The organism is Streptomyces sp. NPDC058246 (assembly GCF_042881985.1).
Taxonomy (GTDB): domain Bacteria; phylum Actinomycetota; class Actinomycetes; order Streptomycetales; family Streptomycetaceae; genus Streptomyces.
Map to the genome: position 1 here is coordinate 114,252 of NZ_JBHVWZ010000011.1, position 115,343 is coordinate 229,594.

The window sequence follows — 115,343 nt, forward strand, 5'->3', positions numbered from 1 at the left end:
GTTTGGGGGTGGCACCATGCGGGACGTCCCTCGCAGGGCAGGACACGCGCAGCGCTACGCCGAGGACGAGAGCGGGGCCTGCCGGGCACCGTGGGCTCTGGAGCCGGGCGGGTGGCTGGACCGCGTTCCGGCCGGCCGCGGGCGGGACGGCACGGCCCCGAGCGCACCGTACCCACAGGTCGGCGCCGACCCCGGGCCCCGGACCCCGGGCCTCAGGGGGCAGTCGACCGGCGGGGGCCCGCGCACCGCGTACGGCGCGCTCCCCTCCGGTCCCGCGACCGCACCGTACGAACTCCTCCGCGCCGCCGCCGAGTTCCTCACCCTCCACCACACCGAGGAACGGCTCGGTGACCCCGCCAGGCGCATCGCCGCCGCGCGTGCGGAGATCGAGCACGGGGGGACCTACCGGCACACGACGGAGGAACTCGTCTTCGGCGCGCGGGTCGCCTGGCGCAACGCCAACCGCTGTATAGGGCGGCTGTACTGGCACTCCCTGTCCGTGCGGGACCGCAGGGACGTGCGGGACGCGGAGGACGTCGCCGAGGCGTCGGCGGACCATCTGCGGGAGGCGACCCGCGACGGCCGGATCCGCGCGCTCATCACGGTCTTCGGGCCCGACGCACCCGGGCGCCCCGGCCCCAGAATCTGGAACGAACAGCTCATCCGGTACGCGGGATACGCCCGCCCGGACGGCGGCGTGACCGGCGACCCGCGCAACGTCGGCCTCACCGCGCTCGCCCGTCGGCTCGGCTGGCCCGGCGGCCCCGGCACACCCTTCGACGTACTGCCGTTGGTGATCCAGGGCACCGACGACAAGCCTCGCTGGTTCGCCCTGCCGGACGACGCGGTGCTCGAAGTGGAGCTCGACCATCCCGAGTACGCCTGGTGGCGCGGGCTGGGACTGCGCTGGCACGCGGTGCCCGCGCTCGCCAACATGTGCCTGGAGATCGGTGGCGTCTGCTATCCGGCGGCCCCGTTCAACGGCTGGTACATGGGTACCGAGATCGGCGCCCGCAACCTCGCCGACACCGACCGCTACGATCTGCTGCCGCGCATCGCCGAGCGCCTCGGCCTCGACACCCGCACCGACCGCTCGCTGTGGAAGGACCGCGCGCTCGTCGAACTCAACCGCTCCGTCCTGCACTCCTTCGACCGCGCGGGCGTCACGGTCACGGACCACCACACCGAGTCCCGGCGCTTCCTCACCCACCTCGGCCGCGAGGAGCGCAAGGGCCGCCGGGTCGGCGCGGACTGGTCGTGGATCGTGCCGCCCATCTCCGGCAGCGCCACGCCCGTCTTCCACCGCACGTACGAGACCGTGGAGCGGCGTCCGGCGTACGTCCACCACGCCGAGGCCCGCGAACGGGCGCGGGGCGCCGCCCTGTTCTAGCGGAACGCCGCCCTGTCCCAGAAGGACCACAGCCCCGGCCGGACCACAGCCCCGGCCGGACCACAGCCCCGGTCGGCCCACCGCCCTGAGCGGGCCCTCTCGCCCGGAGCGGGCCACCGCAAGAGGCCTTCGCCGGACCGTCCTTCCCGGTCTGGACCGACCTGGTCTAGACCGCTGATCTTCGGCTGCTACCGTCGCCCCGGACGACGCGGCACCGAGAGGGGACAGCAGTGGCGGACAGGGGCAGGCGGCAACAGCGGGCGTTCATCGGTTCGTTCACGGCGGCGGGCGGCCTCGGCGTGCTCACCGCGGTCATGGATCCGGGCAGCGGCGCGCTGACCGTCCTGAGCGCGGTGGACGGCGTCCCCGATCCTTCCTACCTGGCCTTGTCGTCCGACCGGGAGATGCTCTACGCGGTCAGCGAGACGGCCGAAGGCGCCGTGGCCGCGTACCGCGTGCACGGCGACAAGCCGGAGCTGACCGGACCGCCCGTGCCGGTCGGCGGCAGCGGGCCCACGCACCTCAGTGTGTTCGACGGACACGTCCTGACCGCCAACTACGGCTCCGGCAGCGTCACCGCCGTACCGGTCCGCCCCGGCGGTGGACTCGCGGGCGCCGCCTCCAGCGTGCTCCAGCACACCGGCTCGGGCCCGCACACCCCGCGCCAGCAGGGCCCGCACGCCCACCAGGTACAGCCCGATCCGAGCGGCCGCTGGGCGGTGAGCGTCGATCTCGGCACGGATTCCGTGCGGGTGTGCGCGCTGGACGGCGGAACGCTCGCGCTGCACCGCGAGATCGCGCTGCGCCCCGGCTCGGGACCCCGCCACCTCGTCTTCCACCCGCGCGGCGAACACGCCTACGTACTCAACGAACTCGCGCCCACCGTCACGGTCTGCCGCTGGAACGCCGCCGAGGGCGCGCTGCGGCCTGTCGGCGAGACGCCGGTGCTGTCGGGCGTCCCGAACGGCGACGCGTACCCCTCGGGCATCGCCGTGTCGCCCGACGGCCGCTTCGTGTGGACCGCCACCCGAGGCCAGGACGTCGTCTCCGTGCTCACGCCGGACGCGGTCGGCGAGGGGCTGCGGCTGGTCGCCACCGTTCCCTGCGGCGGGACCTGGCCGCGCGCGCTGGCCCTCGACCCCTCGGGCCGCTTCCTGTACGCGGCGAACGAGCGCTCCGGCAACGTGACCTGGTTCGCGGTCGACCCGGACACGGGAGTGCCGCGGCGGGGCGGCTCGGTCCGGGCTCCGGCGGCGTCCTGCGTGGTCTTCGGCTGACCTGACCTCGGCCTCGCGGTACGCCGACGGGGCCCGCTCCTACGAGAGGAGCGGGCCCCGTCGACGTACTCGATGTGCTTGTCGTACCGGCGTGCCGGGCGGCTAGCGGACCGGCGCGCCCTGCGGCTGCTGCGGGGCGATGCCCAGCGCCGTCGTGTACTTGGCCAGCGCGAGCTTGCCGATCGCCGGGTACGGGCCGAGCGCCTCGGCGGCGGCGCAGCCCGCCTCCTTGGCGGCCGCGTCGAGCAGACCCGCGTCGAGCTCCGGACCGATCAGATACGGCGCGAGCGCCAGCTGCTGGGAGCCCGAGCCGCGCAGCTGCTCGGCGGTGGCCGCGATCGCGCCCTCCTCGTCGAGCGCCGCCGCCATCACCGGCACGGCGAGCCGCGCGGCGAGCAGCATGCCGGTGATTCCTGCCGCCTGCACGGCCTCCTCGCCGCCCACGGAGGCCAGGATGATGCCGTCCGCCGCGGTCGCCACGGTGAACAGCCGGGCGCGGTCCGCGCGGGCCAGACCCGCCTCGGACAGGCGCACGTGCAGCGCCTCGGCGAGCAGCGGGTGCGGGCCGAGCACATCGGTCAGATCGGCGGCGACACGGCTGTCCATGACGGCCTGGCGGACCCGGCGCAGCAGCGCGTTGTCCGGACCGGCGAGCAGCGGCACCACGACGGCCACGGGCCCGTCGGGTTCAGTGACGTCCGCACCGGCGGCGCGGGCCTGCTCGAAGCGTGCGGCACGCTCCTCGGCGGTGCGGGTCAGCATGGACTGCAGCGTGGGGAACTCGTCGTTCCCGTCGAGGTACCCGATCCGGGCGTCGAGGCCGGGCAGCTCGGAGCGCGCGATGCTCACGACCTCCTCGGCGAGGCTGCGCGTGGCCGCGCTGGGGGTGCCCGGCACCGCGAGGACGAGCGCGGGCGCGCCCTCGGGAGCCGCCAGGGGCTCCGGGCGGCGGTGCCGTCCGGGCTGGCGGGGTCGCGGCATTCGTACTGGCAGGCCGGACGCGGGCCCAGTGGGGGAGCTCATGGCGCCGCATGTTACTGGCTTCTTGGGCTCCCCTGTTCGGGGAGGGTGCAGGTGAGCGGTATCCGTCCGCTTTTGTCTGATGAGTTACGTAAGGATCAGAAGCGATCATTATGGAGAGACCGCCCCTCCTGCGGCGTGCGTCAACCGCACTTGTCCGACAGGGCGGATCAATCCGCCTTTTCGGTCACTACGTACAACAACCGCTGGTCACGGGGGAGTGCGAGCTCGCCGTTCGCCAAGTCGACGGCGATGCGCAGGGCGCCGTCCAGCGGGTCACCGGCGGCGGGCACCTGCCGGGCATGCGGCAACTGCGCCGCCAACTCCTCGCGGAGCGGTACGAGGAGTGGGTCACCCATTTTGAACAGGCCTCCGGTGAAGGCGACTCGGGCTTCACCGCCGACGGGGCAGACCGCCGCCGCGGACTCGGCGATGTGCCGGGCGGCAGTGCGCAGGATGTCCGCCGCCACCGGGTCGTCGTCGGCGCAGGCGGCCACTTCGGGCGCGAAGGAGGCCAGTACGGCGGGCCGGTCGGTACGCGGGTACAGCCGGCCCGGCAGCCCCGGAACGGGGCCGAACCTCTCCTCCGCGCGAGCCAGCAGGGCCGTCGAGCCGCCCCGGCGTCCGTCGAAGGCCCGGACGGCCGCCTCCAGACCCGCGCGGCCGATCCATGCCCCGCCGCCGCAGTCACCGAGCAGATGACCCCACCCGTCGGCTCTGCGCCAGCTCGTCAGATCGGTACCGACCGCGATCAGGCCGGTGCCGCCGGCGATCACCGCGCCCGGCCGCTGACCGAGCGCGCCGGTGTACGCCGCCACCGCGTCGGCGACCAACGCGAGCCGTCGCACGCCGAGTTCACGCTCCAGCGCCGACGGCAGCTCTGCGCGCAGCTCGTCGCCGAGTGTGGCGAGACCGGCCGCCCCGATGGCGACGGCCCCGATCCCGCCGACTCCTGCCTCGGCCGTCAACCGCCGTGCCATCGGGAGCAACTGCTCCAGCAGATGCCCGGCATCGATGCCGCGCGGGCCCGTGCGGACCGGTTCCCTCGAGGTCACGGGAGCACTCCGTGCCTTCCCTCGCACAGCCAGCACCACGCGCAGTCCCGAACCCCCCGAGTCCACGGCCAGCACACCGGAGGCCGCGCCGCCGGGCGTCACGGCAGGCGCCAGTCCACCGGCTCGGCCCCCTGCCTGGCCAGCAGGTCGTTGGCGCGGCTGAAGGGGCGGGAGCCGAAGAAGCCGCGGTCCGCCGACATGGGAGACGGATGCGCCGACTCCACCGAGGGCAGGTCGCCAAGCAGCGGGCGGAGGTTGCGCGCGTCGCGGCCCCACAGGATCGACACCAGCGGGCGCCCGCGCGCAGCCAGTGCGCGTATCGCCTGCTCGGTGACCTCTTCCCAGCCCTTGCCGCGATGCGCCGCCGGGCTGCGCGGAGCCGTGGTGAGCGCTCTGTTGAGCAACAGGACGCCCTGCTCGGTCCACGGGGTGAGGTCGCCGTTGGACGGCTGGGGCAGCCCCAGGTCGGTGTTGAGCTCGCGGTAGATGTTGATCAGGCTGCCGGGCAGCGGACGCACGTCGGGCGCGACCGAGAACGACAGCCCCACCGCGTGCCCCGGAGTCGGATAGGGGTCCTGCCCGACGATGAGGACGCGTACCTCGTCGAAGGGCTGCTGGAAGGCCCGCAGGACGTTCGCCCCCGCCGGCAGGTAGGTGCGCCCCGCGGCGATCTCCGCGCGCAGGAAGTCGCCCATCTCGGCGATCCGCCCGGCCACGGGTTCCAGGGCTTTCGCCCAGCCCGGCTCGACGATTTCATGCAACGGTCGTGGTGCCACGGGCGTCACCCTACTGCCGTGCACGCGGCGGAGATCAACCCGGTGGCCTCGGGCGACCGAGGGTGACCGATCCGTTGACGAACCGGGCGCTCACGGGACAAGGTGCGCTTCCTCGTGGTTGGTTGGGGCCTCCTGAGTGGTGTGGTGTGGTGTGTGCGTTGAGCCTCCCGACTGGGTCCTGTGGCCCTGTGGCCCTGTGGCCCTGTGGCCCTGTGGCCCTGTGGCCCTGTGGCCCTGTGGACCGGTGGCCCTGCGGACTGGTGGACCGGTGGCTCTGTGGCTCTGTGGGGTGTCGTGTCCAGAGGTTCAGGCGACGACGGCGGCGCGTACGCACAGCACGTCCGGCAGGTGTGACGCCAGCTGCTGCCAGGTGTCGCCGTCGTCGGCCGATGCGTACACCTCGCCGTTGCGGTTGCCGAAGTACACGCCTGCCGGGTCCGCTCCGTCCGTGCACAGCGCGTCGCGCAGCACCGTGCCGTAGTGGTCCTCGGCAGGCAGTCCCGCCGTGAGCGGTTCCCAGCTCTTGCCCGCGTCCGCCGTCCGGAAGACGCGACATCGCCGGTCCGCCGGGACACGGTCCGCGTCGGCGTTGATCGGGAACACGTACGCCGTGTCGCCGCGGTGCGGATGCGCGGCCGCCGCGAACCCGAAGGTCGACGGCAGGCCCGCGCCGATGTCGGTCCAGTTCCCGCCCGCGTCGTCACTGCGGTACACCCCCCAGTGGTTCTGGAGATACAGCCGGTCCGGAGTCACCGCGTCCTGGGCGATCTTGTGCACGCACTGGCCGAACTCCGGGTTCGGATCCGGCAGGAACACCGCGGAGACCCCGGAGTTGGCGGGCGTCCAGCGGGCGCCGCTGTCCTCGGTGCGGAACACCCCGGCCGTGGAGACGGCGACGGTCACCGTCTGCGGGTCGCGTGGGTCGGTGAGGATGGTGTGCAGTCCCTCTCCGCCGCCGCCCGGGACCCACTGCGAGCGGGTGGGGTGCTCCCACAGGGGGCGGACGAGCTCGAAGGACTCGCCCCGGTCCTCCGAGCGGAACAGCGCGGCGGGCTCCGTGCCCGCGTACACCACGTCCGGTTCGGCGGCCGCCGGGTGCAACTGCCACACCCGCTCCAGCGACGCGCCCGTGTCCTTGGGGAACTTGACGGCGGGCTGGGCCGGTTCGGTCCATGTCCGGCCCAGGTCGTCGGAGTGGAAGACGGACGGGCCCCAGTGCGCGCTGTCCCCTCCGGCCAGCAGCCGTGGTGTGCCGCCCCGGGTGTCGATCGCGACCGAGTACACGGCCTGCGCGTTGAAGTACGGACTCTCGTCGAACTCCCAGGCGCCGCCGCGCCGTCGCCCGATGAAGAGCCCCTTGCGAGTACCTACGGTGAGCATTACGTCGGCCATGCCGACCACCTCCGCGACGTCGTTGTCCCAGACATCGGCCAGTCTGCACCTCGCCACTGACAGTCACCTCTGGACTTGGCATCTTCGCAGGTCAGAGCGGTGGTGTCGACGCTCGGCCGGGGGCTCTCGGGCCGGGTCGTCGAGAGAGGCGGCGGGGCGCCGGAACAGCCGTGACGGACGAGTCGAGGGACTTGACGTGAGCATCGACCGGCCCGAACGCGTATGGGAGGGCGATGGGGCATGTCGGCGCGGTTGTGAGGAGGATGCCAGTGAAGTCGGCATTCCGAGGTCCGAGGGCGTGGCTGTGGCGGTGGCGGCGCAACCCGCTGCGGCGCCGGAGCGATGCCCTGGAGGCCTGGATCGTGTTCGTCGCCTGGGCGCTCACTGTGGTCGGCGGCGCGCTCGCCGGACTGGCGGCCGCGCACACGGTCGAGCACGGGCTCGCCCGGGAGCGCGCCGAGTGGCGCTCCGTCCCGGCTCTGCTCACCGAGGATGCGCCGGAGTCGAGCGACACGGAGTCCGGCGGCGACCTCGTGTGGACGAAGGTGCGGTGGACCGCGCCGGGCGGGTCGCCACGCGTGGGCCGGGCGAAGGTGTTCGCCGGCACCACCGCGGGCACCCCGGTCACCGTGTGGACCGACCCCGACGGCCATCTCGTCACCAGACCCGCCACCGTCTCCCAGGCCCGGCTGCGGGCCTCCCTGGTCGGCGTCCTCGTCGGCGTGAGCGCGGCGGGCGTCCCCTTCGTCTGCGGACGCCTCCTCCGTGGCCGTCTGGAACGTCGGCGCATGGAGCAGTGGGACGAGGAGTGGGAGAGGGTCGGTCCCCTTTGGGGGCGGATGACGAGCTGACGGGGCGGGCCCCTGCAGGGCGTTGCCGGTGTTGCCCCCCGGGGGCCTGGGGAGATCGGGAGCCGGGTGGGAGGAGACCCCGGGGGCGGTGGGAGGAGACCCCGGGGGCCGGGGGCCAAGTGTCCACCGCGGACGGCGGTGGACACTTTGAGGCACCGAAACTCGGCCGGGATCATCCCGACGAGCAGTTCCTTACCGCCTCGACGAGTCGACTCCCGTCGAGCCGCCAGGACGAGCCGCCGAGCCGCCAGGACCAGTTGTCCGGAGCGGCCTCCGCGAGCCGGTCCAGGCCGCCGCCGCGAGCCGGCCCGAACCGTCCTGAGTCGCCCCGAGTCGCCGCGACGAGCCGGCCCGAACCGCCGCGAGCCGCCCCAGCGGGCTCGCCCGAACCGCAGCGAACCGCCGCCGCGAGCCGCCCCGAGCAGCCGCAGCGAACAGCCGCGAGCCGCTGAAGCGAGCCGCCCCGAGCCGCCGCCGCGAGCCGCCCCGAACCGCAACCGCCGCAGCGAGTCGGCCCGGGTCCCCGTGAAGCGACTCGACCAGCCGGTCAGGTCCCCTGGAGCCTCCGTGACTACGCGGCCGCCAGCGCCGCCCGGCAGCTGCCCAGCAGGCGTTCGTCCTCGAGGATGTCGTGGCTGCCGTAGCCGCCCGAACGCGCCCGGTGCCGGCGTGGCGCGGCGAGTTCCGCGTGGAGCAGGTCGTGGGCGGGGGCCGCCGCGGTGCCCATCCGGGCGAGGTGGGCGGCGATCGTGCCGCGCGTGTACGAGTTCTGCCGCCAGGCGGAGCGGAGCACCGGGAGGACGGGTTCCGGATTCCCCGTGATGTCCCACAGGGCGCATGCGGCGGCCGTCCGGTCCCACACCTCGGTGGAGTCCGCCAGGCTGCGCAGTGCCGGGATTGCGGGGGCGGCCAGGGGACCCAGGCGGCCCAGGGCTGTGGCGGCCGCCCGGTGACCGCCCGCAGCCCCCTCCGATGTCAACTCCCTCAGCAGCACCGGAAGTACGGAGCCGATGTCCCCCTCCACCGACCAGAGCGCGTCGGCCGCCGACACGGCGCACTCGCTGTCCAGCAGATCGCGCAGCGCCGGAATCGCCTCACGTGCGACCGCCCCGAACGCCTTGACCGTCCGGGCGAGCGCCTCCACGAGCCAGTCACGACGGCGCAGTTCGCGCGGTGAGGCGTGCAACAGCCGCAGCACTTCCGGTAGCGCGGCCTCGTCACGCAAGGTGCCGAGAGCGGCCAACAGGGGCGCGGCCCGTTCGTATGTCTCGGGGCCGTCGAGGGGAACCTCACCGAGCCGCTTCCGCAGCAGCGGTGCCAGTTGTCCGGCCGCCGGGCCCAGGTACTCGATCGTGTAGCCGACATCATGCGGCACGACGGGCTGGGCCAGCACCAGGGCGAGCGCCGGAACCGCCCGGGGATCCCCGGCTCTGGCCAACGCCTTCAGGGGTCGGCCGAGCGTCGGCCCCGCGCGTCCCCAGGCCTCCGGGGCCGCCTCCACGAGGGCGGCGAGCCGGTCGGCGGCCGGGGCCGCCAGACTGAAGAGAGACTCCAGGACGGACACCGCGGCATCGCGCAACCGCTCGTCGTCCCGGTCGAGTTGCTCGCCGGTCAGTGCGACCGGTTCCGTGAAATCGGCGCGCCATTCGCGGAACAGTCCGGCGGACATCCACACGGCGTTGCACCGGTCGGCCGGATCCGGACTCGTCAACTGCCCCTTCAGCAGGGCGATCCGGTCGGCGGTGCGGCCGCCGAGCGCCGAGTGGAGCGTCCGCAGCAGATGGGATCCCTCCTCGTCAGCAGGGCGCAGGCGGCGCAGATGGCCGATCAGCGTGTCGGTGCCGGGCCGCTCGGGAGCCTCCGGCACTCGCGCGCGGTGTGATCTGGCCCGGAGCAGGGCGATGACGATCGGCACGAGGCCGGCGGGCAGCCGATCGGGTGCGCAGCCGGCGAGTTGACCGAGCGCGGCGAGGCGCAGCCCCGGGTCCTGCGGGGCGGCACAGAGCGTCACCAGACAGTCCACCGCCGGAGCCGCCCACTCGCGATGGCGCCGGGCGAACAGTCCGAGGCCCTCGGCCAGTGCCAGCCGGACGCTGTCATCGCGCTCTTCGTGGAGCCGCTGCCTCAACAGGCCGAGCACGCGCGCCGGTTCGTCGAGAAACAGCGCCAGGGCAAGCGGCACGGCGCGGCGCACGTCGGGGTCCGGGTCCGCGGCCAGTTCGGCGAAGACCGGGGAGCCCGCTCGAACCGCGGTCCGCGCCATCGCGTAGTTGTCGGTGGCGCGATCCTCGCCGCTCCAATCATCGGCGCGATCCTCACCGTCCCCCTCATCGGCGGGATCCACGTAGTTCTCGTCACCGGCGCGTTCCACGTCGTTCTCGTCATCGGCACGTGACGTGTCGCCCCCGTCACCGACCCGATCCCCGACACCCGCGTCGAGCGGGGCGACGTCCTCGTCGTGGTCGCATTCATCGACGTCGTCCCCTCCGCCGATGCTGACGAGCAGCTCCACGATGCCGCTCCGGTCGGGGAGTTCCGCCTGGGCGACGAGCGCGAACAGGAACGGGATGCACGCGAGCGTCGAGTCGTACACATCGCCCTGGTGGTGCACCGCCCCGTACATTCCGTCGAGCGCGCTCTCCCGCTCCTGGGAGCATGGTGAGGCCAGTCCCCGCAGGAACTCCGGCACGTCCTCGGCGCTTCCGTAGGCATGGTGCATCGAGGCCCAGTCGACCTCGTCGATCCCCGTGAACACGGCGTCCTCCCCAGGCATGAGACAACTGATCGCGAGTGTGCACCAGGGCACTGACAGTGACGCCCGGACGCCGTCGGCGGCGCCCTAGACTGGGTCGATTCACACGAGACCGTCAGGCCGACGGGACGGGAGGACAGAGCGGTGGCGGCAGAGGTCGGCGGCTTCGAGGACCCGTCCGCCGAGGTGCTGGCGGAAGCGGCCGCGGCCTTCGGGCTGCTCGCGTCCTCGGCGCGGCTGCACATCGTCTGGGCGCTGGCGCAGGGCGAGAGCGATGTGACCGGCCTCGCGGAGCGGGTCGGCGGCGCGCTGCCCGCGGTGAGCCAGCACCTGACCAAGCTGAAGCTCGCCGGCCTCGTCCGGTCCCGGCGCGAGGGCCGGCGGCAGATCTACTTCGTCGACGACCCCGACGTGGTGACGGTCGTACGGCTCATGGTCGGCCAGCTGACGGATCGCGCCGATCGCGCCGATCGCCCAGGCCGAAACAACCCCGACCGCACCGGCCGTAGCGACCGCACCGACCGCACCGCCCGTACCGATCGCACCGCGCACGGGTCGGCGCGGCGCATGCGTGGTCTTGGCGCCTGACACCGCCGCGAGGGGCGCTGGACAGCAGCCCCCGTGGGGGAGCGCGTCGCCCGCCGACGGGACGCGCCACAACCTCGCCGCGCTGACCTCTCTGCAAGTGCTGCGGCACCTCGACACCGGTCCGCGCGGACTGACCGAGGCGCAGGCGGAGGAGCGGCTGGTCCGCTTCGGCGGGCACACGATTCCGGAGCGGCGTACGGAGTCCTGGCCACGTCTGTTCGGCCGGAGCCTGCGCGACCCCTTCACCGCGGTGCTGCTCTGTCTCGGGCTGGTGTCGGCGGCCGTGGCGGCCTGGGGGACGGCGTGCGTGATCCTGTGCCTGGTCGTCGTCAGCTGTGCCCTGCGCGCGTCCGGCGAGCACCGGGCCGACCGGTCCATGGCCGGACTGCGTGAACTGGTCGCCACCACCGCGACCGTGCTGAGGCGCGCCGACCCGGACGGGGCGCCGCGTCTCCGGGACATCCCGGTGGGCGAGCTGGTGCCCGGCGATGTGATCCGGATCGGCCCAGGGGACCTGGTCCCCGCCGACGTACGGCTGTTGCGCGCGAGCGGGCTGACGGTGCGGCAGGCCGCGCTGACGGGCGAGTCGACCGCCGTCACCAAGGCACCCGTCGACGCCCCGGGGCCGCCCACCCTGTCCGACCTCTCCGATCCCTTCACCCCGTCGGTCCCGTCGGGCCCGTCGTACGGCGGGGTCTTCGCACAGCGGCACCTCTGCTTCCAGGGCAGCAGCGTGGCGACCGGCAGCGGGACCGCGGTCGTCCTCGCGACGGGCGCACACACCAGGCTCGCCTCGGCCTCCAGGGGCTCGCTCCCGCCCAAGCCCCCCGCACGGAGCGCCTTCGACCGTTCCGTGCACGGCATCTCCTGGGTGCTCATCCGGTTCATGCTGCTCACACCGCCGTTGGTGCTGATGGCCGACGCGGCGCTGCGCGGCCGGGGAGTGGAGACCCTGCCGTTCGCCGTCGCCGTGGCGGTCGGGCTGACCCCCGAGATGCTGCCGGTCATCGTCACCGCGTGTCTGGCGCGCGGCGCGTCGCTGCTGGCCCGTACCCACCAGGTGATCGTCAAGCGGCTGCCAGCGCTGCACGACCTGGGTGCCATGGACGTGCTGTGCCTGGACAAGACCGGCACCCTCACCCAGGACCGGCCGGTCGTGCACCGCGCCCTGGACGGGGAGGGACGGGACGACCCGGGCGTGCTGCGCTGGGCCGCCGTCAACGCCTGGTGGACCCTTCAGCTCGCCGAACTGCCCACGCCCGACGCCCTCGACGAGGCCCTCCTGGACGCGGCCGACCCCGAGGACGAGCAGGACGACGGAGTGGCGGCGCTGCCCTTCGATCCGGTGCGTCGCCTCGCCACGGTTGTCGTACGTCACCCACGCCGGCTCGGCGTCCACACACTCGTCGTCAAGGGCGCCGTCGAGAACGTACTGGAAAGGTGCGTACTGGAAGAGGCCGAGCGGGCGCGGCTGCTCTCCCTCGCGGCACGGCACGCCGACGACGGCCTGCGCGTCCTCGCGGTCGCCACCGCCGAACGCCCGGCCCGCACCCGCGCCCGCGCCTGTGCATCTGCCCACAGCCACCCCTACACATCTGCCCACACCCCCGACCGTCCCGGCGACCGCGCACCCGCCGACGAACGCGGCCTGACCTTCCGCGGCTTCGTCACCTTCCGCGACGCGTTCGTGCCGACCGCCGCCGACGCGCTGGAGGCCCTCGGAGCCCGGGGCGTCACCGTCAAGATCCTCACCGGCGACCATCCCGGGACGGCCGCCCGCGCCTGCCGCGATCTGGGGCTCGACCCCGGTGAGGTGGTGGCTGCCGACCGCATGGACGCCCTCTCCGACGCCGAACTGGCCGAAACCGTATGGCGTACGACCGTCTTCGCCCGCTGCGCCCCGGAGCACAAGGCCCGGATCGCCGCCCTCCTGCGGGCCGACGGGCACACCGTGGGCTTCCTCGGCGACGGGGTCAACGACCTACCCGCACTGCGCGCCGCCGACGTCGGGATCGCTCCGCGCGACGCCGTCGACGTGGCCCGGGAGAGCGCCGACGTGGTCCTCGCCGAGAAGGACCTGACCGCGATCGAGCACGCGGTCACGGCGGGACGGCGCAGCAGTGTCACCATCGCCACGTACCTGCGCAGCACGCTCTCCTCGAACCTCGGCAATGTCATCGCGATGCTCGCCGCAGGCATGCTGCTGCCCTTCCTGCCGATGCTCCCGGCGCAGGTTCTGGCGCAGAACCTGTGCTTCGACGCGGCTCAGCTCGCCTTCGCCTACGACCGTCCGCACCCGGACGTGCTGCGCCGCCCCACCGCGCTGCGGCCGCGCGCCTTCCTGCGCGTCATCACCGGCTTCGGCGCGCTCAACGCCGTCGCCGACCTGGCCACGTTCGGGATTCTCGCGCCGGCCGTGAACGGGCCGGACGGCATGGACGCCGCGACCGTCTTCCACTCGGGTTGGTTCACCGAGAACCTGATGACCCAGGCCCTGGTGATGCTGCTGCTGCGCATCGGCCGCCGTACGGCCGAGAACCGGACGACCGGCCACGGCGACCGTCGGCTCCCGGGCCCGATCGGCTGGGCCGCGACCGGCCTCGCCGCCGCCGGGGTACTGCTGCCCGCCTCCCCGCTCGGACCGCTCCTCGGCATGACCGCGCTGCCGCTCCTCTACTACGTGCTGCTCGGCGCGGTCCTCGCCCTGTACGCCGGCGCGCTCACGGCCGTGGTCCGGCGGGCGGCGGGATAGGCAGCCGCCCCAGCTGATGGTTGTACAGTTGCGCAAAGTAGCAACCATCAAGGGGTGACGGCCGATCGGGCACACCCCCGACCGATGCGAGGAAGGGTGGGGGCGCGATGCTCCGCAACGGACTGGAACCCTGGCACCTGCTGATCGTGGCGATCGTGCTCGTCGTGCTGTTCGGCTCGAAGAAGCTGCCCGACACCGCCCGCGCGCTCGGCAAGTCGATGCGCATCCTCAAGAGCGAGGCGAAGGCGATGAAGGACGAGAGCGCGGAGCCGCAGGCCGCAGCGGCTCCGGCGGTCGTCAGGACGGCTGCCGAGCCGTCCGCACCTCACCCGACGGCAGAGGCCCCGGGCGCCGCGCACTGAACCGGGGCCGGGGCAGGGCGGGCGGAGCGAGGAAGCCTTCGGCGCGGGCTCCGGCGATGCCGATGCGGGGGAGGTCGCCGCTCTTCTCGAAGAGGATGTAGCGCGGTTCCCAGACGGGCCGGTACTTGGCGTTGGCCCGGTAGAGGGACTCGAGTTGCCACCAGCGCGACAGGAACGTCAGCACCGAGCACCACAGCCGCAGCACGGGTCCGGCGCCCAGCCGGGTGCCGCGCTCGAAGACGGACCGGAACATAGCGAAGTTCAGGGACACCCGCTCGACGCCGATCTCCTGGGCGCGCAGCAGCAGTTCGATGACCATGAACTCCATGAGGCCGTTCTCGGAGTTCCGGTCGCGGCGCATCAGGTCCAGGGAAAGCCCCCGCTCGCCCCACGGCACGAAGCTCAGCACGGCCCGCGGCTCACCCTCGCTGTCGTGGCACTCCAGCATGACGCAGCGCCCGTCGGCCGGATCGCCGAGCCGTCCGAGCGCCATGGAGAAGCCCCGCTCGGTCTCGCCGTCCCGCCAGTGGTCCGCCTTGTCGGTCAAGGCGGCCATCTCGGCGTCGGAGAGATCCGCGTGGCGCCGGATGCGGACGGTGTAACCGGCTCGGCGCACGCGGTTGTGCGCCTGCCGCACTCCCCGCATGGCGCGCCCCTCCAGGGTGAAGTCGGCCCGGTCCACGATGGCTTCGTCGCCGAGTTCCAGGGCGTCCAGGCCGTGCCGGGCGTAGATCGTGCCGGCCTCCTCGCTCGCGCCCATCACCGCGGGCGTCCACGCGTGGCGGCGCGCCTCCTTGAGCCATTCCTCGATAGCGCCGGGCCATGCCTCGGGGTCGCCGATCGGGTCGCCGGAGGCCAGGGTCACACCGCTCACGACTCGGTAGGCGATCGCCGCCTTGCCGCTCGGGGACCACATGACCGCCTTGTCGCGACGCAGCGCGAAGTACCCCAGGGAGTCACGCTCACCGTGCCGGGCGAGCAGTTCCCGCAGCCGCGTCTCGTCCTGCGCGCCCAGCAGTTCACGGCCGCGCGGCGAACGGAAGCAGGCATAGAGCACGAGGAGGAAGGTCGCGGCCATCAGGACGTTGACCAGGACGTCCACCCAGCGGGGCGCGACGACGGTGTCGAAGCGGTCGGCGAGCGGGCCGACACTGACCCCGCGCAGCAGCGTGTACGCGATCCGGTCGCTGAGCGGTGTCCCGGACACGCGGTTGGTGGCGCTGACGAGCAGGGTGCCGAGCGTGGCGCTGACCAGCAGACCGCCCGCCCCGACGGCCAGGGCCAGCCGGGGATTGGAGCGGTCCCCGACCGCGCGGAACTCCTTGCGTCCCAGCAGCAGGGCGGCGACGAAGAGCCCGGTGAGCAGCGCGGAGACCCAGTTGAACACGTGCCGCTGATACCGCTCCTGGGTCAGGGCCGCGGCGTACAGCGTGAAGAGCGGACCGGCCAGCAGCAGGTTGAAGATCCACGCGGCCCGTTTGCGGCGCCGCATCACCAGAGCCAGGAACAGGGCCAGCGCCGCCGAGACCAGCCCGGCGGTGGCCAGATACGGGGTGAAGAACCCGCCTCCGTTGTGCTCGTGCACCTCTTCGCGGAACGGCAGTGAGACGACCGCGACGATGTTGAGCAGTGCGAGCAGTCGCAGGTACCAGACGGTGAACGCGGCCGCCCGCGGCCGGATGCCGGTGGCCGGATGTCCGGCCGGGTCGTCCCGGCGTGACTTGGGGCTCCGCTGTTCCGGGATGAGCGCTGACTGTTGTACGGACACCGTGGAGCATCACCTTGGGGGCAGGCCGGCGAACCGGTGGGGACAGAGGCGGCGAACCCTACATGGTGTAGGGAAGAGGAGGGTTATCGCGCGATCGCGAGGTAAGGGGGTAGTAAGAATTGGCTCGTCGGAGCACGAGTCGAAGGTGTGAGTCTGCTGTGCCACCGCGCGGGGGACTCGCGGCCGCTGTCGGCCTCCCGGCCCGGTTCCTCGCCTCTCTGCTGCCGCATCTCCGCAGGTCAGGGCTGGCTGACTGGACTTGTCGGGCCTGTTTTCGGGGCGGTGAGCCGAGCGTCCCCGGCGTGCCTTCGGTGTCCGGGCGGATTCACTCGTCCGGCTTGGCGCGAGGGCCCCGGCCAATTGACGGCTACTTAGGCATGCCTACACTAAGCCCCGTTTGTGGCTGTCCGGCCACGGACGTGCTGCTTCGGAGAGGCCTGTGGTGTGGGACGACGCGTTTCCCAGCTTTCTGATCGGTCTGCGTGAGGGGCTGGAAGCGGGGCTGATCGTCTCGGTGCTGGTCGCCACACTCGTGCGATCGGACCGACGCGCCCGTCTGCCGCATGTGTGGACGGGAGTCGCCGCGGCCATCGGCCTGTCCCTGAGCTTCGGCGCGATACTCACCTTCACCTCGGCGAACCTGTCCGGGAAGGCGCAGGAGGCGTTCGGCGGCACGCTCAGTCTGATCGCGGTCGTGTTCGTCACCGCCATGGTGTTCTGGATGCGGCGCTCGGCGCGGACCTTCTCCGGGGAGATCAAGCAGAAGGTCACCGCGGCGCTGGGCATGGGTGCGGGCGTCCTGGTCGTCACCTCGTTCCTCGCCGTCGGGCGGGAGGGGCTGGAGACCGCGCTGTTCCTGTGGACCACGGCGCAGGCCGCGGGGAGTTCGTCCGGCCCGCTGGTGGGTGCGGCGGCCGGTCTGCTGATCGCCGCGGCGCTGTGCTGGGGCCTGTACCGACGCGTCCTGCACATCAACCTCACCAAGTTCTTCACGATCACCGGCATCGTGCTGATCGTCATCGCCGCGGGCGTCCTCGGGTACGGGCTGCGCGACCTCCAGGAGTCCACGCTGCTGCCCGGCGGCACGGCGTACGCCTTCGACCTGACGGCGCACCTCGACCCCAGCTCCTGGTACGTGACCGTCGTCCAGGGGACGCTCAACCTCACCCCGCAGATGACCTGGCTCCAGGTCTGCGTCTATGGCGCCTATCTGGCCGTCGTGATGACGCTCTTCGTCCGCGGGGTACGGGCGGTGGCCCCTGCCCCAGCCCCCGCACCCGCACCCGCACCCGCACCCGCACCCGCACCCGCACCCGCACCCGCACCCGCGAAGCCGGCCACCGGGACAGAGCCCGCACCCGCCCCCGCGCAGCCCGAGTCCGCGGCCATGACCGGAAAGTCCGAGCCCGAGTCCGCGGCCACGACCGGCAAGTCCGAGCCCGCGGCCACGACCGGCGAGCCCGAGCCCGAGCCCGCGACCGCGGCCTCCCAGCCGGAACCCACGCCTGCGCAGCCGGAGTCCGTGCCCCCCGCGCGGCCGGCCGCCCCCGCCCTCGGGTCCGAGACCAAGGCCCCCCGTCGCATCCCCCGCTGGACCGTCCCCGTCGCCCTCGTCTGCGTCCCGGCGCTGATCGCGGGCATCGCCATCGCCGCGAGTGACGGAAAGCCCGCCTCGAGTGCGCAGGTCATCGAGGTGTCCGCGGCCCACTGCGGCAAGGGGTTCAGCGCGCCCAAGCCCGGGCGGCAGACGTTCCAGGTGCGCAACACCGGAAGCCGGACCTCCGAGATCTACCTCATCGACCCGGTGAGCAACGCCGTCTACGGCGAGGTCGAGGGCATCGCCCCCGGTACGACACGTGCCCTGATCGCCAGCGTCGGCACGGGTTCGTACGCCTGGCGCTGTGTCCCCAACGGCGGGAAGGCCGTCACCTCGGCCGCGGTCAAGGTCAGCGCCGGCGGCTCCACCCAGGCCGTCCTGCCGGTCTCCGCGAAGGACCTCGCCGCGCCGCTGGCCTCCTACCGGACGTACGTCGACCAGGGCCTGACCGATCTGCTGGCCGCGACGCGCACGCTTCAGGACGACATCGACGCGAACAAGCTCGACCAGGCCCGCAAGGACTGGCTGACCGCGCACGTGCGCTACGCCTCGCTCGGCGCCGCCTACGGCACGTTCGCCGACTTCGACGCGAAGATCAACGGCCGTACGGCCGGACTCGCCGGAGGCGTCACGGACCCGGCCTTCACCGGCTTCCACCGCATCGAGTACGGCCTGTGGCACGGCGCGTCCGCCGCCGACCTCGCCCCGTACGCGAAGCGGCTCACCTCCGACGTCGACGCGCTGCGCAAGGACTTCCCGAAGCAGGACTTCGACCCCGGCGACCTGCCGCTGCGCACCCACGAGATCCTCGAGAACACCCTGCACCGCGAACTGAGCGGCAACGCCGACTACGGCAGCGGCACCGAACTCGCCACCACCGAGGCCAACCTCCAGGGCACCCGCGAACTGCTGAACCTGCTCCGGCCGTTGGTCGACAAGCGCAATCCCGAGGTCACCCCGGCCGTCGACACATGGATGCAGCGCACCGAACGCCTGGTCCGCGCCCAGCAGGGCAAGGACGGCACCTGGACCCCGCTGGACAGGCTGTCCCTGGCCGACCGGCAGCACCTCGACGGCACGCTCGGCCAGTTGCTCGAACAGCTCGCCCCGATCCCCGATCTCCTGGAGATCCGCAAGGCCGCGTGAGCAGCCCGTCGGCGGGGCCGCGTGAGCACCCCGCCGACGCCGACCATCACCACCCCCGTACCACCGGGACCACGCGCCCGCAGGAGAGGACCTTCCCGATGACGACCCCGAGCCAGGACCAGGCCCCGCAGGGCAGCTGCCCCTTCGGCCGCCGTACGTTCACCAAGACCGCGCTCGGCGTCGGCGCGGCCGGAGCCGCTCTCGCGGGCGCCGGGTTCGTGGGGGCCGGGGTGGCGGGCAGCACCCCGGCGGCGGCCGACACCGGCGACGGCACGGTGCCGTTCCACGGCCCCCACCAGGCCGGCATCACCACGCCCGCGCCCAGGGCCACCGCCTTCGTCTCCTTCGACGTCATCGCCGAGAACCGGGCCGAACTCGCCGACCTGCTGCGCACGATCACCGAGCGGGCCCGCTTCCTCACCGGCGGCGGCACCCCCGCCGACCTGGGCGTCGGTGCCCCGCCCTCCGACAGCGGTCTCCTCGGGCCCGAACTGCCCGCCGACGACCTCACCGTCACCGTGGGCGTCGGCGCCTCGCTGTTCGACGACCGCTACGGGCTCGCCGACCGCATGCCGCGCCACCTCAAGCCGATGCGCACCTTCCCCAACGACAACCTCGACGCCGCCGAATGCCACGGCGACCTGTCGCTCCAGCTGTGCGCCGCGAACTCCGACACCGTGCTGCACGCCCTGCGCGACATCGCCCGCCACACGCGCGGCGCGATGCAGATCAAGTGGCGCGTGGACGGCTTCCAGAACCCGTCCCGCCCGACCGGCGCGCAGCGCAACTTCCTCGGCTTCAAGGACGGCATCGCCAACCCCGACACGGCATCCGCCCGCGAGATGGACAAGCTGGTCTGGGTCACCGACACCGCCGGCGAACCCGACTGGGCGGTCGGCGGGAGCTACCAGGTCGTCCGCATCATCCGCATGCTCGTGGAGTTCTGGGACCGGGTCTCACTCACCGAGCAGGAGAAGATGATCGGCCGCCGCCGCGACACCGGGGCCCCGCTCGACGGAGCGCGCGAGACGGACATCCCGCGCTACACCAAGGACCCCCAGGGCCAGGCGATCCCGCTCGACGCCCACATCCGCCTCGCCAACCCCCGTACGGCGAAGACCGACGCGACCCGGATCCTGCGCCGCGGCTACAACTACGACCGGGGCATCGACAAGGCCGGCAACCTCGACATGGGGCTGCTCTTCTGCTGCTACCAGCAGGACGTGGTGCGCCAGTTCGAGGCGACGCAGCAACGGTTGATCGACGAGCCGCTCGTCGACTACATCACCCCCACCGGGGGCGGCTACTTCTTCGCTCTGCCGGGCGTGCGCGATCACTCCGACTGGCTGGGCCGCGGGCTCCTCAAGGGCTGAGCCGGGCTCCGAGCGGGCTGCGGCGGGCTCCGAGCGGGCTGCGGCGGACATGGCTCCGCGGTGTCCGCGACCGGGCGGCCACGCTTCATCGCCCACCAGACGAGGTCGCCGAGAGCGGCGCCCGCCGTCACGACGGCCATGATCACGCCCGCCATGGTCAGTCCGTCGTCGAGGTGCGGGCGGCCGTGCACGGCGTGCAGGTCGAACCCACAGAGGTGCCACACGCCTGCCGCGGCGACCCCGAGGCTCGGCACGAGCAGCGCCAACACGGACGCCGGCCCGCGTTCCTTCCGCCCGGCGTCACGTTCCTTCAAGGGGTCCCCCTCATGCAAGAGGCTCACGGCTAGGACCCTACAGCACGTAGGGTCATAGCCGTTCGCCGACCGTTTTCCAGCTGTTCCGGAAGTGACGCTCGCCACACAGTGGCCGAGGAACTACTTCCCTCTCCTGCCCGACTCCTGACGTGTGACGCTTCGAAAGCTCGCTCCATCGCCCGCTCTGTGCGGATTTCTCCTCCTGCTCGTCCTGATCTTCACGGTGTCGTACGCCGTCGGAGTCACCGCCGGACCGGTCGCACCCGGACTGCACGGCCCCGGCCCGAGGGGCGGCGGAACCGACGGCGGGGGCGCCGGCGGGGGCGCCGGAGGAAGCGGCGGCATGGAGGACATGCACGGGGGAGGCCCCCGATGACCACGGAACCGGCCGCCACCGATCGCCGCGTGACCACCGATCTGACCGTCGGTGGCATGACCTGCGCCGCCTGCGTGAACCGGGTGGAGAGACGGCTCGGCAAACTGGACGGAGTCACCGCGACGGTCAACCTGGCCACCGGGACGGCCAGGATCAGTCACCCACCGCATGTCCGTGTCGGCGAACTCGTCGCCACCGTCGAGCGGGCGGGGTACACGGCGGCACCACCCGAGCCCCGGCGTGCGCCGGAGTCCGAGGCCGGCGCGATCGAGCGGGAGGCGGCGCGGATCGAGCGTGAACGGCTCCTGGTCACCGCGCTGCTCGCTGTGCCCGTCCTCGCGCTGTCGATGGTGCCCGCCCTGCAGTTCCGCGACTGGCAGTGGCTGTGCTTCGTGCTGGCCGCTCCGGTCGCGGTGTGGAGCGCGGGGCCGTTCCACGTGCGGGCGGTGCGCGGGCTGCGGCACTCCACGGCGACCATGGACACGCTGGTGTCGCTGGGCGTGGTGGCGTCCTTCGCCTGGTCGGCGTACGCGCTCTTCCTCGGGGGAGCGGGCACACCGGGGATGCGGATGCCGTTCAGCCTGCTGCCGTCCGCGGCGGACGGTGCGGCCCATGTCTATCTGGAGGCGACGGTCGGCGTGCCGCTGTTCGTGCTGGCCGGGCGGTTCCTGGAGGCGCGGGCGCGCCGGGGGACCGGGGTGGCGCTCAGGTCGCTCGTCCAACTCGCGGCCAAGGCCGTCTCGGTGCGCGAGGACGCGGGTGAACGACTGATTCCCATCGAGGAGTTGGGGCTGGGGCAGGTCTTCGTCGTGCGACCCGGTGAGCGGGTCGCCACCGACGGCGAGGTGGTGGAGGGCGGTTCCGCCGTGGATCTGTCCCTCGTCACCGGGGAGAGCGAGCCGGTCGAGGTCGGGCCGGGATCGGCGGTCGTCGGCGGCGCCGTGAACGCCGGTGGACTGCTGCTCGTCCGGGCCACGGCGATCGGTGCCGACACCCAACTCGCCCGCATCACCCGGCTGGTGACCGAGGCGCAGACCGGCAAGGCGCGGGCCCAACGGCTGGCCGACTCGGTGGCCGGGGTGTTCGTGCCCGTGGTGCTCGAGCTGGCCGTCACCGTGCTCGGCTTCTGGCTCGGCGCCGGAGCCGATCCGCAGGCGGCGATCACCGCGTGCGTGGCGGTGCTCGTCGTGGCCTGCCCCTGCGCGCTGGGCCTGGCGACGCCGACCGCGCTGATGGCCGCCACCGGCCGCGGCGCCCAACTGGGCGTGCTGGTCGGCGGCCCCCAGGCGCTGGAGTCGCTGCGGCACATCGACACGGTCGTCCTCGACAAGACCGGAACCCTCACCTCCGGACGGATGACCGTCGCCCGCGTCACGACCGTGCCCGGCGGGCTGGGCCGGGACGCGGTGCTGCGGCTGGCCGGTGCGGTGGAGCAGGGCTCGGAACATCCGCTGGGGCGCGCGATCACCGCGTACGCCCGTCGCTCCCGGCCCGAGCGGCCGCTCCCGGACACGGCCGACTTCCGCGCGCTGCCCGGACGGGGCGTACGCGGCCGGGTCGACGGCCGGCAGGTCGAACTCCTCGCGCCGGACGACGCGTTGCCCCCGGCTCTGGCGGACGCGCTCCCGCGGGCGGAGACCGCCGCGCACACTCCCGTACTGGTCCGGGTGGACGGAGTGGCCGAGGCTCTGATCGAGGTCGGGGACGTCGTACGTCCTGGAAGCTACCGGGCGGTGGACCGGCTGCGGCGCCTCGGGGTGCGCCCGGTGCTGGCCACCGGGGACGGGGAGGCGCCGGCCCGTGCCGTCGCGGCCGTCCTCGGCATCGACGAGGTGCACGCCCGCTGCACCCCCGAGGACAAGGCCGGTCTCGTACGGCAGTTGAGGGCGGACGGCCTTCGGGTCGCGGTCGTCGGAGACGGGGTGAACGACGCGGCGGCGCTGGCCGGTGCCGACCTGGGCATCGCCATGGGAAGCGGCACGGACGCGGCGATCGGGGCCGCCGATGTGACGCTGGTGCGCGGTGACATCGAGGCGCTCGGGGACGCCGTACGACTCGCCCGGCGCACCCTGGGCACGATCCGCGCCAACCTCCTGTGGGCCTTCGCCTACAACGTCGTCACCGTGCCGCTCGCGATGGTGGGCCTGCTCAATCCGATGGTGGCCGCGGCGGCGATGTCGGTGAGTTCGCTGCTGGTGGTGGGCAACAGCCTGCGGTTGCGCGCCTGGCAGCCGTCGCCGGTGCCCGCCCGGGGCCGCGGACCGTCGCCGATCGACGGGCGTACGCCGTCGGTGTCTCGCGGGAGTGTGCCGTCCCTTGGCCGTGCGCCGTCGGGCCCGCAAGGGCACCCGCCGTCGTCGTCCGACGGCCTTGAGCCGTCGCTGCCCCAGGGCCGTACGTCGTCGCCCGCTCGGAGGCGTGACCGATGACCGACCACGTCTGGCGGCCCACGCGCCGTCGGCTCACCGACACCCTGCTCGCCGCGCTGGTGCCTGTCGCCGCGTGCGGCCTCGCCCTCGCCGGCCTCACCGCCTGGGCGGGCTCCGGCAACGCGGGGAGTCCGGCGCGGATCGAGGTCGCCGCAGGGCGCGTCTTCCTGCCGTACGGCGACACGCGCGAGAGCGCCGCGTTCTTCCGGATCGTCAACTCCGGCGGGGCGGAGGACCGGTTGGTCGACATCACCTCGGGCTCCCTCGACGGCGACATCACGCTCTCGCGCCACCGCACCACGGGCGGCGGGGTGGCGTACCGGGACCCGGTGGACTCGGCCGTCGTCCCTGCCCGCGTCGGGCTGACCATGTCCCCGCACAGCCTGGACGCGACGGTGCGGGCCCGGGCCGGGTGGCGCGCGGGCGATCTCGTGCCGTTCACGCTGCACTTCCGACGCAGTGGGCCGGTCAAGGTCCTGGCGGTGGTGGTCCGGCCGGGGGAGGGCTCGCTGTGGAGCCCGGGTTCCGAGCGGACCCCTGCCGCTGTGGGGGTCGGCCCGGACGCGCGGTGAGTTCCCGCGCGTTGGCGTGTGCTGGATCACGTGATCGCGGTTGACGGGACACGCGCGGGTTTTCCGTACCAACCCATGGCGAGCGAACCTCGGATGCAAGGATGAGGGCCGTCATGACTGCTGGGTGGTGTTCTCGCACGGTACGGGCCGCGATGTTCGCGGCCGTCTGTGTGCTGCTCGCCGCCCTGGGGCACGTCATGATGTCCGGCTCCCCGGTGACCTGGTGGGCGCTGACCGGCGCAGCCGTGGCCACCGGCGGCGCGGGCTGGTGCCTGGCCGCCCGTGAGCGCGGGATCCCGCTGATCGTGTCCGTGGTGGTCGTCGCCCAGGGCGCGCTGCACTCGGCGTTCTCCTTCGCGCAGTCGGCGAGTTCGGGCTCGGGCTCGGCCTCGATGGGCATGGGTGGCATGTCGATGGGCTCCACGCCACACGACATGGGCTCCGTGCACATGGGCTCCGTACACATGGGCTCAATGCACGTGGGCTCGATGCACATGGGGTCGGTGCACGTGGACTCCATGGACATGGGCTCGATGGGCTCCATCGATGTGGGGCACATGGGCTCGGGCGGCACCTCCTCGTTCGGCATGCTCGCCGCCCACCTTCTCGCCGCGTTCCTGTGCGGGCTCTGGCTGGCGTACGGCGAGCGCGCCGCGTTCCGGATCCTGCGGGCGGTGGCCGGTCGGCTGGCCGCTCCCCTGCGGCTGCTGCTCGCCCTGCCCACGCCACCGCACCGTCCGCGCATCCGGGTACGCCGTGGCTTCTCGCACCGCGCGCCGCGGCGCCTCCTGCTCGTTCACGCGATCACTTCCCGGGGTCCACCCGCGGGGCCCGCTGTCGTCTGAGACAGCCGGTTCCCCGAAGCGCCGCCACGCGCGCTTCGGGCATCGGTCGTACCTGCCCGTACGGCCGTACCCCACACCGGGCCGCAGCGCCCTCGCGCCGGTCCGGATCACGGATGACCCAAGAAGGACACCTGGTGATCACTTCTGCCCTGCCCGCCTCGCGCAACCACAGCGTTCAAGGCGATAGGCGTGACAAAGGCGAGAAATCGGAGTCGATCGACGAGTCGATCACTGCCTGGGCGCTGGCCGCCCGCGGTGGCGACCCGGATGCCGTCGAACGATTCGTCCGCGCCCTGCACCGCGACGTCGTGCGCTACGTCGCCCACCTCTCCGCGGACCCCCAGGCCGCCGACGATCTGGCCCAGGACACGTTCCTGCGGGCACTCGGCAGCCTGCACCGGTTCGAGGGACGCTCGTCCGCCCGCGCCTGGCTGCTCTCCATCGCCCGCCGCGCGGTGATCGACAGCTTCCGGCACGCCGCCGCCCGGCCACGGCTGAGCGACACCCGCGACTGGCAGTTGGCGGCGGAGCTCGCGCAGCCGCGCGACCTGCCCGGCTTCGACGACGGCATCGCGCTGCTCGACCTGCTGGCCGCGCTGCCCGACGACCGTCGCGAGGCGTTCGTCCTCACCCAGTTGTTGGGGCTGCCCTACGCGGAGGCGGCCGAAGTCAGCGGATGTCCGATCGGCACGGTGCGCTCCCGCGTGGCGCGCGCCCGGGCCACCCTGGTCGCACTGCTCGCCGAGGCCGAGGCGTCCCGGGCGCTGGCCGCCTGACAGAAGCCGCTCGAAAAGGCCGCTCGCAAGAAGCCGCTCGAAAAGGCCGCTCGCAAGAAGCTGCTCGCAGGCAGCCGCTCGCAAGCAGCCGACTGAAAGAAGGGGACAGAACTCGAAAGAGAGCTGATCGAGAGAAGCCGATTGCCCGGAAGGGCGTCGGTGTCCGCCGAAATCGCGCGACACCGGCGCCCTTTCGCAGGAACTCGACCGGAGTCCGCGCCGACTACTGGCATGGGTGGCAGAGGTTCGCCCGTGTTCCGAGTGGATCCTGGAGAGTTTCGATGCGTTCTCGCGTCTGGTGGGGTACGACGGCCGTGGTGCTCGGCCTGCTCGTGGCGGGCTGTGGCCAGGACGGCGGCGGCGACAAGGACGCGGCGGGCGGCTCGGCCGCGAAGTCCGGCTCCGGCGGCTACCCCGTGACCGTCACCGACTGCAGGGGCGCCAAGACCACTTTCTCCGGCGCGCCCAAGAACATCGTCACCAGCAACGCCTCCAGCCTCGAACTGCTGCTGCGGCTGGGCGCCGGGGACAAGGTGATCGGCACCGGCTTCCCGCCCGGCAAGGGCACCCTGCCCGCCGCGCTGGACGCGCAGGCGCAGAAGGTCCGGGTCCTCGGCCGGGCGGTGATCCCCAAGGAGAAGCTCCTCGGCTCCGGCGCCGACCTCTACATCGACACCTTCGCGTCGATGGGCGGCATGGGCGGCGGGATGGGTGACGCGCCGACCGAGGCCGAGTACAAGGCTGCCGGGATCAAGCACATCTATCTCAAGTCCACCGCCTGCGCCTCGACTCGCACGAGCCCGGTCACGGACCTCTCCGCTGTCGAGGACGACATCACCTCCCTCGGCGCGGTCACGGGGACGAGCGCAAGGGCCGGCGAACTCGTCGCGGGCATGAAGGAGAAGGTGAACGCCGTCGAGGCGGCCGTCGGACAGACGCCCGAGAGCAAGCGGCCCACGTACTTCTTCTTCGACTACGACGCCGGCACCAAGCAGCCCAGCGTCGTCTGCAACCGTCAGGTCGCCAACGCCGTGATCACCTCGGCCGGTGCCCGCAACGTCTTCGCCGACTGCGACGGCGACTACCAGCAGGTCGGCTGGGAGGACGTCATCGCCAAGAACCCCGACTGGATCCAGCTGGGCGTGCGCAACCGGGGCAGCGAGGCCGCGAACAAGAAGGCGTTCGACCAGGCCCAGAAGTGGCTGGAGTCCAACGCGGCCACCAAGGGCCTCACGGCGGTCAAGGCGGGCCACTTCCTGCGCATCGGCTCCGAGCAGACCACCATCGCCGGTGTCAGCAATGCCGACACGGTCGTGGAGATCGCCAAGACGCTCTACCCCGGCAAGGTCGACTGACCGTGTTCTCCGTACTCTCGGCGTCCCGCCGCAAGAGGACCGGTACCACCGAGTCCCGGACCCTGCCCGCCGGACCGCTGGCGGCGGCCCTCGCCCTCGCGCTCCTCGCGGCCCTTACCGCGGCCGTGTCCTGGGGCTCGACGTCCATCCCGCCCGGCGAAGTGTGGGGCGTGGTGGGACGACGGCTGTCGGGCGCCGCACCACGGCCCGGCACCGACGATCTGATCGTCTGGCAACTCCGTGTTCCCCGAGCCTTGTTGGCCGCCCTCGTCGGCGCCGGGCTCGGCGTGGTCGGTACGGCGGTCCAGGCGCTCGTACGCAATCCGCTCGCGGACCCGTATCTGCTGGGCATATCCAACGGGGCCTCGCTGGGCGCGGTCGCCGCGATCGTGCTCGGCGCCGGGGCGGGCGGGGTGCTCGGCCTCGGGCTCTCGGGCGCCGCGTTCTCGGGGGCCCTGGCGACCTTCGGCCTGGTGTGGGCGGTGGCCCGGCGGGGCGGAGGATTCGCGCCACTGCGGCTGGTCCTGGCCGGGGTGGCGATCGGGCAGTTCCTGTCCGGCTTCACGAGCTATCTCGTCCTCCAGGCCGGGGACGAGCAGCAGACGCACAGCGTGCTCTTCTGGCTCATGGGCAGCCTCAGCGGGGCGACTTGGCCGCTGCTCGCGGTTCCCGCGATCACCGTGCCCGCCGCCCTGCTGCTGCTTCAGGCGCGCGCCCGCGGGCTCAACGCGCTGCTCATGGGCGACGAGACGGCGGCCGGGCTCGGCATCGACGTCGTACGGCTGCGCCGGGAGCTGTTCCTGGTGACCAGTGTGCTGACCGGCGTTCTGGTCGCCGTCTCGGGGGCCATCGCCTTCGTCGGCCTGATGGTGCCGCACGCCTGTCGGCTGGTCGTCGGCGGCGACCACCGCCGACTGCTGCCGGTCTCCGCGCTGTTCGGTGCGCTGCTCCTCGTCGTGGTCGACATCGTGTGCCGTACCGCCATGGACACGCAGGAACTGCCGGTAGGCGTGGTCACCTCGCTGATCGGCGCTCCGGCGCTGCTGTATCTGCTGGACCGGCGCCTGGGGAGCGGCAGTTGAGGATCGACATCGAGGACCTGCATGTCTCGTACAGCGGCCGGACGGTTGTGTCGGGAGTGCGGCTGTTCGCGGCCGAGGGCGAGATCACCGGCCTGGTCGGGCCGAACGGCAGCGGCAAGTCCACGCTCCTGCGCACCGTCTACCGCCATCTGCGGCCCACGGCCGGGCGGGTGCTGCTGTCCGGCACCGATCTCCGGGACCTCACGCCCGTCCAGACGGCCCGGCAGGTGGCCGCGCTGCCCCAGGAGCGGGGCGGCGACTTCGAGTTGACGGTGCGCGAGGTCGTCGCGATGGGACGCACTCCCTACAAGCGGGCGTTCGCCGGGGAGGACGCCACCGACCGGGACATCGTCGCGCGCGCCCTCGCCGACGTGGGCATGCACGGCCGAACCGGGCGCCGCTTCTCGGAGTTGTCCGGTGGCGAGCGCCAACGCGTCCTGCTGGCACGCGCGTTCGCACAGGACCCGGACGTCCTGGTCCTCGACGAACCCACCAACCACCTCGACATGCGCCATCAGGTGGAGCTGCTCGCCCTGCTGCGTGCTCAACGCCGTACGGCCCTGGTGTCGCTGCACGACCTCAACGCGGCCGCCTCGGTCTGCCAGCGGCTGCATGTTCTGCACGAGGGGAGCGTGGTCGCCTCCGGTCCGCCGCGCGAGGTGCTCACCCCCGCCCTGCTGGCGGAGGTGTTCGGGGTGCGGGCGGTCGTGGTCGACCATCCGTTGACCGGTGACCCCCTCATCGCCTTCGACCATCGCTCTCCGGGAACTCACGCCCGCTCGCACCCGACTTGTGGGACGGAGGTTGCCGTCCGGCAGCCCGCCCGCGAGGGGAGGGGGGAAGTGTGACGGAGGAACGGCCCGGTCACATACCCGAGTTCCGGCCTGGACGTGGTCCCGAGTTCCAGCCCGGACGAGGACCCGAGCTCCAGCCCGGACGCGGTCCCGAGTTCCGGCCCGGACGCGGACCTGAGCTCCAGGCTGGTGACACAGCCGAGTTCCGGCCCGGTCGCCTGACCGAGGCCGAGGACCGCTGGCTTCTGGTGGCCGTGGCGGGTGCGCTGTCGTTCGTGGCGATGCTCGACATGAACATCGTCAACGTGGCGCTGGCGAACATCGCGCGCGGTCTTGGTGTGTCCGACGCGACCGCCCAATGGGCGGTGCTGGGCTACCAACTTCCCGTCGTCTGCCTGCTGTTGCCGATCGGCCGCTGGCTGGACGGGGCGGGCCTGCGGGCGGCGCTGCTGACGGCGACCGGCGGCTTCGCCCTGTGCAGCGCTCTGGCCGCGGCCTCGCCCTGGGCGGCCTGGCTGATCGCCGCACGGGTCGCCCAAGGCGCGTGCGGGGCGGTGCTGTTCGTGCTGATGCCGGTACTCGCCATCCGGTCGGTGCGTCCGGAGAAACGCGGGCGGGCGATGAGCGTGCCCGCCACGCTCGGCCCGCTCGGCGCGGTGACCGGGCCGGCGCTCGGCGGGCTGCTGCTGGACCATCTGGGCTGGCGGGCGGTGTTCCTGGTCAAGATCCCGTTCTGTCTGCTGGCGCTGGTGGTGGCCTGGCGGGCGATGCCCGGGGACGGCCGACCGCACCGGCCCGAACGGCGGTCCCTGGGGGACGCGTTGCTGGTCGGCTCGGGCCTGACGGCTCTGTTGCTCGCCCTGACCCTGGCACCGGGTACACCGGCATGGCTGCTGCTCGCGGCAGCTGCCCTACCGCCGCTGTGGTGGTGGCTGCGCGGGCCCGGTGGCCGCCCTGTGGTCGGCGTGCTGCGGTCCTCGGGGCTGTTCGCCGCGCACGGCGCCGTCCTGGCGCTTGCGGCCGGATTCGCCGCCATGCACTACGTGGTCGCCCTGCACCTTCAGCGCGACGACGGCGTCAGTGCGACCCGTACGGGCCTGACCGTGCTGGCCTTCCCGCTGGGCATGGGACTGGCCGGACCACTCGGTGGACGGCTGGCCGACCGGTACGGGGCCCGCCCCGTGGCCGTCGCGGGCGCCGCGCTCACCGCCGTCGGCCTGCTGCTGCTCGTACCACTGGGCGACGGCTGGTCCCCGCCCGACGTCGCCTGGCGGCTCGCGCTGGCAGGCATCGGCATGGGGCTGAACGGCGGTCCGACACAGGCCCTGGTCATGGGCGCCGCCCCACCCGAACGGACCGCCACCGTCGGCTCCGCGATGCAACTCGCCCGCAGCCTCGGCTTCACGCTCGGCCCGGCGCTGGCCACCGCGGCCTGGGGGGTGACGGGCGGGGCAGGCAGCGACGGCGTACGGGCCGGACCGGCGCTCGCCGCCGCGGTCGCCTGCCTCGCCGTACCGCTGCTCGCGCTGCCCGCCAGGCGCCGCAGCGCCCTGGGGCCGCCGGGGGAGGGGGTCACGGACGTGGCACCGACCGCCGGCTGAAGACCGCCCGTGCGGTACCCGCCGGCCCTTCGCGGCTGCGGCATCCGCCGTGCGCTGTCGAGCATCGACACGAGGCCTCCGGCCTCGCCCGCGTTGTCGCCGGTGGTTCGGCGGCGAGCCGGTCCGCGTCCGCGGGACCGCCGACACGGTAGCGCCGCCCTGTGAGGGCCGCCCCCGGTGCGGCTTACGCCGTGCTGTCGACCACCGATACGGAGCTGTACGTCGGCGGAGGAGCGCCGACGCGACACCCGCCGCTCCTGTGCTGCTGCCCTGTGCTGCCGCCCCGGGGCGTCACCCAACCCGCCGACACCACCGACGCAGCGCCACCCCCGCCGTCCTACCGACGGAGCGCCCCCTGTCCCGCTGACGACCGCCGACGCAACGTCACCCCCGCCGTCCCGCCGTCCCCCCGACGCAGCGCCACTCCGTCCCGGCGACGCATGGTCACCCCGTCCCGCCCACAACCTCGACGCAGCACCACCCCATCCCGCCGCCAACCCCCGAGACAGCTACCCGCCTCCCGCCCCCGCCGCCAACCCCCGCCGACATGGCATCCACCGTCCGTCCCCGACCCAGGAGCAGCCTCCCCATGTGCGGAATCACCGGATGGGTGTCCTTCCACACCTTCCACACCGACCCCCGTGCCCAGGCCCCCGTCATCGAGGCCATGACCGCCGCGCTCGCCCCGCGCGGCCCGGACGCCTCGGGTGTCTGGCTCGGCGGCCATGCCGCCATCGGGCACAGGCGCCTCGCCGTCATCGACATCGCGGGCGGCGTCCAGCCCATGACCGACCACCAGGGCTCCACGAACTCGCCGGCCACCGTCCTCAGCTACAGCGGCGAGGTCTACAACCACCATGAACTCCGCTCTGAGCTCAGGAAGTTGGGGCACCGCTTCCGCACCCGCAGCGACACCGAGGTGGTCCTGCGGGCGTACGCCGAGTGGGGTGAGGGGCTCGCCGAGCGACTGGACGGCATGTTCGCCTTCGCGGTGTGGGACGAGCGCGAGCAGCGGCTGCTGCTGGTCCGTGACCGGCTCGGGGTCAAGCCGCTGTTCTGGGCCACCGTCGACGGAGGCCTGGCGTTCGCCTCCGAGCCCAAGGCGCTCTTCGTCCACCCCGAGATACGGCCCCGGGTGGACGCGGACGGCCTGCGGGAGGCGTACAGCCTGCTGTTCAACACCGGCCCGACGGTGTGGTCAGGGGTACGGGAGGTCGAACCGGGCGGCCTCCTCGTCCTCGACCGGGACGGCATCCGGGAACGCCGTTACTGGCAGCTGCGCGCCGACGCGCACACGGACGGCCAGGACGCCACCGTCGAGCGTGTGCGCGACCTGGTGAGCACGGCCGCCCGCGGTCAGCTGGAGGCCGACGTCCCCCTGTGCAGCCTGCTCTCCGGCGGTATCGACTCCACCGTCCTGACCTCCCTGCTCGCCGATGAACTGCGCCTGCGCGAGGGCCCGGACGCCCGCGTTCGTTCGTACGCCGTCGACTACAGCGATCAGGCCGAGCGGTTCACCGGCGACGTGCTGCGCACCGGCCACGACACCCCGTACGCCATCGAGGCCGGTGCCTTCATCGGCACCGACCACAGCACCGTCGTCCTCGACCCCATGGCCCTGCTCGACCTCGAGCACCGGCGGGCCGTGGTGGTCGCCCGTGACTCGCCGATCGGCGTCGGCGACATGGACACCTCGCTGTACCTGCTCTTCGGGGAGATACGGCGGCACTCCACGGTCGCCGTGTCCGGGGAGGCCGCGGACGAGGTCTTCGGCGGTTACCCGTGGTTCCACAGCCCCAAAGCGCTGGCAGCCCGCACCTTCCCGTGGCTGCTGGTCACCGGCGACGAGGCCGCGATGCCGCTCAATCCCGAACTCAAGCTGGGCATCGGGGAGTTCCGTGACGACACCTATCGTGACGCCCTCGCCGCCGTACCCCACCTCGACGACGAGACGCCCGCCGAGCACCGGCAGCGTGAGATGCAGCATCTGTCCCTGACCTGCTGGCTGCGCCAACTCCTGCACCGAAAGGACCGGTTGAGCATGGCGCAAGGCCTGGAGGTCCGCGTTCCGTACTGCGACCACCGGCTCGTCGAGTACGCCTTCGCCGCCCCGTGGGCGCTGAAGAGCTTCGACGGCCGCGAGAAGAGCCTGCTGCGTGCCGCGAGCAAGGGTCTCGCGCCCGACTCCGTCCTGCACCGGCCGAAGAACCACTATCCGGCCACCCATCACCCCGACTACAACCGCGGACTCCAGGCCCTGGCCCGCGACGCGCTGGCCACGCCCCAAGTCCGTGCCCTGGCCGACGAGACCCGTATCAAGCCCTGCCTCGACACCCCGCCCGAGCGGTTGGAGTGGGGCCACCGGCTGCGCCTCGAGCGTGTTGTCGACCTCGCCCTGTGGCTGGAGCACTACCGGCCCGAACTCGCCTTCTGAGGAGCCACCTTGACTGTCGAGAATCCCCTTGAGAATCCCCTGGGGAGTTCCCTTGAGGAGCCCCGCTCCGCCCCGGTACCGCTGATGGGCTGCCCGTACAAGCGCGACCCCTACCCGCTGTACGAGCGGATGCGCGACGACGGACCGGTCCACTCCGTGCTCTTCCCCAGCGGGGTCACGGCCTGGCTCGTCACCGGCTACGAGGCCGCCCACGCCGCGCTCAACGACGACCGCCTCGGCAAGAACCACGACCTCGGCAACGACCGGTGGCGGGCCCGCGCCTCGATCATGCCGGAGCCGCAGCACTCCCAGCTCCAGGCCCACCTCCTGCACCAGGACCCGCCCCGGCACACCCGTATGCGACGGTTCGTGTCGGACGCCTTCGCGCCGCGTCGGGTCGAGCAACTGCGTTGCCGGATGCAGGAGTTGGCCGATGACCTCGTCGACGCGCTGCCCGGCACCGGACCCGCCGACCTCGTCACCGGCTTCGCCGCGCGCTTCCCCTTCCAGGTGCTGGCCGAAGTCATCGGACTGCCCGGGGAGTTGGCGCGGCGCTTCGACCGCGACTGGGGCAAGGTCGTCCAGCCGGTCGGCCCGACCGATCCGGGGCGCCCGCAGTACGAGGCCCGGCTGCACGGTCTGCAGAGCTATATAGCCGAGGTCGTCGCCCACAAGCGCGAGTACGGCGGCGACGACCTGCTCGGCCGTCTCGTCGTGGCCCGCGACCGCCACGAGCTGACGCGGGAGGAGCTGGACTCCATGATCTTCCAGCTCCTCGTCGCGGGCCAGGAGCCGGTCACCAACCAGATCACCACGGCCCTGATCGCCCTGCTCCGCCACCCGGACCAGCTCACCCGCCTGCGCGACGAGCCGGACCTGCTGCCCCGCGCAGTCGAGGAACTGCTCCGCTACGACAGCGCCTTCGAGCTCACCACCTGGCGCTTCTTCGGCAAGGACAGCGACCTGCACGGCACCCGCATCCCGGCCGGCGACTCGGTGATCGTCTCTCTGTGCGCGGCCAACCGCGACCCCCGCCGCTTCGAGAATCCCGACACCCTCGACCTGGACCGTTCCCCGAACCCTCACCTCGCCTTCGGGCACGGCATTCACTTCTGCCCCGGCGCCGCCCTCGCCCGCGCCGAACTCCAGATCGCGCTCGGCACGCTCCTCACCCGGCTGCCCGGCCTGCGCCTCGCCGTCCCGGACGCGGACCTCGAATGGGTCCCCGCCGTCCTCGGCCGAGGCACCCATCACCTGCCCGTCGGCTACGACCGACGCCGCTGACCCCGACACCGGCCTCATGGAGGATTGCCGTGCCGCCGACGACCGCGCCGGACACCACCCCCCTGAGCATCAGCGCCGCGATCCTGGGCCTGTTGCTCCCGCACCACCGCGCCACCGGCCGAACCGCTGCCCTCGTCGCCGAGGCGTTCCCGCACCAACTGCGCCGGACAGCCGACTTCGTCCGCGCGGGCGCCCCCGTCGTGTTCACCCTGCCCGGCTTTCCCTGCAAGTCGCCCAACCCGGCAAAGGTCCTCGGCCACCTGCCCGACCAGGGAGAACGCCTCTCCCTCGGCTTCCTCGACGCAATGTGCGCGGACATCGAGAGAATCCATCCCCCCGGCGCCCGGATCCTGATCTGCTCCGACGGCCATGTCTTCGGCGATCTCATCCGCGTCCCCGACCATCACATCGACGCCTACTCCGACGCACTGCGCTCGCTGATCAAGGAGTCGGGCCTGCGCCGGCTGTCCGTGTTCGACCTGCGCGACATACTCGGTGACCTGCCGCATGACGCGAAACGAGCCCACATCCACGACTCCTACGCCCCAACGGTCGACGCCCTGCGCGCCGAGGTCCGCGCCGACGATCACACCCTGGCCCTCTACCGGGGCATCACCCGCTTCCTCGTCGAGGACACCGCCGACTTCACCGGCACCCGGTCCGCTCTGCAACGCGAGTGCCGACAACGCGCCTACGGCGTCATCCAGCGCAGCCGGGCCTGGGGCGCGTTGATCGCCCGCCATCACCCCCGCGCCGTACGCCTGTCCATCCATCCCCAGCCCATCGGCGCCCCCAAGTTCGGCATCCGTCTCCTCGACGCGGCCGACGCCTGGACTACCCCATGGCACGCGGCGGCCCTGCGCCGTACCGACGGCACCTGGACCCTCATGCCCCGTGCCCAGGCCGCGCAACGGGGCCGCCTGATCCATCGGGACGACCGGCCCAGCCACTTCGAGGAGAGCTGATGGGCCAGGGCCGCGCGGCCGCCGCGCGCCGGGCCGCCCGTTCGGGCTCAGGCTGAAGCGGCGCCGGCCTTGGGTTCGGAGGCGACCTCGTCGCCGGTCGAACTCCCCTTCCCCGGAAGGTGGTTGAAGAGCAGGTTGAGTACGATCGCGGTCAGGCAGCCCGCGCTGATCCCGCTGTTCATCACCGTCTGGAACCAGTCGGGGAACTTCGCGTAGACCGTCGGCACTCCGACCGGCAGCATGCCCACGGCCACCGAGACGGCGACGACGGTGAGGTTGTGGTTGCCCTTGAAGTCCACCTCGGCGAGGGTGCGCAGACCGCTCGCGGCGACCGTTCCGAACATCACCAGGCCCGCGCCGCCCAGCACCGGCGCCGGTATGGCCGCGACCACCGCACCCAGCTTGGGCAGCAGGCCGAGCAGGACGAGGATGCCGCCCGCGGCGGCGACCACCCAGCGGCTGCGCACCCGGGTCATGCCGACGAGGCCCACGTTCTGCGCGAACGCCGTGTACGGGAAGGTGTTGAACACTCCGCCGAGGACCGTCGACAGACCGTCGGCGCGCAGTCCGTCCGCGAGCGCCCGCGGCTGGATCGGCCGGTCGGTCATCTCACCGACCGCGATGAAGTCACCGGTCGTCTCGGTCATCGTCACCAGCGCCACGACCAGCATCGAGATGATCGCGGAGGCATGGAACGACGGCGCGCCGAAGTGGAACGGCGTGCTGATCCCGACCCAGTCGGCGTCCCCGACTCCGCCGAAGTCCGTGAACCCGAAGGGGACGGCGACCGCGAGGCCTACGGCTATGCCGATCAGCACCGCGATCCGGCTGAGGAACGCAGGGGCGAACCGCTGTACCCCGAGCACCACGGCCAGCACGAATGCCGCGAGCGCGAGGTTCTTCGGCTCGCCGAAGTCCTTCGCGCCCACACCGCCCGCCGCCCAGTTGCCGGCCACCGGCAGCAGTGAGACACCGATGATCAGAATGACCGTGCCGGTGACGAGCGGCGGGAAGAAGCGCAGCAGTCTGCCGAAGACCGGGGCGAGCAGGACGATCGCGAGGCCCGCGACGATCACCGATCCGTAGATCGCGGGCAGTCCGCCGCCCGTCGTCCCGATGAGCACCATCGGCGACACGGCCGCGAAGGTGCAGCCCTGCATGATCGGCAGCCTCACCCCGAAGCCCCAGAAGCCTACGCACTGGATCAGCGTCGCGATCCCGCACACCAGCAGATCCGCGGTGATCAGATACGCCAGATCGGCGGGCGACAGCTTCATCGCTCCGCCCACGATCAGCGGAACGGCCACCGCGCCCGCGTACATCGCGAGCACGTGCTGGAGCCCGAAGGCGGCCAGCTGGCGTACGGGTGGGACCTCGTCGACGGGATGCACGGGTGCTGTGGTCGCCATGGGCACTCCTGAGAGCGGCGGGTGGGGGCGGACGGTTCAGACGGTTCAACAGCACGAGACCGTATGATGCTTGAACAGTTTGTTGATTTCCGGTGTGTTGCCGTCAGGTGTCATGCCCTCTGGGTGCCGTGTGACTCTGCTATGACGTCGCCGTCCGCGCCGCCGTCAGCAGAGCCTCCCAGTCGGGAAGCTTGACCACACCCCGGCCCAGCGAGGCCCCGAGTGCCGCCTCGGCCCGCTCGATCGCCTGCCACCCGGTCCACTCGACGGGGTGCACCCCCTGCGCCCGCAGCGCCGCGAGCGGATCCTCGGGTACGTCCCGCCGTACGAGGACGGGGGCGTCCTCCAGGAGCGAGGTCACCGTCTCCTTGGCGCACGGCCGGTTGGTGCCGATGACTCCCGTCGGACCGCGCTTGATCCAGCCCGCCACGTACTCGCCCGGGGAGACCGCGCCGTCCCGCAGGACCCGCCCCGCGAGATGCGGCACGGTGGCGCGGTCGGCGTCGAACGGCAGCCCCTCCAGCGGCACCCCGCGATAGCCGACCGAGCGCAGCACCAACTGCGCCTCGATGTCCTCGTACTGACCCGTGCCCGTCACCCCGCCCTGCCCGTCCGGCACCGTCCGCTCGAAGCGGACCGCCCCCACGCGGCCGCCGTCGGCGAGTAGTTCGACAGGGCGCAGGAAGAAGCGCGGCCGGATCCGCCGTGGACGGCCCTGCGGCCCCGCGGCGGCCCATCCCCGCATCACCTCCACATTGCGGCGCTGGGCGGCGGGCAGGTCCGACGGGTCGAGGTAGGCCGGATCAAGGGCCAGCTCCTCCGGGTCCACGACGACGTCGGTGTCCGGCAGCGCCCCCAGCTCGCGAAGCTCCTTGGTGGTGAAGCGGGCCTGCGACGGGCCGCGCCGCCCGACCATGCTGATCTCCGTCACCCTGCTCGCGGCCAGCGCGTTGAGCGCCGACTGCGGCATGTCGGTGGGGCTCAGCTCGGCCGCGCCGCGGGCCAGCATCCGGGTCACGTCGACGGCGACGTTCCCGACGCCGATCACCACGGCCGAACGGGCGCCGAGGACGAAGGCGTCGGCCACGGAGTCGGGGTGCGCGCTGTACCAGGATACGAACTCGGTCGCCGACCAGCTGCCCGGCAGCTCCTCGCCGGGCACCCCGAGGTGACGGTCGGTGGCGGCGCCCACGCAGTAGACCACCGCGTGGTACAGCTCCCGCAGCCGGGCCACCGGCACCCCGCCCGGGCCGACCTGGACGCCGCCCAGGAACCGCACCCGCTCGTCCTCCAGGACCGCCCGCAGGTTGTTCTGCAGCGACTTGATCTTCTCGTGGTCGGGGGCCACCCCATAACGCACCAGGCCGTACGGGCAGGGCAGCCGGTCCAGGACGTCCACCCGGACATCGGGCACCTGGCTCTGCTGGACGAGACCCTGGGCGCTGTAGACCCCACTGGGCCCCGAGCCTACGACGGCGACATGCAGCACGGCCGAACTCCTTACCCGAGGGACCACGGAGAACGCTTACAGGAGATCGCTGATGCTTCCAGGATCGCACCGCCGGTGCTCCGCTGACAGGGTGCGGTACGCGACACGCACGCGCGTGTCCGTTCGTATGGAGTGTGATCATGCGGTTACGTTCCGTATGTGCTAGAAGCATCCTTTCTCAATCTGTCCGACCGGTGCCCTCCGGACGGCGTGGTGTCCGTGTGGCCCGCGTGGGAGGTGCAGGAGCGTGAGAGGGCCGCGTCGTGGGTCAACGTCAGGGCCGCGTCCTGGTTCAACGTCCGGCTGGCCTTCGCCGACGGCGCCCAGGTCGACGTACTCGCCGTACTGTGCGAGGCGGGATTGTCGATCGAGGACGTACGGGCCCAACCGCCGCTCTCCTTCGACGATCTCGCGGCGCTCGCCGAATGGATCGAGGAACCGCTCCTGGAGGCGTGCGGCCCGGCGACCGCGCAGGCGGGCGAGTCCGAGGAACGGCCGGCGCGCCGCGCGCGGCCCGCGTGGCCGCGCGGCATCGAGGGGCGGTGGCAGGTCGCGGAGGAGTACCGCGCGGCACAGCAGGAGGGCGTCGACCCGGTCCTCGCGGTCATGTGCGCCACCGGCCACAGCAGGCGCGCATCACTCAGGATGATCGCCGGAGCGCGCGACGCGGGGTTCTTGACGCCGCGTCATGCCCGGCGCTGAGCCCGGTGTTCACGACATCTCACGCATCCGCGTGATCTCGCTCGTCTGCTGCGCGATCACGTCGTCGGCCATCTCCTCGATCTGGACGTTGTTTCCCTCGGCCTTCACGTCCGTGGCCATGGTGATCGCTCCGTCGTGATGTGTGATCATCAGCTTCAGGAAGAGCTCGTCGAACGCCTTGCCCTTCGCCGCGCGCAACTTCTCGAGCTGGGCCTCCGTCGCCATGCCGGGCATCGCCTCGTGCTCGTGCTCCTGATGTGCGGCGCTCGGTTCGCCGTCGTGCGTCGTCAGCCAGCTCTTCATGGTGGTGATCTCCGGCCCCTGCGCGGCCGCGATCCGTGCGGCGATCCGCTTCACGTTCCCCGACTCGGCCTGCTTCGGGGCGAGTTCGGTCATGACCAAGGCCTGTGTGTGGTGTTCGATCATCATCCGCGCGTACGTGAAGTCCGCCGTGTTGGGGGAGTCGTCGTCGGCCCGCTGTTTCGCGGCGTCCTCGGCGGAGAGCGTCCGGGCCGCTTCGCCGGGCTTTCCGGGCGCGATCACCGAAGCCCCGCCCGCCTGGGCGGACTTGGACCCGGAGCCGGAGTCGCAGCCCCCGAGCGCGAGCAGCGCGACCGCCATGGACGTCGCGACCAGGGATGCGCGGGACGTACGGCTCAGGGATGCACCGGACGTACGGCGAACCAGCACAGCGACCTCCTGCGGCACACGAAGGGGCGGACACCTCAAGGGTGTTGATGACCGTACCGTCCTAGCACGCTTCCGCATGCGACTGATCAAAAACCTTCATTACGAGTACGTTGCCATCTGTTGATCTCTCGATGGGGCGGACGATACTTACAGGGGTCCGTGAACCGTTCAACCGCGAACGGCTACAAGGGAGAACACAGTGACCCTGTTGAACAACCCCCGAACGCGGCACAGACGCCTGGGAGTTGCCGTCGCCGCGGCCGGACTCCTGGCCGCGCTGCTCACCGCCGGTCCGGCGGCCGCGACCCCCGACCCCGGGGACAGTCCCGCCGCGCAGGAGCAGGTCTCGAAGAGCGACGCCGCCGAGGCGAGGGCCGCGATAGCGAGTGGCGAGATACCCGGGAAGGACGAGATCGTCCACTCCGACAACATCGAACATCTCGCCAACATCCCCAAGGAAGCCTTCACCGGCCTCAATTCGGACCTGGCCTTCCAGGGCAAGTACGCCTTCGCCGGCAACTACGACGGCTTCCGCATCTTCGACATCAGCAACCCCAAGGCGCCCAGGACGGTCGCGCAGGTGCTCTGCCCGGGCTCCCAGAACGACGTCTCCGTCTCCGGCAACCTGCTCTTCCTGTCCACCGACTCCTCGCGCAACGACAACTCCTGCAACAGCACCTCGCAGCCCGCGACCGAGAAGTCGTCGTGGGAGGGCATGAAGATCTTCGACATCAGCGACAAGGCGAACCCGAAGTACGTCGCCGCCGTCGAGACCGCCTGCGGCTCGCACACCCACTCGCTGGTGCCCGAGCGCAAGAACGTCTACATCTACGTCTCCTCGTACTCGCCGAGCGCCACCTTCCCCGACTGCCAGCCGCCGCACGACGGCATCTCGGTCATCAAGGTGCCGCGCAACGCCCCTGAGGAAGCGGCGGTGGTGAACTTCCCGGTGCTCTTCCCGGGCGAGGGGCCGGACGGCGGCGGCAACCCGGGCGGACCCACCAACCCGGGCGTCTCCAAGACCACCGGCTGCCACGACATCACGGTCCTGCCGTCGAAGGACCTGGCCGCGGGCGCCTGCATGGGCGACGGCATCCTGTTCTCCATCAAGGACCCGGAGCACCCGAAGGTCATCGACCAGGTCGAGGACAACGTGAACTTCGCGTTCTGGCACTCGGCGACCTTCAACCAGAAGGCCAACAAGGTCGTGTTCACCGACGAGTTGGGCGGCGGCGGCGCGGCCACCTGCAACGCGGCGATCGGCCCGAACCGCGGCGCCGACGGCATCTACGACATCGTCGGCAAGGGCGACGACCGCAAGCTCGTCTTCAAGAGCTACTACAAGATCCCCCGCCAGCAGGCGGACACCGAGAACTGCGTGGCCCACAACGGCTCACTGATCCCCGTCGAGGGCAAGGACATCATGGTCCAGGCCTGGTACCAGGGCGGCGTCTCCGTCTGGGACTTCACCGACTCGGCCAACCCGAAGGAGATCGCCTTCTTCGAGCGCGGGCCGCTCTCCACCGACACCCTCCAGGTCGGCGGTTCGTGGTCGGCGTACTACTACAACGGCTACATCTACTCGAACGACATCGCCAAGGGCTTCGACGTGCTGAAGCTCAGCGACCGGCGTACGGATCCGGCCAAGTGGGTCCGCCTGCGCGAGCTCAACGTCCAGACACAGCCGGACTACTTCGACTGACCGTCGGCGGGACGATCGGCCCCGTCGGGCGGATCGTCCTCCGGCCGGCGGCCGGTCGCGAAGAACCGTGACAGGTCCGTCTCGTCCGTCCCGCCGGGCACCTCGGTGTCCGGCGGGACGCCCATCTCCCAGTCGAGGTGGTAGCGCTCGAACAGCTCGGCCCGCAGCGTAGGGACCGGCATCGGAACACCCGGTACCAAGGCCGCGTACACCGCGCCCATGAGCAGCGCGCGCAGCATCGGGTAGTCGGTGGCGGCGTCCGGCGAGCCCTGCCCGGCGACGGTCTCCCGCAGCAACTGGGCCAGCCGCTGCTGCTCCGGGCACTGCACGAACCCCTCCGCCTGAAGCAGCCCGGCCATGTGCTGGCGCATCAGCACGGGCCGGCTCCGGGCGAGCCCCAGGATCGCGTCGATGACCCGCGCCATCCGCTCCCGGCCGTCCTCGGTACGCGGCTCGCGCTCCAGTGCCTCCTCCAGCGTGCGGTGCATCAGCCGATGCACGGCGGACTGCAGGAGCTGGCGTTTGCCGGGGAAGTAGTACGAGACCAGTCCGCGCGCGGAGCCCGCGCGATCCGCGATGTCGCCGAGCGTCGTCGCCTCGTAGCCACGCTCACTCACCAGCTCCACCGCGGCCTGCAACAGCCGTTCCCGGGAACGCCGCCGCAACTCTTCATTGACCGAGGCGCTTCGCGGGGACATGCTGGAACTCCTGCGTTGACTGGCTGCCAGCCAACTATACTCAACGCGTCCGGACCGAGACCCTTCAAGGGTCGGTTCCGGGCTGCCGCCGACCTGGGGCGACGCGGGGGATCGTCCCAGGTCGGACGGGCAAGGCCGCAGATGGTGTCCTAGGGCTACTGCTTCCCTCTCGCAGAGCCACCGTGTGCTCCTTAGAGTGGGCGGGAGTCCCCCGAGGAGGCGTACGGACATGGATCAAGAGCAGATCCTGGCCAGGATCACGGCGATGGTGGACGACGAGCGTCAACTGCGCGACGCCCTGACGTCCGGGCGGATCGACAGCGACACCGAACACGAACGGCTCGGACAGCTGGAGCGCGAGCTCGACCAGTGCTGGGACCTGCTGCGCCAGCGGCGCGCGAAGTCCGAGTTCGGCGAGAACCCGGACGAGGCGCGGGTGCGTCCCGAGTCGCAGGTCGAGGGCTATCAGGGCTGAGGGAGCGCGCCGGGCGGTTGTGCGTGGTGGTCAGCCGACCAGGCTCAGGACGGGACGCAGCCCCTCCGGGCGGGCGGCCACCGGGAGATGGTCCACGAAGTGCACCTGGCAGCCCAGGGCCGCCGCCCCGCCGTCCGCCCGGCGGTCGTCACCGACCATCAGGGTGTCCTCGGGTGCGACGCCGAGCGCGTCGCAGGCGGTCTTGAACAGTCGCGGATCCGGCTTCTGGATGCCGTGCTCGTAGGACAGGACGTACGTGCCGACGTACGGGTCGAGGCCGTGCTCGCGGAACACGGGCCGCGGATCCCAGCCGATGTTGCTGACCACTCCGACCGCGAGCCCGCGCTCGCGCAGCGCGCCCAGCACGTCGGCCGCGTCGGGGTACGGCTTCCAGGCAGCCGCTGTCATGTGACGGTCGTACAGCGCGTCGTGCAGCCGGGGGTCGGGCAGCGGAACCCGGCGGGAGGCGCCGGTGAACGCGGCGCGGTGCAGTTCGGCGGACTGGTCGCGGATCTTCCAGACCTCGGCGAGGGCCTCCGGCATCGGCTGCGCCGGAAGGGGTCCGCCCGGGAGTGCGCCGGCGGATTCCAGGGCCTGCGCCGCCCGGATCAACTCCGTTTCGGGCACGGAGAGTTCGGCCTCGGTCAGCACCGCGCGCAGCCATGAGTCCGCGGACTCGATACGGAAGAGGGTTCCGGAGAAGTCGAAGAGCACGCCTTTGATCGTCATGGGCCCGATCCTTCGGGGCACGGCCGAGGCGGTCAAGGGCGTCTTGGGTCGCGCGGGGCGGGGGTTCTTGGCCCGCTGGGCTCGGGGTGTTCTGGGCCGTGGGGGCGGGGAGTCTCGGGCCGCGCGGCTCGGGGTGTCCTGGGGTGTCTCGGGGTGCGGCGTCGGGCAGTCTTGGGTCGCGCGGGTCGGGATGGCCTGAGCCGCGCGGTCGGGATGGCCTGAGCCGCGCAGTCGGGATGGCCTGAGCCTCGCGGCTCAGGGGGTCCTGGGTCGCGTCGCGCGTTCCTGTCCTGAGCCGGGCCACCGTTCGTACGAGGTCACCGCCAGCGCGACGATCAGTGCGCCGATGAGCCAGCCGCCCACGACGTCCGACGGCCAGTGGACGCCGAGCCAGACACGGGTCAGGCCGACGCCCACGACCGAGAGCACGGCCAGGGTCAGGGCCGTACGCCACAGGGCGCGCCCGGCGCCGTACAGGAGGAGGAGCCGGAGCAGCACTCCGCACACCACCGTGGCGGTCATGGCGTGGCCGGAGGGGAAGGCCGCGTAGTGGGCGGAGTCCACGGGGTCGGTCCAGACGGGGCGCTCGCGGCCGACCGCCGACTTGAGCCCCTGCTGCAGCCCGGTGCCCAGCGCACACGTGGCTACCACCCATAGGGCGAGCCACCATGCCGAGTGCCGCCACACCAGCCAGATCGTGGCGGCCCCACACACCGCGCGCAGCGTCAGCGGGTCCCACACCCAGTCCGTCAGGATCCGGAACACATGAGTGACGCTGGGATGGCCGACCGCCCAGGTGTGTGTGGTGCGGGCGATGTCGCCGTCGAGGGCGAGCAGGGGGTGCCAGGAGGACGCGACCAGCAGGAGCAGCAGCACGGAGGGCAGGGCGAGTGCGGCCGCGGTGCGAGCCGCGGTGCGGGGGTGGCCCCGTGTGCGGGACGGTGAGCCGACGGGCGCGGAGTACATGGGGTGATCCTCGCGGACGGACGCGGTGGGAGGCCAACTTGGGAGGCCAACCCCGGGACGCCGAGGGGGCACTGACCCAGTCCGGCCTCAGTCCGGCCCGGGCGGAGGGAATTTTCCTAGCCCAGCGCCCGAAGCCCCGGTACGAACGCGACCAGCACCGGAATCACCGGTACCAGCGCGGCCGCCGCCGTCAGTCGCAGCCGCCTGGCCGCGGTGAGCCGGTCCGGGGGAGTGAGGAGGCGCTGGACGCGCTGCGGGACGTGGGCGTCCGGGGTGGGGCAGGGACCGAACACACCCCGGTCCTCGTTGAGTTCGACCAGCGCGAGAGCGATGGTGAGCCGGCCGAAGCGGCGCGATGCCATGTCGTCGGCGGCGAGTTCGACCAGGCGGTGCATCTCGTCGCGGAACGCGGCGAACACCGGCACCTGCGGGAAGCCGACGGCCAGCGCGGCCGAACAGTGCAGCAGCCAGTCGTGCCGGGCCCGCGCGTGCCCCTGCTCATGCGCCAGTACGGCATCCAGCTGGCGCCCCTTGAGACGGCGCAACGCTGCTGTGGTGATCACGAGTTGGGGTGCCGCACCGGGCAGCCACCAGGCGTCGGGGCGCTCGCCCTCCAGGACCACCAGCCGGTCGGCACCCGGCTCCTCGCCGGGCAACACCGGTGCGCGTACGAGGAGTTCGGCCCGCCGGCGCCGACGGCGCCCCCGGGTTCGTACGATCTCGCGGATCAGCATCGCGGCGGTCCACGCGCCCCCGCACGCGAGCGCGACAGCGGTCGTCGCCGCCCAGGCCCCGCCCGTGCTCAGCGCGTAGGCGTCCACGACCGAGCGTGGCGCCGACCCGAACAGATGCCCGCGCACGGCGACCCACGCCGCGGCCGCGCTCAGCGTCATCGACAGCACGCAGCACAGCAGCACGGCCGCCACCACGCACTGCCACACCCACAACGCGACCACCGGTTCACGGTCCGACCAGCTCGCCCGCGCGAGCAGCCGCGGAGCGACCACGGCGGCCAGGGCGCCGAGCAGCAGCAGTGCCGCGGGGACCATCATGAGGCGAAGCCTATGAGCGCGGCACAGCCGGTGGATACGGGCCGCGACGCCAAAGTGACGTACGCCACGGTTTCGTACAGCAGCGAAGCCTGAATTCCCGTATCCCAAGGCTCGAACCCAAGGCTCGAACCCAAGTCTCGATCGCAAGGCTCGAACTCTCGTGGGCCGATGTCAGAGCGTGACCAGCATCGCCAGCATGGCTATGCCCATGGACAGGCGGCAGGCCTGGGAGAGTTCGGGGCGGTCGCCCCAGTTGAGGGTCTCGGGGGATGCGGGGGCGGTGACCGGCGTGGTGAGGGGGAGGAGGCGGACGCCGGAGCGTAGGACGTAGCCGGAGAAGTAGAGCAGCAATACGCCGCTGAGCAGGGGGACTCCGGCGCCGCCGTGGTGGTGATGGCCGGGTGCGGCGGCCATCGTCGTCGCCATGTAGACCATGGCCACGGCGCCCATCAGGTGGTGCAGGTGGTGCGGGCCCGTGCGGGACGCCCACAGAGTGCGTACGGCGCTCGCGCCGAACACGGCGGCGTAGGCGAGCCAGGTCCAGCGCGGCGGGGTGGCCACCGCCGCGGGTACGGCCATCGCGGCCATGCCGAAGCCCATGAGCGCCTCGCCGCCCGCGGTGCGCCGCTGTTCCTCGAAGGGACTGCGCATCCGCAGCAGGCAGTAGGCCCCGGTCGCCGCGCACAGCACGACGAGCAGCCAGCCGGGCGAAGCCGGTCCGTGCACCGTGTACCTCCCCGCTGGACGATGTCGGACATCGGACAGTCGGTCGGGGCATGCCCGGAATTGCGGGTGCGCAAGCGAGCGCAAGGGTGTACGCGGGGGAGCGTGCGGGGGTGCATCGCAGGTGGGGGCTGTGGGGCGCGGGATGCCGATTTATGTTTTACAAGTAAAACACCTGCTAAGGTTGTGGGTATGAGCAGTGCGACCCGTCCCCGGACTTCCTGTGTGCCTCGCCTCCCGCTGGCCGGGGTGCTGCGGATCGGCCGGCCCTCCGACATCTGGTTCAAGCCCGCGCTGAGTGCCGTCTGCGCGGTCGCTCCGCCGAACCTGACGCTCCTGGCGCTCGGCCGGCTGGACCTGGCGATGTACACGATGGCCGGGTCGCTCTGCGCGCTCTACGCCCACAACCGCCCGTACGCCGCCCGGGCCCGTGCCCTCGCCTGGGTGGTGCTCGGCATGCTCGGCGGTCTCGCCGTCGCCCTCGTCACGGCCTCGCTCACCACGGACGCCGTCGTGCTGGTCACGGTCGGTGCGCTGCTCGCCGCCGTGCAGAAGACCGTGTGCGATGCCACGCGCGTCGGTCCGCCCGGCCATGTGGTCCTCGCCTTCATCTCCTCCGCGTTCCTGTTCGCGCCACAGACCCTCGGCCAGGTGCCGGGCCATCTCGCGCTGGGCGGGGCGGCGGCTGTCTGGGCCTGGATCGTCGGGATGGCCCCCGGTCTCGTCCGCCCGCACGGGCCGGAGCGGCGCGCCACCGTGCACGCCCTGAACGCCACGGCGGCCTACGTCGCGTCGCGCGGCGAGGGTGACGGGGCCGCCCGCGCCCGAGCTGCCGCGGCCGCCGCCGTGCACGGCGCCTGGCAGTCGCTGTTGTCCACCGGCGCCCGCTCCGCGCCCCGGCGCGCCCTCGAACGGCTTGTCGTGCGCGCCGAGGTCGCACTCGCCGTGCCCGCCGACACCGAGCCCGAGCGGCTGCGGGCATGGGCCCGCGAGCTGCGCGGCACCGGGCCCGTGCCGCGCCCGGACGACCTCGCGGACGCCGCCGACGAACTGCTCGGTGTGGAGGCCGCACTCGCCTTCGGCGAACCGCCGCTGCTGCGCCGCCTCGGCCCGCTCGCTCCCATCGCCCTGCGCACCGCGCTCGGCTGTGCCCTCGCCGGATACGTCTCGCTCGCCCTCGGCGTCGGCCGCCCCTACTGGGCGCTGGTCACCGCCGCCTCGCTCTATCAGGCCAACGTCACCCTGACCTGGAGCCGGGGTGTGCAGCGCGTCGTCGGCAACCTCGTCGGCGTGCTCGTCTTCGCCGCGGTCGCGCCCCTCGCCCACCTCGGTCAGGCCGCCCTCGTCCTGTGCTGCCTCGCCTTCAACTTCGGCGCCGAGGCGCTGATGAGCCGCAACTACTGGCTCGGCAGCATCTGTGTGACCCCCATGGCCCTGCTGATCACCGAGTTCGCGCGCACCCAGCAGTCCGGTGCGCTGATCACCGACCGCGTCGTGGACACCCTGGTGGGCGCGCTCGTCGGCTTCGTCGCCGCGATCGCCGTCACCAACCGGCGGGCCGGCGACCGCATCGAGCACGCCCTGTCCGCCGCGGAGCGCGCCCGCGACCACGCCCTCACCGTCGTGGCCCAGGAGCGTCCCGCGCCCGGTGCCCTGGAGTCCGCCCGCCGCGCCCTGGCCGCGGCCGTCGTCGATCTGCGCGCCACCGCCGACGCCGCGGCCGGCGAATGGTGGCAGCGCGCCCTGCCGGAGGAGCGGGTCATGCACGCTGAGCAGGCCGGACACCGTACGCTCGCGGCGACGGTACGACGGCAGGGACTGCACTGCTTGGAGGGTGCGCGGGCATGACGAGAGCGGATGGGCGAGCGGAGCCGGGGGCTGCCTCTGCCGGGGCGGAGGGGGCGTCTGCCGGGCGGGCGGAGCCAGAGGGTGCCCCGGCGGCGGCTGCTCCGGCCGGGCGTACGGAGGGGGAGGGCGCCCCTGACGCGGCGGCCTCCGCCCTGCGTGCCGAGCCGGCGGCGAGCGCCTCCGTCGAACCGGCGCCCCCCGGCGACACCGTGGCCGCCGTCGTCCGGCAGTGGCAGGCGGTGCGTCCCGATCTCGACACCGGGCCCATGGAGATCATCGGCCGGGTCAACCGCTGCGCCGCGCTCCTCCAGCAGGCCGAGGACGCCCCGCTGCGCAGGGCCGGGCTCACCCGGCCCGAGTTCGACGTCCTCGGCACCTTGCGGCGCACCGGGCACGAACTGACCCCCAGCGAGATCGCCCGCGAGACGTTCTCCTCGGGGGCCGCCGTCACCAAGCGGCTCAAGCAGCTGACCGAGCGCGGTCTGGTCGAGCGACGCGGTGACACCCGTGACCGGCGGGTCGCGCACGTCCGGCTCACCGACGCGGGGCGCGAACTCGTCGACGGCATCCTCCCCGAGCAGCTCGCGTACGAGACGACGGTCCTGTCCGCCGTCGACCGCACCCGGCAGCGTGAACTGGCCGACCTGCTGGGCGAGTTGCTCGGTCAGCTGGAGGGCCGACTGGGGCTGCCGCGCTGACGCACCCCGGTGACGCCGAAGACCCGGGCTCCACGCCCCCCGGATGCTCTTCCTCGCCGCGCCGGCCGGTCACGAGCACTACATCCGGGAGGTCGCCGAGATCCTCGACGCGTCGGGACCGCCCGACGTGGCCACGATCGCGGAGGTGGGGTCAGCCCACGGCATCCACCAGCTCACACCGATGCGGCCCGGAGGACCGCTGCCCTAGTACTGCCGGTTCGGCGAGGGTGCGGAGGATCTGGTGGCGGTGTCGGCGAACTCCCCGACTCGCCCTACCCGACTCGCTCTACCCGACACGCGCGTGATCGATGAACGCGGTCAACGCGTCCACAGTTGCGTCGGGCTGCTCGTCGGGAATGAAGTGTCCGGCTTCCGGGATGACGACGCCGGTCACGTTGTCCGCCCAGGGGCTGATGGAGGCGGCCATATCGGGGATGGAGCCGTGGGAGCTGGAGATTCCCAGGACCGGGAGGGTCAAGTGCCCTCGTCCGAGAGCGTCATGGTTCAGACGCGCTGATTCGGCGGCGTCGCGGAAGTAGGCGAGAGACGCTCGGAGCCCTCCCTCGGCCGCGATGGAGGCGGCGTAGTGGTCGATATCGGCGCTGTCGAAGGTGTTCGGTGACAGCGCTTTGACCCTCAGGAACCAGCCGACGTAGTCACGCTCGCGGCCGGTGAGCAGCGTCTCGGGTAGGTCGGGCACCAGGTGGAATGCGAGGTGCCAGGTCTTCCAGGCCCGGTCGGGGTCGGTCGGGATGGCGTCGGGGAGGGTGATCCCTGGGATGCCGGCGTCGAGCAGAGCGACACCGTGCAGGCGCTCTTGGTACTTCAGGGCGAGCGAGAAGGCGACGCAGGCCCCGATGTCGTGGGCGACGAGCCAGTACTTCGGCACGTCGAGCGCGGTCAGCGCGGCCTGGACGCGCGAAGCGAGGGTGTGAGTGTCGTAGCCCCCTTGGGGACGATCGGAGTGGCCCTGTCCCGGCAGGTCGACCGCGATCACATGGAAGCGCTCGGCAAGGCGCGGCATCGCCTTGTGCCACGCCCACCAGGTCTGCGGGAACCCGGCGAGCAGCACGACGGTGGGGCCGCTCGACCGGCCGCCTTCCACGGCGTGCAGCCGGATTCCTTCGGCATCGACCCAGCGGTGGGTGAAGCCCGCGAGGTCGCGCAGCGGCAGCCCGGGGACGTGGTTCTGGCCGGGAGAGCCGTTCGGGGCGATGCTGGCGTCGGTCATGCATCGAGCCTAACCCATCTTGGACTGTTCAGTTCAAGATAGGATGGGCAAGGCCACGACGGGGCCGGCTCGAGAACGGGGTGCATGCGGGATGGCCGGGAAGAAGCAGTTCGACGTGGACACCGTGCTCGACGCGGCGATGGTCCAGTTCTGGCGGGCCGGGTACGCCGACACCTCGCTCGACGACCTCTCCAAGGCGACCGGATTGAACCGAAGCTCCCTCTACTCCTCGTTCGGCGACAAAGACTCGCTCTACCTGCGCTGCCTGGACCGCTACGCCGTCCGGTACGGAGACAGGTACGAGCAGGCGCTTTCCTCCGGTGCGTCCGGGGAACCGCTGCGGGCGATACAGGCGTTTTTCGAGGTCACCCTCCAACGCATCGCCGACCCCGCCGTGCCGGACGGATGCCTGGTCGCCCAGACCGCGATGGCGACACCCGTACTCAGCCCCGCTATCGCCACGCGTGCGATCGAAGCTGTGGCGCTTCAGCATGCGCGGCTGCGGACCGCCTTGAACACCGCGGAGTTGGCCGACGGCGACGCCGAGAACTACGCCACTCACATCACGGCGGTCAACCAGTCGCTGGCCGTGATGAGCAGGGCCCGGGCGAGCCAGAAGCAGCTCCGCACGATCGTCGACATCAGCATGAGCGCACTCTCGCGGACTTTGCACAGCCGGGGCTGGAAGCCTGATGAGGCGCGCCGCTTTCCTCCGGCCTGATCCGCCGGACAGGCCCTAACCCTCCTCGCCCGCCGCATGCACCCCGAAGGCCGCCCCCTGCGGGTCCCGCAGGACCGCGATCCGCGGGCCATGCGGCACGGACATGGGCTCCATGAGCAGGTGCCCGCCCGCCTGGACGGCGGCGTCCGCCGTGGCGTCCACGTCCTCGACGGTGAAGTACGGCATCCAGTGCGAGGGCACCTCGTGCGGGAACTTGTCGCCCATCGTCACCATGCCGCCGAAGTCGGCGCCGTCGATGCCCCACTGCGGGTAGTAGTCCGAGGCGCTGACGGTCCAGCCGAACACCGTCGTGTAGAACTCCTTGACCCGGTCCGGGGCGCGGGTCATCAACTCCACCCAGCCGAGTGCGCCGGGGGCGTTGAACAGCCCCGCACCGGGAAAGGCCCGCGGCTGCCACAGCTGGAAGGCCGCGCCGCCCGGATCGAACACCACCGCGAAGCGGCCCACGTCGAACACGTCCATCGGGCCGAGGACGACCGTGCCGCCGGCGGCCGTCACGGCTGCCGCGGCGGCGTCCGCGTCGGCGACGGCGAACGACACGGTCCAGGCGACGGGCTGCGACTCCTGGTACAGCGGCGAGAGCGCGGCGACCGCGGCGTCGCCGAGGTGCGCGACCGTGTAGCCGCCCGCCTCCTGGCGAGGATCGGTCTCCGGGCGCCAGCCGAAGAGGTCGGCGTAGAAACGCTTGGCCGCCTCCAGGTCGGTGGTCCCCAGCTCGGTCCAGCAGGGTCCGCCGGTCACCGGCCTGTCGAGCTTCATGGTGTTCCTCCCGCGGCAAGCCCCCTCAGAACGCTATGCCCGGGTCGCCGCACCGGCCATCCGAAGGCCGTGCTGGACACCGTATAGGCCCCATATAGCGACCGAACCCACGCTCGACTCATTCGAACGGACGAGGGGGCTCGGACATGGGTCGGGACGGCAGCGCGGCACGGGTGGCGGTGGTGACCGGGGGATCGCGGGGCATCGGACGGTCCGTCGCCGTACGACTGGCGCGGGACGGCTTCGACGTGGCGATCTGCTACCGGTCGGACGAGGCGGCGGCGCAGCTGGTGCAGAAGGAGATCGAGGACGCGGGGCGCCGGGCGCTGGTCCGCCGGGTGGACGTTGCCGTCCGCCAGGAGGTGCAGGAGTTCGTGACCGCCGTGGAGGCGGAGCTCGGGACCCCCGACGCCGTGGTGACGTCCGCGGGTATCACCCGGGACCGGCCGCTCGCCCTCATGGGGGACGAGGACTGGCACTCGGTCGTCAGCACCAACCTGAGCGGCACCTACCACCTGCTGCGCTCCGTGATCCGCCCGATGATCCGTGAGCGGGCGGGAGCCGTCGTCACCCTGTCGTCGGTCGCCGGAGTCGCGGGCAACGCGGGCCAGGCCAACTACTCGGCGTCCAAGGCGGGCATCATCGGCCTCACCAAGTCGCTGGCCAAGGAGGCCGGGCGCTACGGCATACGGGCCAACGCCGTCGCCCCCGGATTCATCGAGACCGAGATGGTCGCCGGGCTCTCCGACGACGTTGTCAAAGGGGCGCTGACCCGCATTCCGCTCGGGCGGTTCGGACAGCCCGACGAGGTCGCCGCCCTCGCTTCGTTCCTGGTCTCGCCGCAGGCCGCGTACATCACCGGCCAGGTGCTGCGCGTCGACGGGGGCATGGCGCTGTGACCTCCGAGGATCTGTGGTTTCGCCGCTATCCCGCGGCACGCACCCCCCGGCTGCGGCTGGTGTGCCTCCCGCACGCCGGCGGCAACGCCCAGCTCTTCCACGGCTGGTCCCTCAGGCTGCCCGGCGACGTCGAGGTGCTCGCCGTGCGCTACCCCGGACGTCAGGAGCGGATGACCGAGCCGTGTGCCGAGTCCATGGACGAGCTCGCCGGCTCGGTCGCCGGGGCACTGGCCGGATACCGGGACGTTCCGCTCGCCCTGTTCGGGCACAGCATGGGCGCCGCCGTGGCGTACGAGGTCGCGGCCCGCCTCGAAGAGACCGGCCCCGGTCCCGTGCACGCGTTCCTGTCCGCGCGCAACGCCCCGCACCGCGCGCCCCGCAGCAGCCTGCACCGGGCCGCCGACGACGTCCTGCTCGCCTCGGTCCGCCGGCTCGGCACCCTCGGCGGCGACCCCTACGGCGTACCGGAACTGCGCGAGCTGCTGCTGCCCGTGCTGCGCAGCGACTACCGCCTCATCGAGACGTACGCCCCCGAGCGGCCGCCCCGGCTGCGGGCCCCGATCACCGCGTACGTCGGGGCCGCCGACCCGGGCTGCGCGGTCGAACGCGTCGCCGCCTGGGCCGAGTTGACCACCGGCGGCTTCGACCTGCGGTCGTTCCCCGGCGACCACTTCTATCTGGCCCCGCGGGAGGCCGAGCTGACCGCGGACATCGCCGCGCGGCTCGACCCGGACCGGATCGGGGCCGCCGCATTCGCCCACCAGACCGCCACGACTGCGAGGACAGCTCCATGACCAACACCGAGACCTGGGCGCCGCTGGAGATCGAGGCCGCGGACGGTGGCGGCGCCGACGCACTGCTCGCCCGGATCGACGCCCTGGACCCCGGTCTGGACGACCTCCTCGTCCGCGAGAAGGGCCTGGTCTTCCGCGGCTTCGGCATCACGCCCGAGACGCTCGACACGGCGCTGGACCGGCTGCTGCCGCACCGACTGGCGTACGTCCACGGCAACTCGCCGCGCACCAAGGTCGGCGGCAACGTGTACACGTCGACGGAGTACCCGCGGGAGTACACCATCTCGATGCACAACGAGATGAGCTACGCCCACGCCTGGCCCACCCGGCTCGCCTTCTACTGCGAGGTGACCCCCGGGGGCGGCGGCGCGACCCCCGTCACCGACGCCCACCGCTGGCTGGACGCACTCGACGACGAGGTACGCGAGGCCTTCGCGGGCGGGGTGCGCTACGTGCAGAACCTGCATGACGGATACGGGCTCGGCAAGAGCTGGCAGGACACCTTCGAGACCAAGGAACGCGGCGACGTCGAGGAGTTCCTGTCCGGCACCGGCGCCGAGTGGACCTGGCGCCGGGACGGCAGCCTGCGGGTCGAGTCGGTGCGCCCGGCCACCACCCGGCACCCCGTCACGGACGTCGAGGTCTGGTTCAACCAGGCCGACCAGTGGCACCCCGCCGGACTCGGCGACGACACGGCCGCCGAACTCGCCGCGATCCTCCCCGAGGACGAGCTTCCGCAGATGGTGAAGTTCGCCGACGGGAGCCCGATTCCCGCCGGACACGTCACCCAGATCCGCGACCGGGGCCTCGCCGTCGCCGTCGACGTCGACTGGCGCCGGGGCGATCTGCTGCTCATCGACAACGTGCTGCTGGCCCACGGGCGACGGCCGTTCACCGGTGACCGCCGGGTCCTCGTCGCGATGTCCGACTGAGAGGCGGCGAGCGACATGACGACCGCTGACACCGACGTCCTGCCCGGCTGGGCCGGCACCGGCACCGCTCCCGCGCTGCACCGCGCCACCGAGGGCGTCTTCGTCCTCGACGACCTCGCCCGACACCGAGACGAGCTGCGCCGGTCGCTCACCCAGCGGGGCGCCGTCCTGCTGCGCGGCCACGCCATCGGCGGAGTCGACGGCTTCGACGCCGTCGTGCGCGCCTTCTCCGGCACACCACCGCTGGCGTACTCGGAGCGCTCCTCGCCCCGCAGCACGATCAAGGGGCAGGTCTACACCTCGACCGACTATCCGCCGGGCGAGGAGATCTTCCTGCACAACGAGAACTCCTACCAGGCGGTCTGGCCCGGCACCCTCTATTTCTACTGCGCCGAGCCGCCCACCACCCAGGGCGCCACCCCGCTCGCCGACACCCGGCGCGTGCTGGCGGCCCTCGACCCGGACGTGCGCGAGGAGTTCGAGCGGCGCGGCTGGCAGGTCGTGCGCAACTTCCACGCCGGGTTCGGCGTGCCCTGGCAGGAGGCGTTCAACACCACGGACCAGGACGCCGTGATCGCGTACTGCGAGGAGCGGCACATCGTCGCCGAGTGGCGGCCCGACGGCGGACTGCGCACCACCGCGATACGCGCCGCCGTGCACCGCCACCCCCTGACCGGCGAACGCGTCTGGTTCAACCACGCCACGTTCTTCCATGTCACCACGGTGGCCGAGGAGGTCGGCGCCGGGCTGCGGGCGATCTTCCCGGACGAGGACCTGCCCACGAACACGTACTACGGCGACGGGGGAGTCATCCCGGACGAGGTGACGGACCATCTGCGCGCCGTCTACCGGGCCAACTCCGTCCGCTTCGACTGGCAGCGCGACGACGTGCTGATCGTCGACAACATGCTCACCGCGCACGCGCGCGAGCCGTTCACCGGGCCCCGGCGGATCGCCGTGGCCATGGCCGAGCCGTCCGACGCCCCGTCGGACGAGGGGAGTTGAGGACGTCATGGCACGACCCGAAGCCGCGAAGGCCCCGTCGGAGACCTATCTGACCCCGCCGACCCACGGGTCCCGCATCACCGGCATCGCCGCCTACCGGCCCGCCCGGCTGCTGTCCAACGAGGAGCTGTCGCCGCGTACCACGGTCTCCCCCGAGTGGATCGAGCAGCGGACAGGGATCAAGACCCGGCACCACGCCGGCGAGGCCGAGGACCTGGTCACCATGTCGGTCGCGGCGGGTGAGAAGGCCCTGGTCATGGCCGACATCGACCCCGCGGAGGTCGACCTGACCATCGTCGCCACCGCGACCCGCAAGCGCCGTATGCCGGGCATCGCCCCGGAGGTGGCCAGCCGCATCGGACTGCCCCACTCCGGTGCCTACGACCTGAACGCCGTGTGCGCGGGCTTCACCTACTCGATGGCGATGGCGTCCAACGCCGTACGGCTCGGCGAGGCGCGCCACGTCCTCGTGGTCGGCGCGGAACGCACCAGCGACTGGATCGACCCGAACGACCCCGACACCTTCGTCATCTTCGGCGACGGGGCCGGCGCCGCGGTCGTCTCGCGCGCAGAGCGCACCGGCATCGGCCCCGCCGTGTGGGGCAGCGACGGCGCCCGGCACAGCGTCCTCGGCCTCACCGAGCGGCCCGACGGACGCGAGTACGTCTCCATGAACGGCCCGCTCGTCTACAAGTGGTCCACGGCGACCATGCCGGACGTCGCCCACCGCGCCTGCGCCGCCGCCGGGATCACCATGGCGGACATCGACTGGTTCGTGCCGCACCAGGCCAACAACCGCATCATCAAGACCCTCACCCGGGAGCTGGAACTGCCGCCCGAGCGCGTCGTCAACGACGTCGTCGACACCGGCAACACCTCCGCCGCCTCGGTGCCGCTCGCGCTCAGCCGCCTCTACGACAGCGGCCGTTCCACCCCGGGTGACCACGTGCTGCTGCTCGGCTTCGGCGCCGGCCTCACCTACGCGGGACAGGTCGTCCGCATGCCCTGACCGGCCGCCCGCACCTTCCTCCACACGTAACGACGACAGAGACGGAACCTCACATGACCACTGACGAGCTGACCACCGACGCCCTGACCGCCGAGGTCATCGCACTCGTCCAGCGCACCGCTCCCGACCTGGAGGGCGACATCGACGCCGACTCCAGCTTCGAGGAGCTCGGCATGGACTCGCTCACCCGGGTCGACCTGCTGGCCGCCGTCGAGAAGACCTACAGCCTGGCGGTGCCCGACGAGACGGTCGCCGAGCTGCTGCGGGTGCGGGACGTCGTCGCCTTCCTCGCCACGGCGAAAGCGGAGGTCTGACAGTGGGACTTCACCACGGGGGGCCGCCGGCGGAACTCCACCAGGAGGGGCGGGCGGGGCACCCTCACCAGGAGGGGACGACGGTGGACACCGTCCGCGGCACACCGCTCCCGCTGTCGGTGGGCCAGGAGGGGCTGTGGCTGTTGCAGCGCCTGGCCCCCGACAGCGCGACGTACAACCTCGCGGGCGGGGCCCGGATGACGCCCGCGCCGGACCCCGAGATCCTCGGCCGCGCCGTCCGCGCCCTGACAGACCGTCATGCCATGCTCCGCTCGCTCTACACGGAGACCGACGGACAGCCGTGCCGGATCGTGCAAGAGGTGGGTGTACTTGGTGAATTGACGGTCCATGAGGTGCCGGACGCCACGGACGAGGAGCTCGACGCACTCGTCACGGCGGAGGTGCGACGGCCCTTCCGGCTGGACACCGAGGGCCCCTTCCGCGCCGTACTGCTGCGCCGCCGCGAGGACGCCGTGGCACTCGTCGTCACCCATCACATCGCCACCGACGCCTTCTCCCAGTGGCTGCTGTGGCGCGATCTGCTCCAGGCCTACGAAGCCTTCGCGACCGGTGCGCGCGAGCCCGCCTGGGAACCGCTGCCCGTCTCCTACGACGACTTCGTGGAGCGGGAACAGGTGCTCCTCGACTCCTCGCGCGGCAAGCGGCAGGCGGAGTTCTGGCAGGAGGAGGCAGCCGGGTCCCGGGCCGCGGAACTGCCCACCGACCGGCCCCGCCCGGCGGTGTCCTCGCAGTCCGGCGCGAGCCTGCTGCGCCGGCTGCCCGACCGGCTCTCCGACAAGGTGCTGCGCACCGCCGCGCGGCGCGGCGTCTCCCCGTTCGCCCTCACGCTCGGCGCCTTCCAGGCCCTGCTGCACCGCTGGGGCGGCCAGAGCGACTTCCTGCTCGCCTGCCCCGCGTCCACGCGGCGCTCCTCCGCTTCCGAGGTCGTGGGCTACTTCGTCAACCCGGTGCTGATCCGCGGCCGGTTCGACCGGGAGACCACCCTCGCGGACGCGATGGACCGGGCGGCCGACCGGGTCCGGCAGGCCACCGCGCGCGTCTCCTACCCGTACCCGCTGGTCGCCCGCGACGCGGCCACGCCGGGACCGCTCTACCGGATCTCCGTGACCATGGTCGCCACCGACCGGTTCGGGCCCGGCATGGGCGGCGCCGCCTCGGGCGAGCCGATGGACGTGGCGGGCATCGAGACGACGTACCTGGAGATCCCGCACCTCGAAGGCCAGTGCGACCTCTCGCTGGAGATCACCCGTGACGTGTACGGGCTCACGGTGGCCCTCCGCTACGACACAGACCTCTTCGAACGGGCCACGGCGGAGCGGCTGTTCGACCTCTTCATCCGGTTCGTCGAGGCGGCCGCGGACGATCCCGGCCGGCGTGTCGCCCGGATCCCGCTCACCGGCGACGCGGAACGCCGGGCGCTGCTCGCCCTGGGCAGCGGCGGACCCGGTGGCACGCCGTGACCGACCACGAGCGTCGTGCCGTGACCGACCACGAACGGCATGCCGTGACCGACCACGAACGGCATGCCGTGACCGACCACGAACGGCACCCCGTGACCGTTCTCCCCGTGATGGACCACGATCCCGGCAGGAGCGCCCGGCCATGACGCCACGACCGGTGCTCGACGGCATCCTCGACGCCATCGGTGACACACATCTGGTGGAACTGGGCGGCCTGCTGCCCCGCTTCCCCTCCCGGGTCCTCGCCAAGCTCGAGGGCTTCAACCCCGGCGGCAGCGTCAAGGACCGGTCCGCACTGTCCATGCTCCTCGGCCGGATCCGGGGCGGCGAGCTGATCCCCGGGCGGTCCACGGTCGTGGAGTCCAGCTCCGGCAACCTGGCCATCGGGATCGCGCAGATCTGCCGCTACTACGGGGTCGACTTCATCTGCGTGGTCGATCCCAAGACCACCCGGCAGAACCTGGCGATCCTGCGGGCCTACCAGGTCACCGTCGACATGGTCACCGAACCCGACCCGGAGACCGGCGCCTACCTGCCGGCCCGGCTCGCCCGGGTACGGGAACTGGTGGCCGCCCTGCCCGGCGCGTACTGGCCCAACCAGTACGCGAACCCGCTCAACCCGCGGGCCCACACCCGGACCATGCGGGAGATCGCCGAGGCGCTGGACGACCAGGTCGACTACCTGTTCTGCGCCACCGGCACCGGCGGAACCCTGCGCGGCTGCGCCGAGTACATCCGCGAGCACGGCCTGTCCACGACGCTCGTCGGCGTGGACGCGCTCGGCAGCGTGCTGTTCGGCGGCCCGCCGGGGCCCCGGCTGCTGCCCGGGCACGGCGCGGCGATCCGCCCGGCGCTCTTCGACCCCACGCTCGCCGACGAGGTGTTGCTGGTCTCCGACCTCGACTGCGTGGTCGGCTGCCGGACGCTGACGCAGCGCGAGGCGATCCTCGCGGGCGGCTCGTCCGGCGCCGTCACCACGGCGCTGCGGCGGTTCGCCGACCGCGTTCCGGCGGGCAGCACCTGCGTGCTGATCTTCCCGGACCGAGGCGACCGCTACCTCGACACGATCTACGACGACGCATGGGTGCGACGCCAGTTCGGCGAAGTGAGCCACCTGTGGAAGGAACCGGAGCACACCATGGCGGTGGGAACATGCTGATCATCGGCCACCAGACGGTCGCGGGACTCCTCGAAGGTCGCGAGAGGGAGGTCATCGACCTCGTCGCCGACGCCTACCGGCGCCACGACGAGGGCCGCACCAGCCTGCCGCACTCCGTCTTCCTGCGCTTCCCCGACCGGCCCCGGGACCGCATCATCGGCCTGCCCGGCTATCTCGGCGGCAGCGCGGACGGCGGCGAGGACGACATCGCCGGGATGAAGTGGATCGCCTCCTTCCCCGGCAACATCGCCTCCGGAGTACAGCGCGCCAGCGCCGCGATCCTGCTCAACAACCTGCGCAACGGACAGCCCGAGGCGCTCATCGAGGGCTCCCTGATCTCCGCCCAGCGCACCGCCGCCTCGGCCGCCGTCGGCGCCCGCACACTGCTCGGGGGCCGCAGGCCCTCCGGGATCACGCTCATCGGCTGCGGGGTCATCAACCGCGAGGTGCTGCGGTTCCTCGCCGTCGAGCACCCCGGCCTCGACCGGCTCGCGGTGTACGACACGGATGCCGAGCGGGCCAGGAAGTTCACCCAGGACAACGCCCGGCTGCTGCCGTCGGCCACCGTCCGGCACTGCGACACCCTCGACGACGCCCTGGCCGCCCACGACCTGGTGTCCCTCGCCACCACCGCCGCGACCCCGCACACCTCGCTGGACGCGTGCCCGCCCGGCACGGTGGTGCTGCACGTCTCCCTGCGCGACCTGACCGTGCGGGCCGTGCTCGACGCCCACAACGTCGTCGACGACCCCGACCACGTGTGCCGCGAGAACACCTCGGTGCACCTCGCCGAACTCGCCACCGACGGAAGGGACTTCATCGACGCGAGCATCGGCGCGCTGCTGCGCGGCACCGCGACGCTCGCCCCGCGCCCCGGCAAGCCGCTCGTCTACTCGCCCTTCGGGCTCGGCGTCCTCGACCTCGCGCTCGCCCGCTTCGTACGGGACCGGGCCCGCGCCGGGGGCCTGGGCAGCGAGGTCGCGGACTTCCTGCCGGCGCCCGCCGCTTAGCGATCCGAATCGGCCACCCGTAGGTACCCGCCCGCGCGGCACACATCCGCCTTCGTCGCGCAGCACCCGTCCTCCCCGCGCAGGGCCCGCACCGCCGTATGTGATGACCTTCCCTGGAGAAGAGATGACAGTCCCGCTGCACGAACTCGTCGCCCACCAGACCGCGTCGACTCCGCTCGCCGTCGCGGTCGACGGCGCCGAGGGGCCGCTGAGCTACGAAGCGCTCGACCGGCGCGCCAACCGGATCGCGCACCTCCTCGCGGCCCGTGGCGTCGGCGCGGAGGACCGGGTCGTCGTCTGCCTGCCGCGCGGCCACGACCTGGTCGCCGCGTTGCTCGGCGTGTGGAAGGCGGGCGCGGCCTATGTGCCGCTGGACGCCGGGCACCCACAGGAACGCACGGCGTGGGTGGTCGCCGACAGCGGTGCCCGCACGGTGGTGACGACCGCCGCCGACGCCGAGGGGTTCGAGGAGCTGCTGCCCGGCGGCGTGGTGGCCCTGGAGGCCGAGACGCTGGATGAATTCCCCGACACCGCACCCCAGTTGGAGGTGACGACCGCCCACGCCGCCTACCTCGCCTACACCTCGGGCTCGACCGGGCGTCCCAAGGGGGTGCTCGTGCAGCACGGGGGCATCGCGGGCCGCGTCGCCTGGTCGCTCGACCACCAGGGCCTGACGCCGGCGGACCGGGTGCTCCAGAAGACGGTGCTCACCTTCGACGCCGCCGCCTGGGAGCTGTTCACTCCGCTCGCCGCGGGAGCCACCGTCGTCATGGCACCGACGGGCGCCGAGGCCGACCCGGCGCTGCTCGTGCGGACGGTCGTCGACCAGCACATCACCGTCCTCCAGGGCGTTCCGTCCGTGCTGCGCCTGCTGGTGGCCGAGCCACACTGGGCGGACTGCGCGGACCTGCGTCTGGTGTGCTCGGCGGGCGAGCCGCTGGATGCCGAGCTCTGCCGCCGGCTCGCCGAACCGGGCGGCGCCCGGGTCTGGAACACGTACGGCCCCACCGAGTGCTCCATCGATGTCACCGCCCAGCTCTTCGACCCCGAGCGGCACACCGAGGCCGTCCCCATCGGACGCCCCCTTGACCATCTGCGCGTGTACGTCCTCGACGCCGAGTTCGACCCGGTGCCGATCGGCGTCGTGGGGGAGCTGTACGCGGCGGGTGAGGGCACGGCGCGCGGCTACGCGGGCCGTCCCGGGCAGACCGCCGAGCGCTTTCTGCCCGACCCGCACGGTCCGGCGGGCAGTCGGATGTACCGCACCGGCGACCTGGTGCGCTGGCGCTCCGACGGCGCCCTGGACTTCCTGGGCCGCGCCGACCAGCAGGTCAAGGTCAACGGCGTCCGGATCGAACCGGCGGAGGTGGAGGCCGCGTTGAACGCCCACCCCGATGTCCGAGGTGCCGTCGTCGACGCCCGCGTCGTCGGTGACGGCAAGCGGCTCGTGGCGTATCTGACGACGGGCCGCCGCATCCCCCGGGACGAGCTGCGCACCTTCCTGCGCGGCCGGCTGCCCGAGCCGATGATCCCCTCGCTCTTCGTGCCGCTGGACGCCTTCCCGCTGACCAGCAGCGGCAAGGTGAACCGCGCCGCGCTGCCCGACCCGGTTCCGGAGCAGGCACAGAACGCCGAGTACGTCGCACCCCGCACCCCCGCCGAACGGCTCGTCGCCCAGGTGTGGGAGCAGCTCCTGCAGGTCGAACAGGTCGGCGCGTACGACGACTTCTTCGCGCTCGGAGGCTCCTCCCTCGTCCTCACCCGGCTCGCGGACGCCCTGCGCAAGGCGTCCGGCGACGACATCCAACTCCGCGGCCTGTTCGGCGCGTTCACGGTCGAGGCGCAGGCCAGGCTCCTTGAGGACGCCCGGCCCGCCGTACCCGGCGTGACGCCGGTCGGCCGTGACGAGCCGCTGCCGCTCTCCTTCGGCCAGCACCGGCTGTGGTTCCTGGACCGCATGCACCCGGGCAGCCCCGAGTGGGTGGCCCCGTTCTTCCTGCGGCTGCCCCCCGGCACGACCAGTGCCGTCGTCCGGTCGGCCCTCGAGGCACTGGAGACCCGGCACGAGTCGCTGCGCACCCGGTACGTCGTGGAGGGCGAGGAACCCCGTCAGGTGGTCGTCGCACCGGGCGCTGTCGAGCTGCGGGTCGAGGACGCCTCGGAGGCCCACCTGGAGCGGCTGTTCGGCGAGCAGTTCGCCCGCGGCTTCGACCTCACGGACGGACCGTTGTGGCGGGCGCTGCTGGTCCGCGTCCCCAAGGGCGGCCCGGTGCTGCTGGTGACGGCTCATCACATCGCCACCGACGGCTGGTCGACCGTCGTCCTCGACCGCGAACTGCGCGAACTGTGCGCCGCGGCCACCGAGGGCCGTACCCCCGTACTGGAACAACTCCCGGTGCAGTACGCCGACTTCGCGGCCTGGCAGGCGGCCCACGCCTCCGACCTCTCCTCGTCGCGCGAACTGGACCACTGGAAGCAGGCCCTCGCGGGGCTGCCCGAGCTCAGACTCCCCACAGACCGCCCCCGGCCCGCCCAGCGCGACGCGCACGGCTCCGGCGTCCGGTTCTCCGTGCCCGCCTCCCTCGCCGACGCCCTGACCGGCATCGGGCGCCGGCACGGCGCGACCCCGTACGTGACCCTGCTCGCCGCTTTCGGCGCGCTGCTCGGGCGCTACAGCGGCCAGGACGACTTCGGCATCGGCAGCCCGGTGACCGGACGGACCCGCCCGGAGACCCAGCACACCGTCGGCTTCTTCCTCAACTCCCTCGTGATGCGCTGCGACCTGACCGGCGATCCGACCTTCGCCGAGCTCCTCCGGCGCGTCCGGGCCACGGTCATGGCCGGTTTCGCCCACCAGGAACTGCCCTTCGAACGGCTCGTGGACGAGCTCCAGCCCACCCGCGACCTCTCGCGCACCCCGCTCTACCAGGTCGCCTTCGACCTCCAGGACGAGGGCGCGACCTCGGTGGCCGCCGACGACGTCCTCATGGACGCCTTCCAGGGCGCCTGGCGGGTCGCCAAGACCGACCTCACGCTCTTCGTCTGGCGTCAGGGCGACGGCTCCCTGATCGGCGCCTTCGAGTACGCCACCTCTCTCTTCGACCACGACACCGTCGAGCGCCTGGCCCACCACTTCGTCCAGCTCCTCGAAGCGGTCGCCGCCGGCCCGGACACCTCCCTCTCCGCCGTCGACATCACCTCTGTCCAGGAACGCCGTCTGCTCAAGGCCTGGAACGACACGGCGGTGCCGGTGCGTGAGGTGTCGGTCCCGGAGCTGATCGCGGAGCGGGCTGCCGAGTCGCCCGACGCGGTGGCGGTCGAGGCGGACGGTGTCCGGCTGACGTTCCGTGAGTTGGCGGCGCGTTCCGATCGCCTTGCGGGCGTCCTGCGGGCGCGGGGCGTGGGCGCGGAGTCGTCGGTTGCGGTGTTGCTGGACCGTTCGGTGGATCTGGTGGTGGCGCTGTTGGCGGTGTGGCGGGCCGGGGCGGGCTATGTCCCGCTGGATCCGGTGCTGCCGCGCGAGCGTGTCGAGGGCATGCTGGAAGACGCCGGGGTGTCGGTCGCGGTGACGTCCGGGGCGTATGCCGATCGGTTCGCGATCGATGTCGTACGGGCGGACGAGGAGCACCCGGAGGCGGGGTCGCCCCTTCCGTCGGTGGACCTCGACTCACTGGCGTACACGATCTTCACGTCGGGTTCGACGGGTCGTCCGAAGGGTGTGCAGGTCACCCACCGAAGCCTCGCCAATCATGTGGACTGGGCGGTGCGGGAGTTGGCGTCGTGTGGTTCGGGTGGTGCGCCGGTGTTCTCGTCGGTGGCGTTCGACTTGGTGGTGCCGAATGTGTGGGCGCCGTTGGCTGCCGGGCAGCGGGTGTGGCTGTTCGACGGTGAGTTGACGGAGTTGGGGGAGGCGCTGGCGGAGGCCGGTTCGTTCTCGTTCCTGAAGTTGACACCCGGTCATCTGGACCTCGTCGGCGGTCAGTTGAGCGACCAGCAGATCCGCGCGCTCACGACGCGGATCGTGGTCGCGGGCGAGGCGCTCCCGGGAGCCCTCGTCGAGCGGTGGCGGCAACTCCTCGGCGACGGACGGGTCTGGAACGAGTACGGTCCGACCGAGGCGACCGTCGGCACGTGTGTCTTCCCGGTCGAGCGTGCCCACGACGGTGTCGTGCCCATCGGCCGTCCGCTGCCCAACGTCCATCTGCGCGTCCTGGACGCCGAGCTGCGGCCTGCCCCGGTCGGTGTCGTGGGGGAGCTGTACGTCGGCGGAACGGGCGTGGCGCGCGGGTACACCGGGGATGCGGCGCGTACGGCGGAGCGGTTCCTGCCGGACCCGTACGGCGAGCCGGGCGCCCGGCTGTACCGCAGCGGTGACCTGGCACGCTGGCGTGCGGATGGTGCGGTGGACTTCCTGGGCCGTATCGACGACCAGGTGAAGGTGCGTGGTTACCGCATCGAACTCGGAGAGATCCGGGCCGCGTTGACCGCGCAGCCTCAGGTGTCCGACGCGGCCGTGGTCGTGACCGACGACCAGCGTCTGGTCGGCTATGTGGTCGGCGAGACCGAGGGTGTACGCGAGGCCGTCGCGGCGGTGCTGCCCGAGTACATGGTGCCGTCCCTCCTCATCGTGCTGGACCGGATCCCGCTCACGGCGAACGGCAAGCTGGACCGGAGTGCGCTGCCGGACCCGGAGGCCCCCGGCACCGACAGCTACCTCGCGCCCCGCTCCGAGACCGAGGAGAGCATCGCCGCCATCTGGGGCCAGGTCCTCGGCCTGGACAAGGTCGGCGTCGAGGACAACTTCTTCGACCTCGGCGGCCACTCCATCCTCGCCGTCCGGCTGATCTCACGCCTCCAGACCGAGTACGACCTCGACCTTCCGGTGCGGGTCGCCTTCGAGCGCCCGACCGTGGCGCAGCTCGCGGTGGAGATCGAGGACCGGGTGCGGGCCGAGATCGACGCGCTCCTGACCGACGCCCGCTGAAGCCTGCCCATCCACCAGAAGGGACCCCCATCGCCATGGGATCCGCGCGACACCTCATCTCCCTCACCGACCTGACCGACGACCAACTGCGGGGCATCGTGGCGAGAGGCGTCGCCTTCGCCTCCGGCGCACGGGCGAACACCCTGGACGGCGCGGTCGCCGGCGTCTATTTCCGGCGTACGTCCACCCGGACCCGTACCGCTTTCACGGCGGGCGCGCTGCGGCTCGGCGCGCAGACCGTGACGTTCGGCCCCGGTGACCTGCAGACCAACACGGGCGAGACCAGCGAGGACACCGGGCGGGTGCTCGCCGGGATGCTGGACCTGCTGGTGGCGCGGACCGCCGACGCCACCGCCGAGCTGCGGACGTGGGCGGGCACCGGGGACATGTCGGTGATCAACGCGATGAGCGCCGAGGAGCATCCGACGCAGGGACTCACCGATCTGACCACCCTGCAAGAGCACTTCGGGCGGGTCGACGGCCTGCGGCTGCTGTACGTCGGCGAGGGCAACAACAGTGCCGCCGCGCTCGCGCTGGCCCTCACCCGGTTCCCGGGCACCGAGCTGGAGTTGCGCACCCCGCCCGGTTACGGCCTCGCGCCCGGCATCCTCGCCACGGCGGCCGAGCAGGCGGCCCGCAGCGGCGCCCAGGTGGCCGAGCGGCACCACATGCGCGAGCTGCCCGCCGACCTCGACGCCGTCTACACCACGCGCTGGCAGACCACCGGGACCAGCAAGCCGACCGCGGACTGGCGCGAGGTCTTCGCGCCGTTCCAGGTCACCCCGGCACTGTGGGAGACCAGCCCGAAGGCCGTCTTCCTGCACGACCTGCCCGCCCACCGCGGCGAGGAGGTCACCGCCGAGGTGCTCGACGGGCCGGCCAGCATCGCCTTCACGCAGGCCACGCACAAGCTGCACAGCGCGATGGCGGTCCTGGAGTGGTGCTGGGCGGGCGATCGATGAGTACGGAACTCCAGGCGCGGGACGGCGGCGAGGAGAAGCTGCCGCCGCTGCGCAGCAACGGGCGCTTCCGGCTGCTGTGGGGCGGTTCCGCGCTGTCGGTCATGGCGGAGCGCTCCTCCACCATGGCCTTCACCCTGCTGGTGCTCTGGCACACCGGGTCGAAGAGCGCCGCGGGGCTGGTCGGCTTCAGCGCCCTGCTGCCCATGCTGGTCATGCAGCTGCCCGCCGGGGTGCTGGTGGACCGCTGGGACAGACGGCGGGTGATGCTGGTGTGTGTGACGGGCCGGGCGCTGGCCATCGGCTCGGTCGCCGTCTCGCTCGTCGGGGACGAAGTGCGCGTCTGGCACATCGCGATCGTCGCCTTCGTCCAGGGCAGCCTCACCGTCTTCTACCAGCTGTCCGAACGGGCCGCCGTGCGCGGGGTCGTACCGCCCCAGCAGGTGTCCACCGCGATGGCGCAGAACGAGGCGCGCTCCCGCGCCGTGAACTTCGTCGGGCATCCCGCGAGCGGTGTGCTGTTCGGCCTGTCGGCCTGGGTGCCGTTCCTGACCAGCACCAGCCTGTACCTGATGTCCTTGCTGACACTGGCCCGGCTGCGGATTCCGAAGACGGAGCGGTCCGGCAAGGCCAAGAGCGCCCGCGGAATGCGCGAGGAGATCTCCGGCGGACTGCGCTGGGTGTGGCAACGCGCCTATTTCCGCTCGGCCCTGCTCATCATCGCGGGCAGCAACCTCGTCTTCCAGGGGCTCATCCTCACCGTCGCCGTCCTGGTCAGGGAGCAGGGCAGGCCGGCCAGCACGGTCGGCCTGATCATGGCGGCCGGCAGCATCGGCGGACTGCTCGGTGCCTTCAGCGGCGGCTGGTTGAGCAGACGGCTGCCGATGCGGCGCGTGATGATGTACGCGCATATCGCCTGGGCCCTGGTGATGCCCGGAACGGTGTTTCTCCTGCATCCCGTGACACTTGGGGTTCTTTTCTTCATAACGTCGCATATAGGAGCCGCTGTTACCGTCTGCGGCATGTCCCATCAGGTGCGCATCACACCCGACGCCATGCAGGGGAGGGTCGGCAGCGTCGTCATGCTCCTTGTCTCCGGGGCGAGTTCGCTCGGCGCGCTCGGCACCGGATATCTCCTCGAAGGCGTCGGCACGCGCGGGACACTGGCCATCGCATCCGGAGTGATGGCCCTGCTCGCCGTGGTGGCGACCGTCGTGTTCACCCGCCCCGGGGCGGAGCGCGAGGACCGGAGCGCCTTGGACGAGGCGTCCGGACCGCAGCGCGAGCTGACGGCCGGTCCCCCCACCACCATGACGCTACGGAGAATCGATGGATGACGCAGTGCGGCTGGAGTCGCTCACCAAGACCTATGGCTCGGGCAGCGGCGCGGTCAGCGCGTTGCGCGAGGTCGGCCTGTCCTTCCCGAGGGGCAGCTTCACGGCCGTCATGGGCCCCTCGGGGTCCGGCAAATCCACTCTGCTGCAGTGTGCCGCCGGGCTCGACCGGCCCACGTCCGGGCGGGTGTTCATCGACGGCACCGACATCGGCGGCCTGAACGAGACCCGATTGACCGAATTCCGCCGGGAGTCCACCGGATTCGTGTTCCAGGCGTTCAACCTGCTGCCCTCGCTGACGGCCGCGCAGAACGTCGGGCTCCCGCTGCGGCTGGCCGGCCGCAAGCCCGGCCGGCAGACCGTGCTGCGGGCGCTCGCCCAGGTCGGCCTGGAGGACCAGGCGGGCAAGCGGCCCAGCCAGCTCTCCGGCGGCCAGCAACAGCGGGTGGCGGTGGCCCGCGCCCTGGTCACCCGTCCCGCCGTGCTCTTCGCCGACGAGCCCACCGGCGCCCTCGACATCACCACGGGCCGTGAACTGCTGGAAGTGCTGCGGAAGTTGGTGGGCAGCCCGGTCACCGGCGGCCAGGGTGCCGACGATCCCGAGCTCGACGAGCCGACCACCATCGTGATGGTCACGCACGACCCGAACGTGGCCGCGTACGCGGACCGGGTGGTCTTCCTCGCCGACGGCGCGCTGGTCGGCGAGCTGACCTCGCCGACGGCCGAGGCGGTCGCCGCTCGCATGACCGATCTGGCGGTGTCGTAGTGCTCGGCATCGCCTTCCAGACCCTTCGCGCCCGCTGGGTGTCGTTCCTCGGCACCATCGTGGCGCTCGTGCTCGGCGTCGCGCAGCTCGCCGCGATGGGCGTACTGCTGATGACGATGCTCGACCTGCCCGACCGGCCGCCCGAGCGGTTCGCGGGGGCCTCCGCCGTGGTGCTGCCCACCGACCCCTCCTGGGACCCTGCCCACCACGACCTCGGCGTCCGCTCACTCCAGGAGGCCCAGGGCGTCTCCCAGGACCTGCTCGGCCGGGTGTCGGCCACCGGGGAAACCGTCGTCGACCGGGCCTTCTACGCCCAGCTGCACGACGGCCCGAAGAACCAGGTCGGCCACCCCTGGTCGGTCGCGCGCTTCGGCGGCTACAAACTGACGGACGGTCACCAGCCTGCTGGGGAGCGGGAGATCGTCGTCCCCTCCGAGCAGGCGCACACCGGCGAGAAGGTCACGGTGATGACCGCCACCGGCGTCTCCACGTACACGGTGTCCGGCACGGTCGCCCCGGTCGACTGGGAGAACGCGGTGTTCTTCGGCGACGCCGAGGCCGCCCGCATCTCCCCGCGCATCCAGGCCCTGGTCGCGCTCGGCCCGCTCGACCGGGTCCGCGCGGCCGTCGGCAAGGACGCGGAGGTCCTCACCGGCAAGGACCGGCACAAGGCCGACGCCAGCGAGGCCGAGGACCGCGAGACCCTCGACAACACCATCACGCTCGTCCCGGTGATGGCGTCCGTCGCGGGCACCACCTCCGTCTTCGTCGTCGCCTCCACCTTCGCCTTCGCCGTCATCCAGCGGCGCCGCGAGGTCGCCCTGCTGCGCACCGTCGGCGCCACGCCCAAGCAGGTCCGCCGCATGATCCGCGGCGAGGCCCTGCTCGTCGGCACCCTCGCCTCGGCGATCGGCACGGCCCTTGGCCTGTACGGGGCACAGCTGCTCACCGACATGCTCATCGACCTCGACATCTCGCCGCCGTGGTTCCGCGTCCGGCCTTCGCTGCACTGGACGGTGACCGCGCCGCTGGCCGGCGCGTTCCTCGTCGGTGTGCTGGTGGCGCTGTGCGGAGCGGCCGCCGCCGCGCACCGCGCCGGACGGGTACGGCCCGTCGAGGCGCTGCGCGAGGCCGCGGTCGACGACTCCGGCATGACACCGGGACGACTGTTGATCGGCGCCCTCGGCGTCGGCGGCGGCGTCGGCCTGGCCGCGTGGATCGCGGTCGGCAAACCGGCCACGATCCTCTCGCCCAACACCTACGTCACCGAGCTCCTCGTCCCCGTCCTGGCCGCCGCCGTCATCGCCCCGCTCGCGATCGGCCCCCTGGCCCGCCTGTTGATGTGGCCCTTCCGCAACTCCGCCGGGCCCACGGCGATGCTCGTCCGCGAGAGCGTGCTCACCTCGCGCCGCCGCACCGCCGCCACCGCGGCACCCATCCTGCTCACCGTGGGTCTCGCCCTGTCCCTGCTCGCTGCCACCGACTCGCTCGGTGCGGCCCGCGACCACGGACTGCGCAACCAGGTCGCCTCCGCGTACGCCCTCGCACCCGACGGAACCCCGGGCATCAGCCCCGAAGTCGTCGACCGGGTCAAGAAGATCGACGGCGTCCGGATCGCGGCACCCCTCCTCACCACCGTGTACACCCGCGACGAGAACCGCTACGACGAGAACGACGGCATGGTCGTGGACACCTCCGCGCTCAAGCGGACCATGGACCTCACCATCACCCAGGGCTCCCTCGACAAACTCGACGACAACAGCATCGCCGCCCCCGACCTGTGGGGCTGGGACGCCGGCACCGCGCAGAAGATCCTGCTCGGCGACGGCACTCGGGCCACGCTCAAGGTCGCGGCCGTCTACAAGGCGATGCGCGGCGAGGACGTCGCGTACCTCCCGGAACGCTTCGCCCCGTCCGCCGCCTACGCCCGCGACGGACTCGCCCGCCGCGCCTACATCACCCTCGATCCCGGCACGGACAAGGCGGCCGCCACCGCGGCCATCGCGAAGGCCGTCCAGGGCACCGGGGCACGCTTCCTGACCCGGGACCAGCTGGTCGCCTCGGAGAGTGCCTACGCCCGCCATCTGATCGAGGTCCGGCAGCGCTCCACCGCCGTGATCGTCGTGCTGTTCTGCTTCATCGCGATCCTCAACACCCTGCTCATGGCGACCTCCGACCGGCGCCGCGACCTGGCCGTGCTCCGCCTGGCGGGGGCCACCCCCAAGCAGGTCGTACGGTTCTTCGTCGCCGAGTCCCTGCTGGTGGCCGGCATCGGCATCGTCCTCGCCCTGCTCGCCTCCGCCCTCAACATCGCGGCCCTGTGGGCGGCGCTGCTGCAACTCTTCGGGACGACACCGATCGTGGCCCCCTGGCTCGTGGTGGTCGCTATCGCCGCCGTCTCCACCGTGCTCGCCGTCATCGGCACCGTACTGCCGGTCTCGGCCGCACTGCGCTCCCGGATCGTCCAACTGGTGGGCGCCCGCGAGTAACCCGGACGCTCCGCCCGAAGACCGCGCGCGACCTGGTCCCTCCCCCCGAGGGGACCAGGTCGCGCGCTTCTGCGTGCCCGCCCGAATGCCGGTGCAAGTGCCCCGCTGCGCACGACAGTTCGCGTAGAGGCCCGGTATAGGCCCCCACCGGAAGCTGACGGCGGATCCGAAACCCGATCCGTTGTCCGAACCGATGTCCGAACCGATGTCCGACAGGGAGAGCCGACATGGCTGACGAGCAGACCGACGACCGCGTGTACCGGGTGGTGCTCAACGACGAGGAGCAGTACTCCCTCTGGGCCGCGGACCGGGACCTGCCCGCGGGCTGGCACGCGGAAGGCACCGAAGGGACCCGGCAGGAGTGCCTGGACCGCATCGAGGAGGTCTGGACGGACCTGCGCCCGGCGAGCCTGCGCCGCCGCATGGAGCAGGCCTCCGCCTGAGACGTGTCCGCACCCGAAGCCGTCGCCCGGGAGGCGCCCGCCTTCGAGGAGCACGCACACGCACAGCACCACAGCCGGAACACGAGAAGTACACCGTGGGGGAGGAGCGCTCAGCATGAGCACGGGCGGAGTTCGTACGGGCCAGGAAGCCGGGGACCAGCGCGAGGAACTGGTGCGCGCCCGGCTCGCCGGGGCCCGCCGGGGGCGGCGCGCCGCACTGCGGCGGGCGGACCGGGACGGCCCGCTGGCCCTCTCCCACGGCCAGCAGCAGATGTGGTTCCTCAGCCGCCTCGACCCGGACAGCTGGGAGTACAGCGTCCCGGTCGTGCTGCGGCTGCGGGGACCGCTCGACGTCGAGGCGCTGCGCCGCGGCTTCGAGGCCCTGCACTCCCGGCACGGGATCCTGCGCACCCGCTACCGTCTCGACGGCGCGGAGCCGGTCCAACTCATCGGCCCACCCGGCCCGTTCGACCTCCCGGTCGACGACCTGACGGACCTCGACGACCCCACGGAGCGGGAGCGCCGGGCGCTGAGCCTGGCCGAGGCCGAACCCGGCCGCCCCTTCGACCTGGAGCGGGACCGGCCGCTGCGCGCCCGGCTGATCCGTCTCGCGGACGACGATCACATCCTGGCCGTGGTGCTGCACCACGTCGCTTGCGACGAATGGTCCGTCGGTCTGCTGCTGAGCGAACTCTCCTCCGTGTACGGGGAGTTCACGGCGGGCAGGCCGGATCCGCTCGCCCCCGTCGACTTCCAGTACGCCGACTACGCGGCCTGGCAACGCTCCCGCCTAGCCGACGGCACGCTCGATCCCCAGCTCACCTACTGGAGGGAGCAGTTGGCCGGCATCACCCCGCTGGAGGTGCCTGCGGACCGCCCCCGCCCGGCCACCCGCAGCTGGGCGGGCGACGCCGTTCCCGTCACCCTCCCCGCCGCGCTCACCGAACGGCTGCGCGCCCTCGGCTCGGCGCACGGCGCCACCCTCTTCACGACCCTGCTCACCGGCTACCAGGCCCTGCTGGCCCGCTGCACCGGACGCACCGACATCCCCGTCGGCACCGTGGTCTCAGGGCGCGGGCGCCCCGAACTGGAGCAGTTGGTCGGGTACGCCATCAACACCCTCGTCCTGCGCGGCCGCTGGGACGGAGACCCCTCCTTCCGCACCCTGCTGGACGGGTCCCGTGCCACGGTCCTGGACGCCCTCGACCACCAGGAGTATCCCTTCGCCCGGCTGGTCGACGAGCTCCAGCCCGAACGCGACATGTCCCGCACCCCGCTGTGCCAGGTCGCCTTCACCCTCCACCAGGAGCGCACCGAGGCCTTCCGGCTCCCCGGAGTCGCCGCCGAACCACTGCGCGCCCCCTCCCGCGTCTCCCGCTTCGACCTCACCCTCCAGCTCGGCGAGCGGGCGGACGGCTCCGTGCACGGCACACTGGAGTACAGCACCGCGCTGTACGACCGCGCCACCGCCGAGCGGCTCGCCCGCCACTACGTAGGCCTGCTGGAGTCCGCCGCCGCCCACCCCGACCGCGCCCTGTCGCTGCTCGACCTCCTCGACGACACGGACCTGGCCGTCCTCGCGCCGGCGCCGCGCTCCTTCCCGGCACCGGACCGCTGCGTTCACGAGGTCTTCGAGGAGCGGGTGGCGGCGACCCCGGACGCCACCGCCGTCGTCCTCGGCGGACAGCGGCTCAGCTACGCCGAACTCGACGCCCGCGCCAACCGACTCGCCCATCATCTACGCGAACTCGGCGCAGGCCCAGACCAGTTGGTCGGCGTCAGTCTGGACCGGGGCATCGACCTCGTCCCCACCCTGATCGGCGTCCTCAAATCCGGCGCGGCCTACCTCCCGCTGGACCCCGAACACCCCGCGGACCGTCTCGCCTACACCCTCCAGGACGCGGGCGCCCGCGTCGTCGTGACCTCGGACGCGTACGCCGAGCGGCTCGCCGCCGCCCACGACGGCCCGCTGGTGAACCTGGACGGCGAGCGCGACCGCGCCGCCCTGGCCGCCGCACCCACCACCGCCCCGGCCTCCGGCGTCCACCCCGACGACCTGATCTACACCATCTACACCTCCGGCTCCACCGGCCGCCCCAAGGGCGTCGGTCTCACCCACGCGAACGTACTGCGCCTGTTCACCGTCACTGAGGAGCACTTCGGCTTCGACGCGCACGACGTCTGGCCGCTGTTCCACTCGTACGCCTTCGACATGTCGGTGTGGGAACTGTGGGGCGCCCTGCTGTACGGAGGCCGCCTGGTCGTCGTACCGCACGACGTCGCCCGCTCACCGGAGGACCTTCTGCGCCTGCTCGCCGACGAGCAGGTGACCGTCCTCAACCAGACCCCGTCCGGCTTCCGCGGCCTCGTCGCCCTCGCCGCCGACGGACACCCGCTGATCGACGAACTCGCCCTGCGCGTCGTCACGTTCGGCGGCGAGCGCCTCGACATGCCGGCCCTGCGCCCGTGGGTCGCCCGCCGGGGCCTCGACCGTACGGCGCTGATCAACCTGTACGGCATCACCGAGACCACCGTGCACACCACCTACCACCCGGTCACCGACGCCGACCTCACCGCCGACCACGGCAACGACGTCGGCGTCCCGCTGTCCGACCTCCAGGTCCAACTCCTCGGACCACAGGGTGAACTGGTGCCCATCGGCGTCCCCGGCGAGATCCACGTCGGCGGGCCCGGGGTCGCCCGTATGTACCTGGGCCGCCCCCGGCTCACCGCCGAGCGGTTCGTGCCCGACCCGTACGGACCGCCCGGGTCCCGCCTCTACCGCAGCGGCGACCTCGCGCGCCGGCGCCCCGACGGCGGCCTCGATTACCTCGGCCGCATCGACCACCAGGTCAAGATCCGCGGTCACCGCATCGAACTGGGTGAGATCAAGGCCGCGTTGACGGCCCACCCGCTGGTACGGGACGCGGTGGTCGTCGCCCGCGAGGACACCCCCGGCGACAAGCGGCTCGTCGCGTACGTCGTGCTCGCGGGCCAGGCCGTCGTGGCCCCCAGCGAACTACGCGCCCTGCTGGCCCGCACCCTGCCCGCCTACATGATCCCCACCGCCTTCCTGGCCCTCGGCAGGATCCCGCTCACCGTCAACGGCAAGCTCGACCAGGCCGCCCTGCCCGCCCCCGATCGGGGCGCACTCACCGTCGGTCGGAACCGAGTGGCCCCGCGCACCGCCGCCGAGGAACGGATGACCGAGGTCTGGCGCGACGTCCTCGGCGTCGACCGGGTCGGTGTCACGGACAGCTTCTTCGACCTGGGCGGCGACTCGCTCCGCGCCGTCGCCCTGGCCGCCGCGCTGCGCGACGCCGAGTACGACGTCACGGTCCGCGACGTCTTCGCGCACCGTACCCCGGCCGAGCTCGTGGAGTTCCTCACCGGACGCCCGGCCCCCGCCCGCCCCGAACCCGGCGTCGCCCCCTTCGCCCTCCTCACGGACGAAGACCGCGCACGCCTGCCCGAGGGAGTCGTCGACGCCTACCCGCTCGCCCAGGTGCAGCTCGGCATGGTCGTGGAGATGCTCGCCGACGACGGCCGCAACCACTACCACAACTCGACCTGCTTCCGGATCCTCGACGAGGATCCCTTCGTCCCCGAGGCGCTGGAGAAGGCCGTGGGGACCGTCATCGGCCGCCACGAGATCCTGCGCACCTCGTTCGCGCTGGACGGCTACTCGGCGCCCCTGCAACTCGTCCACGACCCGTCGCAGGTCAGCTCGACCCTCCGTACGCGAGACCTGACGGCCCTCGACTCCGAGGCGACCGAGGAGTCCCTGCGCGCCTTCATGGCCGAGGAGCGCGCCGAACTCTTCGACCTGACCCGCCCCCCGCTGATCCGCTTCACCGCGCACACCCGCGACGACGGCAGCTGGTGGCTCACCCTCACCGAATGCCACGCCGTCCTGGAGGGCTGGAGCCACCACTCCCTCCTCATGGAACTCGTCACCGCCTACCGGGACCTGCGCGACGGACGACCGCTCCAGGAGCCGGAGCCCGCCGCCGTGCGTTACGCGGACTTCGTCGCGGCCGAACTGAAGTCCCTCGACTCCGACGAGGACCGCGACTACTGGCGCGGCATCGTGGAGAGCCACCCCAAGTTCGTCCCGCCCGCCGGTTGGGGCGACGACCCGCTCACCACCCCTCGTGGCCTGCACCGCGCCTGGGTCCCGTACCACGACCTCGAAGCCGGGCTGCTCGCCCTGGCCGGCGAGGCCCGCGTCCCCATCAAGAGCGTGCTGCACGCCGCCCACCTCAAGGTCATGAGCCACCTGACCCCCGAGGAGACCTTCCGCACCGGCCTGGTCACCAACGCCCGCCCGGAGGCGGTCGGCGCCGAACGCGTCCACGGCGTCTACCTCAACCCCCTGCCCTTCGCCTTCCGACGCGGCGCCGCCACCTGGCGCGAGCTCGTCCGCCAGGTCTTCGACCAGGAGATCGAGGTCTGGCCGCACCGCCGCTACCCGCTCGGCGCCATGCAGCGCGAATTCGGCGCCGCCGAACGCCTCGTGGACGTCCGCTTCAGCTACCAGAACTTCCGCCAGGTCGACCAGGACCTCATCGACTACGCCGCGACCATCGACGACAGCCCGACCGAGTTCCCCCTCGGCGTCTCCACCCGCGCCGGCTTCATGGTGATCACCGCCAACCGGCACGTCATCGGCCGCACGGGCGTCGACCGGCTCGCCTCCATGTACCGCTCGGTCCTCGAGTCCATGGCCACGCACCCGGACGGAGACGCCGAGCAAACGCTCCTGCCCGACGGTGAACGGGAGTTGGTTCTCTCGTCCTGGAACGACACGGTGGTGCCGGTACGTGAGGTGTCGGTATCGGAGCTGATCGCGGAGCGGGCGGTCGAGGCGCCGGGTGCGGTGGCGGTGGAGGCGAAGGGTCTTCGTCTGACCTTCGCTGAGCTGGATGCGCGTGCCAATCGCCTCGCGGGCGTCCTGCGGGCGCGGGGCGTGGGCGCGGAGTCGTCGGTTGCGGTGTTGCTGGACCGTTCGGTGGATCTGGTGGTGGCGCTGTTGGCGGTGTGGCGGGCTGGGGCGGGCTATGTCCCGCTGGATCCGGTGCTGCCGCGCGAGCGTGTCGAGGGCATGTTGGAAGACGCCGGGGTGTCGGTCGCGGTGACGTCCGGGGCGTATGCCGATCGGTTCGCGATCGATGTCGTACGGGCGGACGAGGAGCACCCGGAGGCGGGGTCGCCCCTTCCGTCGGTGGACCTCGACTCACTGGCGTACACGATCTTCACCTCGGGTTCGACCGGCCGCCCGAAGGGTGTGCAGGTCACCCACCGAAGCCTCGCCAATCATGTGGACTGGGCAGTGCGGGAGTTGGCGTCCTGCGGTTCGGGCGGCGCGCCGGTGTTCTCGTCGGTGGCGTTCGACTTGGTGGTGCCGAATGTGTGGGCGCCGCTGGCTGCCGGGCAGCGGGTGTGGCTGTACGACGGTGAGCTGACGGAGTTGGGGGAGGCGCTGGCCAAGGCCGGTCCGTTCTCGTTCCTGAAGCTGACGCCAGGTCATCTCGAGGTGATCGGGGGTCAGTTGAGTGACGAGCGGATCCGCGCACTCACGACACGGATCGTAGTCGCGGGCGAGGCGCTTCCGGGTGCCCTTGTCGAGCGGTGGCGGCAACTCCTCGGCGACGGACGGGTCTGGAACGAGTACGGTCCGACCGAGGCGACCGTCGGCACGTGTGTCTTCCCGATCGAGGAGGCGCATGAGGGTGTCGTCCCGATCGGGCGTCCGCTGCCGAATATGACCATGCGTGTTCTGGATGCGCGATTGCTGCCCGTTCCGGTGGGTGTGGTGGGGGAGTTGTACGTCGGCGGAACCGGCGTGGCGCGCGGGTACACCGGTGATGCGGCGCGGACTGCGGAGCGCTTCCTGCCCGATCCGTACGGTGCGCCGGGTTCGCGGTTGTATCGCACCGGGGATCTGGCACGCTGGCGGGCGGATGGTGCGGTGGAGTTCCTGGGGCGTATCGACGACCAGGTGAAGGTGCGCGGCTACCGCATCGAACTCGGGGAGATACGGGCCGCGTTGATCGCGCGCCCGGAGGTCTCGGACGCCGCAGTGACCGTCACCGACGACCAGCGCCTGATCGCTTACGTCGTCGGTGGCGTCGAACGACTGCGTGAGGCTCTCGCGTCTGTGTTGCCCGAGTACATGGTGCCGTCCCTCTTCATCGAGCTGGACAGGATCCCGCTGACGGCGAACGGCAAGCTGGACCGGCGTGCCCTGCCCGACCCGGATCCCGGTGCCGCCACCGATACGTACATCGCACCCCGTACTGAGACTGAGGCCAGTATCGCCGCGGTCTGGGGTCAGGTCCTGGGCCTGGACAGGGTCGGTGTCGAGGACAACTTCTTCGACCTCGGCGGGCACTCCATCAAGGCCATCGCGCTGGTCGGCGCCCTGCGGGCCGAGGGGTTCGAGGCGGCGGTCGGCGATGTGTTCCGGCACCGGACCGTGGCGGGACTCGCGAACGCGCTGGGTACGGGTGCGGGTGGCGGCGAGGGAGACACCTCTGTCGTGGCCCCCTTCGCCCTGCTCTCCGAGGAGGACAGGGCCCGGCTCCCCCAGGGGCTGGCCGATGCCTTCCCGCTCGCGCAGGTGCAGCTGGGCATGCTGGTGGAGATGCTGGCCGACGACGGCCTGAACAAATACCACAACACCACGACGTTCCGGATCAGGGACGGACGGGCCTTCGACTCCGGCGCCCTGGAACAGGCGGCGCGGGCCCTGGTGGAGCGCCACGAGATGCTGCGGGCGTCGTTCGCGCTGGAGGACTACTCCGTACCGCTCCAGCTCATTCACCCGAGCGCGGACATCCCGGTCACGGTGCACGACCTGCGGGGCCGGGACGCGAAGAGCCAGGAGGCCGCTCGCCGCGAGCACGTCGTCGCGGAGCGCGCCGCCACGTTCGATCTCGCCCGTCCACCGCTGCTGCGGATCTCGGCGCTCGTCGAGTCGGACGAGGCCTGGTGGCTGTCGGTCAGCGTCTGCCACCCCATCACCGAAGGATGGAGCCACCGCTCGCTGCTGAGCGAGATCGTGGAGGGCTACCTGCGGGTCCGCGCCGGCGAACCGCTGCCCGCGCCCGAGATGCCCGCCGTGCGGTACGCGGACTTCGTGGCGGCCGAGCGCGCCTCCCTGGCGTCGGACGAGGACCGCTCGTACTGGCGCGGGGTCATCGAGGGGCACGCCAAGTTCGAACTGCCCTCCGGCTGGAGCGGCGGCGCCGTGACGCCCGGCCCCGCGCACACGGTCCGCGTGCCCCTCGCCGATCTCGCGCCGGCGTTGCGCGCCGCCGCGAGCGACACCGGCACCTCACTGAAGGCCGTGCTGCACGCGGCGCACCTGAAGGTCATGAGCCTGCTCACCCCCGAGGAGTCCTTCCACACCGGCCTGGTCTGCAGCGGACGCCCCGAGATCCTGGGCGCGGAGCGCGTGTACGGCATGTACCTCAACACGGTGCCGTTCGCCTTCCGGAGCGGCACCCGCACCTGGCGCGAACTCGTCCGCCAGGTCTACGACCAGGAAGCCACGCTCTGGCCCCATCGCCGGTTCCCGATGCCGGTCATGCAGCGTGAACTGGCGGACGGATCCCGCCTGCTGGACGTCCGCTTCAGCTATCTCGACCTCAAGGACGCCCAGGCCGAGTCCGACATCGTCGACGCGGACTCCGGCATGGGCGAGGGCGCCACCGAGTTCGGCCTCGCCGTGGCGGCCCGCGCGAGCGGCCTGCTCCTCACGGCCGATCCCCGCCGGCTCACCCCGGCCGCCGTCGACCGTCTCGCGTCGATGTACCGAGCCGTACTGGAAGCCCTGGCCCAGGACGTGGACGGGAACGCGGAGTCCACGTATCTGCCAGAGGTCGAACGGGAGCTGGTTCTCTCGTCCTGGAACGACACGGTGGTGCCGGTACGTGAGGTGTCGGTATCGGAGCTGATCGCGGAGCGGGCGTTCGAGGCGCCGGGTGCGGTGGCGGTGGAGGCGAAGGGTCTTCGTCTGACCTTCGCTGAGCTGGATGCGCGTGCCAATCGCCTCGCGGGAGTGCTCCGTTCACGAGGTGTGGGCGCGGAGTCCTCGGTGGCGGTGTTGCTGGACCGTTCGGTGGATCTGGTGGTGGCGCTGCTGGCGGTGTGGCGCGCTGGTGCCGGCTATCTGCCCCTCGATCCGGTGCTGCCGGTGGACCGGGTGGCGGGGATGCTGGCGGACGCGGGTGTGTCGGTGGCGGTGACGTCCGGTGCGTATGCCGACCGGTTCACGGTCGATGTCGTACGGGTGGATGAAACCCATCCGGAGGTGGATGTGTTGCTGCCGCCGGTGGGTCTGGACTCGCTGGCGTACACGATCTTCACCTCGGGTTCGACGGGCCGTCCGAAGGGTGTGCAGGTCACCCACCGAAGCCTGGCCAATCATGTGGACTGGGCGGTGCGGGAGTTGGCGTCGTGTGGTTCGGGTGGTGCGCCGGTGTTCTCGTCGGTGGCGTTCGACCTGGTGGTGCCGAATGTTTGGGCGCCGCTGGCTGCCGGGCAGCGGGTGTGGCTGTACGACGGTGAGTTGACGGAGCTGGGGGAGGCGCTGGCGGAGGCCGGTCCGTTCTCGTTCCTGAAGCTGACGCCCGGTCATCTCGAGGTGATCGGTGGCCAGTTGAGTGACGAGCGGATCGGCGCGCTCACGACCCGCATCGTTGTCGCGGGCGAGGCTCTTCCTGGCGCGTTGGTCGAGCGCTGGCGCCGTCTGCTCGGTGATGGGCGGCTTCTGAATGAGTACGGTCCGACCGAGGCGACCGTCGGCACGTGTGTCTTCCCGATCGAGGAGGCGCATGAGGGTGTCGTCCCGATCGGGCGTCCGCTGCCGAACATGACCATGCGTGTTCTGGATGCGCGACTGCTGCCCGTTCCGGTGGGTGTGGTGGGGGAGTTGTACGTCGGTGGTGCCGGCGTGGCGCGCGGGTACACCGGTGATGCGGCGCGGACGGCGGAGCGCTTCCTGCCGGACCCGTACGGCGAGCCGGGCGCCCGGTTGTATCGCACCGGGGATCTGGCACGCTGGCGGGCGGATGGTGCGGTGGAGTTCCTGGGGCGTATCGACGACCAGGTGAAGGTGCGCGGCTATCGCATCGAACTCGGCGAGATCCGGGCCGCGTTGATCGCGCAGGCGAAGGTCTCGGACGCCGCCGTGACCGTCACTGACGACCAGCGGCTGGTTGCCTATGTCGTCGGCGGAGAGCCGGACGCTCTCGCGGAGTCGCTGAACGGGACGCTCCCCGAGTACATGATCCCCTCGGTGTTCGTGCCGCTGCCCGAGATCCCGTTGACGGCGAACGGCAAGCTGGACCGGCGTGCCCTGCCCGACGCGGAGGCCACGACCACGGACACTTACGTAGCTCCCCGCTCCGACGCCGAGGAGAGCATCGCCGCCATCTGGGGTCAGGTCCTGGGCCTGGACAAGGTGGGCGTCGAGGACAACTTCTTCGACCTCGGCGGGCACTCCATCAAGGCCATCGCGCTGGTCGGCGCCCTGCGGGCCGAGGGGTTCGAGGCGGCGGTCAGTGATGTGTTCCGGCACCGGACCGTGGCAGGACTCGCCGCGGCGCTCGGCACCGGCACCGGCAGCGCTACGGACGGGCTGGACCGGTCCGCGCCCCCGGCCGTGGCGCCCTTCGCGCTGGTCTCCGCCCAGGTCAGGGACTCCGTCCCGGAGGGCGTCGTGGACGCGTACCCGCTCTCGCAGGTCCAGCTCGGCATGGTGCTGGAGATGCTGGCGGACGACGGCCTGAACAAGTACCACAACACCTCGACGTTCCGGATCAAGGACGGGCGGCCCTTCGACGAGGACGCGCTGGCCCGGGCCGCGCGCACGGTTGTGGAACGGCACGAGATGCTGCGTACCTCCATCGAGCTGGAGGACTTCGAGATACCGCTCCAGCTCGTACACGCGGTGGCCGACGCCCCGGTCGCCGTACGGGATCTGCGGGGCAGCTCCGCCGAGGAGTTCGAGGAGGCGCGGCGGGCCCACATCGCCCGGGAGCGCGGTGAGTTGTTCGATCTGAAGCGGGCGCCGCTGCTGCGGATCTCGGCGCTGGTCGAGTCGGACGAGGCCTGGCATCTCGGCTTCACGCACTGCCACGCCATCACCGAGGGCTGGAGCCAGCAGTCCCTCCTCATGGAGGTGCTCGGGCTCTACCACGCCTACGCGGCGGGGGTGCAGCCCGAGGCACCGGAACCCGTGCCCGTGCGGTACGCGGACTTCATCGCGGCCGAACTCGTCTCGCTGGACTCGGAGTACGACCGGGCGTACTGGCGGCGGATCGTCGGCGAGCACGCCCCGTGGAGCCTGCCGTCGGACTGGGGTGACACGCCCGGATCGCCGCGGGAGGACTTCAAGCTGTCGGTGGAGTTCCGTGACATCGAGGCGGAACTGCGCGCCTTGGCCGCCGAAACGGGGACCTCCTTCAAGGCGGTGCTGCTGGCCGCGCACCTCAAGGTGTTGAGCACTCTCACACACGAAGAGGCCTTCCACACCGGCGTGTTGTACAGCGCGCGACCCGAAGTGCCGGGCATCGAGCGGGTGTACGGCATGTACCTCAACACGCTCCCGTTCGCCCATCGGCGGGGCGCCCGCACCTGGGGCGAGCTCGTCCGCCAGGTCTTCGACCGTGAGGCCGAGGTGTACGGGCACCGGCGTCATCCGCTGCCCGCCGTGCAGCGGCTCGCGGGCGGTCGCCGGCTGTTCGACGTCATGTTCCGCTACCAGGACTTCCACCAGGTCGACACCGGCACGGTCGACGTGCGGGCCGGCGCCGGCGACAGCTCCAACGAGTTCACGTTGTCCCTGGCCAATGTGCCGGGGCGGCTCGTCCTGCGCGCGATCAGTACCGGACTGAGCCGGGCCAACGCCGAGCGGCTCGCCGGAATGTACCGGGCCGTGCTGGATTCCATGGCCGCGGGCCCGGACGGCGACGCGCAGGCGACCGTCGTTGCGGAGGCGGAGCGCACGCAGATCCTCCAGGACTGGAACGACACCGAGGTGGAGTGGGAATGAGCGAGCCCCGACCCCGACAGGGAACGAGCACACCCCGAGAAGGGGCGAGCAACTCCCTACAAGCGACGAGCACACCTCGAGAAGGGGCGAGCAACTCCCTACAAGCGACGAGCACACCCCGAGAAGGGGCGAGCAACTCCCTACAAGCGACGAGCACACCCCGACAAGGGACGAGCAACCCCCGACAAGGACCCCGGCGCGTCCACGAGGTGTTCGCGGACACCGCCGCCGCCCGCCCGGACACCGTGGCCGTCGAGGCGGCGGACGGGACCCTGACGTACGGCGACCTCGACCGGCAGGCCAACCGTGTGGCGCACCGGCTGCGTGCGGCGGGCGTGGGGCCCGAGTCGGTGGTCGGCGTGCTGCTGCGCCGCCGCCGGGGCCTGCTGCCCGTGCTCCTCGGCATCTGGAAGGCGGGCGGTTCCCATCTCCCGCTGGACCCCGCGCTGCCGCGCGACCGGCTCGCCTACATGCTGCGCGCGGCGGGCGCCCGGCTGGTGGTCACGGAGAGGGAACTGACGGACCGGATCGGCGGCGACTCCCAGGGGGAACGCGGGGGCGCCCCCGGCCGCGTACGCCCGGACGGCGGCGACTACGACGGCGCCCTCCTGGATCTGGATCGCGAGCAGGACGCCATCGCACGGCAGCGCGACTCCGTCCCGGACCTCGGTCCGGCGGACGGCCTCCAGCACAGCCTTGCCTACACCCTCTTCACCTCCGGTTCCACCGGCCGCCCCAAGGGAGTGCAGATCGCGCACCGCTCCCTGCTGAACCTGCTGTACTCGATGCGGGAGCGCTTCACGTCCGGGCCCGAACACACCTGGCTGGCGGCGACTTCGCTGTCGTTCGACATCTCGGCGGCGGAGCTGTACCTGCCGCTGATCACCGGTGGCCGGATCGTGCTCGCCGGTGACGGCCAGGCGGGCGACTCCGGAGCGCTGCTCGAGCTGATCGACGGCCGTGGTGTGACCCATGTGCAGGCCACCCCGGCCGGGTGGAAGCTGCTGCGGGCGGCGGGGTTCGAGCGCCGTCCGGTCACCGCGATCACGACCGGCGAGGCCTGCCCGCCGCCCCTCGCCCGGGAGTTGCACGCGCAGGTGGACCGCCTTGTCGACCTGTACGGTCCGACCGAGACCACCATCTGGGCCACCGGCTGGGAGGTCGAGCCCGACGTGGACACCGTGCCGATCGGCCGGCCGATCCACAACATGCGGGCCTATGTGCTCGACGCGGCGCTGCAACCCGTCCCGGTGGGTGTGGTCGGCGAACTGTATCTGGGCGGCGCAGGTGTGGCCCGCGGCTATGTGGGACGCCCCGCGCTCACCGGCGAACGGTTCCTGCCCGAGCCGTTCGGCGGGACTCCGGGCTCCCGTATGTACCGGACCGGCGACCTCGCCCGGTACCGCGTGGACGGTGAGCTGGAGTACCTGGGCCGCGAGGACCACCAGGTGAAGATCCGCGGCTACCGCATCGAACTGGGCGAGATCGAGGAGCGGTTGCTGACCCGGGAGGGTGTCCGCGACGCCGTCGTCGTGGTCCGTGAGGACGCCGGCGGCGAGAAGTGGCTGGCCGCGTACGTCGCCGCGGACCGGGCGTCGGGCCTGGACCAGGAGGCGTTGCGCGGCGGTCTCGCGGAGGAACTGCCCGCCTACATGGTGCCCGCCGCCTTCGTCCTCCTCGACGAACTGCCCCTCAACGCGGCCGGAAAGATCGACCGCAAGGCACTTCCCGCCCCCGGCCGTTCCGCGCTGCTCGCCGACCGGGCGTACGTTGCTCCCCGCACCCCCACCGAGCGACTGATGGCCGACGTCTGCGCCGAGGTGCTGGGGGTCCCGGACGTGGGCGTACGGGACCGGCTGGCCGATCTCGGCGCCGACTCCATGCGGATCGTCCACGTCCTCGCGGCGGCCCGCCGCGCGGGGCTCGGCATCACCCTGCGGATGCTTCTGGACAACGGCACCATCGAGGAACTGGCCGACGCCCTCGATGCGACGCGCCGGACGACCGGAGAGACCCAGGTCGCGACGGAACAGAGGACCGGAGAGACACAGACGGAGCGGAGGACCAGAAAGACGCAGACCGGAGAGACACAGACGGAGCGGAGGACCGGAGAGACGCAGACCGGAAAGACAGACACCGGAAAGACACAGACCGGAAAGACAGACACCGGAAAGACACAGACCGGAAAGACAGACACCGGAAAGACACAGACCGGAAAGACGACCAGGAAGACGCCACCGATGACGACGACAGCCGACAGCCGCGCCCTCAGCCGCGCCCTCTCCTCGGCCGAAGTCGCCCAGGTCATGGCGGAGCACCGGATCCCGGGCGCCGCCGTCGCGCTCCTGCGGGACGGCGAACCCGTCGGCGTCCACGCCTACGGCGTCCGCTCCACCGAGACGGGCGCGCCGGTCACGCTGCGCACCCGCTTCCAGGCGGGCTCGATCAGCAAGCACATCACGGCGTACGCCGCGCTCCGCCTGGTCGATCGCGGCGTCGTCGGCCTCGACACGGACCTGGACGGACTGCTCATCGGCCGTACGCTGCCGAAGCCGACCGGCGGCCGGGCCGTCACGCTGCGCCAGTGTCTGTCCAACACCTCGGGCCTGGTGGGCGGTCAGGCCACTTGGTGGCGTCCCGACGAGGCCATGCCGGACCTCGCCGGCATCCTGGACGAGGTCCGGGCGGAGCACGAGCCGGGCTCCCTGTTCCGCAAGGACGGCGCCCAGTGGGCGGTCGTGGAACAGCTTCTGGCCGATGTCACGGGCCGGGACTTCGACAAGGCCGTCCACGAGCTCGTGTTCCAGCCGCTCGGCATGCGGGACAGCGCCTTCGGGGCACCCGGCGCCCCGGACGCCGCGGCGGGACACGACCAGCACGGGCGCGAACTGTCCGGCGGCCATCGGGTGCGTCCGGTCCGGGCGGGCAGCGGTCTGTGGTCCACGCCCGCCGACCTGGCCGTCTTCGCCGCGGCGCTGCGCCGCGCCCACCGAGGCCTGTCCGAACTGTTGTCCGCGCGGCTCGCGGGCGTCATGCTCGCAGAGGCGTTTCCGGGCAGTTTCTACGGTTTGGGCACGGTGGTCGACGGCACACCGGGGGAGCCCGAGTTCGGCCACGGTGGCCAGACCGCCGGTTTCCGCGCGCTGACCTCGCTCCTCCTGCGCTCCGGTACCGGCTGCGTCGTCATGACGAACTCGGACAACGGCAAGCAGCTCCACCGGGCTGTCGCCGCCTCGCTCGGAAGGATCATTTCCGCCTAGCGCAAGGCACCGGTAAGCCAAAGAAGGCGACGGATAACGCAGGAATAACGGTCCTTCATAGTTTCTCCACCGAGCCAAGTTCCGCAGATGTCAGAACGGGGGGTGCCGAATGGACTTCCAAGTCCTCGGCCCGGTGGAAGCCCGCAAGGGTGGCGAAAGAATCGCACTGTCCGGATCCAAGGTGCACACGGTCCTCGCGAGCCTGTTGCTCGCCCGGGGGCGCGTCGTGTCCGACGAACGGCTGAGCTCCATGCTGTGGGGGTGGGAGCCGCCCGCCACGGCCGGAGCGCAGATCTACACCTACATGTCGCGCCTGCGCAAACTGCTGGGCGACGACGTCGAGATCGACCGGCGCCCGCCGGGGTACGTGCTGCGGGCGCCGCACAGCACGATCGACCTCCTGGAGTTCGAACAGCTGGACCGGGAGGGCCGTACGGCCCTGAGTCGCGGGCGCCATCGGGAGGCCAGCACCCTGCTGAGCCGGGCGCTCGGGCTGTGGCGCGGGGCCGCGCTCGGCAATGTGACGGAGTATCTGGCGGGGGCCGAGCTGGCCCGTCTCGAGGAGCAGCGGCTGCACGCCCTCGAGAGCCGCGTCGAGGCGGACCTGGAGCTCGGCCGGCACGAGCAGCTCACCGCCGAACTCACCGGCCTGGTCGCCGAGTTCCCGCTGCGCGAGAAGCTGCGCGCCCAGCTCATGACGGCCTTCTACCGCTGCGGCCAGCAGGCCGACGCGCTGAACACCTACCACGAGGGCCGCAAGGTCCTCGACGAACAGCTGGGCATCGAGCCCGGCGAAGCCCTCGGCGCCACCTACCAGGCCGTCCTCGTGGGCAGCCTTGGGGCCAGAAGCGGAGCCCCGGCCCGTACGACGCTCTCGGCGGCGTACGCGGACGGGGATGCCTACGACCCGTACGAGCCCCGCCCGGCCACGCTGCCGCCGGACATCGAGGACTTCATCGGCCGTGAGGAGGAACTGGCGGCCCTCTGCGGGCAGTTGGCCGAGTCCCGCAAGGGCGGCGGGCCGCGCGCCCTGCTGGTGACCGGCATGGCGGGGGTCGGCAAGACGGCGCTCGCGGTACGGGCCGCGCACCGCAGTGCCGCGCACTTCCCCGACGGCCAGCTCTTCGCCGAACTGGCCCACCCCGACGGCCGTCCCAAGAGGCTGGCCGAGGTCCTGACCGTCCTGCTGGGCGCTCTGGGCGCACCGGTCGACGGTACCGGCCGCAGCGCCGACCTCGACGAACTGATCCGCCGCTACCGCACCCGCACGGCGCGCAGGCGGCTGCTCGTGGTCCTCGACGGCGCCGTCGACAGCAGAGAGCTCGACCTGCTGCTGCCGGGGTCCGACGCGTCCGCCGTCCTCATCACCGGTCGCGCCCGACTGACCAGGGTGGCCCAGGCACGCACCACCGTCCTGACCCCGTTCGAGCGGGACAATTCATACGAGTTGCTCGCCGCCGGCGTCGGCCGCAGGCGGCTGCTCGCCGAGCCCGACGCCACGAACCAGGTCCTCGCCCACTGCGGAGGGCTGCCGCTCGCGGTGCGCATCGCGGGGAGCCGACTGGCCGCGCGACCGCACTGGCCGGTCTCCTGGCTGGCCGCCCGGCTCGCCGACCCCGAACACCGGCTGCGTGAACTCTCGTACGGCGGGCTGGAGTTGCGCCGTGCGCTGCTTCCGTCCTTGCGGCAGCTGCCCAGACCGGCCGGGCGTACGCTCGTGCGCCTGGCGGGGATCGGCACGGAGCCCTTCCCCGCCCAGCGCGCTGCCCGGCATCTCGCCGAGCCCGAGTCGGCGGCGGAGGAGAGCCTGGAACACCTCGTGGACGCGGCGCTGCTGGACATCTGTGGCGTCGACCGCCTCGGCCGTCCGCTGTACCGCTTCCACGAACTGATCCTGCTCTTCGCCGAATCCCTCGCGACTGCACATCGCGAACGGGAACGGTCCACAGCCGCGCACTGATGACAGCGTTGCCGGCCGCTCGGCGTCGGGCCTGAATCAGGCCGACGGAGGTCCGGCTCCGCGGTGGCGGAGCCGGACCGGCCGGTCGGCGGCGGATACCTCAGTGCCAGTCCTCTTCGTCGGGGCTGACGGCCGTCGTACCCGCCGGGCCGGCGGCGGTGCCGGCGGTGGCCAGGGAACCGGCCGCGCCGAGCGCGCAGAGCGCGATGAACCAGACTGTGACTATCCGCCCGATCGTCGTGCTCCAGATGTTCTGCATGACCACTCCTGAGTGTGTTGCCGTAGCGGGTGCGGGTGCGGGTGCGGGTGCGTGCGAGGGGACGGCGCCCGCCGGCGTCGTCCCTTTCGTTCGCAATCGAAACTAGGGACCGGCGACTTCGGACCACTATCGATCCGCCTTCGTCCCACACTCCGCCGTCGCTCCGACGCCCGGCCTCACCCGACGCCCGGCCTCACCCGGCGGTACCGCCTCACCCGGCGGTACCGCCTCGCCCGGTGGCGCGCTCACTTCGACGTACCGCCTCGCCGGACGGCGCGGTCACTCCGAGCCGCCCCGCCCGACGGCGCCGTCAGCCGGGCCCATCACCTCACCTCACCCCTCAGCGGCGTCGCCCGGAGGCCGCTGCCGCCGCCCGCGCCGTGCTCGCACGGTCCGGCGACGCATGTGCCGACGTGGACGGCTGCGCCGGGGGATGCGCCTGGGCCCTTTCGCCCGCCAGCCCTTCGAGGGCCCGGTCGACCCGCTCGAGCCAGGGCTTCACATCGATACGGGCGAAGCACTCCCGGGCCTCCGTCAGATGGTGCAGCGCGCGGGCACGATGACCGCACGTCCCGCACGCTTCGCCCAGCGCCAGCTTGATCTTCCCCTCCACCAGCGGATTGCTGACCTGGACCGCCGCGTCGAGGGCCTGCGTCAGCGTCATCCGGGCCTGTTCCCAGCGGCCCGCCCCGAGGCGCGCCTCCCCGAGCGCCAGCAGCCCGTGCGCGAGCCCCAGCGTGTCGGAGTTGTCCTGCACGATCCGCACCATGCGCAGCAGGGTCTCCTCGGCCCGCGCGAAACGGCCCTGGGCCACCAGCACCCGCCCCAGCCGGTGCGTGGCGAGGGCCAGACTGCGCGTGCCGCCCGCCCCGATGGCCTCCGCGACCCGCACGGACTCCCGGCCCAGCTCGGCCGCCCGGTCGACCTGACCGCGGTCCAGCTCGATCTGCGCCATGTTGTTGAGGACATGGGCCTCCGAGGAGAGGTCGCCCACCTCGCGGAAGACCTCCAGCGCCTCGGTACTGCGGCTCATCGCCCGGGTCAGCTCGCCGCGCATCTCGTCGATCATCGCCATGCTCCGCAGCACCAGCGCCCGCCCGTGCCGCTCGCCGGCCCGGGTGTGCAGGGCCAGCGCGGTGGCGAAGCGGTCGTCGGCCTCCGGGAAGCGCCGCAGCCGCATCTCCAGCGCGCCCAGGATGTGCAGCATCGCGGCCTGCCCGCGGACGTTCCCGGCGGTCCGCGCCGCGGCGAGGGCGCGCTCGGCGCAGGCACGCCAGTCGTCGGTGTGGTCCCGGGTCTCGAAGAGCACCACCGTGGACATGGTCAGATCCCAGGCCAGTTCGTCCAGGCCGAGCTCCGCCGCCTGCTCCACCACCGCGGACAGGGTGTGCCGCTCCGCCTCCAGCCACTCCAGCGGCCGGGCCGACAGCTCGGCGGCGGCCTCGTCGGGCACCGGGCGGCGCGGGGCCGTGCCGTGGATGATGCTGAAGTCGCCTCCGTAGAAACGCCGGTGGGCCAGCTCCGCCAGGGACAGCGCGGAGCGGAAGACCCGTTCGCGGGCCGCCCGCCGCTCCGGCTCGGACTCCTCGGCGTGGGTGCGCTCATGGGCGTACAGGCGCAGCAGGTTCTGGAAGCGGTAGCGCGGCCGGCCTCGCGCGTCCGCGCCGGTCACGTCCAGGAACTGGGCGTCCACCAACTGCTCCAGGAGCCGCTCCGCCGTCGCCGGATCCGCGTCGACGAGCGCGGCGCCCAACCAGGGCGCGAAGTCCGGCACTTCGAGGAGCCCGAGGAGGCGGTAGAGCCGCGCGGCTTCATCGCTCAGGCACCGATAGCTCAGCGCGAAGCCCGCTCTGACCTGCGACTCGCCCTCGCTCAGCTCGTCCAGCCGACGGCGTTCGTCGCTGAGCAGCGAGACGAGTCGCGCCACCGTCCAGTGCGGCTTGGCGGCGAGCCGGGCCCCGGCGATCCGCAGGGCCAGCGGCAGCCGGTCGCACAGTTCGGCGACCCTGGCGACGGACGCGGGATCGTCGGCGACGCGCCGCTCACCCACGATGCGACTGAGCAGCCCCACCGCCTCGGGCCCGGTCAGCCGGCCCAGCTGCACCCGGCACTGCGGCGGCCAGGCGACCAGCGCTGCGAGCTGCTCCCGGCTGGTGATCAGCACACAGCAGCCCGGGCTGCTCGGCAGCAGCGGCACGATGTGCGGATAGGAGTGCACGTTGTCGAGCACCACGAGCACCCGCCGCTCGGCCAGGATGCTGCGATACAGCGAGGCCCGCTCCTCGACACCCATCGGGATCCGGTCGCCCGGTACGCCCAGCGAGCGCAGGAAGCGGCCGAGGACCTCGCCGACGGGCGCCGGCTCATGGTTGTCGTCGTAACCGCGCAGATCGGCGAAGAGGTGACCGTCGGGGAAGTGCGCGGAGACGCTGTGCGCCCAGTGCACCGCCAGGCAGGTCTTGCCGAGTCCGCCGACTCCCGTGATGAGCCCGGCCGTCGGCCCGCGCACCTCGTCGGTACGCTCCAGCAGGGCGTCCAGCAGCGCCATCTCCCGTACGCGGCCGGTGAACCCCGGCACGTCCGGGGGAAGTTCGAACGGCTTGCCCACCGGGTCGCGGGGCCGCTCGCGCTCCGCCGCGGCGGGCTCCCGCTCGCCCGCCGCCGGTTCCACGTCGTCGTGCAGGATCGCGTCGTGCAACTCGCGTAGCGCGGGTCCCGGTTCGAGCCCGAGTTCATTGATGAACAGACGGCGCCCGAGACGGAACGTCTCCATGGCCTCGGCGCGGCGGCCGGAACGGTACTGCGCGGTGATCAGATGGAGCCGGGTGCGCTCACGCATGGGATGCGCGCGCACTGTGGCGTCGAGCTCCGGAATGATTCTCTGGTGGTGGCCGAGTTCCAGCTCGACGGCGATCGCGTCGTCATAGGTGTTGAGACGTAACTCCTCCAGGCGCCGTGCCTCGTCCTCCACGGCGGCGCCGGTCACCCCGGCCAGCGCCGGGCCCTGCCACAGCCGCAGCGCCTCTTCGTAATGCCGGGCGGCGTCGGACAGCCGCTTCTCCTGGACGGCTCGCTCGGCACTCGACACGAGCGCCGAGAATTCGAGGCTGTCCAGCCGATGTCCGGTCGCGCGGAGGAGATATCCGGGATGTGCGGTGACGATGACTTCCTCGGTGATTCCAGCTTTCCTGAATGATTTGCGCAAGGCGGCTATGCAAATCGATACCTGTGTACGTGCGGTGGCGGGCGGTTGGTCTCCCCAGACCGCGTCGACCAGCTTGTCGACCGAGACGGTCCGCTCCGGATTGAGCAACAAGAGCGCCAGAATGGTCCGGTGGCGCGGCCCGCCCACCTTCACCTGTCCGTCGTCCGCGAGCACGCCGAGCGGACCGAGAATCTTGAAGCGCAACGGCTTCTCCACTTGCCCTCCCCTGCTCCGAAGTCCCTGCCGGAGCTTGCGGGTGCCCCGTGATGGGCCATGGTTGATCCATTCTATCCGCCAGTGGATGTGGAATTGTTAATTCCATCGGAAGGGCCGGATTTGGCTCCTTCTGAATACGCGTCAGTAAGGGGCGTACGGGGTTAAGGGCATTGTTTGCCGAGTGGTAATCCCGGCAAATGTCATTTCCTGAACAAGTCTCACCTTTGATGAACGGAGTTCAGATATGTCCGCGGGGTTGTCCGAAGGCGCACCCGGCGGAGGATGTCCGAGGCGGTACGCGGCGCGGGGGCGGACGCATCCCTCAGGGCCGGTAGCGCAGCGGATGATCCTCCGGGACCTCCACGACCACGATCTCCGTCCCGTCCGGATCCGCGAGCCACATCTCGATCAGCCCCCACGGCTCCTTCACCGGCGGCCGCAGCACCTCGACACCGGCGGCCGTCAGCTCCTCGTACGCCGCGGAAGCGTCCGCGACCTGGAGCCACAGCTTGAGCGCGGGGGAGGGCGGCGTCTCGCAGCGCCCGGCGACCTCCAGGAAGCCGCCGCCGAGGAAGTACACGGTCCCGCGCTCGGGGCCCGTACCGAACTCGCGGTAGACGTCGAGGCCCAGCTGCTCCCCGTAGAAACGGCGCGAGCGCTCCGGGTCGGTGGGTCGCAAGAGGGTCCGGCTGCTCAGTACATGCACCATGCAGCCGCACCCTAGAGGAGGGTTAGGCTCGTCGGTGCCCGAGCCGCGCCACTGAACGGAGAACCGCTCCATGGACACCGCCGCCGCCACCGGACTGACCTTCCGCGACGCCACCGACAGCGACGTGGACGCCTTGGTCGCGCTGATCGAGTCGGCCTACCGCGGGGACTCCAGCCGGACCGGCTGGACCACGGAGGCGGACATCCTCGACGGACAGCGGACCGACCCGGAGGGCGTGCTCGCCGTCATCAAGTCCCCCGACAGCCGGCTGCTGACCGTCGAGCGGGACGGTGCGGTCATCGCCTGCTGCCAGCTCGAGCACCGCGGCGCCCACGCCTACTTCGGCATGTTCGCGGTCAGCCCCACCCTCCAGGGCGGCGGCCTCGGCAAGGTGATCATCGCGGAGGCCGAGCGGACGGCCCGCGAGACCTGGGGCGCCACGGAGATGCACATGACCGTGATCTCCGTACGCGACGACCTCATCGCCTGGTACGAGCGGCGCGGCTACCGCCGTACGGGAAAGATGACGCCGTTCCCGTACGGCGACGAGCGCTTCGGCATTCCGCAGCGCGACGACCTGCAGTTCGAACTGCTGGTCAAGCCCCTGGCGTGACGCCCGCGCGGTGCGGGGCCCTTGCTGTGGCGCTCACGTGGTGCGGCGCGCCGCGTGTGGTTTTCACGCGGTGAAGCGGCCGGTGCGCTTGATCTCGGGGTAGTCGGTGGTCGCGCCGTCCAGCTCCAGGGCACGCACCAGCCGCAGCTGGCCCAGAGTGTTCACCACCCAGCCGATGATCCGCAGGTCGGCCTTGCGGGCCTGCTCGACGACCTCCAGGGTCAGCCTGCGGATGTTGAGGCAGACGGTCCCGGCGCCGGCTTCGGTGGCGCGCTCCACGACATCGACTCCGTACCGGCTCGCGATCAGCGCGGTGCGGACGCCCGGCACCAGCCGGGCGACCTCGGCGATCGCCTCGTCGTGGAACGACGACACTTCCACCCGCCCGACCAGATCCCGCTGGTGCATGACCTCCGCCAGCGCCCTGGCCGCGGCCAGATCCTTGATCTCGGCCTGCAACGGCGTCGTGACGGCGTCCAGGACCTCCTCGAAGACGGGCACGCGCTCACCGCGCCCAGCGTCCAGCGCGCGCAGCTCGGAGAGCGTCTTCTCGGCGATCGGCCCCGAACCGTCGGTCGTACGGTCCACTTCGGCGTCGTGCATGACGACGAGGGCGCCGTCCTTGCTCAGGTGCAGATCGAGTTCGATCAGGTCGAGGCCCGCCTGCTGGGCGGCGACGAAGGAACGGAGGGTGTTCTCGGGCTCGACACCCATCACTCCGCGGTGACCGATGGTGAGGAAGTTCAAGATGCGACTCGCTTCCGTCGACGGCGGCTCGGCTCGCGCGTGGTGGTCCGACCGGGGCGTCCACGCGGCAAGGCCGCAGCCTAATGGCCCCCGTCTGCGATGTACCCGCTCGTACGCGGGTCAATGGCGGCGCCGGGCAAGGGGAGACCCGCCTCGGGACCCCGTGACGGGTCACTCTGGGGTGGGCGAGTCCTGGGCCGGTTGACCGAGGGCCACGACTCTTGCCCCTTGGCAGCCTGATGGCTAGTCATATTCCTGTTCCGGCAAGGAAGTTCACCCGCTCGCCTTGGAGAGTGCCGCGATGCCCATCGAACCCGCGCCCGACGTCCTCGCCCTCATCGACGCCATCCGGGCCCACTTCCCGGACCTCGGGGGAGCCGTCACCGACGCGGCCGAGGCCCGCCGCATCCTCGCCGCCGCACCGGAGTGGCCTTTCGAGCCGCCGACCGTGGGCTCGGTCGAGGACCGGGCGATAGCGGGGCCGACGGGCGCCCCGGACATTCCCCTGCGGATCTATCGACCGACGTCGGACCTCCATCGACCGACGTCGGACCTCCATCCACCGATGTCGGACCTCTCTCCACCGGCGTCGGACCCGAACCCCGGCCCGGAGCCGACGCCGGAGCCGACGCGGTCACCCCTACCCCGCCCCACCGTCGTCTTCTTCCACGGCGGCGGCTGGGTCATCGGCGGCCTGGACACCCACGACCCCATCGCGCGTGCCCTGTGCCGGGACGCCGGCGCGGTCGTCGTGTCGGTCGACTACCGGCTCGCACCCGAGGCCCGATTCCCCGCGGCCGTCGACGACGCGTACGCCGCGGTGTGCTGGGCCGCCGAGCACGTCGGCGAACTGGGCGGGGATCCGGGCGCGTTGGTGGTCGCGGGCGACAGCGCCGGCGGAACCCTCGCGGCCGTCGCCGCACTGATCGCCCGCGACCGGGGCGGCCCCGCGCTCGCGCTGCAGGTGCTCGTCTACCCGGCGACCGACGTCCGCCCACGGCAGCGGGGCGGGGCACCTCACCAGGACGCATCCGGCGCTGGCGCATCCGGTGGAGGGGCGTCCGGTGGAGGGGCGTCCGGTGGAGGGGCGTCCGGCGGCAGTGCATCCGGTGGAAGCGCGTCCGGTGGAGGGCCGTCCGGCACCAGTGCATCCGGTGGAGGCTCGTCCGGCAGCGGCGCATCCGGCGGAGGTCCCTCCGGCACCAGCGCATCCGGCGGAGGCCCCTCCGGCACCGGCACCTCCGGCCGGCAGGGCACCGGTTACTTCCTCACGGCGGCCCACGGCCGCTGGTTCGCCGAGCAGTACTTCGGCACCGACGGCGACCGGGCGCACCCGTATGCCTCGCCTCTCCTGGCCGATCCACACGGTCTGCCGCCCGCCCACATCGTCACCGCGGGGTTCGACCTCCTCTGCGAGGAGGGGCGGGCGTACGCCGTGAAGCTGAGCAAATCGGGTATATCGGTCACCGAGGGTCACTATCCGGCCATGTTCCACGGCTTCTTCGGCTTCCCCGAGCTCCTCGCGGACGCCCGTGCCGCCCAGCGGCGCGTAGCGGAAGTAATCGCCTCCACGGTGCCCGGCAGGAAAAAGAGCGGTGGAAGCGGGGGTTGTGCAGGATAATCTCCCGAGTCTCCTCTTGCGGGAAGGAACCTCGTTTACATACGGTGTCCATACGCGAGGTTCTCCAGTGGAGGATGGGACATGACGGAAATTCTTGTGCAGGCGGGTACGGAGGAGCGGGTTCCTCCCGTGGCCAGGGTGGTGGAGCACCCGGCATGGCCCGTGCTCAAGGATGCCGTGGAGGAGATCCGGCCCTGGCAGGCCAAGGACGGCTCCATCGACTTCGAGGCGGAGGGTGCCCCCGACGCGTCCGACGCCGAGCTGGCCGTGCGCCGTGCCATAGACGCGATCGAGCAGCTCGCCCCGCTGCTGCCGCACGACGCGGCGTACCACGAGGCGCTCGTGAAGGATCTGCGCCGCTGGGCCGACGGCGGCTTCCAGGTGCCCGACTTCCTCGACTCGCTGCTGGCCTTCCAGCCGGCCGCGCACCGCGAGGACGGCCTCCAGCACCTGGTCGTCTTCCCGATGTACACGCAGAACGGCAATCCGAACCGCAACGTCGAAGCGGTCGTCCTGCGCATGGTGTGGCCGGACTGGCTGGCCGAACTGGAGCGCACCCGCTACGACAATCCGCTCTTCTGCGGTATCCGTTTCGAGGACTTCACCGCGGGCTACGACACCAATTCGGCCGTGCTCTTCCCGGAGACCATCGCCGTGCGCGAGGCGCCCGAGCGCTTCTCCTGGGGCGGCATCTTCTGCGACCGCGAGGCGGCCCGCTTCCGCGCCGTCACCGACGCCGCCGTGGACACGCTGGGCCTGGAGCTGCCCGAGGACATCGCCGCCATGGTCCACGACCAGGAGCGCTGCGAGCAGGCCTTCGTGCTGTGGGACATGGTCCACGACCGCACCCACAGCCACGGCGACCTGCCGTTCGACCCGTTCATGATCAAGCAGCGCCAGCCGTTCTGGATGTACGGCCTGGAGGAGCTGCGCTGCGACCTCACCGCCTTCAAGGAGGCCGTGAAGCTGGAGGCCGACGGCTTCCCGCAGGGCCGTGACGTGCAGTACGCGGTGCTCTTCGACCGGATGTTCCGCTTCCCCGTCACCGGCGACCGCGTCCGCAACTACGACGGCCTCGGCGGCCAGCTCCTCTTCGCCTACCTGCACAAGCACGACGTCGTCCGCTGGACGGACAACAAGCTGCACATCGACTGGCAGCGTGCCCCGCAGGTCACCAACCAGCTCTGCGCCGAGATCGAGGACCTCTACCGGGCCGGCATCGACCGCCCCAAGCTCGTCCACTGGTTCAAGGCGTACGAGCTGGTCTCCACCTACCTCGCCCCGCACCCCGGCTCCCGCTGGGCCAAGGGTCCGGACGCCCTCGACCTGACCCAGCCCCCGCGCAAGCTCGTCGACGACGTGCTTCCGGACGAGTTTCCGCTGAGCATGTTCTATGAGGCGCTCTCCAAGAAGCTGAAGAACGTGATCGCCTCCACCAAGGGCATCACCGCGGCCGGCGCCGAGCGGGTCGCCGCGTGAGCGCCCGCGTCCAGGACGCTCAGGAGGCGAAGATGACGGGCAACGGAGCTCTCAGCGGTGCGGTGATCGCGGTGGCCGGCGCGGGTGGACCCGCCGGGCGCGCGACACTCGCCCGGCTCGCCGACGCGGGCGCGACCGTCGTCGGCTCGGACAACGACCCCGAGCGGCTCGCGGAGGCCGTGGACGCCGCCCGCTACGGGCACGGCGGCGCCACCGTCGTAGGCGACACGGTCGACCTGCTCGACCTGCAGTCGACCCGTGACTGGGCCACCCGCATCGAGAAGGACTTCGGCCGCGTCGACGGCCTGGTCCACCTCGTCGGCGGCTGGCGCGGCAGCGAGACCTTCACCAAGACGAGCCTCGACGACTGGGACTTCCTGGAGCTGCTGCTCATCCGCACCGTGCAGCACACCACCCTCGCCTTCCACGAGGCGTTGCAGCGCAGCGACCGCGGCCGGTACGTCCTGATCAGCGCGGAGGGCGCGAGCAAGCCCACCGCGGGCAACGCCGCCTACGCCGCGGGCAAGGCCGCCGCCGAGGCGTGGACGCTGGCCATGGCCGACTTCTTCCGCAAGGCCGGGGGCGCGGACGGTCCGACGTCCGCGGCTGCCATCCTGGTGGTCAAGGCACTGGTGCACGACGCCATGCGCGCCGAGCGCCCGAATGCGAAGTTCGCGGGCTTCACGGACGTCAAGGATCTGGCCGAGTCCATCGCCGGCGTCTGGGACCAGCCCGCCGGTGAAGTGAACGGAAAACGTCTGTGGCTGACCGAGAAGCCGTGAACCCTCCGAAGACCGACGCCCGGCGTCACCACGACCCGGCCGTCCGCGGCTTCGCCAGCGACAACTACGCGGGGACCCACCCCGAGGTGCTCGCCGCCGTGGCCCTGGCCAACGGCGGACACCAGGTCGCGTACGGCGAGGACGACTACACGGCGAATCTCCAGCAGATCATCCGCAGCCACTTCGGTGCCACGGCCGAGGCCTTCCCGGTCTTCAACGGCACCGGGGCGAACGTGGTCGCGCTCCAGGCGGTCACCGACCGCTGGGGCGCGGTGATCTGCGCGGAGAGCGCGCACATCAACGTGGACGAGGGCGGCGCGCCCGAGCGCATGGGCGGCCTCAAGCTGCTCACGGTTCCCACGCCGGACGGGAAGCTCACCCCCGAGCTGATCGACCGGCAGGCGTACGGCTGGGACGACGAGCACCGCGCGATGCCGCAGGTCGTCTCGATCACCCAGAGCACCGAACTGGGCACCCTGTACACGCCAGAGGAGATCCGCGCGATCTGCGAGCACGCCCACGCGCACGGCATGAAGGTGCACCTGGACGGCTCCCGGATATCCAACGCCGCCGCCTCCCTGGACGTCCCGATGCGGACGTTCACCAACGCGGTCGGCGTCGACATCCTCTCCCTGGGCGGGACGAAGAACGGCGCGCTGTTCGGTGAGGCCGTCGTGGTCCTGAACCAGGACGCCGTCAGCCACATGAAGCATCTGCGCAAGCTGTCGATGCAGCTGGCCTCCAAGATGCGCTTCGTCTCCGTGCAGCTGGAGGCACTGCTCGCCAAGGACCTGTGGCTGCGCAACGCCCGGCACGCCAACGAGATGGCCCAGCGGCTCGCCGAGGGCGTCCGCGCGGTACACGGCGTGGAGATCCTCTACCCGGTCCAGGCCAACGCGGTCTTCGCGCGGCTGCCGCACGAGGTGAGCGAGCGGCTGCAGAAGCGTTACCGCTTCTACTTCTGGGACGAGGCCGCGGGCGACGTCCGCTGGATGTGCTCCTTCGACACGACCGAGGACGACGTCGACGGCTTCCTGGCGGCGCTCAAGGAAGAGATGGCCCACCACTAGCCCGAGTGGGACGGCAACCCAGGCACTTGTGCATAGATATACGGCCGACCGAAAAGTCATTGACGCTCGGTCGGTCGTATTCCTATGCTCTGCGGACATGGAGCTCATCCAGGAAACCCCTGACCTGTCCGCCTACTTGGCCGCCGACGAGGTCATCGACCATGAACACCCGGTCGTCCGGGAGGCGGCCGCGCACCTCGCCAAGGGTGTGGCGGATTCGTATGCCTATGCGCAAGCCGCGTACGAGTTCGTGCGCGACACCATTCCGCACTCGCAGGACGCCGGTGACCTCCGTGTCACCTGGCGCGCCTCCGACGTCCTGGAGTGGCGCACCGGCATCTGTCACGCCAAGGCGCACGCGCTGGCCGCGCTGCTGCGGGCCGAGGACATCCCGACCGCCCTCTGCTACCAGTCGCTGCTGCACGACGACGGAAGCGGGCGTGCCGTGCACGGCCTGGTCGCCGTCCGGTTCAACGGGGCCTGGCACCGACAGGACTGCCGTGGGAACAAGCCCGGCGTCGACGCCCGGTTCTCGCTCGACGGCGAGCGGCTGGCCTGGATCCCCGACCCGGAGTCCAGTGAGATGGACTACCCGGTGCTCTATGCTGAACCTCACCCGGCCGTTCTGCGCGCCCTCCAGGAGGCACCGGACCGGCCGTCCCTGTGGACGACGCTCCCCACCGCACTCTGAGGCAAGGCAGGCAAGGCGGACAATGACTCTCACGCTCACCGTGTCGGATGAGGTGCGCGCCCTCGCGCCCGGCTTCACCCACGTCGCCATCGAGGCGTACGGACTGGTCAACGGGCCCAGCACCGAAGCGACTTCGGCGCTGCTCGACGACGCGGCCCGCCGACTGGCCGTACGACTGGACGGCCGGCCTCCGCACGAGGACTCGCACATGGCGGCCTGGCGGGACGTCTACACCGCGTTCGGGTCCAAGCCCTCACGGACCCGCAACTCCGCTGAGGCGCTGGCCAAGCGCGCCCTCTCGGACGCCGGCCTGCCCCGGATCAATGTCCTCGTCGACGTCTACAACGCGATCAGCGTCGCCCATCTGATCCCGGTCGGCGGTGAGGACACCGCTCACATCCAGGGCGCGATGCGACTCGTACGCGCCACGGGCGCCGAGGACTTCGTGACCGTCGCGGGTGGCGAGAAGGTGGTCGAACATCCCGACGCGGGCGAGGTGGTGTGGTGCGACGACATGGGTGTGACCTGCCGCCGCTGGAACTGGCGCCAGGGCCCCCGCACCCGGCTCACCGAGGAATCCACCGCCGCGATCTTCCTGCTGGAAAGCCTGGCCCCCATGCCGGTCGCCGAGGTCGAGACCGCCGGCGCCGAACTCGCCGAGCTATTGGCGAAGTTCAGCCCCGGGGCTCAGCTCACCGTGCACGCCCCGGAGTGACGATTCGGCAGACCCGGCCGCGGCGGATACGACGATTCGGTGGACCGGAGTCGCGCCGGACGTGACGAATCGGCGGACCGGGGTCGCGCCGGACGTGAGGGCTCAGCGCCGGGCCTCTGCCGCCTTCACCTCTTCGGGGGTCGGGGCCGTGCCGCCGAGGTGGGCGGGCATCCACCAGGTGTCGTCCGCGCCCTTGGGGCGTACGGGATAGGCGCGCTGTGCGGCTTCCAGGAGCTCCTGGACGCGCCCGCGCAGCCGCCGTGTGATGGCGCCCGCGTACTGGTCCTGAGGCGCCTCCACCGGCTCGCCGACCCGGATGGTGACCGGGGTGTGGCTGCGCTTGAAGTTGCGCGGGTGGCCCTTGGTCCACAGCCGCTGGGTGCCCCACAGAGCCACCGGGATCAGCGGGACGCCGGCCTCCTGGGCCATGCGCGCGGCACCCGACTTGAAGCTCTTCAGCGTGAAGGACTGCGAGATGGTCGCCTCGGGGAAGACGCCGACGATCTCGCCGGAGCGCAGCGACTGCAGAGCGTGCGCGTACGCCGTCTCGCCCTGCGTGCGGTCCACCGGGATGTGCTTCATGCCCCGCATCAGCGGGCCGGAGATCTTGTGCCGGAAGACCGACTCCTTCGCCATGAAACGCACCAGGCGTTTTTGCGGCAGTGCGGCCAGACCGTCGAAGACGAAGTCCAGATAGCTGATGTGATTGCTGACCAGCACGGCACCGCCCGAGCGCGGAATGTTCTCCGACCCCTTGCAGTCGATCTTGAGGTCCCACGCTTTGAAAAGCAGTTGCGCGAAACCGACGACGGGACGGTAGACAAGCTCTGCCATGGACGGGGTGGACCCTTCTCTCTGCCTGGGAATGGGGTCTCCCGGCGGGAAAGTTACGCAGCCGTAGGTTTACGGCATTGCGCAGATCGTGCCCCAAGAACGGACGAGGGGCCAGTCCTGGTGCCGTGATCCGGCGAGATCCTTGTCACGTAACCCACTTGATCCACCTCGGGCTCTTAAGTCACCTTTACTCCGCCCGTACCGTGACGCGTCGTACGACCAGGTACAACTCGCATCCCAAGCAGTACCCGAACGCGGCATTGAGGAACGCGGCCGCGAGCGCGCAGCCGGTCGCCGCTAGCCCCAGCCACTGCGGCCCGGCCGTGTAGCCGATCAGCCCCACCACGGCGAACGCCAGCCCGACCGCCTGCGCGAACTGCGGCGGTTCGGGCGCCTCGAAGTCCTTCGGCGGCCCAAGTCGGGGGCGTACGGCCTTGCGGAACAGCCAGCCGTACGGGGAGCGCGTCACGCCACCCGCCGCGCCCAGCGCGAACGCCAGCGTCTGCCAGGCCAGCAGCCAGGGGCTCCCGGTGATCAGCACGACCGCCAGCGCCACGGTCGTCACGGCCGCTCCGAACCGCGGCCCCCTCACATCGATGTCCATGAACCAAGCATTCCGCACGAAGGCCGATTCCCGGCCCCGGGAATCTTTGCGGTCTCGTGAATGCTTGTGCAGATGATGACCGGACTTTTGGTGTGTGTGGCGGTGCTCGCGGTGGCGAGCGCGTACGGAGTGCTGCATCAGCGGCGGAGCGGGAGGGTGAGGGTGCGCGGGCGCGACGGCGGAAAGCGGCTCGGCGCGGCGGAGTTGGGGGAGGGGCTCGGCGAACGGGCCACGCTCGTCCAGTTCTCCAGCGCCTTCTGCGCTCCCTGCCGGGCGACGCGCAGGGTCCTCGGCGAGGTGGCCGAGATGGTGCCGGGCGTGTCCCATATCGAGATCGACGCCGAGGATCGCCTGGAGCTCGTGCGCGAACTCGACATCCTGAAGACGCCGACCGTGCTGGTGCTCGACGCGGAGGGACGGGTCGTCCGGCGCGCCACAGGTCAGCCGCGCAAGGCGGATGTGATCGCCGCGCTCGGAGAGGCCGTCTGACACGTGGCGATCATGGTGAGGCATCTCCCAGTTGCCAGGACGTACTTGACTGTGCACACCACCTATCGTCAGCCTGACCGTATGCCCCCGGAACTCCTTCTCTTCGAGCGTGTCCACGTGGACCTGGCCCGCACCGCGAGTGCGCGGTGTCCGGGCTGTTGAGCAGCCACGGACCCGCCCCCACTCGGCGGCTTTTTCCGAGCGGGGGGACCTCACGTCACTCCCCGCAGAAGGACAACTCCATGACGGCCACGCCCGATCTCCGTACCCCTCAGCTCGCCTCGCCGGACCTGCTGCGCTCCGTCTTCCGGCGGCACGCGGCCGGTGTCGCCGTGATCACGGCCCCTGGCGCCGGCGGTCCCGTCGGGTTCACCGCCACCTCCCTCACCTCGGTCTCCGCCGAGCCGCCGGTCGTCTCCTTCGGTATCGGCCTCGGCGCCTCCAGCTGGCCCGCGATCTCCGAGTCCGACCACATCGGCGTCCACATACTCGGCGAACACCAGCAGGAGCTGGCCGCCACCTTCGCCACGAGCGGCGCCGACCGCTTCGGCGCGCCCACCCGATGGCGTAAAGGGCCCGAAGGCGTTCCGGTCCTGGACGACGTCCTCGCCTGGCTGGTCTGCCGGGTCGTCGCGCGCGTGCCCGCCGGCGACCACCGCATCGTGCTGGCCGAGGTCGTCCTCGGCGACCCCTCGGGGGCGGGCCGCCCGCTCCTGTACCACCAGGGGCGCTTCAACGGCCTGCGCGACTGAAGCTCCCCGGCGGTGCGGGGCCTTCCTCCCCGGTCCTACTCGTCGGTTACGCAGCGTTGCCAAGGTCACAGTTCAAAGCGCTTGCTTAGTGGGCATTCAATGGGTGTACTGACGAGTAATATTTCGTTCGGAGCGCTGGCCGCCCCGACCGGGATCGGCCGCTTCAGGCGCCTATGCTGCCTGAAAGAAGGCAGCCCAGAAATGACGATGCAGTAGGAGAGCCGGCGTGAGCTTGAGGATCGTTGTCACTGTGAAGTACGTGCCCGACGCCACTGGCGACCGGCACTTCGCCGATGACCTGACCGTCGACCGTGACGACGTGGACGGTCTGCTCTCGGAGCTCGACGAATACGCGGTGGAGCAGGCGCTGCAGATCGCCGAGGACGCCGACGACGCCGAGATCACCGTGCTGACCGTCGGCCCCGAGGACGCCAAGGACGCGCTGCGCAAGGCGCTGTCCATGGGCGCGGACAAGGCCATCCACGTCGAGGACGACGACCTGCACGGCACCGACGCCATCGGCACCTCGCTGGTGCTGGCCAAGGCGATCGAGAAGGCCGGTTTCGACCTGGTCATCTCCGGCATGGCCTCCACCGACGGCACGGCCGGTATCGTTCCGGCGCTGCTGGCCGAGCGCCTGGGCGTCCCGCAGGTCACGCTGCTCTCCGAGGTCTCGGTCGCGGACGGCGTCGTCAAGGGCCGCCGTGACGGCGACACCGCCTCCGAGCAGCTCGAGGCCTCCCTCCCGGCCGTCGTGTCGGTCACCGACCAGTCGGGTGAGGCGCGTTACCCCTCCTTCAAGGGCATCATGGCCGCCAAGAAGAAGCCGGTGGAGTCCTGGGACCTGGAGGACCTGGAGATCGAGGCGGACGAGGTCGGCCTCGAGGGTGCCTGGACCAAGGTCGACTCCGCGGCCGAGCGCCCGGCGCGCACCGCCGGCACGATCGTCAAGGACGAGGGCGAGGGCGGCAAGCAGCTCGCTGAGTTCCTCGCGGGCCAGAAGTTCATCTAAGGCCCTTCTCGCTGACCGCCCCTCAGACTTCACACTTTGCAGGAGAGCAATCCCATGGCTGAAGTTCTCGTCTACGTCGACCACGTGGACGGTGCCGTCCGCAAGCCCACCCTGGAGCTGCTGACGCTGGCCCGCCGCATCGGCGAGCCCGTCGCCGTCGCCCTCGGCTCCGGTGCCGAGAACACCGCCGCCGCGCTCGCCGAGCACGGCGCGGTGAAGGTCCTCACGCATGACGCCGCCGAGTACGCCGACTACCTGGTCGTACCGAAGGTGGAAGCGCTGCAGGCCGCCTACGAGGCCGTCTCCCCGGCGGCCGTCCTCCTCCCGTCCTCCGCCGAGGCCAAGGAGATCGCCGCCCGTCTCGCCGTGCGCATCGGCGCCGGCATCATCACCGACGCCGTCGACCTGGAGGCAGGTGCGGAGGGTCCGGTGGCCACGCAGTCCGCGTTCGCCGCCTCCTTCACCACCAAGTCCCGTGTCTCCAAGGGCACCCCCGTCATCACGGTCAAGCCGAACTCGGCTCCCGTGGAGGCCGCCCCGGCCGCAGGCGCGGTCGAGGCGCTGTCCGTCTCCTTCTCGGAGAAGGCCACCGGCACCAAGGTCACCGCGCGCACCCCGCGCGAGTCGACCGGCCGCCCCGAGCTGACCGAGGCCGCGATCGTGGTCTCCGGCGGCCGTGGCGTCAACGGCGCCGAGAACTTCTCGATCATCGAGGGCCTCGCCGACTCCCTCGGCGCGGCCGTGGGTGCCTCGCGCGCGGCGGTCGACGCCGGCTGGTACCCGCACTCCAACCAGGTCGGCCAGACCGGTAAGTCCGTGTCCCCGCAGCTGTACATCGCCTCGGGCATCTCCGGCGCGATCCAGCACCGCGCCGGTATGCAGACGTCGAAGACGATCGTGGCGATCAACAAGGACGCCGAGGCCCCGATCTTCGACCTCGTCGACTACGGCGTGGTCGGCGACCTCTTCGAGGTCGTCCCGCAGCTCACCGACGAGATCAAGTCCCGCAAGGGCTGAGCGACTTCGCACTGCGAGGCCCCTGTGACCGTCCCGGTCGCAGGGGCCTCGCCCGCGTTCAGGGGCGCCCCGCGCAGGGGCACTGGCTCCGCACCCCAGGGCCGGCGTCGCCCGCACGATCAGAGGATCGATCGGGAAGTGCCCGTTCGAGGAGTACGTGTCGATCGGCCCCGCGTCAGGATGAGGGAGGGCGACCGCAGTGTGGAAGAAGGAACGGAGACGGGAGCGAACGCGCCGGGGCAACGGGGTGTCCCGCGATCCAAGAGGGTGTTGACCGGCGGGAAGTTCCCCAGATAACTTCATTCTACGGATTGTTGATTCCGTACTGCGGAAAAGTGGAGGGTGTGGGATGGGTCAGGGTCAGCAGGAGAAGGTGGCGACGAGCCTCGCGGGCGCCGTCAGCGAGGAGATCAGCGCCTCCCTCGCCCCGGTCGACGCCGAGCTGGAGCGCCGCTACCCCGGAGACCCCGGCACCCGGCAGCCCGTGCACACCGTGTACGTCCCCGGCGACGTGTTCGCCGCCGACACCATCCGCTCCTGGGGTGACCAGGCGCTCGCCGCCCTCGACCAGCACGCCCCGGACGCCGCCTCCTTCGCCGCCGTCCTCGGTCTCGGCGACGAGCTCGCCGGGCCCATCTACGACCGCGTACGGGCCAAGCTGGAGCGCGAACCCATCGAGGACCTGCGCGTCGACTTCGAGGACGGCTACGGCCCGCGCCCGGACGCCGAGGAGGACGAGGCGGCGGCGCGCGCGGCCCGGCTGATCGCGGAGGCGTACGAGAACGGCACGGCGGCTCCGTACATGGGCATCCGCATGAAGTGCATGGAGGCTCCGGTACGCGACCGCGGCATCCGCACCCTCGACATCTTCCTCACCGGCCTGATGGAGGCCGGCGGCCTGCCCGAGGGGCTCGTCCTGACGCTGCCGAAGGTGACGTACGCGGAGCAGGTCACCGCGATGGTCCGGCTCCTGGAGGAGTTCGAGAAGGCGCGCGGTCTGGAGCCCGGCCGGATCGGCTTCGAGATCCAGATCGAGACCAGCCAGTCCATCCTCGCCGCCGACGGCACCGCGACCGTCGCCCGCATGATCCAGGCCGCCGAGGGCCGTGCCACCGGTCTGCACTACGGCACCTTCGACTACAGCGCCTGCCTCGGCGTCTCCGCCGCCTACCAGGCCAGCGACCACCCCGCAGCCGACCACGCCAAGGCGATCATGCAGGTCGCCGCCGCCGGCACCGGGGTCCGTGTCTCCGACGGCTCCACCAACGTCCTGCCGATCGGCACGACCGAGAAGGTCCACGACGCCTGGCGCCTGCACTACGGCCTCACCCGCCGCGCCCTGGCCCGCGCCTACTACCAGGGCTGGGACATGCACCCCGGCCACATCCCCACCCGCTACGCGGCCGTCTTCGCCTTCTACCGCGAGGGCTTCGAGCAGGCCGCCGCCCGCCTCTCCCGCTACGCCAACCAGGCCGGCGGCGACGTCATGGACGAGCCCGCCACCGCCAAGGCCCTCAGCGGCTACCTCCTGCGCGGCCTGGACTGCGGCGCCCTGGACATCGCGGAGGTCGCCGGGGTCACGGGCCTGAAGCGGGCGGACCTGGAGGGCTTCGCGAGCCCGCGGCGGGGGGACCTGACGATCTCGGGCAAGTAGAAAGCGCCCCGTGGGGGGCGTGGCGCTGTGCCACTGTGTGGCTGGGAGGGGGCGCCCCGGTGATCACCGGGGAGCCCCCTCCTCGTACACCTTGCTCGGACAACCCCGCCGCGTGGGCGCGACCAGCCACCCGTGGCCCGCACTTTCACGACGCAACGACCGCCGACGGGACATCGTCGGGCGGCCGCCTGAGGAGTTCTGCGCTCGGGACCGCTTCGACGCGGGTGCGGACACCTCGTACTCCGCCATCTTGCGCGGGAGTTGGCGGGGGCGGACGGCGGAGCCGACGCCGAGCTCGGAGACCCGGCCCTCGAAATCCCGGAGTCTCAGGGGCAACAGCCGCTCCGCGTCCCGGAGTCCGGACTCCTTGGGCCATACGCCCGGACACCCCGACAGGTGATCGCGTGACGCCTCGGCGCGGCCGAGCGCTACGGGTGCACGAGGGCCCGGGCGCCCATGGGCTAGTCGTAGGGAGGCAGTTCTCCCGATCCGCGGGTGATCAGCCTTGTCGGGAGTTCGATGCGTTCCGGGGTGACGAGGGAGCCGTCGAGCTGGCGGAAGAGGCGTTCGGCGGCGGTGCGGCCGAGGGCGGCGGCGTCCTGGGCGACGACGGTCACGCCGGGCTGGAGGAGGTCGGCGAGTTCCAGGTCGTCGAAGCCGACGAGGGCAACGGGGCGGCCGCGTTCGGCGATGACGCGGACGACCGTGACGGTGACCCGGTTGTTGCCGGCGAAGACCGCGGTGACGGGTTCGGGGCCGGACAGCATGTCCTCGGCCGCCTTGCGCACCCGCTGCGGGTCGGTGACGCCGAGGGACATCCAGGCGTCCTCGACCGGTATGCCGGCGTCCTCCATGGCGGCGCGGTAGCCGCGCAGGCGCTCGGCGGCGGTGTGGATGCGGGGCATGTCGCCGATGAAGCCGATCCGGCGGTGGCCGTGCGCGATGAGATGGGCGACACCGTCGCGTGCACCGCCGAAGCTGTCCGACAGGACGACGTCGGCGTCGATCCTTCCGGCCGGGCGGTCCACGAACACCGTGGCGACGCCCGCCTTTATCTCGGGCTCCAGATAGCGGTGGTCGTCACCGGCCGGGATGATGACGAGTCCGTCCACGCGGCGCGCGCACAGGGCGAGGACCAGCTCCTGCTCGCGGTCCGGGTCCTCGGCGCTGGAACCGTTGATCAGCAGGGCGCCGTGTGCCCTGGCGACCTCCTCCACCGAGCGGCTCAGCGGCCCGTAGAAGGGGTCCGCGAGGTCCTCCAGGACGAGGCCGATGCTCGCGGTGCGGCCCTTGCGGAGCACCCGCGCGCTGTCGTTGCGGCGGAAGCCGAGGGCGTCGATGGCCTCCTGGACGCGGCGCTCGGTGTCCGGGGTGACCCCGGGCTCGCCGTTGACCACCCGCGAGACCGTCTTCAGGCCGACTCCGGCACGCGCCGCCACGTCCTTCATGGTCGGACGGTTTCCGTAGCGGTTCTCGGAGCGGCGGGCGGTCTCGGCCACGATGTGCTGTCCTGTCCTGTCGTCCACGGGATGCGTCGGTCCGTAGGGTTGTATGAGGATGTGGCGTCGAGCATAGAGCCTGGACAACGTTGTCAGATGCGGGAGAGACTGTCCACCGCAATCTCCGGCCTGCGCCTTCCCCCAAGGGCGCGTGGTCCCCGTCGACGCACGGCGCCTGCCTTGTGATGATCGACGGGGCTCAATCCTGCCCAGTCCCCGGCCGGGGACCCGGGCCCGCAGCGCGGCGGGCCCGTACGACACCGCCTTGGGAGATCTGACACTGATGCACACCGACCTCGTGGCCGCGCTCGACATCGGCGGCACCAAGATCGCCGGAGCGCTGGTGGACGGCCACGGCCGGATCCTGCTGCGCGCGCAGCGTGCGACGCCCGCGCAGGAGGACGGCGACACCGTGATGCGGGCCGTCGAGGACGTGATCAGCGAGCTGACGGTCTCCCCGCTGTGGAGCGGGGCGCGGACCGTGGGCATCGGCAGCGCGGGCCCGGTGGACGCCTCGGCGGGCACGGTGAGCCCGGTGAACGTGCCGGGCTGGCGCGAGTACCCGCTGGTCGAGCGGGTGCGCAAGGCCACCTCGGGGCTGCCCGTCGAGCTGATCGGCGATGGCGTGGCCATTACGGCGGCGGAGCACTGGCAGGGTGCCGCGCGCGGTCACGACAACGCGCTGTGCATGGTCGTGTCCACCGGTGTCGGCGGCGGACTCGTCCTCAACGGACAGCTGCACCCCGGCCCCACCGGCAACGCGGGCCACATCGGCCACATCAGCGTCGATCTGGACGGCGACCTCTGTCCGTGCGGCTCCCGCGGCTGCGTCGAGCGCATCGCGAGCGGCCCGAACATCGCGCGTCGCGCACTGGAGCGTGGCTGGCAGCCCGGTCCCGACGGCGACACCTCGGCCGCGGCGGTGGCCGAGGCCGCCCGCGCGGGCGACCCGGTGGCCGTGGCCTCCTTCGAACGGGCCGCGCAGGCGCTCGCGGCGGGCATCGCGGCGACCGCGACCCTCGTCGAGATCGACATCGCCGTCGTCGGCGGGGGCGTGGGCAAGGCGGGCGACGTCCTGTTCACGCCGCTGCGGGCCGCGCTGCGGGAGTACGCCACCTTGTCCTTCGTGCAGCGCCTGACCGTGGCGCCCGCGCTGATGGGCACGGACGCCGGTCTGGTCGGCGCGGCGGCGGCCGCGCTCAGCCGGAAGCCGAGCGCGACCGCCGCCGGGGTGAGTGGCTGAGGCCGACGGTTGTGGCCCCCTGTCCGGCTTCAGCAGCTGAGCTTCGCGTCCGCCCAGTCCGCGTGATCCGAGTTGATTCCGTCGCCGCCGTCGGTGACGACCAGCCGGACCACCTCGGCGCCGGTCACATCGGCCGAGATCGGCTGTGCCGGCATCGCGGTGGTGAGGACCCCGGTCGAGGCGACCTTGGTGCCGTCTGCCCAGATCTCGAAGGCGACGGTGCCATAGGCGTCCTTCTCGTCGTCGACACCGACGTCCGCGGTGACCGTCTCGCACGCCTTCCCGGTGTAGTACTCGACGGCGCTCTCGGCGTGCACGCCCAGCCCCTTGGCGTACACGACACCGCCGACAGTGATCGGATGACCGTCGCCCGCGCCGCTTTCACCGTTGCTGGTGTTGCGCTCGACCGGCCCCCAACCGTTGGTCGTCGACAGCCACGGCAGGTCACCGAGGTAGGAGCTTCCCGAGGGCGGTGCCACCACCACGGACGCCGCCAGCGGCAGAACGCTCTCGGCGCGTACGCCGGTCGGTGAGCGGTAGGCCGCCTTCAGTGTCAGGTCGTACGAACCCGTGGCCGTGCCCTTGGGTGCGGTGACCGTCCACCGCGTACGCAACGCCCTGCCCGTCGGCAGCGCGCCGCTGGTGGTCGGCGAGTTCGCCTCGACCTTCCAGCCCGCGGGCCCGGTCAGCGAGACGGCGACGCGCTGTGCCGGCGTACGGCCTCGGTCGGTCGCCGTCGACGTCAGCGACACCGCCTTGCCCGCCTCGACCAATGAGCCGCCGTCCAGGCCGAGTTCCACCGCCGGTGGGTTCTTGGCCCACCTGGTGTCGGCCGAGACCCGTACGAGGATGGTGTTGTGTGCGGGAACGGTCGCCGCGATGGTGCCCGCGGTGTTGTAGCTCCTGTGCCGCCACAGATCTCGCAGCGTGTACGCCTGCGCGGCGGGCAGTCCCACGGCCCGCGCGGTCGTGGCGATCCGCTGTGCGCTGCCCCTCTCGTTGAACAGCGCCACCGCCCTGCTGCCGTCCCTCATCTCCTTGGCGGCGACCCACCGGCCGCCTTCCGAGGAGAGCACCGCGCCCTGCTTGCCCAGCGGGTCCTGGTCGACCGCGATGACCTCCTTGTTGTCCAGGATGTCGAAGGTGGCCGCAGAGGCCTTGCGCAGGTCGGAGCCGATGAGCAGGGGTGCCGCCATGATCGACCACATCGAGAAGTGCGAGCGGTACTCGGTGTCGGTCATGCCGCCGTTGCCGACCTCCAGCATGTCCGGGTCGTTCCAGTGCCCCGGACCGGCGTACGGGGTGAGGGGCAGGTTCTGCTTGAGGATCGACAGCATCGAGCCCCAACTGTCGCTGATGTCCCCGGTCGTGCGCCACAGATGTCCGACGTCCGACGCCCATTGCCAGGGTTTGTTCTCCCCCCATTCGCAGAGGCTGTAGACGATCGGCCGCCCCGTCGCCTTCAGAGCGTCACGCATGGTCGTGTAGCGCAGCTTGGCGTCCACGCCCTGGTTGTTGCAGTTGTCGTACTTGAGGTAGTCGACTCCCCAGTCCGCGAACTGCCGGGCGTCGCTGTACTCGTGGCCGAGCGCGCCCGGGAACCCCGCGTCGTTGCAGGTCTTCGTGCCCGCGCTGGTGTAGATGCCGAGCTTGAGGCCCTTGGAGTGGACGTAGTCGGCGACTGCCTTGATTCCGCCAGGGAATCGCGCGGGGTCCGGCACCAACTTTCCGTTCGCGTCGCGTGCGGGCAGCGCCCAGCAGTCGTCGAGGTTGACGTACTGGTACCCCGCGTCCTTGAGTCCCTTCGCCACGAACAGGTCGGCGATGCCCTTGACCATGGCCTCGTTGAAGTCCGCGCCGCAACCGGTGGAGTTCCAGTTGTTGAAGCCCATCGGCGGAGTGAGCGCGAGGCCGTCGGCCAGGGCGGGGGAGGCCGGCTCATCGGCGGGAGCGGGGGAGGCCGGCTCGTCGGTGGGGGCGGCCAGGGCCGGCGCGGTGAGGCCGACCGTACACAACAGGGCCGCGGTGAGCGCTCCGAGGACTCTTCGGCGGGTCGTGCGGGTGTGAGGGTGACGCATCGTTACGTTCCTCCGAACACGCTAAAGGTGGGATGTCTTCATGCCCACGTCAACGGTGCGCGTTTACGGTAGGACCTGTCCAACTATGTTGGAAGAGAAGTGGTAACGGTTGTTCGATATCTCGTCGGAACCCTTGACGGCACTCCCACTTGGGAGTGAGATCCAAGCCTCGCGTTCGGTTGTGTTGGGTGGCACCCCGAGGAGGGGGACATGGCACAGTCATCGTCGAAAGGGCTTATCGTGCCCGGAGGCGTGTCAGGACATCGGATGTCCCGGCGAAATCTCTTGCGTGGTGCGGCCCTTGGGGCCGGCACGGTCACGCTTCCCGCCCTGCTCTCCGCCTGCGGCAACGGACCCGGTGGAAACAAGAACGAAGTCACCGTGGGGTCCAACGCCTCGGACCCGGTCCCCAAAAAGGCCTTCGCGGCGGCCTTCGCCGCGTACGAGAAGTCGTCCGGCAAGAAGGTCAAGGTCAACACCAAGGACCACAACGACTTCCAGGAGAACATCAACCGCTATCTCCAGGGCACGCCCGACGACGTCTTCATGTGGTTCGCCGGATATCGCATGCAGTATTTCGCGGAGAAGGGGCTCCTGCACGAGATCAGTGACGTGTGGAGCGGCTTCAGCGGATTCTCCGACGCGCTGAAGGAACAGTCCACGCACGCGGGCAAGCAGTACTTCGTGCCCTATTACTACTACCCGTGGGCCGTCTTCCACCGGAAGAGCCTCTTCCAGAGCAAGGGGTACCAACAGCCCAAGACCTGGGACGAGTTCATCGCGCTCGCCAAGAAGATGTCCAAGGACGGCACACCGGTCGCCTTCTGCGACAAGGACGGCTGGCCGGCGATGGGCACCTTCGACTACATCAACATGCGCCTGAACGGATACGACTTCCACAAGTCCCTGATGGCGGGCAAGGAGGCGTGGACCGACACCAAGGTCAAGAACGTCTTCGACACCTGGCGCGAACTCATGCCGTACTACCAGAAGGGCGCCCTCGGCCGCACCTGGGAGGAGGCCGGGCAGAGCCTCCAGCAACGCAAGACGGGCATGGCGGTCTTCGGAATGCCGCACCCCGGCACCCAGTTCCCCGCGAGTGAACGCGACGACATCGACTTCTTCGCCTTCCCCGAGATCGACCCGCAGTACGCGCAGGACGCCGTGGAGGCGCCCATCGACGGCTTCCTCGTCGCCAAGAAGTCGAAGAACCTCGACGGCGCCAAAGCCCTGCTGAAATGGCTCGGCACGCCCAAGGCCGAGGACACCTACCTCGCCCTCGACCCCAACAACGTGGCGGTCAACGACGGCGCCGACACCTCCCAATACACCGCCCTGCAGAAGAAATCGGCCCAGCTCGTCTCCGGCGCCAAACAGATCTCACAGTTCATGGACCGCGACACCCGGCCCGACTTCGCCTCGACCGTGATGATCAAGGCGATCCAGGACTTCATCGGAAATCCGAAGGACGTCGACGGTCTCTGCAACAGCATCGAACGACAGAAGAAGACCATCTTCTCGTCGCCCGTCGGCTGAACCTGGGGGAAGACGTTCCGTGGCGCTCACCAACCCGCGGCGCGCTGGACGACAGCGGCTGCGGCGGTTCACCCGCCGCGACGTCGTCGTCCTCGGCGTGCTCCTCGGCATCCCGATCCTGCTCGACATCGTCATCATCTGGGGCCCGACGCTGGCCTCCATCGGACTGTCCTTCACCTCCTGGGACGGCGTCGGCGACATCCACTGGGTCGGCGGCGACAACTACAAGAACATGGTCGAGAACTACCCGGTCTTCTGGCCGGCCGTCCGCCACAACGTCCTGTGGCTGCTGTTCCTCGGCCTGATCGCCACCCCGTTCGGGCTGTTCCTCGCGGTGCTCATCGACCGCGGCGTGCGCTTCAGCCGGTTCTACCAATCCGTGATCTACCTGCCGGTCGTGCTCTCGCTCGCCATCGTCGGCTTCATCGCCCAGCTGATCCTGGGCACCGACCAGGGCGTCGTCAACACGATCCTGAACAACCACGACAACCCGATCGACTGGCTCGGCGACTCGCACCTCAACCTCTGGATGATGATGATCGCGGCGAGCTGGCGGCACACGGGCTACGTCATGATCCTCTACCTCGCCGGGCTCAAGTCCGTCGACCCGCAGCTGAAGGAAGCCGCCGCGATCGACGGTGCCAACGAGCGGCAGACGTTCTTCCGCGTCGTCTTCCCGACCCTGCGCCCGGTCAACGTCATCGTCGGCGTGATCACGGTCATCGAGGCGCTGCGCGCCTTCGACATCGTCTACGCGGTCAACAAGGGCCGCAACGGCCTGGAACTTCTCTCGGTCCTCATCACGGACAACATCGTCGGCGAGGCCAGCCGCATCGGATTCGGCTCCGCGATCGCGGTCGTCCTGCTCACCGTCTCTCTGGGGTTCATCGTGACGTTCCTGGTCCAAGAGCTGCGAGGTGCGCGCGACCGATGACAGCAGATCTCCGCGCCGGCGCGCCCACGCGACGGGCCGCCACCCCCGTCGACGCTCCCAAGCCCCGAGCTCGACGCGGTCGTTGGGGGGTGCACATCTTCCTGATGGGCGTCTCCCTGGCCTTCCTCGCGCCCCTCCTGCTCGCCGTCTACGCCTCACTGCGCCCGTACGAGGACACGGCACAGCACGGCTACTTCTCGTTCCCCGAGCACCTGTCCTTCGGGTACTACCGCCGGGCCTACACCGAGTCCGGCATGGGCAAGTACTTCACCAACACGCTGCTGATCGCCGTACCCGGCGTACTGATCACCCTCTTCCTGGCCTCCTTCGTCGCCTTCGCGGTCTCCCGCCTGAAACTGCGCGGCGGCCTGGTCCTGCTGATGTTCTTCACGGCGGGCAATCTGCTGCCCCAACAGGTGATCGTCACCCCGCTGTACGTCCTGTTCAACAAGGTCCCGCTGCCGTGGTGGATGTCCGACTCGCTCACGATGTACGACTCCTACTGGGCCGTCATCATCGTCAACATCGGCTTCCAGCTGGGCTTCTGCGTCTTCGTGCTGGCCAACTTCATGCGCACGCTGCCGCAGGAGATCCTGGAGGCGGCCATCGTCGACGGTGCGGGCGTCTGGGCCCAGTTCTGGCGCATCACGCTCCCGCTGTGCCGCCCCGCCCTGGCGGCCCTGGCCACGCTCGAGTTCACCTGGATCTACAACGACTTCCTCTGGGCCCTGATCTTCATCTCCAACCCCGACAAGCTCCCGATCACGTCATCGCTGAACAACCTCCGCGGCCAGTTCTTCACCGACTACAACCTGCTGGCCGCGGGCTCGGTACTGGTGGCCCTGCCCACCATCCTGGTGTTCCTCCTGCTCCAGCGGCACTTCATCGCGGGGCTGACGCTGGGGTCGACGAAGGGGTGAGGGGAGCGAAACCGAACCCCGAGAGAGAATCCAAGGTGCCGCGCGGTCGGCGGAGCGCGTGAAGCGCCAGGAGAACCGGGACGAATTCGCGGAGATCAACAGCGCCCCCGCAGACTTCGGGCTGGGGGGCGTCTCGCTGTCGCGGTTCGCCGTCAGCCCGCGATGTCTCCGCTGAACTCAGGGAAGCCCAAGTCGAGGTTGTCGCTCGACCGCTGCACGGTGACAATGATCTTCTTGCCGTACTTCGTGTCCAGGCTGTTGTCGTTCGTCTTCACCGTCGTGACACCGGGGGCGAGGCGTCCTTCCAGCGGGGCGAGCCCGGTCTGGAACTCGGTGGTGTCGGCCTCGCCGCCGTTCGTCGCACCCTCGATGATCGTCGAGAGCTCGTCCAGCTTGACCGGCTGCTTGCCGGTGTTGGTCAGCTTCAGCCGTACCCGGAACTCGGTCGTCTTCGGGTCGTCCGTCGCGAAGTCCGCGTCGGTGAACGTCGTCCACGTCTTGGCATCGACGACCGTCACCTTCAGCCCGTCCGGCCACGTGTACGACTCGCCGAACGTGAGCCCCGTCGCCTTGCCCGCGGCCCCGTCCCCGCCCGTCCCAGCCTCGTCGGAGCAGTACGCCATCCAGTCCGCCTGACTGAGGCTCTCGTCCGTGCAGTCGACGTTCTTGTCCTTCTTGTCCTTCGTCTTGCCGGCCGAGACCGCCTTGTCCGGCGACTTCGGATCAGCCTTGTCGCCGCCGCCACCGCATGCGGTCAGGGCGGCCAGAAGCAGAGCAGCCGTGGCCGCGGTTGCACGAACGCGCATGATTCCCCCCAGGGTTGAGCTTGCGATGTGGCTCCTCGTCACGGGCAGGGCTCCTCGAACTTGTCCGCCTTCAACGTCACCGGCTGACCGTTGAGGGTGACACCGGCAGCCGGCGCCTGCGAGCACACCTTCCAGTTGCTCTCGACGAGCACCCAACGGTCCTCGTCGGAGGCGTCCTTGACGGTGAGCGACGTCCCCGAGTCGAGCGCACCGCGCGCGGCCTTCACCGACTTGCCCGCGAAGTCCGGCATCTTCCCGCCGGCAGCCGACGGGGCCGCCTCATCCTTCGCCGGGCACATCTCTTCCAGTTTCACCGCACCGAAGTCCAGCGTCGTATCCGTCGGCTGCGACGAGCCGGCCCTCACGTTCTGGCTGCACACCTTCCAGTTCCGGTCGAACGCCTGCATACGGTCCCGACCCAGCGAGTCATGCGACTTGAGGTCGTAGAAGCCCGCAGCCTGGGCGGCGTCCTGTGCGGACTGGAGGCCCATGCCGACGAAGTTCGGCACCGCCTTCTTCGCGGCGGGTCTGTCGTCCTTCGCCGCCCCCGTGCCGGTCGACGCCGCGGTGCCGGTGGTCTTGGCGTTTCCGGTCGGCTGGCAGGCGACGACGCCACCGACTGCGACTGTGAGCAGGATGGCGCTGATCATGCGGGTACGCACAGATTCCCCCCCGAGTGGTGCCAGTACAGGCGGAATACGCTAGACCACATGTGGTCGAACCGTGCCCGCCCGTCGCAGGGTCGTGACACAGGTACGGGCGGGCCACGCGAAACGCCACCCCGCCCTCGCCGCGGACGAGGCCCGCGACGACGTTGCCTCACTCATCGGCCGCCTGAGCGCAGCCCGCCTGGTCACATCCACATGAACCGGCTTCCTGCCCCGGACACCCAGGAACACCTCCCCCAACCCGCCGACTGGCGGCGCTCCTTGCCGTCGCGACGGCCCGGCTGCTCATCCTGCTGTCGCCCCGGCGCATCCGCCAGGTTCTCTCACTTGTGCGACGCGGCGCCGCCCCCGCCAGCACGGAGCAGGCCCTCGCGGCCCGGGGGACCGTCGTCGCGATTAGTGTGCGCTGCGCGGGCGAAGGCTGCCTGCAGCGTTCGGTGGCGACCGCACTCCTGTGCCGCCTGGGCGGAGCCTGGCCCGACTGGCGCACC

Annotated in this window: 90 protein-coding genes and 1 pseudogene (1 of these 91 only partly in view); 64 read left to right on the top strand and 27 right to left on the bottom strand. The window is 71.5% G+C overall.

The features are described 5' to 3' along the window. Window positions 1-16: 16 nt before the first annotated feature. Window positions 17-1,390 (top strand): nitric oxide synthase oxygenase, encoded by a 1,374-nt coding sequence (locus ACFVXA_RS18590; RefSeq protein ID WP_390025642.1) that lies wholly within the window; start codon window positions 17-19, stop codon window positions 1,388-1,390. A gap of 230 nt (window positions 1,391-1,620) precedes the next feature. Continuing rightward, the gene (locus tag ACFVXA_RS18595; RefSeq protein ID WP_390025644.1) at window positions 1,621-2,667 is read left to right on the top strand and encodes a lactonase family protein; all 1,047 of its coding nucleotides are present in this window, start codon (window positions 1,621-1,623) and stop codon (window positions 2,665-2,667) included. 102 nt (window positions 2,668-2,769) lie between these two features. Here ACFVXA_RS18595 and ACFVXA_RS18600 read toward each other — a convergent pair whose 3' ends face one another. The 4 genes from ACFVXA_RS18600 to ACFVXA_RS18615 form a co-directional block, all read right to left on the bottom strand. Continuing rightward, the gene (locus ACFVXA_RS18600) at window positions 2,770-3,690 is read right to left on the bottom strand and encodes a hypothetical protein (RefSeq protein WP_362015347.1); all 921 of its coding nucleotides are present in this window, start codon (window positions 3,688-3,690) and stop codon (window positions 2,770-2,772) included. Window positions 3,691-3,857: 167 nt separating this feature from the next. Beyond that, window positions 3,858-4,844: an N-acetylglucosamine kinase gene (locus ACFVXA_RS18605; protein WP_383744789.1), complete on the bottom strand. Its 987-nt coding sequence runs from the start codon at window positions 4,842-4,844 to the stop codon at window positions 3,858-3,860. Further along, on the bottom strand, window positions 4,841-5,518 hold the full coding sequence (locus ACFVXA_RS18610) for a uracil-DNA glycosylase (protein WP_383744787.1): 678 nt from the start codon (window positions 5,516-5,518) through the stop codon (window positions 4,841-4,843). The genes ACFVXA_RS18605 and ACFVXA_RS18610 overlap by 4 nt, the downstream gene beginning before the upstream one ends. Before the next feature lie 306 nt (window positions 5,519-5,824). Next, window positions 5,825-6,967 (bottom strand): WD40/YVTN/BNR-like repeat-containing protein, encoded by a 1,143-nt coding sequence (locus tag ACFVXA_RS18615; protein WP_390025646.1) that lies wholly within the window; start codon window positions 6,965-6,967, stop codon window positions 5,825-5,827. A gap of 206 nt (window positions 6,968-7,173) precedes the next feature. On the opposite strand from ACFVXA_RS18615, the gene ACFVXA_RS18620 reads away from it, so the two are divergent. After that, entirely contained in the window at window positions 7,174-7,761 is a 588-nt protein-coding gene (locus ACFVXA_RS18620) for a hypothetical protein (protein ID WP_383744783.1), read from the top strand. 571 nt (window positions 7,762-8,332) lie between these two features. On the opposite strand, the gene ACFVXA_RS18625 is transcribed toward ACFVXA_RS18620, so the two are convergent. Continuing rightward, window positions 8,333-10,534 carry a HEAT repeat domain-containing protein gene (locus tag ACFVXA_RS18625; protein ID WP_390025648.1) on the bottom strand — a complete coding sequence of 734 codons (2,202 nt, stop codon included), beginning with the start codon at window positions 10,532-10,534 and terminating at the stop codon, window positions 8,333-8,335. A 123-nt stretch (window positions 10,535-10,657) separates the two neighbouring features. Here ACFVXA_RS18625 and ACFVXA_RS18630 point away from each other — a divergent pair, with 123 nt between their 5' ends. The 3 genes from ACFVXA_RS18630 to tatA all read left to right on the top strand — a co-directional run bounded on the left by ACFVXA_RS18630 (window position 10,658) and on the right by tatA (window position 14,215). After that, window positions 10,658-11,101: an ArsR/SmtB family transcription factor gene (locus tag ACFVXA_RS18630; RefSeq protein WP_384397888.1), complete on the top strand. Its 444-nt coding sequence runs from the start codon at window positions 10,658-10,660 to the stop codon at window positions 11,099-11,101. Continuing rightward, window positions 11,091-13,853: a magnesium-translocating P-type ATPase gene (mgtA, locus tag ACFVXA_RS18635; RefSeq protein WP_390025720.1), complete on the top strand. Its 2,763-nt coding sequence runs from the start codon at window positions 11,091-11,093 to the stop codon at window positions 13,851-13,853. The genes ACFVXA_RS18630 and mgtA overlap by 11 nt, the downstream gene beginning before the upstream one ends. Window positions 13,854-13,960: 107 nt before the next feature. Further along, complete coding sequence (gene tatA, locus ACFVXA_RS18640) at window positions 13,961-14,215, top strand: Sec-independent protein translocase subunit TatA (RefSeq protein WP_362015361.1); 255 nt, start codon at window positions 13,961-13,963, stop codon at window positions 14,213-14,215. Here tatA and ACFVXA_RS18645 read toward each other — a convergent pair. Then, entirely contained in the window at window positions 14,151-15,983 is a 1,833-nt protein-coding gene (locus ACFVXA_RS18645) for a phosphatidylglycerol lysyltransferase domain-containing protein (protein WP_383735641.1), read from the bottom strand. The genes tatA and ACFVXA_RS18645 overlap by 65 nt on opposite strands. A 442-nt stretch (window positions 15,984-16,425) precedes the next feature. On the opposite strand from ACFVXA_RS18645, the gene efeU reads away from it, so the two are divergent. Together efeU and efeB are read left to right on the top strand one after the other, a co-directional pair. After that, window positions 16,426-18,726, top strand: coding sequence for an iron uptake transporter permease EfeU (gene efeU / locus ACFVXA_RS18650; protein WP_390025722.1), 2,301 nt, complete (start codon window positions 16,426-16,428; stop codon window positions 18,724-18,726). Window positions 18,727-18,824: 98 nt separating this feature from the next. Continuing rightward, a complete protein-coding gene (gene efeB, locus ACFVXA_RS18655) occupies window positions 18,825-20,099 on the top strand; it encodes an iron uptake transporter deferrochelatase/peroxidase subunit (protein WP_384397884.1) in 1,275 nt (424 codons plus the stop codon). Here efeB and ACFVXA_RS18660 read toward each other — a convergent pair. Beyond that, entirely contained in the window at window positions 20,060-20,440 is a 381-nt protein-coding gene (locus tag ACFVXA_RS18660) for a hypothetical protein (protein WP_390025650.1), read from the bottom strand. The two genes, efeB and ACFVXA_RS18660, sit on opposite strands and share 40 nt — an antisense overlap. Before the next feature lie 124 nt (window positions 20,441-20,564). On the opposite strand from ACFVXA_RS18660, the gene ACFVXA_RS18665 reads away from it, so the two are divergent. The 12 genes from ACFVXA_RS18665 to ACFVXA_RS18720 all read left to right on the top strand — a co-directional run bounded on the left by ACFVXA_RS18665 (window position 20,565) and on the right by ACFVXA_RS18720 (window position 34,926). Continuing rightward, a complete protein-coding gene (locus ACFVXA_RS18665; RefSeq protein WP_389463620.1) occupies window positions 20,565-20,789 on the top strand; it encodes a hypothetical protein in 225 nt (74 codons plus the stop codon). Then, entirely contained in the window at window positions 20,786-23,218 is a 2,433-nt protein-coding gene (locus tag ACFVXA_RS18670) for a heavy metal translocating P-type ATPase (RefSeq protein ID WP_390025652.1), read from the top strand. Before ACFVXA_RS18665 ends, ACFVXA_RS18670 begins: the two co-directional genes overlap by 4 nt. Continuing rightward, window positions 23,215-23,790, top strand: a complete 576-nt coding sequence (locus tag ACFVXA_RS18675) for a copper chaperone PCu(A)C (RefSeq protein ID WP_362015374.1) — start codon at window positions 23,215-23,217, stop codon at window positions 23,788-23,790. The genes ACFVXA_RS18670 and ACFVXA_RS18675 overlap by 4 nt, the downstream gene beginning before the upstream one ends. A gap of 113 nt (window positions 23,791-23,903) precedes the next feature. Further along, complete coding sequence (locus ACFVXA_RS18680; RefSeq protein ID WP_384397878.1) at window positions 23,904-24,635, top strand: hypothetical protein; 732 nt, start codon at window positions 23,904-23,906, stop codon at window positions 24,633-24,635. 134 nt (window positions 24,636-24,769) lie between these two features. Beyond that, window positions 24,770-25,411 carry a sigma-70 family RNA polymerase sigma factor gene (locus tag ACFVXA_RS18685; protein ID WP_384397876.1) on the top strand — a complete coding sequence of 214 codons (642 nt, stop codon included), beginning with the start codon at window positions 24,770-24,772 and terminating at the stop codon, window positions 25,409-25,411. 281 nt (window positions 25,412-25,692) lie between these two features. Continuing rightward, entirely contained in the window at window positions 25,693-26,766 is a 1,074-nt protein-coding gene (locus tag ACFVXA_RS18690; RefSeq protein ID WP_384020713.1) for an ABC transporter substrate-binding protein, read from the top strand. Between the two features lie 2 nt (window positions 26,767-26,768). Beyond that, window positions 26,769-27,848, top strand: coding sequence for a FecCD family ABC transporter permease (locus ACFVXA_RS18695; protein WP_390025655.1), 1,080 nt, complete (start codon window positions 26,769-26,771; stop codon window positions 27,846-27,848). After that, window positions 27,845-28,696, top strand: a complete 852-nt coding sequence (locus tag ACFVXA_RS18700; RefSeq protein ID WP_384397871.1) for an ABC transporter ATP-binding protein — start codon at window positions 27,845-27,847, stop codon at window positions 28,694-28,696. The genes ACFVXA_RS18695 and ACFVXA_RS18700 overlap by 4 nt, the downstream gene beginning before the upstream one ends. Beyond that, window positions 28,693-30,243, top strand: a complete 1,551-nt coding sequence (locus tag ACFVXA_RS18705) for an MFS transporter (protein WP_390025658.1) — start codon at window positions 28,693-28,695, stop codon at window positions 30,241-30,243. The genes ACFVXA_RS18700 and ACFVXA_RS18705 overlap by 4 nt, the downstream gene beginning before the upstream one ends. A 589-nt stretch (window positions 30,244-30,832) precedes the next feature. Then, the gene (gene asnB / locus ACFVXA_RS18710; RefSeq protein WP_390025660.1) at window positions 30,833-32,677 is read left to right on the top strand and encodes an asparagine synthase (glutamine-hydrolyzing); all 1,845 of its coding nucleotides are present in this window, start codon (window positions 30,833-30,835) and stop codon (window positions 32,675-32,677) included. A gap of 84 nt (window positions 32,678-32,761) precedes the next feature. Continuing rightward, on the top strand, window positions 32,762-33,961 hold the full coding sequence (locus ACFVXA_RS18715; RefSeq protein WP_390025724.1) for a cytochrome P450: 1,200 nt from the start codon (window positions 32,762-32,764) through the stop codon (window positions 33,959-33,961). A 29-nt stretch (window positions 33,962-33,990) separates the two neighbouring features. Further along, the gene (locus ACFVXA_RS18720) at window positions 33,991-34,926 is read left to right on the top strand and encodes an L-tyrosine/L-tryptophan isonitrile synthase family protein (RefSeq protein ID WP_390025662.1); all 936 of its coding nucleotides are present in this window, start codon (window positions 33,991-33,993) and stop codon (window positions 34,924-34,926) included. 47 nt (window positions 34,927-34,973) lie between these two features. Here ACFVXA_RS18720 and ACFVXA_RS18725 read toward each other — a convergent pair whose 3' ends face one another. Beyond that, the gene (locus tag ACFVXA_RS18725; protein WP_390025664.1) at window positions 34,974-36,335 is read right to left on the bottom strand and encodes a nucleobase:cation symporter-2 family protein; all 1,362 of its coding nucleotides are present in this window, start codon (window positions 36,333-36,335) and stop codon (window positions 34,974-34,976) included. 139 nt (window positions 36,336-36,474) lie between these two features. Further along, window positions 36,475-37,824, bottom strand: coding sequence for an FAD-dependent oxidoreductase (locus ACFVXA_RS18730; protein WP_362015401.1), 1,350 nt, complete (start codon window positions 37,822-37,824; stop codon window positions 36,475-36,477). 213 nt (window positions 37,825-38,037) lie between these two features. Between ACFVXA_RS18730 and ACFVXA_RS18735 the strand changes: the two genes are divergently transcribed. Then, window positions 38,038-38,526 (top strand): DUF6214 family protein, encoded by a 489-nt coding sequence (locus ACFVXA_RS18735; RefSeq protein WP_383735672.1) that lies wholly within the window; start codon window positions 38,038-38,040, stop codon window positions 38,524-38,526. Window positions 38,527-38,535: 9 nt separating this feature from the next. On the opposite strand, the gene ACFVXA_RS18740 is transcribed toward ACFVXA_RS18735, so the two are convergent. Next, window positions 38,536-39,147, bottom strand: coding sequence for a DUF305 domain-containing protein (locus ACFVXA_RS18740; protein ID WP_389745409.1), 612 nt, complete (start codon window positions 39,145-39,147; stop codon window positions 38,536-38,538). A 268-nt stretch (window positions 39,148-39,415) separates the two neighbouring features. Between ACFVXA_RS18740 and ACFVXA_RS18745 the strand changes: the two genes are divergently transcribed. Next, the gene (locus ACFVXA_RS18745; RefSeq protein ID WP_383735620.1) at window positions 39,416-40,918 is read left to right on the top strand and encodes an LVIVD repeat-containing protein; all 1,503 of its coding nucleotides are present in this window, start codon (window positions 39,416-39,418) and stop codon (window positions 40,916-40,918) included. Here the strand turns inward: ACFVXA_RS18745 and ACFVXA_RS18750 are convergent. Next, window positions 40,906-41,616, bottom strand: coding sequence for a helix-turn-helix domain-containing protein (locus ACFVXA_RS18750; protein WP_362015406.1), 711 nt, complete (start codon window positions 41,614-41,616; stop codon window positions 40,906-40,908). The two genes, ACFVXA_RS18745 and ACFVXA_RS18750, sit on opposite strands and share 13 nt — an antisense overlap. Before the next feature lie 229 nt (window positions 41,617-41,845). On the opposite strand from ACFVXA_RS18750, the gene ACFVXA_RS18755 reads away from it, so the two are divergent. Then, complete coding sequence (locus ACFVXA_RS18755) at window positions 41,846-42,091, top strand: DUF2630 family protein (protein WP_362015409.1); 246 nt, start codon at window positions 41,846-41,848, stop codon at window positions 42,089-42,091. Between the two features lie 30 nt (window positions 42,092-42,121). Here ACFVXA_RS18755 and ACFVXA_RS18760 read toward each other — a convergent pair whose 3' ends face one another. The 4 genes from ACFVXA_RS18760 to ACFVXA_RS18775 form a co-directional block, all read right to left on the bottom strand. Continuing rightward, complete coding sequence (locus tag ACFVXA_RS18760) at window positions 42,122-42,820, bottom strand: HAD family hydrolase (RefSeq protein ID WP_384397861.1); 699 nt, start codon at window positions 42,818-42,820, stop codon at window positions 42,122-42,124. Between the two features lie 255 nt (window positions 42,821-43,075). Beyond that, a complete protein-coding gene (locus ACFVXA_RS18765; protein ID WP_390025666.1) occupies window positions 43,076-43,786 on the bottom strand; it encodes a phosphatase PAP2 family protein in 711 nt (236 codons plus the stop codon). Window positions 43,787-43,902: 116 nt separating this feature from the next. Further along, on the bottom strand, window positions 43,903-44,838 hold the full coding sequence (locus ACFVXA_RS18770; protein WP_362015417.1) for a M56 family metallopeptidase: 936 nt from the start codon (window positions 44,836-44,838) through the stop codon (window positions 43,903-43,905). 171 nt (window positions 44,839-45,009) lie between these two features. Beyond that, window positions 45,010-45,564, bottom strand: a complete 555-nt coding sequence (locus ACFVXA_RS18775; protein WP_362015419.1) for a DUF5134 domain-containing protein — start codon at window positions 45,562-45,564, stop codon at window positions 45,010-45,012. A 189-nt stretch (window positions 45,565-45,753) separates the two neighbouring features. Here ACFVXA_RS18775 and ACFVXA_RS18780 point away from each other — a divergent pair, with 189 nt between their 5' ends. The 3 genes from ACFVXA_RS18780 (at window position 45,754) to ACFVXA_RS18790 (ending at window position 48,315) form a co-directional block, all read left to right on the top strand. Continuing rightward, entirely contained in the window at window positions 45,754-47,409 is a 1,656-nt protein-coding gene (locus ACFVXA_RS18780) for an FUSC family protein (protein WP_390025668.1), read from the top strand. 152 nt (window positions 47,410-47,561) lie between these two features. Further along, complete coding sequence (locus tag ACFVXA_RS18785) at window positions 47,562-48,107, top strand: MarR family transcriptional regulator (protein ID WP_362015961.1); 546 nt, start codon at window positions 47,562-47,564, stop codon at window positions 48,105-48,107. 43 nt (window positions 48,108-48,150) lie between these two features. Next, complete coding sequence (locus ACFVXA_RS18790) at window positions 48,151-48,315, top strand: hypothetical protein (RefSeq protein ID WP_390025670.1); 165 nt, start codon at window positions 48,151-48,153, stop codon at window positions 48,313-48,315. A gap of 78 nt (window positions 48,316-48,393) precedes the next feature. On the opposite strand, the gene ACFVXA_RS18795 is transcribed toward ACFVXA_RS18790, so the two are convergent. After that, window positions 48,394-49,338, bottom strand: a complete 945-nt coding sequence (locus ACFVXA_RS18795; protein WP_389752887.1) for an alpha/beta fold hydrolase — start codon at window positions 49,336-49,338, stop codon at window positions 48,394-48,396. Between the two features lie 91 nt (window positions 49,339-49,429). On the opposite strand from ACFVXA_RS18795, the gene ACFVXA_RS18800 reads away from it, so the two are divergent. Then, window positions 49,430-50,059, top strand: a complete 630-nt coding sequence (locus tag ACFVXA_RS18800) for a TetR/AcrR family transcriptional regulator (protein WP_389463587.1) — start codon at window positions 49,430-49,432, stop codon at window positions 50,057-50,059. Window positions 50,060-50,074: 15 nt separating this feature from the next. Here ACFVXA_RS18800 and ACFVXA_RS18805 read toward each other — a convergent pair whose 3' ends face one another. Continuing rightward, complete coding sequence (locus ACFVXA_RS18805) at window positions 50,075-50,839, bottom strand: VOC family protein (protein WP_362015432.1); 765 nt, start codon at window positions 50,837-50,839, stop codon at window positions 50,075-50,077. Between the two features lie 146 nt (window positions 50,840-50,985). On the opposite strand from ACFVXA_RS18805, the gene fabG reads away from it, so the two are divergent. From fabG to ACFVXA_RS18900, 19 genes are all read left to right on the top strand, one after another. Further along, window positions 50,986-51,738, top strand: coding sequence for a 3-oxoacyl-[acyl-carrier-protein] reductase (gene fabG, locus ACFVXA_RS18810; RefSeq protein ID WP_362015435.1), 753 nt, complete (start codon window positions 50,986-50,988; stop codon window positions 51,736-51,738). Next, window positions 51,735-52,532: an alpha/beta fold hydrolase gene (locus ACFVXA_RS18815; RefSeq protein ID WP_362015437.1), complete on the top strand. Its 798-nt coding sequence runs from the start codon at window positions 51,735-51,737 to the stop codon at window positions 52,530-52,532. The genes fabG and ACFVXA_RS18815 overlap by 4 nt, the downstream gene beginning before the upstream one ends. Then, the gene (locus ACFVXA_RS18820; RefSeq protein WP_389752889.1) at window positions 52,529-53,464 is read left to right on the top strand and encodes a TauD/TfdA family dioxygenase; all 936 of its coding nucleotides are present in this window, start codon (window positions 52,529-52,531) and stop codon (window positions 53,462-53,464) included. Before ACFVXA_RS18815 ends, ACFVXA_RS18820 begins: the two co-directional genes overlap by 4 nt. Before the next feature lie 15 nt (window positions 53,465-53,479). Further along, window positions 53,480-54,469, top strand: coding sequence for a TauD/TfdA family dioxygenase (locus ACFVXA_RS18825; protein WP_390025672.1), 990 nt, complete (start codon window positions 53,480-53,482; stop codon window positions 54,467-54,469). Window positions 54,470-54,476: 7 nt separating this feature from the next. Beyond that, window positions 54,477-55,478, top strand: a complete 1,002-nt coding sequence (locus ACFVXA_RS18830) for a beta-ketoacyl-ACP synthase III (RefSeq protein WP_383735599.1) — start codon at window positions 54,477-54,479, stop codon at window positions 55,476-55,478. Between the two features lie 53 nt (window positions 55,479-55,531). Then, window positions 55,532-55,792 carry an acyl carrier protein gene (locus ACFVXA_RS18835; protein WP_362015447.1) on the top strand — a complete coding sequence of 87 codons (261 nt, stop codon included), beginning with the start codon at window positions 55,532-55,534 and terminating at the stop codon, window positions 55,790-55,792. Window positions 55,793-55,875: 83 nt separating this feature from the next. Beyond that, window positions 55,876-57,273, top strand: a complete 1,398-nt coding sequence (locus ACFVXA_RS18840) for a condensation domain-containing protein (protein ID WP_383735597.1) — start codon at window positions 55,876-55,878, stop codon at window positions 57,271-57,273. Between the two features lie 20 nt (window positions 57,274-57,293). Next, the gene (locus ACFVXA_RS18845) at window positions 57,294-57,419 is read left to right on the top strand and encodes a hypothetical protein (protein ID WP_383904738.1); all 126 of its coding nucleotides are present in this window, start codon (window positions 57,294-57,296) and stop codon (window positions 57,417-57,419) included. After that, entirely contained in the window at window positions 57,416-58,432 is a 1,017-nt protein-coding gene (sbnA, locus tag ACFVXA_RS18850; RefSeq protein ID WP_390025674.1) for a 2,3-diaminopropionate biosynthesis protein SbnA, read from the top strand. The genes ACFVXA_RS18845 and sbnA overlap by 4 nt, the downstream gene beginning before the upstream one ends. Continuing rightward, a complete protein-coding gene (gene sbnB / locus ACFVXA_RS18855) occupies window positions 58,426-59,442 on the top strand; it encodes a 2,3-diaminopropionate biosynthesis protein SbnB (RefSeq protein ID WP_390025676.1) in 1,017 nt (338 codons plus the stop codon). Before sbnA ends, sbnB begins: the two co-directional genes overlap by 7 nt. A 124-nt stretch (window positions 59,443-59,566) precedes the next feature. Next, window positions 59,567-64,426, top strand: a complete 4,860-nt coding sequence (locus ACFVXA_RS18860; protein WP_390025678.1) for an amino acid adenylation domain-containing protein — start codon at window positions 59,567-59,569, stop codon at window positions 64,424-64,426. Window positions 64,427-64,461: 35 nt separating this feature from the next. After that, window positions 64,462-65,388, top strand: a complete 927-nt coding sequence (locus tag ACFVXA_RS18865) for an ornithine carbamoyltransferase (RefSeq protein WP_390025680.1) — start codon at window positions 64,462-64,464, stop codon at window positions 65,386-65,388. After that, the gene (locus ACFVXA_RS18870) at window positions 65,385-66,722 is read left to right on the top strand and encodes an MFS transporter (protein WP_383735587.1); all 1,338 of its coding nucleotides are present in this window, start codon (window positions 65,385-65,387) and stop codon (window positions 66,720-66,722) included. The genes ACFVXA_RS18865 and ACFVXA_RS18870 overlap by 4 nt, the downstream gene beginning before the upstream one ends. Beyond that, window positions 66,715-67,485 carry an ABC transporter ATP-binding protein gene (locus ACFVXA_RS18875; RefSeq protein ID WP_362015470.1) on the top strand — a complete coding sequence of 257 codons (771 nt, stop codon included), beginning with the start codon at window positions 66,715-66,717 and terminating at the stop codon, window positions 67,483-67,485. The genes ACFVXA_RS18870 and ACFVXA_RS18875 overlap by 8 nt, the downstream gene beginning before the upstream one ends. Further along, on the top strand, window positions 67,485-69,974 hold the full coding sequence (locus tag ACFVXA_RS18880; RefSeq protein WP_390025682.1) for an ABC transporter permease: 2,490 nt from the start codon (window positions 67,485-67,487) through the stop codon (window positions 69,972-69,974). The genes ACFVXA_RS18875 and ACFVXA_RS18880 overlap by 1 nt, the downstream gene beginning before the upstream one ends. A gap of 227 nt (window positions 69,975-70,201) precedes the next feature. Next, window positions 70,202-70,417 carry an MbtH family NRPS accessory protein gene (locus ACFVXA_RS18885; RefSeq protein ID WP_362015476.1) on the top strand — a complete coding sequence of 72 codons (216 nt, stop codon included), beginning with the start codon at window positions 70,202-70,204 and terminating at the stop codon, window positions 70,415-70,417. Window positions 70,418-70,532: 115 nt separating this feature from the next. Beyond that, entirely contained in the window at window positions 70,533-81,479 is a 10,947-nt protein-coding gene (locus ACFVXA_RS18890) for an amino acid adenylation domain-containing protein (protein WP_390025684.1), read from the top strand. Between the two features lie 209 nt (window positions 81,480-81,688). Then, on the top strand, window positions 81,689-84,739 hold the full coding sequence (locus ACFVXA_RS18895; protein WP_390025686.1) for an amino acid adenylation domain-containing protein: 3,051 nt from the start codon (window positions 81,689-81,691) through the stop codon (window positions 84,737-84,739). A 109-nt stretch (window positions 84,740-84,848) separates the two neighbouring features. Next, on the top strand, window positions 84,849-86,699 hold the full coding sequence (locus ACFVXA_RS18900) for a BTAD domain-containing putative transcriptional regulator (protein WP_383904717.1): 1,851 nt from the start codon (window positions 84,849-84,851) through the stop codon (window positions 86,697-86,699). Between the two features lie 100 nt (window positions 86,700-86,799). Here ACFVXA_RS18900 and ACFVXA_RS18905 read toward each other — a convergent pair whose 3' ends face one another. The 3 genes from ACFVXA_RS18905 to ACFVXA_RS18915 all read right to left on the bottom strand — a co-directional run bounded on the left by ACFVXA_RS18905 (window position 86,800) and on the right by ACFVXA_RS18915 (window position 91,088). Then, window positions 86,800-86,958: a hypothetical protein gene (locus tag ACFVXA_RS18905; RefSeq protein ID WP_384397836.1), complete on the bottom strand. Its 159-nt coding sequence runs from the start codon at window positions 86,956-86,958 to the stop codon at window positions 86,800-86,802. Between the two features lie 340 nt (window positions 86,959-87,298). Further along, entirely contained in the window at window positions 87,299-90,379 is a 3,081-nt protein-coding gene (locus ACFVXA_RS18910) for a BTAD domain-containing putative transcriptional regulator (protein WP_390025688.1), read from the bottom strand. Window positions 90,380-90,701: 322 nt separating this feature from the next. Further along, complete coding sequence (locus ACFVXA_RS18915; RefSeq protein ID WP_362015489.1) at window positions 90,702-91,088, bottom strand: VOC family protein; 387 nt, start codon at window positions 91,086-91,088, stop codon at window positions 90,702-90,704. Between the two features lie 70 nt (window positions 91,089-91,158). Here ACFVXA_RS18915 and ACFVXA_RS18920 point away from each other — a divergent pair, with 70 nt between their 5' ends. Further along, window positions 91,159-91,701 (top strand): GNAT family N-acetyltransferase, encoded by a 543-nt coding sequence (locus ACFVXA_RS18920; RefSeq protein ID WP_362015491.1) that lies wholly within the window; start codon window positions 91,159-91,161, stop codon window positions 91,699-91,701. 63 nt (window positions 91,702-91,764) lie between these two features. Here the strand turns inward: ACFVXA_RS18920 and ACFVXA_RS18925 are convergent, their stop codons facing one another. Continuing rightward, on the bottom strand, window positions 91,765-92,448 hold the full coding sequence (locus ACFVXA_RS18925; RefSeq protein WP_362015493.1) for a glycerophosphodiester phosphodiesterase family protein: 684 nt from the start codon (window positions 92,446-92,448) through the stop codon (window positions 91,765-91,767). A 604-nt stretch (window positions 92,449-93,052) separates the two neighbouring features. Between ACFVXA_RS18925 and ACFVXA_RS18930 the strand changes: the two are divergent. The 7 genes and pseudogenes from ACFVXA_RS18930 to ACFVXA_RS18960 form a co-directional block, all read left to right on the top strand. After that, window positions 93,053-93,436: pseudogene (locus tag ACFVXA_RS18930) on the top strand (alpha/beta hydrolase); the annotation flags it as partial. Further along, the gene (locus ACFVXA_RS18935; protein ID WP_390025726.1) at window positions 93,413-94,069 is read left to right on the top strand and encodes an alpha/beta hydrolase fold domain-containing protein; all 657 of its coding nucleotides are present in this window, start codon (window positions 93,413-93,415) and stop codon (window positions 94,067-94,069) included. The pseudogene ACFVXA_RS18930 and the gene ACFVXA_RS18935, both read left to right, overlap by 24 nt. An 81-nt stretch (window positions 94,070-94,150) precedes the next feature. Beyond that, window positions 94,151-95,548, top strand: coding sequence for a DUF6421 family protein (locus ACFVXA_RS18940; RefSeq protein WP_383735574.1), 1,398 nt, complete (start codon window positions 94,151-94,153; stop codon window positions 95,546-95,548). Between the two features lie 32 nt (window positions 95,549-95,580). Further along, a complete protein-coding gene (locus tag ACFVXA_RS18945; protein ID WP_362015503.1) occupies window positions 95,581-96,330 on the top strand; it encodes an SDR family NAD(P)-dependent oxidoreductase in 750 nt (249 codons plus the stop codon). Next, window positions 96,327-97,400, top strand: coding sequence for a low specificity L-threonine aldolase (locus ACFVXA_RS18950; protein WP_362015506.1), 1,074 nt, complete (start codon window positions 96,327-96,329; stop codon window positions 97,398-97,400). The genes ACFVXA_RS18945 and ACFVXA_RS18950 overlap by 4 nt, the downstream gene beginning before the upstream one ends. Before the next feature lie 97 nt (window positions 97,401-97,497). Beyond that, window positions 97,498-98,091 (top strand): transglutaminase domain-containing protein, encoded by a 594-nt coding sequence (locus ACFVXA_RS18955; protein ID WP_390025690.1) that lies wholly within the window; start codon window positions 97,498-97,500, stop codon window positions 98,089-98,091. Window positions 98,092-98,113: 22 nt separating this feature from the next. Next, window positions 98,114-98,806 (top strand): B3/4 domain-containing protein, encoded by a 693-nt coding sequence (locus ACFVXA_RS18960; RefSeq protein ID WP_383904699.1) that lies wholly within the window; start codon window positions 98,114-98,116, stop codon window positions 98,804-98,806. A 102-nt stretch (window positions 98,807-98,908) separates the two neighbouring features. Here ACFVXA_RS18960 and ACFVXA_RS18965 read toward each other — a convergent pair whose 3' ends face one another. Further along, window positions 98,909-99,640: a lysophospholipid acyltransferase family protein gene (locus ACFVXA_RS18965; RefSeq protein ID WP_362015511.1), complete on the bottom strand. Its 732-nt coding sequence runs from the start codon at window positions 99,638-99,640 to the stop codon at window positions 98,909-98,911. A 187-nt stretch (window positions 99,641-99,827) separates the two neighbouring features. Then, window positions 99,828-100,244 carry a DUF4395 domain-containing protein gene (locus tag ACFVXA_RS18970; RefSeq protein ID WP_389752906.1) on the bottom strand — a complete coding sequence of 139 codons (417 nt, stop codon included), beginning with the start codon at window positions 100,242-100,244 and terminating at the stop codon, window positions 99,828-99,830. A gap of 75 nt (window positions 100,245-100,319) precedes the next feature. On the opposite strand from ACFVXA_RS18970, the gene ACFVXA_RS18975 reads away from it, so the two are divergent. The 5 genes from ACFVXA_RS18975 (at window position 100,320) to ACFVXA_RS18995 (ending at window position 105,168) form a co-directional block, all read left to right on the top strand. Then, window positions 100,320-100,733: a thioredoxin family protein gene (locus ACFVXA_RS18975; RefSeq protein WP_362015963.1), complete on the top strand. Its 414-nt coding sequence runs from the start codon at window positions 100,320-100,322 to the stop codon at window positions 100,731-100,733. Between the two features lie 242 nt (window positions 100,734-100,975). Then, complete coding sequence (locus ACFVXA_RS18980; RefSeq protein ID WP_362015517.1) at window positions 100,976-101,485, top strand: flavin reductase family protein; 510 nt, start codon at window positions 100,976-100,978, stop codon at window positions 101,483-101,485. 226 nt (window positions 101,486-101,711) lie between these two features. Continuing rightward, window positions 101,712-102,497: an electron transfer flavoprotein subunit beta/FixA family protein gene (locus ACFVXA_RS18985; protein WP_390025692.1), complete on the top strand. Its 786-nt coding sequence runs from the start codon at window positions 101,712-101,714 to the stop codon at window positions 102,495-102,497. A 54-nt stretch (window positions 102,498-102,551) separates the two neighbouring features. After that, on the top strand, window positions 102,552-103,514 hold the full coding sequence (locus ACFVXA_RS18990; protein WP_383735562.1) for an electron transfer flavoprotein subunit alpha/FixB family protein: 963 nt from the start codon (window positions 102,552-102,554) through the stop codon (window positions 103,512-103,514). 349 nt (window positions 103,515-103,863) lie between these two features. Next, window positions 103,864-105,168, top strand: coding sequence for a DUF6986 family protein (locus ACFVXA_RS18995; protein ID WP_384020633.1), 1,305 nt, complete (start codon window positions 103,864-103,866; stop codon window positions 105,166-105,168). Between the two features lie 461 nt (window positions 105,169-105,629). On the opposite strand, the gene ACFVXA_RS19000 is transcribed toward ACFVXA_RS18995, so the two are convergent. Continuing rightward, window positions 105,630-106,694, bottom strand: a complete 1,065-nt coding sequence (locus tag ACFVXA_RS19000; RefSeq protein ID WP_383735558.1) for a LacI family DNA-binding transcriptional regulator — start codon at window positions 106,692-106,694, stop codon at window positions 105,630-105,632. 256 nt (window positions 106,695-106,950) lie between these two features. Here ACFVXA_RS19000 and ACFVXA_RS19005 point away from each other — a divergent pair, with 256 nt between their 5' ends. Then, a complete protein-coding gene (locus ACFVXA_RS19005; protein WP_389463979.1) occupies window positions 106,951-107,910 on the top strand; it encodes an ROK family protein in 960 nt (319 codons plus the stop codon). 29 nt (window positions 107,911-107,939) lie between these two features. Here the strand turns inward: ACFVXA_RS19005 and ACFVXA_RS19010 are convergent, their stop codons facing one another. After that, window positions 107,940-109,988: an NPCBM/NEW2 domain-containing protein gene (locus ACFVXA_RS19010; RefSeq protein WP_390025694.1), complete on the bottom strand. Its 2,049-nt coding sequence runs from the start codon at window positions 109,986-109,988 to the stop codon at window positions 107,940-107,942. Between the two features lie 267 nt (window positions 109,989-110,255). Between ACFVXA_RS19010 and ACFVXA_RS19015 the strand changes: the two genes are divergently transcribed. Genes ACFVXA_RS19015 through ACFVXA_RS19025 form a run of 3 tightly spaced genes read left to right on the top strand, consistent with a single transcriptional unit; the run spans window position 110,256 to window position 113,378 of the window. After that, window positions 110,256-111,524: an ABC transporter substrate-binding protein gene (locus ACFVXA_RS19015; protein ID WP_390025696.1), complete on the top strand. Its 1,269-nt coding sequence runs from the start codon at window positions 110,256-110,258 to the stop codon at window positions 111,522-111,524. Between the two features lie 19 nt (window positions 111,525-111,543). Continuing rightward, window positions 111,544-112,458: a carbohydrate ABC transporter permease gene (locus tag ACFVXA_RS19020; RefSeq protein ID WP_390025698.1), complete on the top strand. Its 915-nt coding sequence runs from the start codon at window positions 111,544-111,546 to the stop codon at window positions 112,456-112,458. After that, entirely contained in the window at window positions 112,455-113,378 is a 924-nt protein-coding gene (locus ACFVXA_RS19025; protein ID WP_362015539.1) for a carbohydrate ABC transporter permease, read from the top strand. Before ACFVXA_RS19020 ends, ACFVXA_RS19025 begins: the two co-directional genes overlap by 4 nt. A gap of 152 nt (window positions 113,379-113,530) precedes the next feature. Here ACFVXA_RS19025 and ACFVXA_RS19030 read toward each other — a convergent pair whose 3' ends face one another. Together ACFVXA_RS19030 and ACFVXA_RS19035 are read right to left on the bottom strand one after the other, a co-directional pair. Then, window positions 113,531-114,184 (bottom strand): hypothetical protein, encoded by a 654-nt coding sequence (locus ACFVXA_RS19030; RefSeq protein ID WP_390025700.1) that lies wholly within the window; start codon window positions 114,182-114,184, stop codon window positions 113,531-113,533. Window positions 114,185-114,222: 38 nt separating this feature from the next. After that, window positions 114,223-114,834 carry a hypothetical protein gene (locus ACFVXA_RS19035; RefSeq protein ID WP_390025702.1) on the bottom strand — a complete coding sequence of 204 codons (612 nt, stop codon included), beginning with the start codon at window positions 114,832-114,834 and terminating at the stop codon, window positions 114,223-114,225. 266 nt (window positions 114,835-115,100) lie between these two features. Here ACFVXA_RS19035 and ACFVXA_RS19040 point away from each other — a divergent pair, with 266 nt between their 5' ends. Beyond that, window positions 115,101-115,343: the 5' portion of a lasso peptide biosynthesis B2 protein gene (locus ACFVXA_RS19040; RefSeq protein WP_390025728.1), read on the top strand. 186 nt of this gene lie beyond the right edge of the window; 243 of the gene's 429 nt are visible here — the first part of the coding sequence; its start codon is at window positions 115,101-115,103; the stop codon falls past the right edge of the window.

Excerpts from the sequence above, each read along its gene's own strand:
- ACFVXA_RS19030 (WP_390025700.1), bottom strand. The coding sequence starts at position 114,184 with ATGCGCGTTCGTGCAACCGCGGCCACGGCTGCTCTGCTTCTGGCCGCC.
- ACFVXA_RS18795 (WP_389752887.1), bottom strand. The coding sequence starts at position 49,338 with ATGACCGACGCCAGCATCGCCCCGAACGGCTCTCCCGGCCAGAACCAC.
- ACFVXA_RS18945 (WP_362015503.1), top strand. The coding sequence starts at position 95,581 with ATGACGGGCAACGGAGCTCTCAGCGGTGCGGTGATCGCGGTGGCCGGC.
- ACFVXA_RS18670 (WP_390025652.1), top strand. The coding sequence starts at position 20,786 with ATGACCACGGAACCGGCCGCCACCGATCGCCGCGTGACCACCGATCTG.
- ACFVXA_RS18970 (WP_389752906.1), bottom strand. The coding sequence starts at position 100,244 with ATGGACATCGATGTGAGGGGGCCGCGGTTCGGAGCGGCCGTGACGACC.
- sbnB (WP_390025676.1), top strand. The coding sequence starts at position 58,426 with ATGCTGATCATCGGCCACCAGACGGTCGCGGGACTCCTCGAAGGTCGC.
- ACFVXA_RS18975 (WP_362015963.1), top strand. The coding sequence starts at position 100,320 with ATGACCGGACTTTTGGTGTGTGTGGCGGTGCTCGCGGTGGCGAGCGCG.
- ACFVXA_RS18620 (WP_383744783.1), top strand. The coding sequence starts at position 7,174 with ATGCCAGTGAAGTCGGCATTCCGAGGTCCGAGGGCGTGGCTGTGGCGG.
- ACFVXA_RS18825 (WP_390025672.1), top strand. The coding sequence starts at position 53,480 with ATGACGACCGCTGACACCGACGTCCTGCCCGGCTGGGCCGGCACCGGC.
- ACFVXA_RS18820 (WP_389752889.1), top strand. The coding sequence starts at position 52,529 with ATGACCAACACCGAGACCTGGGCGCCGCTGGAGATCGAGGCCGCGGAC.
- ACFVXA_RS18860 (WP_390025678.1), top strand. The coding sequence starts at position 59,567 with ATGACAGTCCCGCTGCACGAACTCGTCGCCCACCAGACCGCGTCGACT.
- ACFVXA_RS18890 (WP_390025684.1), top strand. The coding sequence starts at position 70,533 with ATGAGCACGGGCGGAGTTCGTACGGGCCAGGAAGCCGGGGACCAGCGC.
- ACFVXA_RS18770 (WP_362015417.1), bottom strand. The coding sequence starts at position 44,838 with ATGATGGTCCCCGCGGCACTGCTGCTGCTCGGCGCCCTGGCCGCCGTG.
- ACFVXA_RS18600 (WP_362015347.1), bottom strand. The coding sequence starts at position 3,690 with ATGAGCTCCCCCACTGGGCCCGCGTCCGGCCTGCCAGTACGAATGCCG.
- ACFVXA_RS19015 (WP_390025696.1), top strand. The coding sequence starts at position 110,256 with ATGTCCCGGCGAAATCTCTTGCGTGGTGCGGCCCTTGGGGCCGGCACG.
- ACFVXA_RS18755 (WP_362015409.1), top strand. The coding sequence starts at position 41,846 with ATGGATCAAGAGCAGATCCTGGCCAGGATCACGGCGATGGTGGACGAC.
- ACFVXA_RS18590 (WP_390025642.1), top strand. The coding sequence starts at position 17 with ATGCGGGACGTCCCTCGCAGGGCAGGACACGCGCAGCGCTACGCCGAG.
- ACFVXA_RS18740 (WP_389745409.1), bottom strand. The coding sequence starts at position 39,147 with ATGGCGGTCGCGCTGCTCGCGCTCGGGGGCTGCGACTCCGGCTCCGGG.
- ACFVXA_RS18870 (WP_383735587.1), top strand. The coding sequence starts at position 65,385 with ATGAGTACGGAACTCCAGGCGCGGGACGGCGGCGAGGAGAAGCTGCCG.
- efeB (WP_384397884.1), top strand. The coding sequence starts at position 18,825 with ATGACGACCCCGAGCCAGGACCAGGCCCCGCAGGGCAGCTGCCCCTTC.
- ACFVXA_RS18715 (WP_390025724.1), top strand. The coding sequence starts at position 32,762 with ATGGGCTGCCCGTACAAGCGCGACCCCTACCCGCTGTACGAGCGGATG.
- ACFVXA_RS18995 (WP_384020633.1), top strand. The coding sequence starts at position 103,864 with ATGGGTCAGGGTCAGCAGGAGAAGGTGGCGACGAGCCTCGCGGGCGCC.
- ACFVXA_RS18980 (WP_362015517.1), top strand. The coding sequence starts at position 100,976 with ATGACGGCCACGCCCGATCTCCGTACCCCTCAGCTCGCCTCGCCGGAC.
- ACFVXA_RS19010 (WP_390025694.1), bottom strand. The coding sequence starts at position 109,988 with ATGCGTCACCCTCACACCCGCACGACCCGCCGAAGAGTCCTCGGAGCG.
- ACFVXA_RS18965 (WP_362015511.1), bottom strand. The coding sequence starts at position 99,640 with ATGGCAGAGCTTGTCTACCGTCCCGTCGTCGGTTTCGCGCAACTGCTT.
- ACFVXA_RS19005 (WP_389463979.1), top strand. The coding sequence starts at position 106,951 with ATGCACACCGACCTCGTGGCCGCGCTCGACATCGGCGGCACCAAGATC.
- ACFVXA_RS18875 (WP_362015470.1), top strand. The coding sequence starts at position 66,715 with ATGGATGACGCAGTGCGGCTGGAGTCGCTCACCAAGACCTATGGCTCG.
- ACFVXA_RS18750 (WP_362015406.1), bottom strand. The coding sequence starts at position 41,616 with ATGTCCCCGCGAAGCGCCTCGGTCAATGAAGAGTTGCGGCGGCGTTCC.
- ACFVXA_RS18760 (WP_384397861.1), bottom strand. The coding sequence starts at position 42,820 with ATGACGATCAAAGGCGTGCTCTTCGACTTCTCCGGAACCCTCTTCCGT.
- ACFVXA_RS18865 (WP_390025680.1), top strand. The coding sequence starts at position 64,462 with ATGGGATCCGCGCGACACCTCATCTCCCTCACCGACCTGACCGACGAC.
- ACFVXA_RS18675 (WP_362015374.1), top strand. The coding sequence starts at position 23,215 with ATGACCGACCACGTCTGGCGGCCCACGCGCCGTCGGCTCACCGACACC.
- ACFVXA_RS18940 (WP_383735574.1), top strand. The coding sequence starts at position 94,151 with ATGACGGAAATTCTTGTGCAGGCGGGTACGGAGGAGCGGGTTCCTCCC.
- ACFVXA_RS18800 (WP_389463587.1), top strand. The coding sequence starts at position 49,430 with ATGGCCGGGAAGAAGCAGTTCGACGTGGACACCGTGCTCGACGCGGCG.
- asnB (WP_390025660.1), top strand. The coding sequence starts at position 30,833 with ATGTGCGGAATCACCGGATGGGTGTCCTTCCACACCTTCCACACCGAC.
- ACFVXA_RS18905 (WP_384397836.1), bottom strand. The coding sequence starts at position 86,958 with ATGCAGAACATCTGGAGCACGACGATCGGGCGGATAGTCACAGTCTGG.
- ACFVXA_RS18765 (WP_390025666.1), bottom strand. The coding sequence starts at position 43,786 with ATGTACTCCGCGCCCGTCGGCTCACCGTCCCGCACACGGGGCCACCCC.
- ACFVXA_RS18915 (WP_362015489.1), bottom strand. The coding sequence starts at position 91,088 with ATGGTGCATGTACTGAGCAGCCGGACCCTCTTGCGACCCACCGACCCG.
- ACFVXA_RS18920 (WP_362015491.1), top strand. The coding sequence starts at position 91,159 with ATGGACACCGCCGCCGCCACCGGACTGACCTTCCGCGACGCCACCGAC.
- ACFVXA_RS18680 (WP_384397878.1), top strand. The coding sequence starts at position 23,904 with ATGACTGCTGGGTGGTGTTCTCGCACGGTACGGGCCGCGATGTTCGCG.
- ACFVXA_RS18960 (WP_383904699.1), top strand. The coding sequence starts at position 98,114 with ATGACTCTCACGCTCACCGTGTCGGATGAGGTGCGCGCCCTCGCGCCC.
- ACFVXA_RS19035 (WP_390025702.1), bottom strand. The coding sequence starts at position 114,834 with ATGATCAGCGCCATCCTGCTCACAGTCGCAGTCGGTGGCGTCGTCGCC.
- ACFVXA_RS18625 (WP_390025648.1), bottom strand. The coding sequence starts at position 10,534 with ATGCCTGGGGAGGACGCCGTGTTCACGGGGATCGACGAGGTCGACTGG.
- ACFVXA_RS18835 (WP_362015447.1), top strand. The coding sequence starts at position 55,532 with ATGACCACTGACGAGCTGACCACCGACGCCCTGACCGCCGAGGTCATC.
- fabG (WP_362015435.1), top strand. The coding sequence starts at position 50,986 with ATGGGTCGGGACGGCAGCGCGGCACGGGTGGCGGTGGTGACCGGGGGA.
- ACFVXA_RS18885 (WP_362015476.1), top strand. The coding sequence starts at position 70,202 with ATGGCTGACGAGCAGACCGACGACCGCGTGTACCGGGTGGTGCTCAAC.
- ACFVXA_RS18780 (WP_390025668.1), top strand. The coding sequence starts at position 45,754 with ATGAGCAGTGCGACCCGTCCCCGGACTTCCTGTGTGCCTCGCCTCCCG.
- ACFVXA_RS18830 (WP_383735599.1), top strand. The coding sequence starts at position 54,477 with ATGGCACGACCCGAAGCCGCGAAGGCCCCGTCGGAGACCTATCTGACC.
- ACFVXA_RS18900 (WP_383904717.1), top strand. The coding sequence starts at position 84,849 with ATGGACTTCCAAGTCCTCGGCCCGGTGGAAGCCCGCAAGGGTGGCGAA.
- ACFVXA_RS19025 (WP_362015539.1), top strand. The coding sequence starts at position 112,455 with ATGACAGCAGATCTCCGCGCCGGCGCGCCCACGCGACGGGCCGCCACC.
- sbnA (WP_390025674.1), top strand. The coding sequence starts at position 57,416 with ATGACGCCACGACCGGTGCTCGACGGCATCCTCGACGCCATCGGTGAC.
- ACFVXA_RS18790 (WP_390025670.1), top strand. The coding sequence starts at position 48,151 with ATGCTCTTCCTCGCCGCGCCGGCCGGTCACGAGCACTACATCCGGGAG.
- ACFVXA_RS18805 (WP_362015432.1), bottom strand. The coding sequence starts at position 50,839 with ATGAAGCTCGACAGGCCGGTGACCGGCGGACCCTGCTGGACCGAGCTG.
- ACFVXA_RS18725 (WP_390025664.1), bottom strand. The coding sequence starts at position 36,335 with ATGGCGACCACAGCACCCGTGCATCCCGTCGACGAGGTCCCACCCGTA.
- ACFVXA_RS18690 (WP_384020713.1), top strand. The coding sequence starts at position 25,693 with ATGCGTTCTCGCGTCTGGTGGGGTACGACGGCCGTGGTGCTCGGCCTG.
- ACFVXA_RS18990 (WP_383735562.1), top strand. The coding sequence starts at position 102,552 with ATGGCTGAAGTTCTCGTCTACGTCGACCACGTGGACGGTGCCGTCCGC.
- ACFVXA_RS18955 (WP_390025690.1), top strand. The coding sequence starts at position 97,498 with ATGGAGCTCATCCAGGAAACCCCTGACCTGTCCGCCTACTTGGCCGCC.
- tatA (WP_362015361.1), top strand. The coding sequence starts at position 13,961 with ATGCTCCGCAACGGACTGGAACCCTGGCACCTGCTGATCGTGGCGATC.